Origin of the sequence: Streptomyces paradoxus (assembly GCF_014202475.1) — a bacterium.
GTDB classification, from domain to species: Bacteria; Actinomycetota; Actinomycetes; order Streptomycetales; family Streptomycetaceae; genus Streptomyces; species Streptomyces paradoxus.
On record NZ_JACHGV010000003.1, the window covers coordinates 271,027 to 382,711 of the forward strand.

A 111,685-nucleotide genomic window follows, 5' to 3' on the forward strand; every position below is an offset into this window, starting at 1 on the left:
GCCAGCTCGCGGTCAAGGAGGCCAAGCGGGAGGGCGACTCCTGGCGCAAGGTCACGACGGTCGACATCCCCGGTGTGGGCCCGGCCGCGCGCACACACGGCATTGAGGACATCGCCGTACCGGGCGACGCGCTCAACCGCACGATCAGGGCCGTGCTGATGCAGACGTACATCCCGGTGCCGGGACAGGAGGGCAAGGTGGCCCTGGTCGCCGGCAGCAGCCAGGTCCTCGACCTCGCGGACTCCTTCTTCGACATCTTCGACGCGATCACGTCGACGTTCCGGTTCACAGGCTGACGGTGTCTTACAGCTGGGACTGGGAGAGCGGTGAGGGCCTGCTGGGGCTGGACGACCCGGGGGAGTGGGACTCGGCCTTCGAGCGTGGCGAGGCGCATCTCGGGACGGCGGTGATCGGCCTGGCTTTCCACTGCTCGCCGGAGGAAGCATCCCCGCGGGTCGCCCGGGCCACGCGGCTGCCGGACGCCGCCCAGCGGGGGTTCGCCTTCACGGCGGCGGGTCACGTGGCCCGCCTGAACGGGGAGTTGACGCCCGAGCTGTACGCGGCCCTGCGCGCGGAGGGGCCCGGCGGAGTCGCCGAGCACCCCATCAGGGACACCTTGACCTTCGTACCGTTCCGGAAGCTGCCGCCGTGGCTCAAGCGGCGGTGGGTGTACGTGGCGGTGCGGGACAGGCTGGAGGCCTGGTGGCTGCGGTGCGTGTACGCCGTCGAGTATGCCCGGCGGGCGGTACGCGGACACAGCTCCTGACGCCGGTCTCCGCAGTCTCCGTCGGCAGTACCGCCTTTCCGTCGAACGACTGTGCCTTGTAAGTTCACGTGTGCATACGGTTGTTGATATAGATGCACGCGTGACGGGGGTTGCGGTATGGCGGGGCACAGGCCTGCGGACTGGCATGTCCTGGATCTTGACAAGGATCCGACGCCTGGTGATCCGCAGCGGGTGCGCACACTCGCGAAGACCCTGCACGACTTCGCCGACGACGTCTCCGACGCGCTGCGTCTGGTCAAGGGCATGGCGGGGGAGGGCACGCTTCTGGAGTGGGCGGGCAAGTCGGCGGATGTCTTCAAGGAGGACTTCGCGGATGTGCCGAAGAACCTCAAGAAGCTGAAGAAGTCCTATGAGATGTGCGGGGATGCGCTGGCGGACTTCTGGCCGAAGCTGGAGCGTGCGCAGTCGCTGGCGGACAAGGCCCTGCGCAAGGGGCGTGAGGCGCGCGACAGTCTCTCCTCGGCCCAGTCGCGTCTCACCTCGGCCGACTCGTGGGTGACGCGGGCCGGCAAGGAGGCGGACAAGTACAAGGACGACCCGACCGGCAGCAAAGGCGCCGAGAAGCCTGATGAGGCCAAGGTGCGGGCGGCGACCCGGGATGTCCAGCACGCCAAGTCGGCGCAGTCCAAGGCGCAGTCGGACGTCTCCGACGCGCAGGACGCGCTCGCCGCGGCGAAGAAGATGGCCGAGGACGCGCGCAAGATGCGTGACGATGCGGCCCGTGAGGCGAAGTCGAAGATCGACGAGGCCTCGGATGCCGGGATCCAGAACCGGTCGTGGTGGGAGGAGGTCGGCGACTGGTTCACCGACAACTGGGACACCATCGTCGCGGTGTGCAAGGTCGTCGTGGCGGTGGTCGGGATCGTCGCGATGATCATCGGCGGGCCGATCCTGGGCGTGATCGTGCTGATCGCCGCCGCGGTGGTTCTCGCCGACACGCTCTACAAATACTCCAAGGGGCAGGCGTCCCTATGGGATGTGGGATTCGCGGCCCTGGACTGCATCCCGGGTATGAAGGGCCTGACCACCCTTGGCGGGCTGGCCAAGGGCCTGAAGACCTTCGGGAAGACCGGCCTCAAAGGCATGGCGCTGGCAGTCAAGGGGCTCGGCAAGGGCGCAGGCGCCCTGAGCCGCCAGATGAAGAAGCTCTTCTGCCGCACCGACCCGGTGGACATGGCGACTGGCGAGGTCGTCATGTCTGCGACCGACGTGAGCCTGCCCGGCGTGCTCCCGCTGGTCCTGGAGCGCCACCATCGCAGCAGTGTGCAAACCGGCCGGCTGTTCGGGACGACCTGGATGTCCACACTCGACCAACGCCTGGAACTCGACTCGACCGGAATACGGTTCGACGCCGCCGACGGCATGGTCCTGCACTACCCGGTACCGGACCCGGACGCTGCCGTCTTGCCTGTGGCGGGGCCCCGTTGGCCGCTGACCTGGGACGGATCAACCGGCGGTGAGCTTGTGGTGCGCGACACAGAGGCTGAACGGATGCTCCACTTCCGTCCCCTGCCCGGTTGCCGCGCCGACGAGCTGCTCCTCTCGGCGATCAGCGACCACAACGGCAACACCATGACCCTGGGTTACGGGCCCGACGGTGACCTTCGCGAGGTGGTGCACAGTGGTGGCTACCGCCTGGGAGTGACTTGCGAGAGCGGCCGTGTCACCGAGCTGACACTGCTCAGCCATCCCGAGCGGCCCACGCTCATGCGATACGGCTATGACGAGCAGGGAAACCTGGTCGATATCCGCAACGCCTCCGCGCGGCGCTTGCGCTTCGCCTACGACAGTCGACGTCGGATCACCGGCTGGCAGGACAGGAACGGCGTCAGGTACCGCTACGTCTACGACGACCAGGGCCGGTGTGTCCGTACCCGAGGTGCTGAAGGTGTGCTCAATAGCGACATCGCCTATGACAGCGACGGCTCCCGCACACTCTTCACCGACTCGCTGGGGCACACCACGGTCTACGACTTCAACGACTGGTACCAGCTCGTCAGCGAGACCGACCCCCTGGGCGGGCGCATCCGCCGAACCTGGGACGAGCACGACAACCTCCTGACGATCGCGGACGCACTCGGCCGCACCACCGCCTACGCCTATGACCCGCTGGGCCGGGTCACCTCGGTGACGCGTGCGGACGGCCGGACGCTGAGCGTGGACTACCACGAGCTGGGCATGCCGGAACGCATCACCCACGCCGACGGCGGCCGGTGGGAGCAGACCTTCGACGCGGCCGGCAACCGCACCGCCGTCGTCGACCCCGCCGGTGGCATCGTCCGGTACACCTACGACCGTCATGGCGGGCTTGCGTCCGCCACTGACCAGACGGGAAACACGACGGAGTTCGTGTGCGACGCCGCGGGGCTGCCCGTCCGGGTGGTGAGCCCGCTCGGTGAGACCACCACCTATCGCCGCGACGCCTTCGGCCGCCCTGACGAGATCACCGCTCCGGGCGGTGCGGTCACTCGTCTGGAGTGGACGGTCGAGGGGAGGCCCGCGCGCCACGTCGACCCACTCGGCTCGCAGTGGTCCTGGACCTGGGACGGAGAGGGCAACTGCCTGACCCGCACTGACGCGGCAGGCGCTGTCCACCGGTATGAGTACGGCCCGTTAGACGCTCTTCGGGCACAGACGAATCCCGACGGGTCACGCTTCGAGTTCGAGCGGGACACGGAACTCCGACTCACCGCGGTCACCAACCCGCTCGGCGTCAGCTGGAGGTACGTCTACGACGCCGCCGGGCGGCTCGTTCAGGAGACCGACTTCGATGGCCGCACGGTCAGTTATGTGCACGACGCAGCCGGCCAGTTGACAGCCAGGGTGAACTCCTTGGGCCAGCAGATCCGCTACGGCCGCGACGTACTCGGGAGGATCCGCGAGAAAGACGCCGCTGGGGCGCGGACCACCTTCGCGTACGACCCGTCGGGCCGGCTCGTCCAAGCGGTCGGTCCGGACGCGGAGCTGTCCTTCGAGAGGGACCCCCTGGGCAGGATCCTCACGGAAATCAGTGACGGGCTCGTCTCCCGATACGCGTACGACTCCATGGGCCGCATGGTGTGGCGCAGGACGCCCAGCGGAGCCGAGAGCCGCTACGACTACGACCAAGTGGGGCGTCCCGTCAGTCTGCTCGTGGACGACCACCGCCTCGATCTCACCTACGACGCCACCGGCAGGGAGGTCTCTCGGACCCTTGTGGCCGGCGTCGTCCTCGGCCACTCCTGGGACGCGGCCGGCAACCTGCGGAGCCAGGCGGCTCACGCCCAGGACCGCACGTTGTGGCAGCGCACCTTCTCCTACCGCGACGATCACCATCTGACCTCGATCGCGGACGGCCGGCTCGGTACGACGACATTCGATCTCGACCAGCTGGGCCGGGTGACGGAAGTGAACCGTCCGACCGGACGGGAGACCTACGCCTACGACCCCATCGGTAACCAGCTCGCTGCCCACTGGCCGGAGCGCCATGAGGCTCTGGGCGAGCGGGAGTACCAGGGCACGCGGGTGGTACGTGCGGGCAGGGTTCGCTACGAGTACGACGAGGCGGGCCGGACCGTCCTGCGGCGGACCAGAACTCTGTCGGGTTCCACGTCCGCCTGGGCGTACGCATGGGATGCGGAGGACCGTCTCGTCGCCGTGACCACGCCTGACGGCACCCGCTGGAGGTACTGGTACGACCCGCTGGGCCGACGCGTGGCCAAGCAGCGCCTGACCGCCGACGGGAAGGTCGACGAGGAGGTCCGTTTCACCTGGCAGGACGCGACGCTGGTCGAACAGACCAGCCTCGGACATGATGACGGTCTGGAGCGGGAAGTCCTGACGTGGGATTACCGTGACCAGCATGCCTTGACGCAGCGCCGACGGCTGTCCCGGCGCGAGGTGGACTCCCGCTTCTACGCCATCGTCACCGACCTGGTCGGGACACCGACCGAACTCGTCGACGAAGCCGGCTCCATCGCTTGGCAGGCCAGCTCCACGCTGTGGGGCGTGTCCGAGGAGCGCGGGGACAGCCCAGTCGACATGCCGTTGCGGTTTCCCGGCCAGTACCACGACCCCGAAACCGGCTGGGACTACAACTACCAGCGTCATTACGACCCGGCGATCGGCCGGTACACCACCCCCGACCCACTGGGGCTGGAGCCGGCCCCGAACCACTACGGCTATGTGGACAATCCGCACAGCTGGATCGATCCACTGGGATTGCTGTCCTGCACGGGGCGCCTGGAGAAATTGAATCCGGGTGAGATGTATCTCTACCGTGCCGTGATGGACGGAGAGCTCGGTCAAATCATGCGCACACGAACGTTCCAGAACCCTCTGGGTATCGAAACCAAATACTTTTCCACGACTGCCGAAGCCGCAGCCTCCTACGCAAGGGAGATGTACAGTAGGTTCCCGCACGAAGGGGCATATACGCTGGTGCGGTCAACCGTCCGCAGAGATGCCATTCCAGATATCAGCCGCGTCGACCTGGTGGAGGCGGGCGGAATCGAGGCACTCGCGTTGCCCACCGAGGTCCTCGAACAAATGGGCAGGATTCGGATCCTCCCCGGCATGCCGATCCCCTGAGCAGGAGAGCTGCTGTGCGCCTAGTGATCACCTCGCAGAAGACCAAAACGCTGGACAGGTGGCAGCGCGTCTTCGACGGGTGCGAAGACGTGGTCTGCCAACAGGGCCTGCGGGCCGAGACTCCGGTCGACGCGGTCCTCATGGCCGGCCTCTTCGCCCTTGAACGGTACGGCGGCCGTGCCGGGGCCGAGGAGGCTCAGATCCTGGAGAACCGGCGGGGCGACGGCTGGCACGACCTCATCATCGTGCCCCCCGGCAGGCCCATGACCAGAGATGCCCAGGGGGAATGGACCGTCCAAACCGGGTATGCCCATATTCAGCCCGCCTATTTCGCGGCATCGAGGTCTTTTCGCGGCATCGAGGAATGGAATTCTCACCACGCCGAGCGTCAGATTTCCGCGGTGGAGATAAACCTTCCTCTGATGAACATGGACAACCCGGTGGACGACTCGAGCCCGCTCGCCTTCAGGGAAGCGTTCGAGGAATATCGCGAGGGGCGCTTGAACGATGTATGACGGGTTGAGTGAATGATCGATGTAGGCGGAGAGCTGAGCCGGCTGTCCGACTGCGACAGGCTCACTGGTCAGGCCCCGGTGGGGGTGGAGTTCACGCTCTTGCACCGGGAGCTCGAGGACGAGTGGCCACACCGAGGCGCCAGTTCAGCTGGTGCTCATGGTGCGCGAGTACGGCGTGGATGAGCAGGGCGACGAGGGGGGAGTGGCCCTGACGCCGCGGACGGAGGTGATCGACGCGGCGCGAGCCGAGCCGTCGGTGCGGGCGATCTTCGCGGCCCTCGGTGGTCTCGTCGAGATCGGCGCTGTCCGGGCCTCTGGGGGCTGGAGGCTCGCCGACATCTCGGTGGGGCACTTCCTCGCCCCCCGGCAAGACGACCTGCGGTGCCTCATGGAGGACGTCCGCTCGGTCTGCCGGTTCAGTGACGAGGTCATGGCCATCGCCGACGAGCTCGGATACTTCCGGGACCACGAGGTGTCCGGCGCGTCCCTGCTGCTCTGGTCCGAGGGAATCACCGGCGTTCCCCGGCCTCCGGAGCGACTGGAAGAGCCCGCCCTGGTGCGGCGCATGTGCCGGATCGGGGCCGATCTTCAGCTGACCCGGCTGCTCCAGGCCCTCGTCACCGCCGCCCTCGCGGCCGGTACCGGGGCGGGGGAGGGGGTGGAGGGGATCGCCCGGATCCTCCGGGGTGCGGCCCGCCTCGCCGACCCGGTGGAGGGCGGGATCACGCCCGCCGACATCCACCGCATGTGGCGCGTCGCCCACCTGCCCGCCATCCTGCGGCCGGCGTCCGAGGCACCCGAGTGGGGCAAGGCCGGCTACCGGACCTACGACGCAGAGCTGGAGCGGCTCGTCGAGGGGGAGGGGGCCAGGCCCGTCCGGCCTTGTGTTTGACCTACGTCACGCCCGGGGTATTCTCCTCGGCTCGATTGGCGTCGCCCCTGCCCCATATGGCAGACTGTCCGAGTTGCTCGGTCGAGTGTTGATGCTGCGCGCCTCCCGCCGGGAGGACCGGAAGCGAGTCCCACAGTACTCGTCGCCCTAACTGCCACCACGGCAGCGCTGGGGCGGACGTACGGGAATCTTTCGGGAAGTGTCAGTGCGGCACCGGCCAGGCACCCGGTGGGCTTTTCGCCCCCGGCTCGCGGTTCCGGCAGGGCCGTGCGCAATCCCGCAGGGATGTTCGAACAAGGGGCATCTGTGTCAGCGAGAGTGCGACACGCCCGACCGCGTGGGTCGGAGGAGCAAAGGCAGCAACAGGGATCCACCGGGTTCCAGAGCGTTAGAGAGACAGGACTACTGAGTAGCCATGGCGGGACAGAAGATCCGCATCCGGCTCAAGGCCTACGACCACGAGGTCATCGACTCTTCGGCGAAGAAGATCGTCGAGACGGTGACTCGCACTGGTGCGTCGGTCGCGGGCCCGGTGCCGCTGCCCACTGAGAAGAACGTGTACTGCGTCATCAAGTCGCCGCACAAGTACAAGGACTCGCGCGAGCACTTCGAGATGCGCACGCACAAGCGCCTGATCGACATCCTCGACCCGACCCCCAAGACCGTTGACTCTCTGATGCGACTCGACCTCCCGGCCGGTGTCGACATCGAGATCAAGCTCTGAGGCCGGTGATCTGAACGATGGCTAAGCAGATCAAGGGCATCCTGGGCGAGAAGCTCGGCATGACGCAGGTGTGGGACGCGAACAACCGCGTCGTCCCGGTCACCGTCGTCAAGGCCGGCCCCAACATCGTCACCCAGGTCCGTACGAACGACGTCGACGGCTACGAGTCCGTCCAGATCGCGTTCGGCGAGATCGACCCGCGCAAGGTGAACAAGCCCCTCAAGGGCCACTTCGCCAAGGCCGACGTCACTCCCCGCCGCCACCTCGTCGAGATCCGTACCGCTGACGCCAGCGAGTACACCCTCGGCCAGGAGATCACCGCAGAGGTGTTCGAGGCCGGCATCAAGGTCGACGTGACCGGCAAGAGCAAGGGCAAGGGCTTCGCCGGTGTCATGAAGCGTCACAACTTCAAGGGCCTCGGCGCCGGACACGGCACCCAGCGCAAGCACCGCTCCCCCGGTTCCATCGGTGGCTGCGCCACCCCGGGCCGTGTGTTCAAGGGCCTCCGCATGGCGGGTCGCATGGGCAACGAGCGGGTCACCACCCAGAACCTGACCGTCCACGCCGTTGACGCGGAGAAGGGTCTGCTGCTCATCAAGGGCGCGGTTCCCGGTCCGAACGGCGGCCTCGTCCTGGTCCGCACCGCGGCCAAGGGGGCCTGAGGTACCGATGAGCACTGTTGACATCCTTTCGCCTGCAGGCGAGAAGACCGGTAGCGTCGAGCTCCCCGCGGAGATCTTCGGCGTGGAGAAGATCAGCATCCCGCTGATCCACCAGGTCGTCGTCGCGCAGAACGCCGCTGCCCGTCAGGGCACGCACAAGACCAAGACCCGCGGCGAGGTTCGCGGTGGCGGCAAGAAGCCGTACCGCCAGAAGGGCACCGGCCGCGCCCGCCAGGGTTCGACCCGTGCGCCGCAGTTCGCCGGCGGTGGCGTCGTCCACGGCCCGCAGCCGCGTGACTACTCGCAGCGGACCCCGAAGAAGATGAAGGCCGCGGCCCTGCGCCACGCCCTCACCGACCGGGCCCGCCACAACCGCATCCACGTCGTCTCCGGCGTGGTCGAGGGCGAGACCCCCTCCACGAAGGCCGCCAAGACGCTGTTCGGCAAGATCTCGGAGCGCAAGAACCTGCTCCTGGTCGTCGACCGCGCCGACGAGGCCGCGTGGCTGTCCGCCCGCAACCTGCCCCAGATCCACATCCTGGAGCCGGGCCAGCTGAACACGTACGACGTTCTCGTCTCGGACGACGTGGTCTTCACCCAGGCCGCCTTCGAGTCCTTCGTGTCCGGCCCGAAGGCCAATGACACCGAAGGGAGCGAGGTCTGATGGCTATCCGTCACCCCGCTATCGCCTCCAAGGCGGCGAAGAAGGCCAAGGCCGCGCGCGTCGCCAAGGCGCGCCGCCACGCCGCCGAGGGCAAGAACACCGTCGAGACCCCGCTGAGCAAGTCCTTCACGGACCCCCGTGACGTGCTGCTCAAGCCGGTCGTCTCCGAGAAGAGCTACGCGCTCCTCGACGAGGGCAAGTACACGTTCATCGTGGACCCGAGCGCCAACAAGACCCAGATCAAGCAGGCCGTGCAGTCGGTCTTCTCGGTCAAGGTCACCGGGGTCAACACGATCAACCGCCAGGGCAAGCGCAAGCGGACCCGCACCGGCTTCGGCCAGCGCGCGTCCACCAAGCGCGCGATCGTGACCCTCGCTGAGGGCGACCGTATCGACATCTTCGGCGGTCCGACCGCCTAAGGGCGGTCCGGATCGTCCGATATCGGACGAGGACTGAGAAATGGGAATCCGCAAGTACAAGCCGACTACGCCGGGCCGTCGTGGCTCCAGCGTCGCCGACTTCGTCGAGGTCACGCGGTCCACGCCGGAGAAGTCGTTGGTCCGCCCCCTGCACAGCAAGGGTGGCCGTAACAACTCCGGTCGTGTGACCGTCCGCCACCAGGGCGGTGGCCACAAGCGCGCCTACCGCGTGATCGACTTCCGTCGTCACGACAAGGACGGCGTGCCGGCGAAGGTCGCGCACATCGAGTACGACCCCAACCGCACCGCGCGCATCGCGCTCCTGCACTACGCGGACGGCGAGAAGCGCTACATCCTCGCGCCGCGTGGCTTGAGCCAGGGCGACCGCGTCGAGAACGGTCCCGGGGCCGACATCAAGCCGGGCAACAACCTTGCCCTGCGCAACATCCCGGTCGGTACCACGCTGCACGCCATCGAGCTGCGTCCGGGCGGCGGTGCGAAGTTCGCCCGCTCCGCCGGCGCCTCGGTGCAGCTGCTCGCGAAGGAGGGCTCGATGGCCCACCTCCGCATGCCGTCCGGTGAGATCCGCCTGGTCGACCAGCGCTGCCGCGCCACGGTCGGCGAGGTGGGCAACGCCGAGCAGAGCAACATCAACTGGGGTAAGGCGGGCCGTAAGCGCTGGCTGGGCGTCCGCCCGACCGTGCGTGGTGTGGTCATGAACCCGGTGGACCACCCGCACGGTGGTGGCGAAGGCCGTACCTCGGGTGGTCGCCACCCGGTGTCCCCCTGGGGCAAGAAGGAAGGCCGTACTCGTTCGCCCAAGAAGGCGTCGAACAAGTACATCGTCCGCCGCCGCAAGACGAACAAGAAGCGCTAAGGACGGGTTGAGATGCCTCGTAGCTTGAAGAAGGGGCCCTTCGTCGACGACCACCTGATCAAGAAGGTGGACGCCCAGAACGAAGCCGGCACCAAGAACGTCATCAAGACCTGGTCCCGTCGCTCCATGATCGTGCCGGCCATGCTCGGCCACACGCTCGCGGTGCACAACGGCAAGACCCACATTCCGGTGTTCGTCACCGAGTCGATGGTCGGCCACAAGCTCGGCGAGTTCTCGCCGACGCGCACCTTCCGGGGTCACGTCAAGGACGACCGGAAGTCGAAGCGCCGCTAAGCGCGGGGTGGAATGACCATGACAGACACTGGAAGGACAACCATGGAAGCCAGGGCCCAGGCGCGGTACATCCGCGTCACGCCCATGAAGGCCCGCCGCGTGGTGGACCTCATCCGTGGCATGAGCGCCACGGAGGCTCAGGCGGTCCTGCGTTTCGCCCCGCAGGCCGCGAGCCAGCCGGTCGGCAAGGTGCTGGACAGCGCCATCGCCAACGCCGCGCACAACTACGACCACACCGATGTCGACAGCCTCTTCGTCTCCGAGGCCTACGTCGACGAGGGCCCGACCCTGAAGCGGTTCCGTCCGCGCGCCCAGGGCCGTGCCTACCGGATCCGCAAGCGGACCAGCCACATCACCGTGGTCGTCAGCAGCAAGGAAGGAACCCGGTAATGGGCCAGAAGGTAAACCCGCACGGGTTCCGGCTCGGTGTCACGACCGACTTCAAGTCGCGTTGGTACGCCGACAAGCTGTACAAGGACTACGTCAAGGAAGACGTCGCCATCCGTCGGATGATGACGTCCGGCATGGAGCGCGCCGGCATCTCCAAGGTCGAGATCGAGCGCACCCGTGACCGCGTGCGTGTGGACATCCACACCGCTCGTCCGGGCATCGTCATCGGCCGCCGTGGCGCCGAGGCCGACCGCATCCGCGGTGACCTCGAGAAGCTCACGGGCAAGCAGGTCCAGCTGAACATCCTCGAGGTCAAGAACCCCGAGACCGACGCTCAGCTGGTTGCCCAGGCCGTCGCCGAGCAGCTCTCCTCCCGCGTCTCCTTCCGCCGCGCCATGCGTAAGAGCATGCAGTCGGCGATGAAGGCCGGCGCCAAGGGCATCAAGATCCAGTGCGGTGGCCGCCTCGGTGGCGCCGAGATGTCCCGCTCGGAGTTCTACCGCGAGGGCCGCGTGCCCCTGCACACGCTCCGCGCGAACGTGGACTACGGCTTCTTCGAGGCCAAGACGACCTTCGGCCGTATCGGCGTGAAGGTCTGGATCTACAAGGGCGACGTCAAGAACATCGCCGAGGTCCGCGCCGAGAACGCCGCTGCCCGTGCGGGTAACCGCCCGGCCCGCGGTGGTGCCGACCGCCCGGCCCGTGGTGGCCGCGGTGGCGAGCGGCGCGGGCGCAAGCCGCAGCAGGCTGCCGGCGCCGAGGCCCCCAAGGCCGAGGCTCCCGCGTCCGCCGCTCCGGCTGAGAGCACCGGAACGGAGGCCTGACCGTCATGCTGATCCCCCGTAGGGTCAAGCACCGCAAGCAGCACCACCCCAAGCGCAACGGCATGTCCAAGGGTGGCACGCAGGTCGCGTTCGGCGAGTACGGCATCCAGGCGCTGACCCCGGCGTACGTGACGAACCGTCAGATCGAGGCCGCTCGTATCGCCATGACCCGCCACATCAAGCGTGGCGGCAAGGTCTGGATCAACATCTACCCGGACCGCCCCCTCACCAAGAAGCCCGCTGAGACCCGCATGGGTTCCGGTAAGGGTTCTCCTGAGTGGTGGATCGCCAACGTCAAGCCCGGACGCGTGATGTTCGAGCTGTCGTACCCCAACGAGAAGATCGCGCGCGAGGCCCTGACCCGTGCGGCTCACAAGCTGCCGATGAAGTGCAAGATCGTCAAGCGCGAGGCAGGTGAAGCGTGATGTCGGCCGGTACCAAGGCGTCCGAGCTGCGCGAGCTGGGCAACGAGGAGCTCCTCAACAAGCTCCGCGAGGCCAAGGAAGAGCTGTTCAACCTCCGCTTCCAGGCGGCGACGGGCCAGCTCGAGAACCACGGCCGGCTCAAGGCCGTCCGTAAGGACATCGCGCGGATCTACACCCTGATGCGTGAGCGCGAGCTGGGCATCGAGACGGTGGAGAGCGCCTGATGAGCGAGAGCAACGTGACTGAAGAGACCAAGACGGACCGCGGTTTCCGCAAGACCCGTGAGGGTCTGGTCGTCAGCGACAAGATGGACAAGACCGTCGTCGTCGCCGTCGAGGACCGCGTCAAGCACGCGCTGTACGGCAAGGTCATCCGCCGTACGAGCAAGCTCAAGGCCCACGACGAGCAGAACGCCGCGGGTGTCGGCGACCGCGTCCTCCTCATGGAGACCCGGCCGCTGTCCGCGACCAAGCGCTGGCGCGTCGTCGAGATCCTCGAGAAGGCCAAGTAATCCCTCCTAGGGGGACCCCCTAGGAATCGTTCCGCCAGGCTCGGGGCGGGTGTGCAAGTGTCGCAGCCCGCCCCGGGAACCGGCAGACAATCAGGAGATAGACGTGATCCAGCAGGAGTCGCGACTGCGTGTCGCCGACAACACTGGTGCGAAGGAGATCCTTTGCATCCGTGTGCTCGGTGGCTCCGGTCGCCGCTACGCGGGTATCGGTGACGTCATCGTCGCCACCGTCAAGGACGCGATCCCCGGCGGCAACGTGAAGAAGGGTGACGTCATCAAGGCGGTCATCGTTCGCACCGTCAAGGAGCGCCGCCGTCCGGACGGCTCGTACATCCGCTTCGACGAGAACGCCGCCGTCATTCTGAAGAACGACGGCGACCCTCGTGGCACCCGTATCTTCGGCCCGGTCGGCCGAGAGCTGCGCGAGAAGAAGTTCATGAAGATCATCTCCCTCGCGCCGGAGGTGCTGTGAGCATGAAGATCAAGAAGGGCGACCTGGTCCAGGTCATCACCGGTAAGGACAAGGGCAAGCAGGGCAAGGTCATCGCGGCCTTCCCCCGCGAGGACCGCGTCCTGGTCGAGGGTGTCAACCGGGTCAAGAAGCACACCAAGGCCGGTCCGACGGCTCGCGGTTCGCAGGCCGGCGGCATCGTCACCACCGAGGCGCCGATCCACGTCTCCAACGTCCAGCTGGTCGTGGAGAAGGACGGCAACAAGGTCGTGACCCGCGTCGGTTACCGCTTCGACGACGAAGGCAACAAGATCCGCGTTGCCAAGCGGACGGGTGAGGACATCTGATGACGACCACCACCAGCCCGCGTCTGAAGCAGAAGTACCGTGAGGAGATCACGGGCAAGCTGCGTGACGAGTTCAAGTACGAGAACGTCATGCAGATCCCCGGTCTCGTCAAGATCGTGGTCAACATGGGTGTGGGCGACGCCGCCCGCGACTCCAAGCTGATCGAGGGCGCCATCCGCGACCTCACCACGATCACCGGTCAGAAGCCGGCCGTCACCAAGGCCCGCAAGTCCATCGCGCAGTTCAAGCTGCGTGAGGGCCAGCCGATCGGTGCCCACGTCACGCTCCGTGGCGACCGCATGTGGGAGTTCCTGGACCGCACCCTGTCGCTCGCGCTGCCGCGCATCCGCGACTTCCGCGGCCTGTCCCCCAAGCAGTTCGACGGCCGTGGCAACTACACCTTCGGTCTCACGGAGCAGGTCATGTTCCACGAGATCGACCAGGACAAGATCGACCGCACCCGGGGTATGGACATCACCGTGGTGACCACGGCGACCAACGACGCTGAGGGCCGCGCGCTCCTTCGTCACCTCGGCTTCCCCTTCAAGGAGGCGTGAGCGAGATGGCGAAGAAGGCTCTGATCGCTAAGGCTGCTCGCAAGCCCAAGTTCGGTGTGCGTGGCTACACCCGCTGCCAGCGCTGCGGCCGCCCGCACTCCGTGTACCGCAAGTTCGGCCTGTGCCGCGTGTGCCTTCGTGAGATGGCTCACCGTGGCGAGCTGCCGGGCGTGACCAAGAGCTCCTGGTAATTCCCTTAACAGGGGATTCAGGGCTCTCGGTAAGCACGTAGGGGTGGCAGGGCGCCCGGCCCACATGGCTTAGGCTTGTGGGGTTGGGCGTCTGCCGCCGCCCTTACGCACGCGGACATCTGTCCGCTCATTGAATGCTTACTACGCCGTAGGTCCACCGCGCCGCACCCGTCCCGTCTCGGATCGGGGAGAGGGATGGCGCACCAGGAAACCCCGGCGAGAGAGGCCGAAGGCCAATTCATGACCATGACTGATCCGATCGCAGACATGCTGACGCGTCTGCGGAACGCGAACTCGGCGTACCACGACTCTGTGACGATGCCGGCGTCCAAGATCAAGTCGCACATCGCGGAGATCCTCCAGCAGGAGGGCTTCATCACGGGCTGGAAGGTCGAGGACGCCGAGGTCGGCAAGAACCTCGTCCTGGAGCTGAAGTTCGGCCCCAACCGTGAGCGCTCCATCGCGGGCATCAAGCGGATCTCCAAGCCCGGTCTCCGGGTGTACGCGAAGTCCACCAACCTGCCGAAGGTTCTGGGCGGCCTGGGCGTGGCCATCATCTCCACGTCGCACGGGCTCCTGACCGACAAGCAGGCGCAGAAGAAGGGCGTGGGTGGGGAAGTCCTCGCCTACGTCTGGTAATTCGGGAACGGAGGAGAGACAGCAATGTCGCGTATCGGCAAGCTCCCCATCCCGGTTCCCGCCGGCGTGGACGTCACCATCGACGGCCGTACGGTCGCGGTCAAGGGCCCCAAGGGCGAACTGACCCACACCGTCATCGCGCCGATCGACATCGCGAAGGCCGAGGACGGCACCCTTCAGGTGCTGCGGCCGAACGACGAGCGGCAGAGCAAGGCCCTGCACGGCCTGTCCCGCACGCTGGTGGCGAACATGATCACCGGTGTGACCCAGGGATACGTCAAGAAGCTCGAAATCAGCGGTGTCGGTTACCGTGTCGTGGCCAAGGGCTCCAACCTGGAGTTCTCCCTGGGCTACAGCCACCCGATCCTGGTCGAGGCCCCCGCGGGCATCACCTTCAAGGTGGAGTCCCCGACCCGTTTCTCGGTCGAGGGCATCGACAAGCAGAAGGTCGGCGAGGTTGCGGCCAACATCCGCAAGCTGCGCAAGCCCGACCCGTACAAGGCCAAGGGCGTCAAGTACGAGGGCGAAGTCATCCGCCGCAAGGTCGGAAAGGCGGGTAAGTAAGCCATGGCATACGGACAGAAGATCCTTAAGGGCGACGCCTACAAGCGCGCCGCGATCAAGCGCCGCCACATCCGGATCCGTAAGCACATCAACGGTACGGCGGAGCGTCCGCGTCTGGTCGTTACCCGCTCGAACCGCCACATCGTGGCCCAGGTGATCGACGACATCAAGGGTCACACCCTGGCGTCGGCGTCCACCCTGGACACCTCGATCCGCGGTGGCGAGGGCGACAAGTCCGCGCAGGCCAAGCAGGTCGGCGCCCTGGTCGCCGAGCGCGCCAAGGCCGCCGGTGTCGAGGCCGTCGTGTTCGACCGTGGTGGTAACCAGTACGCGGGGCGCATCGCCGCCCTGGCGGACGCCGCCCGCGAGGCCGGACTCAAGTTCTGAGTCGGTTCCGTAGCTAGCGGAAACAGAGAGAGGTAATTCCAATGGCTGGACCCCAGCGCCGCGGTGGCGGTGCCGGTGGCGGCGAGCGGCGGGACCGGAAGGGCCGTGACGGCGGCGCTGCTGCCGCCGAGAAGACCGCGTACGTTGAGCGCGTAGTCGCGATCAACCGCGTCGCCAAGGTTGTGAAGGGTGGTCGTCGCTTCAGCTTCACCGCGCTGGTCGTGGTGGGCGATGGTGACGGCACCGTGGGTGTCGGATACGGCAAGGCCAAGGAGGTGCCGGCCGCCATCGCCAAGGGCGTTGAGGAGGCCAAGAAGCACTTCTTCAAGGTCCCCCGCATCCAGGGCACCATCCCGCACCCGATCACGGGTGAGAAGGCTGCCGGCGTCGTGCTCCTGAAGCCCGCGTCGCCCGGTACCGGTGTTATCGCCGGTGGTCCGGTGCGTGCCGTGCTCGAGTGCGCCGGTATCCACGACGTGCTGTCGAAGTCGCTCGGTTCGTCGAACGCGATCAACATCGTGCACGCGACCGTGGAGGCCCTGAAGGGTCTGCAGCGTCCCGAGGAGATCGCGGCCCGCCGTGGTCTGCCCCTCGAGGACGTCGCTCCCGCGGCTCTGCTGCGTGCGCGTGCCGGGGCTGGTGCTGCGTAATGGCTCAGCTCAAGATCACGCAGACGAAGTCGTACATCGGCAGCAAGCAGAACCACCGTGACACCCTGCGTTCCCTTGGTCTCAAGGGCATCAACACGCAGGTCGTCAAGGAGGACCGCCCCGAGTTCCGCGGCATGGTGCACACCGTCCGCCACCTCGTGACGGTCGAGGAGGTCGACTGATCATGGCGGAGCAGAACCCGCTCAAGATCCACAACCTCCGTCCCGCCCCGGGCGCCAAGACCGCCAAGACCCGTGTCGGTCGTGGTGAGGCGTCGAAGGGTAAGACGGCCGGTCGTGGTACCAAGGGCACGAAGGCCCGTTACCAGGTTCCGGAGCGCTTCGAGGGTGGCCAGATGCCCCTCCACATGCGTCTCCCGAAGCTGAAGGGCTTCAAGAACCCGTTCAAGACCGAGTTCCAGGTCGTGAACCTCGACAAGCTGGCCGCGCTCTACCCCGAGGGTGGCCAGGTCACCGTCGAGGGTCTGGTGGCCAAGGGGGCCGTTCGCAAGAACAGCCTCGTCAAGGTCCTCGGCCAGGGCGAGATCTCCGTGGCGCTGCAGGTGACGGTCGATGCCGTCTCCGGCTCCGCCAAGGAGAAGATCACCGCCGCCGGCGGTTCCGTCACCGAGCTCGTCTGAACACCACAGGCGTCTCGATGACCTGAGCGATCCCGACCGGGGATACCCCACAAATGGGGTATCCCCGGTTGGTCGTTCCTAGGGCGGCAGTCTCGCCGGTAAGGTGGCCTGCACTGCCCACTTTTCACTGGGTGCTTCACTTCGGGCACTCTCAGCGGCAGTTGACCGTTACCTATTCGTCGAACCTCAAGACCGTCACCCTTGACGCAGTTGCGCGGGGGTCGCAGGAGGCACCGTGCTCACCGCGTTCGCCCGGGCGTTCAAGACGCCCGACCTGCGCAAGAAGCTGCTCTTCACGCTCGGCATCATCGTGGTCTACCGGGTCGGTACGCACGTACCGATCCCAGGCGTCGACTACCGGAACGTCCAGACCTGTATCGACAACGCACAGGCCAACCAGGGAATCTTCGGCCTGGTGAACATGTTCAGCGGCGGCGCGCTGCTGCAGATCACGATCTTCGCCCTGGGCATCATGCCGTACATCACGGCGAGCATCATTCTGCAGCTGCTGACCGTGGTGATCCCGCGCCTGGAAGCCCTGAAGAAGGAGGGCCAGGCCGGTACGGCGAAGATCACGCAGTACACCCGTTACCTGACGATCGCCCTCGCCATCCTCCAGGGCACCGGCCTCGTCGCCACCGCCCGCAGCGGCGCGCTGTTCCAGGGCTGCCCGGTGGCCAGCCAGATCGTCCCCGACCAGTCGATCTTCGTCACCATCACCATGGTCATCACCATGACCGCCGGTACGGCCGCCGTGATGTGGCTCGGTGAGCTCATCACCGACCGCGGCATCGGCAACGGCATGTCGATCCTGATGTTCATCTCGATCGCCGCCACCTTCCCGTCCGCCCTGTGGGCCATCAAGCAGGAGGGCTCCCTGGCCGGCGGCTGGATCGAGTTCGGCACGGTCATCCTGGTCGGCTTCGCCATGGTCGGCCTGGTGGTCTTCGTCGAGCAGGCCCAGCGCCGCATCCCGGTGCAGTACGCCAAGCGCATGATCGGCCGTCGTTCCTACGGCGGTACGTCCACCTACATCCCGCTCAAGGTGAACCAGGCGGGTGTGATTCCCGTCATCTTCGCCTCGTCGCTGCTCTACATCCCGGCGCTGATCGCTCAGTTCGCGGGAGGCACGTCGGGCTGGAAGACCTGGATCGAGCAACACTTCGTCAAGGGCGACCACCCGTACTACATCATTACGTACTTCCTGCTGATCGTTTTCTTCGCGTTCTTCTACGTGGCCATCTCGTTCAACCCCGAGGAAGTCGCCGACAACATGAAGAAGTATGGTGGCTTCATCCCGGGCATCCGGGCTGGCCGACCGACCGCTGAGTACCTGAGCTACGTACTCAACCGGATCACCTGGCCGGGTTCGCTGTACTTGGGGCTGATCGCTCTCGTGCCGACGATGGCGTTGGCTGGTTTCGGGGCAAACCAGAACTTCCCGTTCGGCGGGACCAGCATCCTGATCATCGTGGGTGTCGGTCTCGAGACGGTGAAGCAGATCGAGAGCCAGCTCCAGCAGCGCAATTACGAAGGGTTCCTCCGCTGATGCGTATCGTCCTCGTCGGGCCGCCGGGCGCCGGTAAGGGAACGCAGGCCGCGTTCCTGGCCAGAAACCTGTCGATCCCGCACATCTCCACGGGCGACCTGTTCCGGGCCAACATCAGCCAGCAGACGGAACTCGGCAAACTGGCGAAGTCCTACATGGACGCGGGCAATCTCGTGCCCGACGAGGTCACCATCGCCATGGCGAAGGACCGCATGGAGCAGCCGGACGCCGAGAACGGCTTCCTGCTGGACGGCTTCCCCCGCAATGTGTCGCAGGCCGAGGCGCTCGACGAGCTCCTCGAGACCGAGAACATGCAGCTCGACGCGGTGCTGGACCTGGAGGTCCCCGAGGACGAGGTGGTCAAGCGGATCGCCGGCCGCCGCATCTGCCGCAACGACTCCTCGCACGTCTTCCACGTGACGTACAAGCAGCCGGCCAAGGACGGCGTCTGCGACGTGTGCGGCGGTGAGCTGTACCAGCGCAACGACGACTCCGAGGAGACGGTCCGGACGCGCCTGGAGGTCTACCACACCCAGACCGAGCCGATCATCGACTACTACAAGGCCCAGGGCCTGGTGGTCACGATCTCGGCGCTCGGCAAGGTGGAGGACGTCACGGCCCGCGCCATGGAGGCGCTGAAGCGTGGCGAGGGCGACAAGTAGTCGTCCGTACGCAGCTACGGCCGCGGTTCCCCTCGGGGAGCCGCGGCTGCTGTGTGGACGGGGCCGGTCGCGCGGCCCCGTATCGTTGAAGGCGTTCGTTGTCGCCGAAGGTCCAGAAAGGCCGTAGCTCCCATGGTGCAGATCAAAAGCCCCGAGCAGATCGCCAAGATGCGTGAGGCGGGGCTGGTCGTCGCCGCCATTCACGCGGCGACCCGTGAGGCCGCCGTGCCCGGGGCCACGACGAAGGATCTGGATCAGGTCGCCCGCAAGGTGCTCGCCGAGCACAACGCCAAGCCGAACTTCCTCGGCTACGGCGGCTTCCCGGCGACGATCTGCACCTCGGTGAACGAGGTCGTCGTCCACGGCATCCCGTCCGACGACGTCGTCCTCAAGGACGGGGACGTCATCTCCATCGACTGCGGCGCGATCATCGACGGCTGGCACGGCGACGCGGCCTTCACGGCCTTCGTGGGGTCCGGTCACTCCCCGGAGCTGGTCGAGCTCTCCAGGGTGACCGAGGAGTCGATGTGGGCCGGCATCGCTGCCATGAAGCAGGGCAACCGGCTGGTCGACGTCTCCCGGGCCATCGAGACGTACATCCGCCGCCAGCCCAAGCCGGGCGGCGGCAAGTACGGGATCATCGAGGACTACGGCGGGCACGGCATCGGCACCGAGATGCACATGGACCCGCACCTGCTCAACTACGTCGACCGGCGGCGCGGCAAGGGTCCGAAGCTGGTGCCCGGATTCTGCCTCGCGATCGAGCCGATGGTGTCGCTGGGGACGCCGAAGACGGAAGTCCTCCAGGACGACTGGACCGTCATCACGACGGACGGTACGTGGTCGTCGCACTGGGAGCACTCCGTCGCTCTGACGGAGGACGGGCCGTTGGTGCTGACGTCTCCCGACGGGGGGAAGGCTAAGCTCGCCGAGCTGGGGATCGTGGCCGCGCCGGATCCGCTGGGCTGAGTGTCGTCTGCGGCTGCGGGCCGGTGGGGGTTGTCCGCGCAGTTCTCCGCGCCCCTGCAGGGGGCGCTTAAAGCGCTGCCCGGTGGGGCAGACTCTCTCGATTCGTGTTTCCGAGAGCCCTGACGTAGACTGACTCGTCGGCTCTTGTGTACCCGCATGTCTGCATGCGCCCGCACAGAGTCGATCAAGGTAGTCGATTCGAAGGGCGAAGCGTGGCCAAGAAGCAAGGTGCCATCGAGATCGAGGGCACTGTCGTCGAGTCTCTTCCGAACGCCATGTTCAAGGTCGAGCTCCAGAACGGCCACCAGGTCCTGGCACACATCAGCGGCAAGATGCGCATGCACTACATCCGCATCCTCCCTGACGACCGGGTCGTGGTGGAGCTGTCTCCGTACGACCTGACCCGTGGCCGGATCGTCTACCGCTACAAGTAGATCTTGCCCGCATCCCGCTTCCGGCGGGGTGGTGGCACTGACCCGGAGAACCTCACCTAATGAAGGTCAAGCCGAGCGTCAAGAAGATCTGCGACAAGTGCAGGGTGATCCGCCGTCACGGCCGGGTCATGGTCATCTGCGACAACCCGCGCCACAAGCAGCGCCAGGGCTGACGCACGACCGATCCCTCTGCATCCATCGCAGAGATTCGCGCGACGCAAGCTGAATATGTTCATACGCAGGACCCAGGGGAACGAGCGTTCGCCTGACACCCCCGGTTCGGAGGCTGGGGACCCAGTTCGTACCTGGTACGGCGACTGGGAGTCGGTTCTGTGGAAGACCTCCGACAAGTAACTGGAGCCATTGAATGGCACGCGTTTCCGGTGTTGACATCCCGCGCGAAAAGCGCGTGGAGATCGCCCTCACCTACGTGTTCGGCATCGGCCGGACCCTCTCCCAGCAGACGCTGGCCGCCACCGGCGTGGACCCGAACACCCGTGTTCGTGACCTCTCCGAGGAGCAGCTGGTCGCGATCCGCGAGTACGTCGACAACAACATCAAGACCGAGGGTGACCTCCGTCGCGAGATCCAGGCCGACATCCGCCGCAAGGTCGAGATCGGTACCTACCAGGGTCTCCGTCACCGTCGTGGTCTGCCCGTCCGCGGTCAGCGCACCAGCACCAACGCTCGTACCCGCAAGGGTCCGCGTCGCGCCATCGCCGGTAAGAAGAAGCCGGGCAAGAAGTAGTCCACAGCGGACGCCTGTCCACGGTCTTCGCTGTAGGACCGACCACCTCCCGTAGGAGTAATAGATGCCCCCCAAGGGTCGTCAGGGCGCTGCCAAGAAGGTGCGCCGCAAGGAAAAGAAGAACGTCGCTCACGGTCACGCGCACATCAAGAGCACGTTCAACAACACGATCGTCTCGATCACGGACCCGTCCGGCAACGTGATCTCCTGGGCCTCCGCCGGCCACGTCGGCTTCAAGGGCTCCCGCAAGTCCACGCCGTTCGCCGCGCAGATGGCCGCCGAGTCGGCCGCCCGCCGCGCCCAGGAGCACGGCATGCGCAAGGTCGACGTCTTCGTCAAGGGCCCGGGCTCCGGTCGTGAGACCGCGATCCGCTCCCTGCAGGCCACCGGCCTCGAGGTCGGCTCGATCCAGGACGTCACGCCGACCCCGCACAACGGCTGCCGTCCGCCCAAGCGCCGCCGCGTCTGACCCCTCGGGGACGACGTACGGCCGCTTGGCGGTCTGAGGTTTTCGGGCGATATGGCTCTTCGGAGCCATATCGCCCGTACCCTTGTAACTGCAACACATATCGGGCTGCCGCCCGGTGGCAAGGGCATCAAATAGTGGGTGCCCCTGACTGAAGGACTCACCACATGCTGATCGCTCAGCGTCCCTCGTTGACCGAAGAGGTCGTCGACGAATTCCGCTCCCGGTTCGTGATCGAGCCGCTGGAGCCGGGCTTCGGTTACACCCTCGGTAACTCTCTGCGCCGGACCCTCCTGTCCTCGATCCCGGGTGCGGCGGTCACGTCCATCCGCATCGACGGCGTGCTGCACGAGTTCACCACCGTGCCGGGCGTCAAGGAGGACGTCACCGACCTGATCCTCAACATCAAGCAGCTGGTCGTCTCCTCGGAGCACGACGAGCCGGTCGTGATGTACCTGCGCAAGCAGGGCCCGGGTCTGGTCACCGCCGCCGACATCGCGCCCCCGGCCGGTGTCGAGGTGCACAACCCCGACCTCGTCCTCGCCACGCTCAACGGCAAGGGCAAGCTGGAGATGGAGCTGACGGTCGAGCGTGGCCGCGGTTACGTCTCCGCCGTGCAGAACAAGCAGGTCGGCCAGGAGATCGGCCGGATCCCGGTCGACTCGATCTACTCGCCGGTGCTCAAGGTCACGTACAAGGTCGAGGCCACGCGTGTCGAGCAGCGGACCGACTTCGACAAGCTGATCGTCGACGTCGAGACCAAGCAGGCCATGCGCCCGCGTGACGCCATGGCGTCCGCCGGTAAGACCCTGGTCGAGCTGTTCGGTCTGGCCCGCGAGCTCAACATCGACGCCGAGGGCATCGACATGGGCCCGTCGCCGACGGACGCCGCCCTGGCCGCCGATCTGGCGCTGCCGATCGAGGAGCTGGAGCTCACCGTTCGGTCGTACAACTGCCTCAAGCGCGAGGGCATCCACTCCGTGGGTGAGCTCGTCGCCCGTTCCGAGGCGGACCTGCTCGACATTCGGAACTTCGGTGCGAAGTCGATCGACGAGGTCAAGGCGAAGCTGGCCGGCATGGGCCTGGCCCTGAAGGACAGCCCGCCCGGATTCGACCCGACCGCCGCCGCGGACGCCTTCGGTGCCGACGACGACGCGGACGCCGGTTTCGTGGAGACCGAGCAGTACTAAGAGCTCGGGCCTTTCGGTCCGTACTCGGCCGCGGGTGCGCTGTGCTTGATCGCGCAGTTCCCCGCGCCCCTTCCAGCCCCCTTCGGGGGGCTGGATCTCCGACGGGCAACCGCTCGCTCGGATACTGACCCCGGTACCTGATACGGCCGGGGCAGACACCTAGGAGAAGCACCATGCCGAAGCCCACCAAGGGTGCCCGTATGGGCGGCAGCGCCGCGCACGAGAAGCTGATGCTCGCGAACCTCGCGAAGTCGCTCTTCGAGCACGGTCGCATCACCACCACCGAGGCGAAGGCCCGCAAGCTGCGGCCGTACGCCGAGCGTCTGGTCACCAAGGCGAAGAAGGGCGACCTTCACAACCGCCGTCAGGTGCTCCAGGTCATCACGGACAAGAGCATCGTGCACACGCTCTTCACCGAGATCGGCCCGCGCTACGAGAACCGTCCGGGTGGCTACACCCGCATCACCAAGATCGGTAACCGCCGTGGCGACAACGCGCCCATGGCCGTCATCGAGCTGGTCGAGGCGCTGACGGTGGCGCAGGAGGCGACGGGCGAGGCCGAGGCCGCGACCAAGCGCGCGGTCAAGGAAGACGCCCTCAAGAAGGACGAGGCCGCCGAGGCCAAGTCCGACGAGGCCGCCGAGGCTCCCGCCGAGGAGTCGAAGGACGCGTAAGCGTTCTGCCGGGGGCTGTGCGTTTGCGGCCGCGGGTTCGTGGTGGCTTGTCGCGCAGTTCCCCGCGCCCCTTCAAGGGCGTTGGCGGGTCCGTTCCTTCACGGGAACGGGCCCGCTTTTGTGTTCTGAGAGGATCTGTACGTGAGTGACGAAGTAGAGGCCGGCCACGTCCGGGTCCGGCTTGATCTGTCGTACGACGGGAGTGAGTTCTCCGGATGGGCCAAGCAGGCCGGGGGGCGGCGGACCGTGCAGGGGGAGATCGAGGACGCCCTGCGGACCGTGACGCGGTCGCGGGAGACCTACGAGCTGACCGTCGCTGGGCGTACCGATGCGGGCGTGCACGCGCGCGGGCAGGTCGCTCACGTCGACCTGCCGCGTGAGGTCTGGGCCGAGCACCATCAGAAGCTGCTGAAGCGGCTCGCCGGGCGGCTGCCGCGGGACGTCCGGGTCTGGGCGCTCAGGGAGGCGCCCAGTGGCTTCAACGCCCGTTTCTCGGCGGTCTGGAGGCGGTACGCGTACCGGGTCACCGACAACCCCGGGGGCGTCGACCCGCTGCTGCGGGGCCATGTGCTGTGGCACGACTGGCCCCTCGACGTGGACGCCATGAACGAGGCGGCCCGGGGTCTGCTGGGCGAGCACGACTTCGCCGCCTACTGCAAGAAGCGGGAAGGCGCGACCACGATCCGTACGCTCCAGGAGCTGAGTCTGGTGCGGGGGGACGACGGGATCATCACCGCCACCGTGCGGGCCGACGCCTTCTGCCACAACATGGTGCGCTCGCTCATCGGGGCGCTGCTGTTCGTCGGGGACGGGCACCGGCCCGCCGACTGGCCGGGGAAGGTGCTGGCGGCCGGCGTACGGGACTCGGCCGTGCACGTCGTACGGCCGCACGGGCTGACGCTGGAGGAGGTCGGCTACCCGGCCGACGACCTGCTCGCCGCGCGCAACAAGGAGGCGCGGAACAAGCGGTCGCTGCCGTCGGCGGGCTGCTGCTGACGTCCGGTTATTCGTTGGCCGCGGCCGAGGCCTGGACCTCGCCGCGGCGGCGGATCTGGTCGAACGTGAACTGGGCCAGGTCGTCCCCGGTCTTGTAGACGGGGTTGTCCTTGGGCGTCACGTCCTTGCCGTTGGTGAAGCCGGCGTTGGTGAAGTAGGCGTAGCGGCCGTAGGAGTTGGTGGTCGTGCGGCAGAACCCGGATTCGCAGAAGGGCTTCACGCCGCCGCCGGAGAGCGACTTCACGAAGCTCTTCTTGGTGCTCTGGCCCTTGGCCTTCACGGCCTGCGCCTCGTTGTCGAAGACGGCCACGCCGACCGTCACCGCGATGCCGTCCTTGACGTAGGTGGCGCGTATCAGGCGCGTGCAGTCGTTCGCCGTGAGGATCTTGGGGAGCGTGCCGCCGGCCGCCGAGGCGCAGTTGCGGGTGTCGGCGGTGGGGCCCTTCTTGTACAGCGTCCCGGCCTGGGTCAGCTGGGTGCCCGGGAAGAGGGTGTCCGGGCTGAGCGGGGCCTTGTCCTTCTTCGCGCTGGCGATGAAGTCCTTCGGGTCCAGCGGGGGAGGGGCGCTGGTCGGGGCGAAGGACGGGGCCGAGGCGGTCTGGCTCGGGATGTCGGCCGACGGCAGGGAGGTCGGGTTCCCCCGGTTGTCGCCGCCCGCCGAGACGACGGCCACCGCGACGGCGGTGCCGATCGCGACGGTGGCGAACGCGCCGCCGCCGATCAGCAGCAGCCGGCGTCGCTTGTTGCGGGCCTCGGAGGCTTCAGCGAGCGCTGCCCAGTCCGGAGACTGGCCGCCCCCGCTGTTCCAGGGCTGCTGCGACTGCGGTTTCCAGGGATCCCACTGGGACTGAGGTCCCCCCTGCTGCCCAAAGCTCATGGGCCGCATCTTAGACGGGACATGGGGTGTGCTGGTCCGTCCGGACGGGCTCTCCAGCCCCTAGCGTTCCTCCCATGCGCACGGGCAAAGACGACATCTCCGGGTGGTTGGGACGAGTACTGCCGGCGGTGGTGCTGCTGGGGTGTCTGCTGTCGTGGCCGGCCCTCGCGGCCGGGGTGTGGCCGTCGGTCGTGGTGGGAGCGCTGGTCGCGTGCCGCCGTCCGCGCGCCGGCGGATCCATGGTGCGGTGGTGTGCCGCGGTCGCCGTGGACGTCGCCGTCTCGGCGGTGTTCCCGTACGGGCGGCCGCTGCGGCGGCGGACGCTGCGGAGGGCCGTCACGTTCTGTGCCGCGCTGTGCGTCTCCGTGACCGAGCGGCTTCGGTGACCCCGCGTTTTGACCCTTGTGGTGTACCCCGGTATTCTGCTTGTTCGTTGTGTATTGGCTTGCTCATTCTCACGGGACGGGCCCTTACACCGGTCCACCGGGCCGATGACCAGCGACCCCACGTACGCGGTATGCGTCGCCGCAGTGCGGTCCAGGCTGTCGTGATCGTTTCGGTGACCAGTTATGGACCATTCACTCGAAGCGAAGGCTACGAACCGTGCGTACGTACAGCCCCAAGCCCGGCGATGTGACGCGCCAGTGGCACGTCATCGACGCTCAGGACGTTGTCCTGGGCCGTCTCGCCACCACTGCCGCGACGCTCCTCCGGGGCAAGCACAAGCCGATCTACGCGCCGCACGTCGACGCTGGTGACTTCGTCATCATCATCAACGCCGACAAGGTGCACCTCTCCGGCAACAAGCGGACCCAGAAGATGGCGTACCGCCACTCCGGCTACCCGGGTGGTCTGCGTTCCGTCCGCTACGACGAGCTGCTGGACAAGAACCCCGAGAAGGCCATCGAGAAGGCCGTCAAGGGCATGCTCCCCAAGAACACGCTGGGCCGTCAGATGCTCTCGAAGCTGAAGGTCTACAAGGGTGACCAGCACCCGCACGGCGCGCAGCAGCCGCAGCCGTTCGAGATCACCCAGGTCGCGCAGTAAGTCCGGCCACCCCCTAAGACTGAAGAGAATCTGAGGAGCATCGTGGCCGAGACCACTGCCGAGCAGCCGCTCGAAGAGCTTGACATCGACAGCTACACCACCGAGTCCGAGGTCCCCGTCGAGGGCGAGTACACCTCGGAGTCCATGGCGTCCCGCTTCGGCGAGCCCCAGCCGGCCGCCGGCCTGGGCCGTCGCAAGAACGCCATCGCCCGCGTCCGGATCGTCCCGGGCACCGGCAAGTGGAAGATCAACGGTCGCACCCTCGAGGACTACTTCCCGAACAAGGTGCACCAGCAGGAAGTCAACGAGCCGTTCAAGGTTCTCGAGCTCGAGGGCCGCTACGACGTCATCGCCCGCATCTCCGGTGGCGGTGTCTCCGGCCAGGCCGGTGCGCTCCGTCTCGGTGTCGCCCGTGCGCTGAACGAGGCGGACGTCGACAACAACCGCGGCCCGCTGAAGAAGGCCGGCTTCCTCAAGCGCGACGACCGTGCGGTCGAGCGCAAGAAGGCCGGTCTGAAGAAGGCCCGCAAGGCTCCGCAGTACAGCAAGCGCTAATCGCGTCGCCCGTCCTTGCGACTGGCTTCGCAACGATCGCCCCGGCGGCACGGTTGTGCTGCCGGGGCGGTTTCGTTTACACAACCCCTACAGCCCCCGGACAGTCTCAGGGGGTGCACTCGGGGATGTGAGCCGCATTCTCATCAGTAATTCGGAGGACACCACTGTGGGACGACTCTTCGGCACGGACGGCGTGCGCGGTGTCGCCAATGCGGATCTGACGGCGGAGATGGCCCTGGGCCTCTCCGTGGCCGCGGCACACGTACTGGCCGAGGCGGGCACGTTCGAGGGACACCGGCCGACCGCCGTGGTCGGGCGTGACCCCCGTGCGTCCGGGGAGTTCCTGGAAGCCGCCGTGGTCGCGGGTCTCGCCAGCGCCGGCGTGGACGTCCTGCGGGTCGGCGTGCTGCCGACGCCCGCCGTGGCGTACCTGACCGGGGAGCTGGGGGCCGACCTCGGTGTGATGCTCTCCGCGAGCCACAACGCCATGCCCGACAACGGCATCAAGTTCTTCGCCCGCGGCGGGCACAAGCTCGCCGACGAGCTGGAGGACCGGATCGAGTCCGTCTACGAGGAGCACCGCACCGGCGCCCCGTGGGACCGGCCGACCGGGGCCGGGGTGGGCCGCGTACGCGCGTACGAGGAGGGCTCCGAGCGGTACGTCGCGCATCTGCTGGGCGTCCTGCCGAACCGCCTCGACGGGCTCAAGGTCGTCCTCGACGAGGCGCACGGCGCCGCCGCCCAGGTCTCGCCCGAGGCGTTCCAGCGGGCCGGCGCCGAGGTCGTCACGATCGGGGCCGAGCCGGACGGGCTCAACATCAACGACGGGTGCGGTTCGACGCACCTGGACAAGATCAAGGCCGCCGTCGTCGAGCACGGCGCCGACCTCGGCATCGCGCACGACGGCGACGCCGACCGGTGCCTCGCCGTCGACCACACCGGCGCGGAGGTGGACGGGGACCAGATCCTCGCCGTGCTCGCGCTGGCGATGCGGGAGCGTTCCGTGCTGCGGTCCGAGACGGTCGTGGCCACGGTGATGTCGAACCTCGGGTTCAAGCTCGCCATGGAGCGCGAGGGCATCCGGCTCGTGCAGACCGCCGTCGGTGACCGGTACGTGCTGGAGGAGATGAAGGAGCACGGGTTCGCTCTCGGGGGCGAGCAGTCCGGGCACGTGATCATCCTCGACCACGCGACCACCGGGGACGGCACGCTGACCGGGCTGCTGCTGGCGGCTCGGGTCGCTCAGAGCGGGCGCACGCTGGCGGATCTCGCCGGTGTCATGGAGCGGCTGCCGCAGGTGCTGATCAATGTGCCGGATGTCGACAGGACGCGGGTGGGGACGTCCGAGGAGCTGTCGGCGGCCGTCGCGGACGCGGAGCGGGAGCTCGGCGAGACCGGGCGGGTGCTGCTGCGGCCCTCCGGGACCGAGCCGTTGGTCCGCGTGATGGTCGAGGCGGCCGATATCGAGCAGGCGCGGTCTGTCGCGGGGCGGCTGGCCGATGCGGTGAAGTCCGCGCTCGGGTAGTGAACCGGGTCGGGGGTGGGGCTGCGGGTGACTGCGGGCCGCGGGTCGTTCGTGGCTTGTCGCGCCCACGCGGCGGAGCCGCACATGGACACAGCCCCGCGCCCCTAGAGCTTGCCGACCCCCTGGCGCTGTCTCGACCAGAGCCACTTCTGGAGCAGCAGGGTGGCTGTGCCCGCGACGATGATGCCCAAGAGGTTCAGCAGGAGCTGTTCCGTGGAGCCCCACGTCTGTTTCGTGTCGCCGTAGCTCAGGGCCACGGCCGCGTTCGCGGCGGCCGGGATCGTGGTGACCGAGATGGCCACGCCGACCAGGGCGCCCGACTTGGCCGAGGTCAGGGAGAGCGTGCCGGCGATGCCGGCCAGGACCGCCACGACGAAGGAGAACCAGTCCGGGGCGTAGATGAAGCCCGTGTTCGGGCGGTCCGCCCTGAGCTGCTGCTCGCTGAACAGGTCGACGGCGTCCATGAAGAGGCTGAAGGCGACCGTCACCGCCATCGCCGCCGCGAAGCCCACCAGCAGGGCGATCAGTGCGCGCAGGGCGAGCCGGGGGCGGCGCCGGACGATCGCGGTGCTGAGGCCGGCGAGCGGGCCGAACTCCGGGCCCACGGCCATGGCGCCGACGATCAGGATCGCGTTGTCCAGGACCACGCCGCAGGCCGCGATCATCGTGGCGAGCGTGATGAACGCCAGGTAGGTGACGGAGAGGGTGGACTCCTCGTGCGTCGCGTCGGTCAGCTGCTCCCAGAGGACCGCGTCCGCTCCCTCGCCGGGCGCGTCGGCCTCCGCCTGGTCGGCCCGCTCGGACAGGGACAGGTCTATGGACTCGACGGCGATGGAGCCGGTGGTGTCGATGCCCAGTTCCCGCAGCCGGCCGAGCAGTTCGTCGCCCGCCTCACGCGCCACGTCGCACATCACCACGTCCCCGGCCGGGTCGCGGGCGGCGCCCGGCAGCACGACGAGGTGGGTGGTGCCGACCGTCTTCTCGATCAGCAGGACCACTTCGTCGGTCCGGTCGGACGGTGTGATCACGCGCAGATGGAGCATGGCGCCCATCTAACCCGCCTTTCCCCTGCCGTCACAGCTTGCGCAGGCTGAGCCGCTGCACCTTGTGGTCCGGGCCCTTGCGCAGGACGAGGGCGGCACGGCCGCGGGTGGGGGCGATGTTCTCCACCAGGTTGGGCCGGTTGATGGTGCGCCACATCGTCCGGGCGTAGTCGAGGGCCTCTTCCTCTGAGACCTGCGTGTACTTGCGGAAGTACGAGGACGGGTTCTGGAAGGCGGTCGCGCGCAGCTTGCGGAAGCGGTTGAGGTACCAGGTCTCGATGTCCTCGACGCGGGCGTCGACGTACACGCTGAAGTCGAAGTAGTCGGCGAGACCGACGCGGGTGCGGCCGTCCTTGCCGGGCAGGGCCGGCTGGAGGACGTTCAGGCCCTCGACGATCAGGATGTCGGGGCGGCGGACCGTGAGCCTCTTGTCGGGGACGATGTCGTAGATGAGGTGGGAGTAGACGGGGGCCGTGACCTCGTCCTTGCCGGCCTTGATGTCGGCGACGAAGCGAGTCAGGGCGCGGCGGTCGTACGACTCCGGGAAGCCCTTGCGGGACATCAGGCCACGGGCCTGGAGTTCCTTGGTGGGCAGCAGGAAGCCGTCGGTGGTGACCAGCTCGACGCGCGGGTGCTCGGGCCAGCGCGAGAGCAGGGCCTGGAGGAGGCGGGCGACCGTCGACTTGCCCACGGCGACCGAACCGGCCACGCCTATGACGAACGGGGTGCCCGACTGGGAGCCCTGTTCGCCGAGGAACGTGTTCAGCGCGCCTCTGAGTCCGTCGGTGGCACCGACGTAGAGGTTGAGGAGACGGGACAGCGGGAGGTAGATGTCCCGCACCTCGTCGAGGTCGATCACGTCGCCGAGACCGCGCAGCTTCTCGACCTCCTCGGCCGTCAGCGGAAGCGGCGTCTTGTCGCGCAGCGCGCTCCACTCGGTTCGGGTGAGGTCGACGTAGGGAGTCGCCTCCGGGCGGGGCCGGTGGGCGCTCCGGGGCATCGAGGAGACCGGAGAGATCACAGTCCATTGTTACGGGCGTACGAACGGATGGTGAGGTGGGATCCGTCACGCGAGGTTTTCGCCCCTTTTCCTCCTGAGAAAAACTGGTGCGGGAGGAATGTCAGTGGTGTGCGTCACAGTTGTGGGAGAGGTGGGCCCGGTCCGGGGTCCACGGACGCCTGGGGGTACCCATGACGTACGCGATAGAGGCGGAAGGTCTGGTCAAGCGGTTCAAGGAGACCGAGGCGCTGGCCGGCGTCGACCTGGCCGCCCGCAAGGGCACGGTGCTCGGGCTGCTGGGCCCCAACGGTGCGGGGAAGACGACGGCGGTGCGGATCTTCGCGACACTGCTGCGCCCGGACCGGGGCAGGGCCCGGGTGGCCGGCCACGACGTGGTCCGGGAGGCCGGGGTCGTACGGTCCCTGGTCGGGCTGACCGGGCAGTACGCGGCGGTCGACGAGAACCTGACCGGGACGGAGAACCTGCTGCTCATCGGCCGGCTGCTGGGTCTGCCGCGGCGGGAGGCGAAGGCGCGGGCCGGTGAGCTGCTGGAGCGGTTCCAGCTGACCCACGCGGCCGGGCGGGCCGCGAAGACCTTCTCGGGCGGCATGCGCAGGCGCTTGGACCTCGCGGCCAGCCTCGTCGGCCGGCCCAGCATCCTCTTCCTCGACGAGCCGACCACCGGCCTCGACCCGCACAGCCGCGGTGAGCTGTGGGACCTGCTGCGCGGCCTGGTCGCGGACGGCGCGACCGCCCTGCTGACCACGCAGTACCTGAACGAGGCCGATGTCCTCGCGGACGACATCGTGGTGATCGACAAGGGCCGTGTGATCGCCGGGGGCACGCCGGACCAGCTGAAGGCGCAGGTCGGCGGCCAGGTGCTGGAGCTCAGGCCGATCGCCGGGCAGGATCTCGCGCGGGCGCACGCGCTGGTGGCCGGGGCCGCCGGGCCGCAGGCCCGGATCGAGGGCGAGACGGTCACCGCCCCGGTGAAGGACCCCGAGCTGATGCCGGCCGTGGTGCGCGCGCTGGACCGGGAGGGTATCGCGGTCGGGGAGCTGGCCCTGCGCCGTTCCTCGCTCGACGAGGTCTTCCTCTCCCTGACCGGCCACCGCGCCGAGCCGGGCGAGGCCGAGGAGGACGGCGGTGCGGCCGTCCGGGAGGACGAGGAGCTGGAGAAGGCGGTGAGCCGGTCATGACCGCCACCACTCTCACCGTGCCGGTCACCGGGTCCGGCCGGGTGCCCGCCCTCGCCGGGGTGCGGCAGACCTTTACGATGGCCTGGCGGAGCCTGGTCGCCGTCAAGCACAACCCGCTCGAACTGGTCGACTACAGCATCACGCCGATCATGTTCGTGTTCCTGTTCACCTACGTTCTGGGCGGGCAGATGGCCGGCTCGCCCGACGCGTATCTGAAGTACGCGCTGCCCGGGATCATCGTGCAGAACACCCTGTTCATGACGATGTACACGGCGATGGCCCTCAACACCGATCTCACCAAGGGCGTCTTCGACCGGTTGCGCAGCCTGCCCATCGCCCGCTCCGCCCCGCTCATCGGCCGGATCACCGCGGACCTCGCGAAGCACGTGTGGGCGCTGCTGCTGATGATCGGCCTCGGCCTGGCACTCGGCTTCCGCATCACCGGCGGATTCGGTGGATTCCTGCTCGGCACACTGCTGGTGGTGGTGTTCGCCGCGGCCGTGTCCTGGAGCGCGGTGCTGATCGGGATGCTGGCCGGTGACGCCGAGAAGGTCCAGGCGTTCGCGTTCACGCTCATCTTCCCGATCACCTTCACCAGCAGCGCGTTCGTCGTCGTCGACACGATGCCCGGCTGGCTCCAGGCGTGGAGCGACGTCAATCCGGTGACCCACCTGTCGGATGCGTTCCGGGGGCTGCTGCTCGGCGGGGCGGTGGCGGAGCCGGTGCTGTGGTCGCTGGTGTGGGCGGCGGGTATCGCCCTGGTGTTCTATCCGCTGGCCATGCGGGCCTATCGGGCGAAGGTCTGACTCAGGGCCTCCTGCCCCCGGTGGGAATTTCCGATTTCGGGCACACAACGGCCGGTTCGGCACTCGAATCGACCCTAAGCTGCCGCCCATGTGTGGAATCGTGGGATACGTGGGGCCGCAGTCGGCGCTCGATGTGGTGATGGCCGGGCTGAAGCGGCTGGAGTACCGGGGATACGACTCGGCGGGCGTCGCCGTCCTGGCCGACGGTGGGCTGGCGGCGGCGAAGAAGGCCGGCAAGCTCCTCAACCTGGAGAAGGAGCTGGACGGCAGGCCGCTGCCGACCGGCGCGACGGGCATCGGGCACACCCGTTGGGCCACGCACGGCGGGCCGACGGACACCAACGCCCACCCGCACATCGACAACGCGGGACGGGTCGCGGTGGTGCACAACGGCATCATCGAGAACTTCGCCCTGCTGCGGGCCGAACTGGCGGAGCGAGGCCACGAGCTGACCTCCGAGACGGACACCGAGGTCGTCGCGCATCTGCTCGCCGAAGAGTTCTCCTCCTGCAACGACCTCGCCGAGGCGATGCGGCTGGTGTGCCGGCGGCTGGAGGGCGCGTTCACGCTGGTCGCGGTGCACGCCGACGAGCCGGACGTGGTGGTGGGAGCGCGGCGGAACTCACCGCTGGTCGTCGGAGTCGGGGAGGGCGAGTCCTTCCTCGCCTCGGACGTCGCCGCGTTCATCGCCCACACCCGCTCGGCGATCGAGCTCGGCCAGGACCAGGTGGTCGAGCTGCGCCGGGACGGCGTGACGGTGACCGGCTTCGACGGCCGCCCGGCCGACATCCGCTCGTACCACGTCGACTGGGACGCGTCGGCCGCCGAGAAGGGCGGCTACGACTACTTCATGCTCAAGGAGATCGCCGAGCAGCCCAAGGCGGTCGCCGACACACTCCTGGGCCGGATCGACGGTTCCGGTTCGCTGACCCTGGACGAGGTGCGGATCCCTCCGCGGGTGCTGCGGGAGATCGACAAGGTCGTCATCGTCGCGTGCGGCACGGCCTTCCACGCCGGGATGATCGCCAAGTACGCCATCGAGCACTGGACGCGGCTCCCCTGCGAGGTGGAGCTGGCGAGCGAGTTCCGCTACCGGGACCCGATCCTGGACGCGCAGACGCTGGTCATCGCCATCTCCCAGTCCGGCGAGACCATGGACACGCTGATGGCGCTGCGGCACGCCCGCGAGCAGGGCTCCAAGGTGCTGGCGATCTGCAACACCAACGGCTCGACGATCCCGCGCGAGTCGGACGCGGTGCTGTACACGCACGCCGGGCCGGAGGTGGCCGTCGCCTCGACCAAGGCGTTCCTGACGCAGCTCGTGGCCTGCTACCTGGTCGCGCTGTACCTGGGTCAGGTGCGGGGCACCAAGTGGGGCGACGAGATCCGGGCGGTGATCCGCGACCTGTCCTCGATCTCCGGTGCGGTGGAGCGGGTGCTGGGCACGATGGAGCCGGTGCGGGAGCTGGCACGCACGCTGGCCTCCAAGAAGACGGTGCTGTTCCTCGGGCGGCACGTGGGGTATCCGGTGGCGCTCGAAGGCGCCCTGAAGCTCAAGGAACTCGCCTACATGCACGCGGAGGGATTCGCCGCCGGGGAGCTGAAGCATGGGCCGATCGCCCTGATCGAGGAGGACCTGCCGGTGGTCGTGGTGGTGCCGTCGCCGCGTGGGCGCTCGGTGCTGCACGACAAGATCGTGTCCAACATCCAGGAGATCCGGGCGCGCGGTGCCCGGACGATCGTGATCGCGGAGGAGGGCGACGAGGCGGTCGTGCCGTACGCGGACCATCTGGTCCGGATTCCCGCGACGCCGACCCTGTTGCAGCCGTTCGTCGCGACGGTGCCGCTTCAGGTGTTCGCGTGTGAGCTGGCGACGGCCCGGGGCAACGAGGTGGACCAGCCGCGGAACCTGGCCAAGTCGGTGACGGTGGAGTGAGCGGGAAGCCGGAGTGAGCGGAAGGGGCGAACAGGCGGATGCCCTTCGCCCCCTCGATCAGCCGGTCAGGCCGTCAGCTGCTCAGATGGGCAGGCAGGTCGCCGGGACCCAGCCTTCCTTGCTGGTGCTGTTGGGGCCGCCGAAGTACCACTTGTTGCTCGTCTTGCCGCAGGCCGTGTAGCTGCCGCCCTTGACGGGCTTGCTGCCGCCGAAGCAGATGCCGCCCTTCTTGCCCTTGCCCCAGGTGCCGAGAGCGGTCGAGCTCGTCTTGGGCTGGCTGCGGAGGTTGACGGTCGCCTTGGGCTTCACGTTCGTCAGCGCGCTGCTGCAGTCGGGCTTCGTCGCCGCTGCGGCGGTGCCGGCGGTGGCGACAGTGCCGGTGAGGGCCGTGGCGAAGAGGGCTACGGCGGTGGCCGCGGTCCCCAGCGACTTCAACTTCATGATGTCCTCCCGTTTGCGTGCGATGCCGTTTGCTCATCGCGGTCAGCGCGAACTCTATAGCGGGCAGGTGAAGTTGAGGATCACGGGGTCGCCCGGGCGGTGCGTCGGAGGCCGTCCGCGCCGGATCCCGCCCGTCACCGTAGGGTGCTGCCCATGAGCATCATCGGGGTCGGCATCGACGTTGCCGAGATCGAGCGGTTCGCGGCTTCACTGGAGCGTACGCCCGCACTGGCCGGGCGGCTGTTCGTGGAGCGGGAGTTGCTGCTGCCCAGCGGGGAGCGGCGGGGGGTCGCCTCGCTCGCCGCGCGGTTCGCGGCCAAGGAGGCGCTGGCCAAGGCGCTCGGTGCTCCGCCCGGGCTGCTCTGGACCGACGCCGAGGTGTGTGTCGAGGACAGTGGGCAGCCCCGGCTGCGGGTGACCGGGACGGTGGCCGCGCGGGCCGCCGAACTCGGCGTGCGGACCTGGCACGTGTCGCTGAGTCACGACGCGGGCGTCGCCTCGGCCGTGGTCATCGCCGAGGCGTGAGACCCACGTCCTAGGCCAGGCTCCAGAGCAGCGTGATGGTGCCGATGAGGCCGATCGCGCCCAGGGTCGTACCGGCCGCCGCCGGCCACAGCCGGCCCGTTCCCCTGCGGGCGTAGTGGAGGCCCATCGCTCCGAAGGTCACCGCGAGCGCTCCGGCCAGTACCGTCCACGGGAACAGGAACGCCCAGGTTCCCACGGCCGAGAAGACGCCGAGGACCAGGGCCGTGGGGCCCAGGGCGGTGGCGGGGCTGTCCTTGTCCCTGGATGCTGTCGAGCTGGTCATGTCTCGTCGATCCCCCTTTTTGAACGAGTTCAAAACACAGCTCGATCATACGCCTGGACAGGGGTCCGGGGGAAAGGGCCCCGAAGCCCCCGCCGAGTGGGGTGGCGAGGGCTTCGGGAGCGGGGGTCAAGCGGGGTCAGGCGGGGTCAGCAGACCGACTGGCTGCTGTTCACGCGCGTGATGTTGCGGAACGTCGTGTTCTCGCCGCACGGGCTCTCCCTGATGGCCGAGTTGGTGACCGTCAGGTTCTGGACGGTGATGTCCTTGTTGTTGGGGAACTCCGAGCGCGCGGCCAGGCGCAGTTCGCCGCCGCCCGTGATCGTGCCGCTCTGCGCCGCGAGGCTGACGTTGTAGCAGTTCTCGATCAGGACCGAGTTGTTGCCGGTGTTGGAGAGCGTCACCTTGTCGATGACGGCTCCGCCGCTCTCCGAGACGCAGAACACGCCGCGTCCGCCGCCGCGGGCGACGACCTCGCCGACGCGGATGTTGGTGGGGTAGCCGCTGCCGACCCGGCCGTTGCGGTTGGCCATGCGGAAGGCGGCGTAGCCGGTGCCCGTGCCGGCGTTCTCCGCGTCCACCTTGGTGACCCTGGCGTTGATGGTCTGGTTGAGCAGCAGGCCCGACTCGCCGACGTTGCGGGCCGTCACCGTGCCGATGGTGATGCCGTCGACGCCGTAGGTCTCGACGGCGTGGCTGGACGCGCCGGAGACGTAGACGTGGTCGATGCGGACGTTGCGCGTCCACTGGCTGGTGTCGCCGCGGTTGTCGATGCGGACGCCCAGGCCGCGGGAGAGGCGCATGTCGATCTGGCGGAGCACCACGTTCTGGACGTTGCGCAGGAAGATCCCGTACAGCGGGGTGCCGGTGAGCTTGAGGTTCTGGACCTCGACGTCACGGGTGCCGCGCGAGTAGACCGGCGCCTGGTCGCCCGAGCCGCTGCCGGTGACGTCGATGGTGCCGCAGACGTCGAGGACGGTGTAACTCGGCAGGGAGATGCGGGAGCCCGCCGGGATCGAGCCCGAGCCGCGGACCACGACCCGTTCCTTCGCCGTGCGCCCGGCGGTGAGGCTGTTGACGGCCGCCTGGACGGCCGCGCGCATGTCGGTGCCGGTGTAGACCGTGCTGCCGCCGCGCCGGGCGGTCCAGGTGCCGCCGCTCTGCACGGCCTCGGCCTGGAAGGAGCCGTCTCCGCAGGCCAGCGCTCGCGTGGGGGCGGCTGTGGCGGGGGCGGTCAGGGTGCCGGCGGCGGTGAGGAGGGCGGTGGCACCGGCGGCGGCCAGTAATGCGGCTCTGCGTCCCATGGGGGCCTCGGTTTCGTCGAACGTGGGGGGTGTGCAAGCGCTTTCTGTGCGGCCGGGAGTCTGGCAAAGGGGCGGCAGAGCGTCAATGGATGCGACACGGTTCGCAGAGAGGAAGACGCGGGAGGTGCGTTTGAGGGGGAGTGGCCCCGGGGGCGTACGGGAAACTCGACCGCATGCGTACTGCGTACAGCGTGGAGACGGTCCGGAACGCCGAACGGGAGCTGATGACGCGGCTGCCGGAGGGGGCGCTGATGCAACGCGCCGCCGCCGGACTCGCCGCGGCCTGCGCCGACCTGCTGGGGCGGGTGTACGGGAGCCGGGTGGTGCTGCTCGTCGGCAGCGGCGACAACGGGGGTGACGCCCTGTACGCCGGGGCCCGGCTGGCTCGTCGGGGGGCCGGGGTCACGGCGGTGCTGCTCGCGCCGGAGCGGACGCACGCGGCGGGGCTCGCGGCGTTGCGGCGGGCCGGGGGGCGGGTCGCGGGGGCCGGTCGGGGCGAGGCGCTCGTCGAGGACGCGGACCTCGTCCTCGACGGGATCGTCGGGATCGGCGGGAAGGGCGGGCTGCGGCCGGACGCCGTGCCGCTGGCCGCAGCCGCCGGGCGGTCGCGGGGCGCCGTCGTCGCCGTCGATCTGCCGAGCGGCGTCGACGCCGACACAGGCGAGGTGCACGGGGTCGCCGTGCGGGCCGGCCTGACCGTGACGTTCGGGACCCACAAGCCGGGGCTCCTCATCGATCCCGCTCGGGAGTACGCGGGCTCGGTACGGCTGGTGGACATCGGGCTGGAACTGCCCGCCGAGGCGGAACTGGAGGCGTTGCAGCACCTCGATGTGGCCCGGCTGCTTCCGGTGCCGCGGGCGGAGAGCGACAAGTACCGGCGGGGCGTGGTCGGGATCGCCGCCGGGTCGGCGCGGTATCCGGGAGCCGCTGTGCTGGCCGTGTCGGGCGCGCTGCGGGGCGGGGCCGGGGCCGTGCGGTACGTGGGGCCGGCCGGGGACGCCGTCATCGCGCGGTACCCCGAGACGCTCGTGTCGGACCGGGGGCCGAAGCATGCGGGCCGGGTGCAGGCGTGGGTCGTCGGGCCGGGGGCCGGGGACGACGCGGCGACGGTCGCGGAGGTGCTGGCGGCGGACGTGCCGGTGCTGATCGACGCGGACGGGCTGCGGCTGGCGGACGCGGAGGTCGTACGGGGACGGCGGGCGCCGACCCTGATGACGCCCCATGCGGGGGAGGCGGCGGCGCTGCTGGGTGTCGAGCGGGGGGAGGTTGAGGGCGGTCGGCTGGCGGCGGTGCGGGAGCTTGCGCGGCGGTACGGGGCGACCGTGCTGCTGAAGGGGTCCACGACGCTGGTGGCCGACTCGGGGGGCGGGGCGGTGCGGGTGAATCCGACCGGGACGGGGTGGCTGGCCACGGCGGGGAGCGGGGACGTGCTGTCCGGGCTGGGCGGGTCGTTGCTGGCGGCGGGACTGTCCGCGGTGGATGCGGGGAGTGTGGGGGCGTATCTGCACGGGCTGGCCGGGCGGCTGGCGGCGGAGGGGGCGCCGGTGGGGGCGCATGACGTGGCCGACGCGGTGCCGGAGGCTTGGCGGAATGTTCTGGGGTGAGGGGTGAGGGTTGAGGGGTGCTTGCGGGTGCGGGGCGGTGGGGGTCGCTGTGGGAGTGGGTCGCCCCCTCCGCCCCTTCCCGTCCCGACCCGGGGGCTGCGCCCCCGCACCCCCGCTTCGGCCTGAACGGCCTCGTCCTCAAGCGCCGGACGGGCTGGTGGGTGCGGCTCGTGCGTCCGGGTGACTCCTGCCATGCGGCGGCCCCGGCCCGGGGCGTGTGCCGCGTTTGTCTGGGCGCATGATCCGCAGACGTACCGGGCCGGTCACATCGTCGCGGATGCATTGAGTACCTGTCGGCCCGACGGAACCCGAACGCCGCCGGGAGCTGCCCGGTGCGGTCCCACCCCGTGGCGTGCGTGGATCTCAGCCGCCAGCGGTCGACGCTGTACAACACGCCCATGCCGTACTCCCAGTTCTTCAGCGGCGGGCAGGCCTTCCACGGGGCGTGCTGAAGAAGGGCGACAGGGTGTTCGTGTGGGGGCGGCGGCCCGGGACGTAGCGGACCTGCTGCCGGAGCCCTCTGAGACACTGGGCGCGATGAGCGAGAGAACAGCCCCGACCGCGCCCCTGCGGGCCCGTGCCGAGATCGACCTGGCCGCCCTGCGGGCCAATGTGCGGGCCTTGCGCGCCCATGCGCCGGGCGCGGCCGTGATGGCCGTGGTCAAGTCCGAGGCGTACGGCCACGGGGCCGTGCCGTGCGCCCGCGCGGCCGTCGCCGCGGGGGCGAGCTGGCTGGGCACGGCCACGCCCGAGGAGGCCCTCGCCCTGCGGGCCGCCGGGCTGCCGGGCCGCATCATGTGCTGGCTGTGGACGCCGGGCGGGCCGTGGCGCGAGGCGATCGAGGCCGAGCTGGACGTGTCCGTCAGCGGGATGTGGGCCCTGGCGGAGGTCGTCGAAGCGGCCAGGGGAGCCGGCCGGCCCGCCCGTGTGCAGCTCAAGGCCGACACCGGCCTCGGGCGTGGCGGCTGCCAGCCCGGGGAGGCCTGGGCCGACCTGGTCCGGGAGGCGCTGCGGGCCGAGGCCGAGGGGCTGCTGCGCGTCACGGGACTGTGGTCGCACTTCGCCTGCGCCGACGAGCCCGGGCACCCCTCCATCGCCGGCCAGCTCGGCGTGTTCCGGGAGATGGTCGCGTACGCCGAGGGGCAGGGCGTGCGGCCCGAGGTCCGGCACATCGCCAACTCGCCGGCCACGCTCACGCTCCCCGAGAGCCACTTCGACCTGGTCCGCACCGGCATCGCCACCTACGGCATCTCGCCCAGCCCCGAACTGGGCACCCCGGCCGACTTCGGGCTGCGCCCGGTGATGACGCTGTCCGCCTCGTTGGCCCTGGTCAAGCAGGTGCCGGGCGGGCACGGCGTCAGCTACGGCCACCGGTACGTGACACCCGGCGCGACCACGCTCGGCCTGGTGCCGCTGGGCTACGCCGACGGCATCCCGCGGCACGCCTCCTCGGCCGGGCCGGTCCTGGTCGAGGGCAAGTGGCGCACGATCGCCGGGCGGGTCGCCATGGACCAGTTCGTGGTGGATCTGGGCGGCGACGAGCCCGCGGCGGGAGCCGAGGCGGTCCTGTTCGGACCCGGCGACCGCGGAGAGCCCACGGCGGAGGACTGGGCCCAGGCGGCCGGAACCATCGCCTACGAGATCGTGACCCGGATCGGAACGCGTGTTCCTCGCGTCTATGTGAATGAGGAACGGGACGGGTAACTCGCACAGGGAACCCGTCACGAGGAACGCCAGACACCGTGGCAACAGCAGCACCATCCGGCCCACCGGTTCACTCGACCGGGTGAGCCACCCGACCCACACCCGGCGAAGAGGAGCGGTACGTGAGCGAGAGCAGTGCGGAGGTCGTCGCGGATGTCGCCTCCGCGGCCGTCGCGGCCTCCGCCGCGGGGGCCGCGGGAGGCTGGCGCCGGGCGACCGGCATCGCCGGCGTGGCGATAGGCGTGGTGGCCGCGGGCGCGGCCGCCGGTGTCGCCCTGGAGCGGATGACGGTCGGCCGCGGCATGCGGCAGAAGGCCCGGCTCGCCCTGGACTCCGCGGGGCCGTACGGCTCGCTGCGCGGCATGCCCGGCAAGGCGTTCGCCGACGACGGCACCGAGCTGTACTACGAGGTCGACGACCTCGACCCGGAGGCCGCCCCCGCCACCATCGGCCCGCGCCGGCGACGGCTCTTCGGCCGCAAGTCCCCCGCCCCCGTCACCGTCGTCTTCAGCCACGGCTACTGCCTCAGCCAGGACTCCTGGCACTTCCAGCGAGCGGCCCTGCGGGGTGTCGTACGGACCGTGCACTGGGACCAGCGCAGCCACGGCCGGTCCGGGCGGGGCGTCGCCCAGACGCGGGACGACGAGCCGGTCACCATCGAGCAGCTGGGCCGGGACCTGAAGGCCGTCATAGACGCGGCCGCCCCCGAAGGGCCGCTCGTGCTCGTCGGGCACTCCATGGGCGGCATGACGGTGATGGCGCTGGCCGACCAGTACCCCGAGCTGATCCGCGAGCGGGTCGTCGGGGTCGCCTTCGTGGGGACGTCCTCGGGGCGGCTCGGCGAGGTCAACTACGGCCTGCCCGTCGCCGGGGTCAATGCGGTGCGGCGGGTGCTGCCCGGGGTGCTGAAGGTGCTGGGGCAGCGGGCCGAGCTGGTGGAGAAGGGGCGCCGGGCCACCGCGGACCTGTTCGCCGGGATCATCAAGCGGTACTCGTTCGCGTCCCGGGACGTCGACCCGGCCGTCGCCCGGTTCGCCGAGCGCATGATCGAGAGCACCCCGATCGACGTGGTCGCCGAGTACTACCCGGCGTTCAACGACCACGACAAGACCGAGGCGCTCGCCCAGTTCGCCGACCTGCCGGTGCTCGTGCTGGCCGGAGTGCAGGACCTGGTCACGCCGAGCGAGCACAGCGAGGCCATCGCCGATCTGCTGCCGGACGCCGAGCTGGTGCTGGTGCCGGACGCCGGGCACCTGGTGATGCTGGAACACCCGGAAGTGGTCACCGACCGCCTCGCCGACCTGCTCACCCGCACGGGTGCCGTGCCCGCAGGGGCTACCGTGAAGGGCTATGGAAGCACCAGCACCGCACAGCCCGGCTGAGCCCGGCTCCGTCCAGATCGTCGTCACGTCCCCCGAGCAGATGCGGGAGCTGGGCCGCCGGCTCGCGAAACTGCTGCGCGCCGGTGACCTGGTGATGCTCAGCGGAGAGCTCGGCGCGGGCAAGACGACGCTGACCCGCGGCCTGGGCGAAGGGCTCGGCGTGCGCGGGGCCGTCACCTCGCCGACGTTCGTGATCGCCCGGGTGCACCCCTCGCTGGGCGACGGGCCGCCGCTGGTCCACGTCGACGCCTACCGGCTCTCCGGCGGGCTCGACGAGATGGAGGACCTCGACCTCGACGTCTCGCTGCCCGACTCCGTGGTCGTCGTGGAGTGGGGTGAGGGCAAGGTCGAGGAGCTGACGGAGGACCGGCTCCAGGTCGTGATCCACCGGGCGGTGGGCGACACGACCGACGAGGTCCGCCAGATGACCGTCACCGGTCTGGGGGAACGCTGGGCCACGGCGGACCTGAGCGTCCTCGCCGCGTGAGTCCTGGTCTCCCGGCGCCCCTGGTGTGCGGTCATTCGATGAACGTTCCGACAAGACGTCGGCAAGATGTTGCGTCGGGCGTCTCGTGCGTGGTCACATGGTATCCAGTTCGTAGTTAGGTGTACCTAACTTCGTCGGCCCCGGTCCTTCGGGAGGCGTCCATGTCGGCTACAGAGAGCAAGGGGCAGCCGCAGCGGTTCGCGGTCGCCGGGGTGTCCATGCGCGACCTGCTGGCGGCCGGCGAGGCAGCGGCGCTGATCTCCACGCCCCCGCGCGCTCCCGACCCGGAATACGCCGAGCGGACCCCCGCACACCGCGAAGCGGCCTAGTCCTCATCCGGTCGAGGCTGTCCTAGCGGACGACCACGACCTTGCGGCCGATCGTCGCGAACGTCCACATCGCGTCGCCGTCCGCGCGGGTCTCGCGGATGCCGCCCGTGCGGACCTTCGGGTCGGGGGCGGGGGCGGTCGGGCCGCCCACGGCCGCGCTGAAGCCGATGACCACGCCGTCCACGTCGGCGAAGCGCACCACGTGCTCGACCGGGACGCCGTCGGAGCCGGTGACCGCGTTCGAGCGGGACGTCACCGAGTAGCTGCCCGGAGCCGGGTCCACCGCACTCGGCTCCACCTCGAACGTACGGCTGACCGCCTCGTCCCCGGCGACCAGCCACACCCGGTCGCCGCGCAGCGAATAGACGACCCGGGCGCCCTTGCCGGATTCGGGGGGCAGTGCGGTGAGGTCCCTCTTGACCTGGGGCGCCTTCGACGTACCGGCCGCCGGTGCGGCGCCCGTCTGCGCCGCCCTGCCCATGCCGGCCGGGAGGGTCTGCGCCGCCTGGTGGGCGAGGTAGCCGACCGTCGCGAGGGCCGCGGCGGTGAGCCCGGCCACGATTCCCGAGCTGCTAGCTGCCACCGGCGTCCACCTCACGTCGTACATCCCTGTCGTGACGGTAGGTGACGGTAGCAGCAGGTGACGACCCGACAGGCGCGACCGACACGGGCCCCGGGGAGCCGTAGGCTGTTTGCGTGCTCTTGCTCGCTCTGGATACCGCCACGCCCGCTGTCACCGTCGCGCTGCACGACGGACGCGATGTCATCGCCTCGTCGAGTCAGGTGGACGCGCGGCGGCACGGGGAACTGCTGCTGCCGGCGATCGACCGGGTGCTCGCCGAGGCCGGACTGCGGCTCGACGCCGTCACCGGGATCGTCGCCGGGATCGGTCCCGGACCGTACACCGGGCTGCGCGTCGGCCTGATGACCGCCGACACCTTCGGGCTCGCGCTCGGTGTCCCCGTGCACGGGGTGTGCACGCTGGACGGCCTCGCCTACGCCGCCGACCTGGAGGGCCCCTTCGTCGTCGCGACCGACGCCCGCCGCAAGGAGGTGTACTGGGCCCGCTACGCCGACTCCCGCACCCGGGTCACCGACCCCGCCGTGGACCGGCCCGCCGACATCGCCGGGCAGGTCGAGGGACTGCCCGCGGTCGGCGCCGGCGCGCTGCTGTACCCGGACACCTTCCCCAAGGCGCACGAGCCGGAGCACGTGTCCGCCGCCGCCCTCGCCCGGCTCGCCGCGGAGAAACTGGCGGCCGGAGAGGAACTCCCCGCCCCCCGGCCGCTGTACCTGCGCCGGCCCGACGCCCAGGTCCCCAAGAACTACAAGGTGGTCACCCCCAAGTGACCGAGCCCATGACGTGCGCGCTGCGCGAGATGCGCTGGTGGGACATCGACGCCGTGCTGGAGCTGGAGCGGGACCTGTTCCCCGAGGACGCCTGGTCCCGGGGCATGTTCTGGTCCGAGCTGGCCCATGCCCGGGGGCCCGGGGCCAACCGGCGGTACGTGGTCGCCGAGGCCGGCTCCCGGATCGTCGGGTACGCCGGTCTGGTCGCCACCGGTGAGCAGGCCGACGTCCAGACCATCGCCGTCTCCCGCGACCTGTGGGGCACCGGCCTCGGCGGACGGCTGCTGGCCGAACTGCTGCGGGCGGCCACCACCTTCGAGTGCGCCGAGGTGATGCTGGAGTGCCGGGTCGACAACGTCCGCGCACAGAAGCTGTACGAGCGCTTCGGCTTCGAGCCCATCGGTTTCCGGCGCGGCTACTACCAGCCCGGGAACGTGGACGCCCTGGTGATGCGCCTGACCGCCCCCGAGAACTCCGTACAAGGAACCGAGATCAATGGCTGACGAACCCCTCGTACTGGGAATCGAGACGTCCTGCGACGAGACCGGCGTCGGCATCGTCCGGGGCACCACCCTGCTGGCCGACGCCGTCGCCTCCAGCGTCGACGAGCACGCCCGCTTCGGCGGTGTCGTCCCGGAGGTCGCGAGCCGCGCCCACCTGGAGGCGATAGTCCCCACCATCGACCGCGCGCTGAAGGAGGCGGGCGTCACCGCCCGCGACCTCGACGGCATCGCCGTCACCGCCGGTCCCGGTCTCGCCGGCGCCCTGCTGGTCGGCGTCTCCGCGGCGAAGGCCTACGCGTACGCGCTCGGCAAGCCCCTCTACGGCGTGAACCACCTCGCCTCGCACATCTGTGTGGACCAGCTGGAGCACGGCGCGCTGCCCGAGCCGACCATGGCCCTGCTGGTCTCCGGCGGCCACTCCTCGCTGCTGCTGTCCTCCGACATCACCTCCGACGTCCGGCCGATGGGCGCGACCATCGACGACGCGGCCGGTGAGGCCTTCGACAAGATCGCCCGCGTGCTGAACCTCGGCTTCCCGGGCGGCCCGGTCATCGACCGGTACGCGAAGGAGGGCGACCCGGCCGCGATCGCCTTCCCCCGGGGCCTGACCGGCCCGCGCGACCCGGTCTACGACTTCTCCTTCTCGGGGCTGAAGACCGCCGTGGCGCGCTGGATCGAGGCCAAGCGGGCGGCGGGGGAGGACGTGCCGGTGCGGGACGTGGCGGCGTCCTTCCAGGAGGCGGTCGTCGACGTGCTGACCCGCAAGGCCGTTCGTGCCTGCAAGGACGAGGGCGTCCACCACCTGATGATCGGCGGCGGCGTGGCGGCCAACTCGCGGCTGCGCGTCCTCGCCCAGGAGCGCTGCGAGGCCGCCGGGATCCGGCTGCGCGTGCCGCGCCCCAAGCTGTGCACGGACAACGGCGCGATGGTCGCCGCCCTCGGCGCCGAGATGGTCGCCCGGGGACGGGCGGCGTCGAGCTGGGACCTGTCGGCCGACTCCTCGCTGCCGGTGACGGAACCGCACGTCCCGGGCGGCCACGACCATGTGCACGAGGTCAGCAAGGAGAACCTGTACTCGTGACGGTCGCCTTGATGTGGGAGGCCCGGGCCGTGCCAGGGCGCGGGGAGGACCTGCTCGCCTGGGCCCGCGCCCAGGAACTGCCCCACGCGCCGCTGCGCCGGGAGACCCTGCGCGCTCCCCAGGACCGGGTCCTCGTCCTCACCTGGTGGGACGCCCCCTACGATGCCGAGCTGCCCGAACTGCCCGAGCCCGACCCCGAGTTGATCACGCGGGCGGTACACCGCTGGCGGTTCGAGTCGGTGGCGGTCGGCTGACCGGCCCCCTCACCCGAGGACCGGGGAGACCTCCGTCTCACAGCGCAGCCGCCGGTCCGTTCCGGTCTCGCGGACCGGGCCCGTGAGCGTGAGGTGCGCCGTGTGCCGTACGTCGGTGCTGGACGCCGCCAGCCGCAGTTCCAGGGCGCCCGGTTCGACCACCCTGCGGCCCGAGCGGTCCGTGAAGGACGACAGGTCCGTGTGGAAGCGGAACGTCACCCGGGCCGCCTCGCCCGGGGCCAGTTCCACCCGCCGGTAGCCGATCAGCCGTACGTCGGGCCGGGTCACCGAGGCCACCGGGTCGTGCAGGTACAGCTGCACGACCTCCGCGCCCGCGCGCCGGCCCGTGTTGCGGACGGTCACCGACACGTCGTACGTCCCGTCCGTGCCGAGCTCCGCCGGCTCCGCGCCGCCCGTGCAGTCCTGCCACGCGAACGCCGTGTACGAGCGGCCGTGTCCGAAGGCGTACAGCGGGGTCGGGTCGAGGTTGCTGACCTCGCCCGCCAGACCCAGGGGCGGCTGGAGGTAGGTCCAGGGCTGGCCGCCGGGGACCTGCGGGACGCTGACGGGCAGGCGGCCCGAGGGGTTCACACGGCCCGAGAGGACGCCCGCGACCGCCGGGCCGCCCTCCTCGCCCGGGAAGAACGCCTGGACGACCGCGCCGAGGCGGCCGTGCCAGCGGCCCAGGGCGTAGGGGCGGCCGGTCAGCAGCACCAGCACCACGGGGACGCCGGTGGCGACCAGCGCGTCCAGCAGCTCGCCCTGGACGCCCGGCAGGCCGAGGTCGCTCGCGTCGCAGCCCTCGCCCGAGGTGCCGCGGCCGAACAGTCCCGCCCGGTCGCCGAGCACCGCCACGCACACGTCCGCCTCGGCGGTGCGGGCGATGGCCTCCTCGAAGCCCCCGGTGTCCGGGTCCGTCACGTCGCAGCCCTCGGCGAACGTCACCTTGGCGTCGGGGAGTTCGGTGCGCAGGGCGTCCAGGACGGTCGGGATCTCGATGCCGGCCGGCACCTCGGGGTGGTGGGTGAGGACGTGGGACGGGAAGGAGTAGCAGCCCAGCATCGCCAGGGCGTCGGCCGCCCGGGGCCCGACCACCGCGATCCGGGTGTCGGGGGCCAGCGGGAGCAGACCGTCGGGGTTGTCGAGCAGGACCACCGACTCCTCGGCCAGGCGGCGGGCCAGGATGCGGTTGCCCGTCGAGTCGAGGTTGATCCCGGAGGCCGGTTCGGGGGTCCAGTCCTCGTCCAGCAGGCCCAGTTCGCACTTCTGGAGCAGCACGCGGCGGGCCGCCCGGTCCACGAGCTCCTCGGGGACCTCGCCCGACCGGACCGCCTCCAGCAGCGGCCGGCCGTAGCAGTTGACGGTGGGCAGTTCGACGTCGATGCCGGCGGTGAGGGCCGCGTGGGCCGCCCCGGCCTGGGTGCCGGCGACGCGGTGGAGGGTCTGGAGGAACGCGATGCCGAAGTAGTCGGCGACGACCGTGCCGGTGAAGTCCCACTCCTCGCGCAGGAGACGGGTCAGCAGCCCCGGGTCCGCGGAGGCCGGGACGCCGTCCGTCTCGGTGTAGGCGGCCATCACGGAGCGGGCGCCGCCCTCGCGCAGGGCCATCTCGAAGGGCGGCAGGGTGACGTCGGCGAACTCGCGGACGCCGGCCCGCACCGGGGCGAGGTTGCGGGCGCCCGCCGAGGAGGCGTACCCGGCGAAGTGCTTGAGCGTGGCGACGACCCCCGCCGACTCCAGGCCCCGCACGTAGGCCGCACCGACCGTGCCGACCAGGTACGGGTCCTCGCCGATCGTCTCCTCCACACGGCCCCAGCGCGGATCGCGTACGACGTCCAGCACGGGCGCGAGCCCTTGGTGCACGCCGGCCGAGCGCAGGTCGTCGCCGATGCGGCGGGCCATCTCCTGGACCAGCGGCGGATCCCAGGTCGCGCCCCAGGCCAGCGGGACCGGATAGGCCGTGGCCTGCCAGGCGGTGAAGCCGGCCAGGCACTCCTCGTGCGCGATCGCCGGGATGCCGAAACGCCCGGCCTCGGCGATACGGCGCTGGGCGCGGGCCAGGGCCTGCGCGCCGAGTGCCGGGTCGACGGGGGCGGTGCCGAAGGAGCGCGTGAGCTGGCCCAGCCCGTGGGTGATCAGCTCGTCCCAGTCGTACTCGACGGTCATGTCGTGCTGGTGCGGAGCGACTCCGTCGCCGTCCGTCGCGGCGCCCACCCACACGCCGTACAACTGGGCGGTCTTCTCCTCCAGGGTCATCCGGGAGAGCAGGTCGTCGACGCGGGCGGCGGCGGGCAGCGCGGGGTCACGCCAGGGCGCGGTGGTCATGAAGCTCCTGTCGGGTGGACGGACGGCCCTCTCACGAACGTTCCTACGAATGTTTCGTTATGAACTTCGAATGTTCCGGGAACCTATGGCGGTGCGAGGACTTCGTCAAGGGGGCCGACAGGGTTACGATCGCCGCCATGACATCCCCGGAGCCGGTTGAAAGCCGGACGCAGAACCGGACGCAGGGGCGCAGCGCGCAGACGGCGACGCTCGCCGAGATCGCCCGTGAGGCGGGCGTCTCGGCGCCGACTGTTTCGAAGGTCCTCAACGGCCGGGCCGACGTCGCCCCCACCACCCGGTCCCGCGTGGAGGACCTGCTGCGCGCCCACGGCTACCGGCGCCGCCGTGCCGAGGCGACCCGTTCGCCCCTGCTCGACCTGGTCTTCCACGAGTTGGAGAGCGCCTGGGCGATGGAGGTCATCCGGGGCGTGGAGAACGTGGCCCGGGACGCCGGCCTCAGTGTCGTGCTGTCCGAGAGCGCGGGGCGGCTCACCCCCGGGCGGACCTGGGCCGACCAGGTCGCCGCGCGCCGGCCGCACGGCGTGATCCTCGTCCTGTCCGGGCTCGACGAGTCGCAGCGGGCGCTGCTCACCAGCCGCTCCATCCCGTTCGTGGTGATGGACCCGGCCGGTGACCCGGGCGCCGACGTACCGTCGATCGGCGCGACCAACTGGCAGGGCGGTCTGGCCGCCACCCGGCATCTGGTCGAGCTGGGGCACCGCAGGATCGGCGCGATCAGCGGGCCCTCGCAGATGATGTGCAGCCGGGCCCGGATCGACGGCTACCGGGCCGCTCTGGAGACGGCCGGGCTGCCGGTGGACCCGGCCCTGATCGCGACCGGCGACTTCCACCACGAGGCCGGCTACCGGCGGGGCCTGGAACTGCTGCGCGGCCCGGACCGGCCGACCGCCGTCTTCGCCGGGAACGACCTGCAGGCGCTCGGGCTGTACGAGGCGGCGCGCGAGCTGGGGCTGCGCATCCCCGAGGACCTGAGCGTGGTCGGCTTCGACGACCTGCCGGTGGCGCCCTGGGTCGGGCCGCCGCTGACGACGGTGCGGCAGCCGCTGACCGAGATGGCCGAGGCGGCGGCGAAACTGGTCCTCGACCTCGGGCGGGACGAGGGGACCGAGGCGGCGACCCGGGTGGAGCTGGCGACGAGTCTGGTGGTGCGCAGCAGCACGGCGGGGCCGGCGCGGGCGTAGGTGCTGCAGGGGCGGGTGTTCCGGACGCCTCCACACGTCGCCGAAGCCAATCGGTTGCACTACCGAAACTTTCGGCGGTGCCCGCAATGAGATCTGCCGGCTCACGCCGGGACCTGAAATCTGAGAATTTCCGAAGAAAGGGCGCCCTGAACTCCCGGCCCGTAATAATTCGGACTTACGTTCCTGCCCGTGACGGGACACCACGGGGACGAGGGCAGGGAAGCGGACCGGCGGTCGAGAGCGCTGAAGATCGCCGCTCTGGCCCTGGCGGGGACGCTGGTGCTGGGCGCCGGAGCGGCGGGCTGGGCCTACTGGCACCTCAACGACAACATCACCGGCGTCGACATCGACAACGCGCTGGGCGACGACCGGCCGCCGAAGCCGGTGACCACCCCGGCGCCCTCGGCCCCGGCCCTGCCGAGCGAGGCCCTCAACATCCTGGTCCTCGGCTCGGACTCGCGCAGCGGCGAGGAGAACGCCAGGCTCGGCGGCGGCGACAGCTCCGGTGCCCGGTCCGACACGGCGATGGTCGTCCACCTCGACCCCGGGCGGACCAGCGCGACGGTGGTGAGCATCCCCCGCGACACCCTGGTCACCCGCCCGTCCTGCCCGCGTCCGTCCGGCGGGTCGACGGCGGTGGCCCGCCACTCCATGTTCAACAGCGCCTACGAGGTGGGCGGTCCGGTCTGCGCGGTCAAGACGGTCGAGGAGATGACGGACGTCCGCATGGACCACTACCTCGAAATCGACTTCGCCGGCTTCGCCCGGCTGGTCGACGCGCTCGGCGGGGTCACCGTCACCACGGACGAGGACATCGCCGACGAGGACAGCCATCTGCGGCTGAAGGCGGGCACCCACCACCTGGACGGCACCCAGGCCCTCGGCCTCGCCCGCACCCGGCACGGCATAGGCGACGGCAGCGACCTGGGCCGCATAGGCCTCCAGCAGAAGCTGGTGAAGGCCCTGCTGGAGCAGATCGCCTCCCAGGACCTGCTCACCGACCCGGCCAGGCTGTACCGCGTCGCGGACGCGGTGACGGCAGGCCTCACCACGGACACCGGCCTGGACTCCCTCGCCGAACTGACCAGGCTCGGACAGAGCCTGCAGGGCCTCTCGGCGAGCCAGGTGCGGACGGTGATGATGCCCGTGGTGCGGGCGCCGTCGGATCCCAACCGGGTGGTGGCGGAGGAGCCGGAGGCGCGGAAGCTGTGGGAGTCGCTGCGCTGACCTGCGCAAACGACGGTCTGAAAAATCTTCGCAGAAAATCCGGCGAGCGTGTCGATCCGGCGGCCCCCCGATCGACGCAGGGGTGAGAGCGGGGAAGGGCCCCGCTCCGAGGACCCCGAGGAGTCACGATGCCGCGCTTTCTCACCTTGATCCGCGTCGACGAGAAGAACGCGCCCGCCGAGGGCCCGAGCCCCGAGCTCATGGAGCGGATGGGCAAGCTGCTGGAGGAGATCACCAAGGCCGGGGTCATGCTCGACACGGCCGGGCTCACGCCGACCTCGGACGGCAGCCGGGTGACCTGGGAGGGTGGGCAGCTCTCCGTCACCGACGGGCCGTTCACCGAGTCCAAGGAGGTCATCGGCGGCTACTCGATCAGCCAGTGCAAGGACAAGGCCGAGGCGATCGAGTGGACCAAGCGGTTCCTCTCGCTGCACGAGGACTACTGGACGATCACCGCGGAGGTCCGGCAGATCGCCGAGGACTGACCGGTCCCGCTTGGCCGGGCGGCACCACGGGTGTCTGATGGTGGGCTGTGACGTCGCAGCCCACCCCGGACTCGCAGCCATCCCCGGCCTCGCAGCCGGCCCCGGACCCGGTGCCCCGGGCCGAGCGCGCCGCCGGAGCCATCGAGACCGTCTTCCGCATGGAGTCGCCCCGGATCATCGCCGGTGTCACCCGCATCGTCCGGGACGTCGGCATCGCCGAGGAACTCGCGCAGGACGCGCTGGTCGCGGCACTGGAGCAGTGGCCGCGGGACGGGGTGCCCGACAACCCGGGCGCCTGGCTCATGACCACCGCCCGCCACCGCGCCGTCGACCTGGTCCGGCGCCGGGAGAACTACGGCCGCAAGCTGGCGGAGATCGGCCGGGACCTGTCGAACACGACTCCCGCCGAGGAGGCCGCCGACCCCGACGACATCGACGACGACCTGCTCCGCCTGGTCTTCACCGCCTGCCACCCGGTCCTGTCCACCGAGGCCCGCACCGCCCTGACCCTGCGCCTGCTGGGAGGGCTCACCACGGCCGAGATCGCCCGCGCCTTCCTGGTCCCGGAGCCGACGATCGCGCAGCGCATCGTCCGCGCCAAACGCACCCTCGCGACGAGGAACATCGCCTTCGAGGTGCCCCACGGCCCCGACCGCGAGGCCCGCCTCGGCTCGGTCCTCGACGTCATCTACCTGATCTTCAACGAGGGGTACGCCGCCACGGCCGGCGACGACTGGCTCCGGCCGTCCCTGTGCGAGGACGCCCTGCGCCTGGCCCGGGTGCTCACGGCCCTCATGCCGAAGGAACCCGAAGTGCACGGCCTCACCGCGCTCCTGGAGTTCCAGGCATCCCGTACGGCGGCCCGCACCGGTCCCTCCGGCGAGCCGGTCCTGCTGAAGGACCAGAACCGCTCCCGCTGGAACCGCTTGCTCATCGCCCGCGGCATCGCCGCACTGGGCCGGGCCGAGGCCACCTCCAGCGGTGCGCCGAACCCGTACCTCCTCCAGGCGGCGATCGCCGCCTGCCACGCGCACGCGTACACCTACGAGGAGACCGACTGGTCCCGCATCGCCACCCTCTACGGCCTCCTGGCCGCCCGCTCCCCGTCCCCGGTCGTGGAGCTGAACCGCGCGGTGGCCGTCTCGATGTCCGAGGGCCCGGCCGAGGCCCTCGCCCTCGTCGACGCCTTGGCCGGCGACCCCGCCCTGCGGGACTACCACCTGCTGCCCAGCGTCCGCGGCGACCTCCTCGCCCGCCTGGGCCGTACGGCCGAGGCCCGTGCCGAGTTCGAACGGGCGGCGTCCCTGACCCGCAACGAACGGGAGCGGGAGCTGCTGCTCAGGCGGGCGGCGGAGCAGTCCTAGCTACGCCCGGACCGGGTGCCCGATGAGCATCGCGGGCGCCCCCGCGACCCGGGTCAGGAACACCGTGGCCGCGTGCGGACCCTGCGGCTTGACCTTCCTGCGGAGTTCCTCCGGCTCGACCGCCGAGCCCCGCTTCTTCACGGTCAGCGTGCCGACCCGCCGCTCCCGCAGCAGCGCCTTCAGCTTCTTGACGTTGAACGGCAGGTGGTCGGTGATCTCGTAGGCCGTGGCGTACGGGGTCGGGTGCAGCGCGTCGGCCGTGACGTACGCGATGGTCGCGTCGAGCAGCCCGCCGCCGACCCGGTCGGCCACCTCGGCGACCAGGTGGGCGCGGATGACGGCGCCGTCGGGCTCGTAGAGGTAGCGGCCGGGCGGGCGGACCCCGGGGTCGGGCAGGCCGCGGGAGAGCAGGGTGCGGGGACCCGGCAGCAGGGTCGCCCGGACCGCCCCCGGCTCGGTGCCGAACCACAGCACCGCCTCCTTGACGTCCCCGCCGTCGGAGATCCACTCGGCCTCGGCGTCCTCGGGGACCGCCTCGTGCGGGATGCCGGGGGCGATCTTCAGGGCGGCGCGAGGGGCCCGGCGGGCGGCGGACACGGCCCAGGACAGGGGCGGTGAGTAGGCCTCGGGGTCGAAGATCCGGCCGCGGCCGCCGCGCCGGGCGGGGTCGACGAACACGGCGTCGAAACCGGCCGTGTCCACGTCCGTGACGTCCGCCTCGCGGACCTCGACGAGGCCGGTCAGGCCCAGCGCGTCGGCGTTCGCCCGGGCCGCCGCGGCCGTCTGCGGGTCCCGGTCCACGGCCAGCACCCGGATCCCGGCGCGGGCCAGCGCGATCGCGTCGCCGCCGATGCCGCAGCACAGGTCGGCGACCGAGGTGATGCCCAGGTCGGCCATGCGCCGGGCCCGGTAGGCCGCCACGCTCGCCCGGGTCGACTGCTCGACCCCGTTCGGGGTGAAGAACATCCGGCCCGCGTCCTCGGCCCCGAACTTCACCGCCGCCCGCTGCCGCAGCCGGGCCTGGCCCAGCGCCGCCGAGACCAGCTCGGCGGGGTGCTCGCGGCGCAGCCGGGTCGCGACGGCCAGCTCCTGCGCCGGGTCGGTGTCTCGCACCTCGTCGAGGAGGGCGCGGCCTTCGGGGGTGAGGAGGAGGGCGAGGTCGTTCACCGGATCATTGTCGGCCACGGCGGCGGGCGGACGGTGTGTGGGCCAGTCGGTGGATGGTGGGGCACCGGCCGCGGTGTCGGGCCGGGATCGGCGGGAGGGGCTGCGAGGATCCGGCACCATGCGAGCAGTCGTACAAAATGACAAAAGTCGGGCAGGGGGGCGTGCGTCCGCGCGCGTGCGGATCGGCCTCGCCGTGCTCGTGCTCGCCGCCATCGCCTCCGGCTGCGCGCAGGACGGCGGCGACCAGGTCCCCCCGGCCGGCGGCCAGCAGCCCCTCGACGCGCCCCCGGCCCGCGCACTCGACTCCTACGCCGCCAAGCTGCGCGCCGCGCACGCCGCCCGGGCCGCCGCCGCGCACCGCTGGGACCTGCGCAGGACCCCGCTCGCCGCCCCGCCGCCCCCGGCCGAGAAGCCGAGGATCAGGACCCGCAAGGGCTTCGAGGTGAACGGCCACCGGACCTCGAACCTCCCGCCCGTCTTCACCACGGTCCCCACCCGGGACAAGGTCGTCTTCCTCACCATCGACGACGGCGCCGAGAAGGACCGGGCGTTCCTTCGGATGATGAGCGACCTGGACGTCCCCTACAGCGCCTTCCTCAGCGGTTACCTGGTCAAGGACGACACCCGCTACTTCCGGAGGATGCAGTCCAAGGGCGTGGTCCTGAACAACCACACCCTCCACCACCCCAACCTGCGGGGCCTGTCGTACCGGGCGCAGAAGCGCGAGATCTGCGGCATGCAGCGCTACCTGGAGAAGCGGTTCGGCAAACGCCCCGCCCTCTTCCGCCCGCCCTTCGGCAGCTACGACCGGGCGACCCTGCGCGCCGCCAAGGCCTGCGGCATCGCGTACGTGCCCCTGTGGAACCAGGAGGTCTTCGCCGATCACTGGGAGTACCGCGAGGGCGACCGCAAGCTGCGCCCGGGGGACATCGTCCTCACGCACTTCCGGGGCCGTGACCAGTGGAAGGGCACGATGGCCGACATGGTCCGCCGCTTCCTGGACAAGGTCACGGCCCAGGGGTACGCGGTGGGGCGGCTGGAGGACTACCTGTGAGGCGGCCGGCCGCCGCCGTGCTGTGCGCGGCCCTGCTGGCCGGCTGCGCCGGGCCCGCGGGGGAGCGGCCGCGCCCCGCCGACGGCCGCGCGCAGGACCCGGCACGCGCGGCGAGCGACAGCCGCCGGCTGCCCCCCGTCGTGGACCACGTCCCCACCCGCGACCCGGTCGTCTTCCTCACCTACGACGACGGCGCCGAACGCGACCCCCGCTTCGTCGGCCTCGTCCGCGAACGGCGGCTCCCGGTCAGCATGTTCCTCACGGACAGCGTCGTGGGGCCCGGCTACGGCCACTTCGCCCGGCTGCGCGCGGTCGGCGCGTCCATCCAGAACCACACCCTCGACCACCCCGCCCTGCGCGGCCTGCCCTACGCCGGGCAGCGCGCCGAGATCTGCGGCCAGCAGCACAAGCTCCGCTCCCGCTTCGGCATCAGCCCCCGCCTCTTCCGCCCGCCCTACGGCACCTACGACACGACGACCCTGCGCGCCGCAGCCGACTGCGGCATCACGGCGGTCGTCCTGTGGCGCGTGTCCCTGGACGCCCACGGCGAACTGGCCTACACCCGGGGCGAGCCCGGCCTGCGCGCCGGAGACATCGTCTCGGTGCCGTCCGGCGAGACCGGGTCACTGACCCTCACGGAACGGACCGAGCGGCTGCTGCGGGAGATCGGGGAGCGGGGGCTGCGGGTGGGGCGGCTGGAGGACCACCTTTAGGACCACCTGGGGAGAGCATCCGGCCGACGCGCCGCGGGGCAATTAGCAGTCCGCTTGACCGAGTGCTAATCGCAGTCATAGTCTCGGCTCTGGCACTCCCCCTAGGAGAGTGCCAACACAGCGACGGGCAGGTCCGGCACCCGCGACGACGGATCCACCTGGTCGCCACCTCAGACAGTTAACCCCGTGAGATCTCCGAAGGGGGAGGTCGGATCGTGACGACCACCAGCTCCAAGGTTGCCATCAAGCCGCTCGAGGACCGCATCGTGGTCCAGCCGCTCGACGCCGAGCAGACCACCGCCTCTGGCCTGGTCATCCCGGACACCGCCAAGGAGAAGCCCCAGGAGGGCGTCGTCCTGGCCGTGGGCCCGGGCCGCTTCGAGGACGGCAACCGTCTTCCGCTCGACGTCTCCGTCGGCGACGTCGTGCTCTACAGCAAGTACGGCGGCACCGAGGTGAAGTACAACGGCGAGGAGTACCTCGTCCTCTCGGCCCGCGACGTGCTCGCGATCGTCGAGAAGTAATTCACCCCAAGCACATTGCTTTGAACTGCGCCCCTGGCCCCCGCGATCACTGAGAAGCCGGGCGCCCGGGGCGCAGTGCCGTATATCCCAGATTCCGGAAGAGGGCTCACGCTCCCATGGCGAAGATCCTGAAGTTCGACGAGGACGCCCGTCGCGCCCTCGAGCGCGGCGTCAACAAGCTTGCCGACACGGTCAAGGTGACGATCGGCCCCAAGGGCCGCAACGTCGTCATCGACAAGAAGTTCGGCGCTCCCACCATCACCAACGACGGTGTGACCATCGCCCGCGAGGTCGAGGTCGAGGACCCGTACGAGAACCTCGGTGCCCAGCTGGTCAAGGAGGTGGCGACCAAGACCAACGACATCGCGGGTGACGGTACGACCACCGCGACCGTGCTCGCCCAGGCGCTCGTGCGCGAGGGCCTGAAGAACGTCGCCGCCGGCGCCTCCCCGGCCGCCCTGAAGAAGGGCATCGACGCGGCCGTCGCCGCGGTCTCCGAGGAGCTCCTCGCGACCGCCCGGCCGATCGACGAGAAGTCCGACATCGCCGCCGTCGCCGGTCTGTCCGCCCAGGACCAGCAGGTCGGCGAGCTCATCGCCGAGGCGATGGACAAGGTCGGCAAGGACGGTGTCATCACCGTCGAGGAGTCCAACACCTTCGGTCTGGAGCTGGACTTCACCGAGGGCATGGCCTTCGACAAGGGCTACCTGTCGCCGTACTTCGTGACGGACCAGGAGCGCATGGAAGCCGTCCTGGACGACCCGTACATCCTCATCACGCAGGGCAAGATCTCCGCCATCGCGGACCTCCTGCCGCTGCTGGAGAAGGTCATCCAGTCGAACGCCTCCAAGCCGCTGCTGATCATCGCCGAGGACGTCGAGGGCGAAGCCCTGTCGACCCTCGTCGTGAACAAGATCCGCGGCACGTTCAACGCCGTCGCCGTGAAGGCCCCCGGCTTCGGCGACCGCCGCAAGGCGATGCTGCAGGACCTGGCGATCCTCACCGGCGCCACGGTCGTCTCCGAGGAGGTCGGCCTCAAGCTCGACCAGGTCGGCCTGGACGTGCTCGGCTCCGCCCGCCGCGTCACCGTCACCAAGGACGACACCACGGTCGTCGACGGCGCCGGCAACAAGGACGACGTGCAGGGCCGCGTCGCCCAGATCAAGGCCGAGATCGAGTCCACCGACTCCGACTGGGACCGCGAGAAGCTCCAGGAGCGCCTCGCGAAGCTGGCCGGCGGCGTGTGCGTCATCCGCGTCGGTGCCGCCACCGAGGTCGAGCTCAAGGAGCGCAAGCACCGTCTGGAGGACGCCATCTCCGCGACCCGCGCCGCGGTCGAGGAGGGCATCGTCTCCGGTGGTGGCTCCGCGCTGGTCCACGCCGTGAAGGTCCTGGAGGGCAACCTCGGCAAGACCGGCGACGAGGCCACGGGTGTCGCGGTCGTCCGCAAGGCCGCCGTCGAGCCGCTGCGCTGGATCGCCGAGAACGCCGGCCTGGAGGGCTACGTCATCACCTCCAAGGTCGCCGAGCTCGACAAGGGCCAGGGCTTCAACGCCGCCACCGGCGAGTACGGCGACCTGGTCAAGGCCGGCGTCATCGACCCGGTGAAGGTCACCCGCTCCGCCCTGGAGAACGCCGCCTCCATCGCCTCCCTCCTCCTCACGACCGAGACCCTGGTCGTCGAGAAGAAGGAAGAGGAGGAGCCGGCCGCCGGTGGCCACGGCCACGGTCACTCCCACTGACGCATGAGGCATGACGCATGACGGCTGAGGGCTGACGACGTCGGCCCGCCCGAGCCCGAGCGAAGGCCCGGCACCCCGGAGACGGGGCTGCCGGGCCTTCGCCGTGTGCCCTCCTCCGCCGGTCTGGGAACCGCGCCGGGGTCGGCGACGGTCTACCCGCAGAGCAGGCGGATCATAAAGGGGGTAGGGATGAACCAGGTGCTCTACGGGGAACGGTCCCGCAACCCGCTGGCGCGGACGGTGCGGCTCACCGAGGACGGACTGCGCAGGGGCGGCAGGACGACCCCACTGGACGAGCTGAATCTCGCCGCCATGGCAGAAGCGTTCCTGCGGGGCTGCTGGCTCGGCGGCGGGGGCACCGAACGCCCCCTGGGGATGCTGCCCCAGGGCCCCGGCGTCGTCCCGGTCACCCGCGTGACCGGCACCACCACCCCCCTGAAGGTCCGTCAGGCCGCCGACTTCGCCCGCGCGCTGGGCGAACTGGCGGTGCGCAGGTGCGGCGGGCCGGACCACGTGGCCGACCTCGTCGCACGGGCGCAGGCGGAGGGCGTACCGCTGTGGATCGCGCGCCGCCACGCGCCCGGCCCCGCCGGACGGGTGACCGTTGCCGTGGACCGGCGCTCGGTACGCGTGGACGTCTGGGGCCCGCACGCCCCCGCCGTGCGCCTGTGGGCGCCGTACGGCTACCGTCCCGACGGTGCCGACCGGGCCAACGGCTTGGTCATGTACGTCGGCGACCTCACCGCCCGGCTCGAACTGCGCAAGAAGGCGCGCAAGTCCAAGAGCAAAGTCGAGATCCGCCTGCCGGACCGGCTCTGGACCCTGCGCCGCGAGGACGCCGAGAGTTCGTGGCTGCTGCGCGACGACCAGCGGGTCGCGCTGCTGACCCGCCCCTCACGGTGGCCAGGCCCCCCGCCCGGCTCGGTGCTGCTGCCGCTTGCCGACGTGCACCACGAGAGCCCCGACCCCCTGGACGCCGTCATGGCCCACGCGGTCGCGGTGTCCTTCGGCCTCGGCGACACGACGGGCCTGGCCAGATTCCGCGCCGTGAAACGCCGCCGGGCCACGGACGAGGACACCTGGGACCACCCCTGGTTCAGCAACCTCGGCAGGGACCGCGTCGACAACGAACCCGGCGGCGGCGACGGCTGGGGCAGCGACGGCGGGGACGGGGGCGACGGGAGCGGGGGCGGCAGTGACGGCGGCGGTGGGGACGGCGGCGGTGGGGACGGAGGGGGCGGTGGCGGAGGCGACTAGCCGTCCGGCGGCCGTACCCCTTCCGCGTCCTGTGACCTCCGCCCGGCGGCTCACCAGGACTTGCTGCGATCGAACTCCGTGATGTTGATCTTCACGCCCGAAGTCTTGAGCGTGGTGGGGGACTCACCCGTCGCCGTCTGGGTCGGCTGGTCACCGTGCTCAGCGGGCGGACGGAGATCGGCCGCACCGACCCGGCCCTGCGCGCGCATCCGCCTCCGCTGCCGCCGTGTCCGACGAAGGCCGGGATTCCGTGCGCCCCATCGGACTCTGCGGTCGACCACTAGGAACCACGGCCGGTGCCCGGGAGCCGGCTCGTCGGCGGACCCGAGCGGCATGGACCTATGCCGGGCACTGACCGGAGAACGGGCGGCCGACTACTGGGGCGCAACGCCCAGGTCGCACACGTAGATGTCCCAGTAGGGCGGTGTGACGCCGGCCAGTGGGCCCTTTCTGCCGACGTTCGTCCACCCCCAGTGCTGGCACCGCCTTCCCGGGCAGCCGGGTCCTGACCTGTTGGCCCGCACGTCGGCGACCGTCTACACCGGGACTACGCCGCCGAGCCCTCGTGCCACCCGGAGGAACCGCGACTGGTCGGCGGTCATGTACGCCGCAGGAGGGCCGTCGGCCCGGCGTGACGCGCACGACACCGGCCCGCCCGACCGGACGGACCTGGGGTGAGGCCGGGGCGTCGGCGGCCGTGTGGCACTCAGGAGACGATGGGCAGGGGGAGGGCGAGCAGGGTGGCCACTGCTTCCGGTTGACCTCGTGCGCCCTCGGCATCGCGGAGGTCGGCAAGGTGCGCAGGACCAAGGCGGTCGTCCGTCGGCGCCGACTTTGCGCAGGGGGCACCACGACCCGGAGGTGGACACCACACCCCGAGTCCCTGGCGTGCGCGCACCATCGCCAGCCGTACCGGCGGACCGAAGGAGTGCCGCGAGGTCAGAGCTCCGTAGGCTCCAGCGCCCCGAGCTGCTGCATCAGCCCCAGCCGGTCGTACTGCCACCAGCCCTCGGCGATCTTCCCGTCCGGTGTGCAGCGGTGCACGGTCGTCCCCGTCATGGTGACGTCCTGCCCGGTCGGCGGGATCCCGAGGAAGTCGCCCGTGTGACGCCCGTGGAAGGTCCACCGGGTGCACACCCGGTCGCCCTGCGCCATCTGGTCGTCGATCGTGAACGAGAAGTCGAACCCGCCCCGCCACACCTCCACCTCGCGCCGGAGCGCGTCCAGCCCGATGACGTCCTGCACATTGGCGGGATCGTGGTCGTGGTAGTCCTCGATGAACACGTCGTTGAACGGCGGCGCGTCCCCCTGCCCGGGCGCGAGCTCGAAGAACCTGCGGGCGGTGGCCGCGTACAGCTGCTCGTCCCGCACCACGTCCAGGTCCGTGAAGGTCGGCGTCTCGTCACAGAGCGCCACCATGTCCTGGAAGATCCGGTCGGTCTCCGGCAGCCCGGAGTTCCGCATCGCCTCCTCGTACGACGGGAACTCCACGATCTCCACGATGTGCGACGCGTCGGCCCGGTCCTTCGCCACCACACTGTGCGACGCGGTCCGCTTCCCCTTGGTCTGCTCGACCCACCGGTCCATCAGCCGGTTCATCTCGTCGAGCCGGCTGGTCCTGCATTCGATGAGCTGTACGAAGGTCATGGCCTCGCCTCCGGCCCCCCTGGGTCCGGCTGAACAGCTTCATTGTCCCAAGAGGCCGGCCCGGATGCCTCCCGGCCCGGGAGGAGGAGCCGGCCGGGCCGGCCGCGAGCGCCTACTGCGGCCCGTACTTCCGGCCCGTCCTGGAGGAAACGGCCCCGAGCATCCCCCGCGGCACCAGCTTCGCCGCCCCCATCAGCGCCTTGTAGCGCGGGTCCGGAATGGACAGCGTCTTGCCGCGCGCCAGATCGTGCAGCGCCGCCGCCACCAGCTTGTCCGCGTCGAGCCACATCCAGCCGGGGATGTTGTCGGTGCCCATCCCGGCCCGGTCGTGGAACTCGGTGCGCACGAAGCCCGGGCAGAGCGCCATCAGCCGTACGCCGCTGCCGGCCAGGTCGCGCGCCGCGCCCTGGGTGAACTGCACGACCCAGGCCTTGGAGGCGCCGTAGGTGCCGCGGGGCACGAAGGCGGCCACCGACGCGACGTTGACGACGCCGCCGCGGCCGCGCTCGCGCATGGCCTCGGCCGCCGCCGAGGTCAGCCGCAGCACCGCCTCGCAGTGCACCTTGAGCATCCGCAGCTCGTCGGCCATGGAGACGTCGAGATAACGGCCCTTGTTGCCGAACCCGGCGTTGTTGATCAGCAGGTCGACGGGGTTCTTGCGGTTGCCGAGGCGCCCGGCCACCGCCTCGATCCCCTTGTCCTCGGCCAGGTCGGCCGTCAGCACCTCCGCCTCGATGCCGTGCCGGTCGTGCAGCTCGGTCGCCTGCTCGCGAAGCCGCTTGGTGTCGCGGGCCACCAGCACCAGGTTGTGCCCGTCCGCCGCCAGTCGCCGCGCGAACGCGGCCCCGATGCCTGCCGTCGATCCCGTAATCAGAGCCGTTGTCATGGCAGAAGGTTAGTGACCCGGACTGGGTGCATCCGCTTGCCCGGGGGGCCGTCCGTGGTGAAGGGTCCGTGGAGACAGGCGTGGTGAGCGGCCATCAGGCTCCGTACTTCTCCTCGTACTCCCGCGCCATCCTCAGCACCTCCGGGTGCAGCGCCTCGCCCGCGGCCAGCAGCCGGGGCAGCAGCGTCCGCTCGGTCGTGACCGCCCGGAACTGCAGGGCCACCGTCACGTCGTGGCCGGGCCGGTGCACGACCTCGACGGCATCGCCCGCGCGGACCTCCCCGGGCACGATCACCCGCAGATACGCCCCGGGCGCACCCCGCTGCGTGAACCGCTTCACCCAGCCCTTCTCGTCCATATGGCCCTGGAACGTACGGCACGGGATCCGCCCGGAGGTGACCTCCAGCACCACCTCGGGCCCCACCCGCCAGCGCTCGCCGATCAGGGCACCGGACACGTCCAGACCGCGGGTCGTGAGGTTCTCGCCGAACGCGCCGTCGGCCAGCGTCCGGCCCAGCTCGCGCTCCCATTCGTCCAGGTCCTCGCGGGCCATGGCGTACACCGCCTGGTCGTCGCCGCCGTGGTGCTCCAGCTTGCACACCGCGTCCCCGGCCAGCCCGCTCCCTCCGACGCCCTTGGGCCCGGGCGCGGACACCCGCACCGGCCCGTCGACCGGCCGCTTGTCGATCCCGGTCACGCCCTCAGCGTTGTCGGTGTACGGCACGGCCTCGGCGCGGCCCAGATTCACTGACAGAAGCTTCATGCCCGAAAGGTAGGCGACCGCTCCCCAAAGCGTCGACGCATTATTCGCAGCTACATCAAAGGGTGACTTATTCTCGAAGGGTGATCGAAGCACGTCATCTCCGCGTCCTGCGCGCCGTCGCGACCACCGGCTCCTTCTCCGCCGCCGGCCGCGAGCTGGGCTGCACCCAGCCCGCCGTGAGCCAGCAGATGAAGGCCCTGGAGACCTCCGTCGGCACGCCTCTGCTGATCCGCACCGGACGGGAGATGCGCCTGACCCAGGCCGGCGAGGCCCTGGTGCGGCACGCCGCCGGCATCCTCGCCGGGCTCACGGCCGCCGAGGAGGAGGTCGCCGCCATCGCCGGGCTGCGCGCGGGCCGGGTCCGGCTCGTCTCCTTCCCCAGCGGCAGCTCCACCCTCGTCCCCACGGCCCTCGCCGCGCTGCGCGAGGCGCACCCGGGCACCCGCGTCTCCCTGGAGGAGGCCGAGCCGCCCGCCTCCGTCGGACTGCTGCGCGAGGGCGACTGCGACGTGGCGCTCGCCTTCCGCTACGAGGGGGCGGCGGGCGCGGAGGAGTGGGACGACCTCGTCGTACGGCCGTTGCTGTCGGACCGGCTCGTCGCACTCGTGCCGGAGCGGCACCGGCTCGCGGGCGCGGAGTCCGTCGACATCGGCGAGCTGACCGAGGAGCCGTGGATCGCGGGCTGCCCGCGCTGCCGCGGACAGCTGGTCGAGGTGTGCGCGGCGGCCGGCTTCACCCCGCGCATCGACTTCGCGACCGACGACTACCCGGCCGTCGTCGGCCTCGTCGGCGCCGGTCTGGGCGTGGCCGTGCTGCCCCAGCTGGCCGTCGAATCGGTACGGCCCCGGGGTGTGCGCACCGTTCGCCTCGAACCGGCGGTGCGCCGGGAGATCGTCGCGCTCACCCTGCCCGACCTCGCACAGGTCCCGGCCGTGGCGGCGACGCTCGATCAGCTGGCCCGGGCCGCCCGCCGCTAGCGCGGCCGGCGCGTCCAAAAACCAACGGCACGCGTGCGCGTGCCCATTCGCAGAAACGTTACTTCAGTTGTTCGAGGCGGTGTGCCCGCCCGATGCCGTCGCCGACACCAGCCGGTTGCGCGCCCGCCCCATCAGCTCTTCGCGCTCGTCCTCGGTCAGCCCGCCCCACACGCCGTACGGCTCACGCACCGCCAGGGCGTGGGCAGCGCACTCGGCGCGCACCGGGCACCTCATGCAGACCTCCTTGGCCGAGTTCTCACGAGCGCTCCTCGCCGCACCGCGCTCACCCTCCGGATGGAAGAAGAGCGAGCTGTCCACGCCACGACAGGCAGCCAGCAACTGCCAGTCCCACAGGTCCGCGTTCGGTCCGGGAAGGCGGGAGAAATCTGCCATTACGTGACCCCTTGTAGCCGTTCTGGGCGGATCCGGTGTCTACGACCGTACAACTACGATCTAAGGAGATGAAAATATGACTCATTGCGAATCTAGCTCCAGACACTGGCAAAGCGGAAGAAATGGGTCTAAATGGGGCATAGGTTGTGATGAAAGTTCGAGGGTCTGCTGCGCATATCTGCACCGTGTCCGCCCCCTCACGTAGAGTGCCGAAGATGGCAGCCGCCCCCGTAACTCTTTCGAGTGACCGTCGTTGAGAGTGCGAGGCGGTTGAAGGAACAAGCGCTCGGGCGGGCGTCCGAGACGGTCGACCGCACAGGTGACGATTTCGTACCAGCCTGGAGGCTCAAGGTGACGCGCATCAGCTGCGGAGGGCGGTCATGACATCCGTCCTCGTCTGCGACGACTCCCCGCTTGCCCGAGAGGCGCTCCGTCGTGCGGTCGCGACCGTGCCCGGCGTAGAGCGCGTGACGACGGCGGCCAACGGCGAGGAAGTCCTCCGCCGCTGGGGGGCCGACCGCTCGGACCTGATTCTGATGGACGTACGCATGCCCGGACTGGGCGGCGTCGAGACGGTCCGGCGGCTGTTGTCCGCCGACCCCGGTGCGCGCATCATCATGCTCACCGTCGCCGAGGACCTGGACGGCGTGGCCCTCGCGGTCGCCGCCGGTGCCCGCGGTTATCTGCACAAGGACGCCTCCCGCGCGGAACTGCGCGCGACGGTGACCCAGGCCCTGGCCGACCCGACCTGGCGGCTCGCCCCGCGTCGGCTGCGCTCGGCCGAGATGGGCGCGGCGCCCACGCTCACCGCGCGTGAGATCCAGGTCCTCGAAGGCATGAGCCACGGCCGCTCCAACGCGGAGATCGGCCGCGAGCTGTTCCTCTCCGAGGACACCGTCAAGACGCACGCCCGGCGCCTGTTCAAGAAGCTCGGCGCCTCGGACCGGGCCCACGCCGTGGCGCTCGGTTTCCGGTGGGGTCTGGTGCGCTAGGGCCTGTCGTTCGGATCACGTCCGTCCTTCGGATCGGGCCGGTTTCGACGCGCGGCCTCCGGCCAGGACCGGAGGGCGGGGGCACCCGGATGCCCCCGCGCGAGCCGCACCGGCGTGGACGGACGCCGGCGGCCGGCGACAGCGCCGTCAGGGATCTGCCCCGGCCCGGGGGAGGCCGAGAGCCCGGGAGGGTGCAGGCGAGGCCCCACCTCCCCGGGATGATTCGAACGGCAGGCCCCAGCGGTCCTGCTGAGGGCACGGAATGCCAGGTGGGCGCGGGTGAACCGGGGGTTCGCCGGATGCCCGCTGCTCGTTTCGCCGCGGATGCCGCATCCTTGAGGGTGTGGAGTTCCTCGGGGACGAGTCGGTCGAGCGGAAGGGGAGGGCGCAGCGGATGAGTGCCGGCGCACCTGCTCATAACGCTTCGGTGCACAACAACGGGAGCGGTGCCGCGCAGCCGGCGGCCGCAAGGCACCATGGACCGATGCGCGACGACGAGGCGGCCCATGCCCAGGGCGCGATCGGTGCGCTCGTCCACCGCGCCGTCGACGGGGACGAGCAGGCGACGCACGACCTGCTCGCCCATGTCCACCCCCTGGCCCTGCGCTACTGCCGCACCCGTCTGTCCCGTCTCCCGGGCGACGCCCGGCACTTCGTGGAGGACCTCGCGCAGGAGGTCTGCGTCGCGGTGCTCCTCGCACTGCCGCGCTACCGGGACACCGGGCGTCCCTTCGAGGCGTTCGTCTTCGCCATCGCCGCGCACAAGGTCGCCGACCTCCAGCGCGCGGCGATGCGCCACCCCGGCTCGACGGCGGTGCCCTCCGACGAGATGCCCGAGCGCCCGGACGACTCCCTCGGCCCGGAGGAGCGCGCCCTGCTCAGCAGCGACGCGGAATGGGCCAAGAAACTCCTGGCCAACCTCCCCGAGAACCAGCGGGAGCTGCTGCTGCTGCGGATCGCGGTGGGGCTGACGGCCGAGGAGACCGGTCAGATGTTGGGAATGTCACCCGGTGCGGTCCGGGTGGCGCAGCACAGGGCGCTGAGCCGGCTGCGGGCGCTGGCCGAGCAGTAGCCCTGCTTGAAGAACCCCTCAGTTGAACAGGCGGTGCGCCGCTTCCGTACGAACATACGAAGCCCGGAGCCAGGCGGAACCGTGGAATGAGACAGCCTCGCTTCCCGTTAGCATGGACATCCGCACCGATCAAGGCCATTTGGGGAAGGTGTCATGACTGCCAACGTCGACGGAGTGCCCGGTAAATTCGCGACACTCGGGCTGACCTACGACGACGTGCTGCTGCTGCCGGGTGCATCCGAAGTGCTCCCCAACGCGGTCGACACCTCGTCCCGCATCTCCCGCAACGTACGGGTCAACATCCCGCTCTTGTCCGCCGCCATGGACAAGGTCACCGAGTCGCGCATGGCGATCGCGATGGCCCGCCAGGGCGGTGTCGGCGTGCTGCACCGCAACCTCTCCATCGAGGACCAGGTCAACCAGGTCGACCTGGTGAAGCGCTCCGAGTCCGGCATGGTCACCGACCCGATCACGGTGCACCCCGACGCCACGCTGGGCGAGGCCGACGCCCTGTGCGCCAAGTTCCGCATCAGCGGCGTCCCGGTCACCGACGGCAACAAGAAGCTGCTCGGCATCGTCACCAACCGCGACATGGCCTTCGAGACCGACCGCACGCGTCAGGTGCGCGAGGTCATGACGCCGATGCCGCTGGTCACCGGCAAGGTCGGCATCTCCGGCGCCGACGCCATGGAGCTGCTGCGCCGCCACAAGATCGAGAAGCTTCCCCTGGTCGACGACGCGGGTGTCCTCAAGGGCCTCATCACGGTCAAGGACTTCGTCAAGGCCGAGCAGTACCCCAACGCGGCCAAGGACTCCGAGGGCCGGCTGCTCGTCGGTGCGGCCGTGGGAGCCAGCCCCGAGGCCCTGGAGCGTGCCCAGGCGCTCGCCGGTGCCGGTGTGGACTTCCTGGTCGTCGACACCTCGCACGGCCACAACAGCAACGCCCTCAGCTGGATGGCGAAGATCAAGTCGAGCGTCGGCGTCGACGTGATCGGCGGCAACGTCGCCACGCGTGACGGCGCCCAGGCGCTGATCGACGCCGGTGTCGACGGCATCAAGGTGGGCGTGGGCCCCGGCTCGATCTGCACCACGCGTGTGGTCGCCGGTATCGGTGTCCCGCAGGTCACCGCCATCTACGAGGCGTCCCTCGCGGCCCGTCCGGCGGGCATCCCGCTGATCGGCGACGGCGGCCTGCAGTACTCCGGCGACATCGGCAAGGCCCTGGCCGCCGGCGCCGACACCGTGATGCTGGGCAGCCTCCTCGCCGGCTGTGAGGAGTCCCCGGGCGAGCTGCAGTTCATCAACGGCAAGCAGTTCAAGTCGTACCGCGGCATGGGCTCGCTCGGTGCGATGCAGTCCCGCGGCCAGGCCAAGTCGTACTCCAAGGACCGCTACTTCCAGGCCGAGGTCGGCTCCGACGACAAGCTCGTCCCCGAGGGCATCGAGGGCCAGGTGCCCTACCGCGGCCCGCTGGCCAACGTCCTGCACCAGCTCGTCGGCGGTCTGCGCCAGACGATGGGCTACGTGGGCGCCGCCTCCATCGACGAGATGGAGACCAAGGGCCGCTTCGTCCGGATCACGTCGGCCGGCCTCAAGGAGAGCCACCCGCACGACATCCAGATGACGGTCGAGGCACCGAACTACAGCCGCAGCAAGTAGCGGCCGGCCTCCCAGGGCGGCTCCGGAGCATCCGGGGCCGCCCTCGCCGTGCCCGTCGGCGATACTGGAAGACGCTGCAACGCATCAGGGAAAGGCCACAGACGTGACTGAGATCGAGATCGGGCGCGGCAAGCGCGGCCGCCGGGCGTACGCCTTCGACGACATCGCCGTCGTCCCCAGCCGCCGTACGCGGGACCCGAAGGAGGTCTCGATCGCCTGGCAGATCGACGCCTACCGCTTCGAGCTGCCCTTCCTGGCCGCCCCCATGGACTCGGTCGTCTCCCCGGCCACCGCGATCCGCATCGGCGAGCTCGGCGGCCTCGGTGTACTGAACCTCGAAGGCCTGTGGACGCGCTACGAGGACCCGCAGCCGCTGCTCGACGAGATCACCGGTCTGGACGCGGAGACCGCGACCCGCCGTCTGCAGGAGATCTACGCGGCCCCCATCAAGGAGGAGCTGATCGGGCAGCGCATCAAGGAGGTGCGCGACTCCGGCGTCGTCACCGCCGCCGCGCTCTCCCCGCAGCGCACCGCCCAGTTCTCCAAGGCCGTCGTGGACGCGGGCGTGGACATCTTCGTCATCCGCGGTACGACGGTCTCCGCGGAGCACGTCTCCGGCGCGCACGAGCCGCTCAACCTGAAGCAGTTCATCTACGAGCTGGACGTCCCGGTGATCGTCGGCGGCTGCGCCACGTACACGGCGGCCCTGCACCTGATGCGTACCGGCGCGGCCGGTGTGCTCGTCGGCTTCGGCGGCGGCGCCGCGCACACCACGCGCAACGTGCTCGGCATCCAGGTCCCCATGGCGACGGCGGTCGCCGACGTGGCCGCGGCGCGCCGTGACTACATGGACGAGTCGGGCGGCCGGTACGTGCACGTGATCGCGGACGGCGGTGTCGGCTGGTCAGGCGACCTGCCCAAGGCGATCGCCTGCGGCGCGGACTCGGTGATGATGGGCTCCCCGCTGGCCCGCGCGACCGACGGCCCGGGCAAGGGCCACCACTGGGGCATGGAGGCCGTGAACGAGGAGCTGCCGCGCGGCAAGAAGGTCGCCCTCGGCACGGTCGGCACCCTGGAGGAGATCCTCACAGGTCCGTCCCACACCCCCGACGGCTCGATGAACCTCTTCGGCGCCCTGCGCCGCGCCATGTCCACGACCGGCTACAGCGAGCTCAAGGAGTTCCAGCGCGTCGAGGTGACGGTGGCGGACTCGCAGCACCGCCGGTAGTCCGTTCCGGCTGAGAAGGGCCTGGTCGCTCGGGGGAGTGGCCGGGCCCTTCTGCGTGCCCAAGTGGCTCTGGCGGGGCGCGTGTTGCCGTTGGGGGGCGCACGGGTGCCTTCGGGCCGTTCGGCCCCGTGGGGGGCGGTTTCGAGACGCTAGTGTCCTTGATCGGCGCCCAGGTTCTTCTGGGAGCCCCCTTCCAAGGACACGGTCCGGACCCCGGCCCTCGGGGCCCGGCCCGAAATCCGACGTGCCGCCTACCGGGTCAATGGGCGGCGTCGTGGAAGGGGGCGCCCATGGGACGTCACCGCAAGCCCACCCGCTGGGACCGGCTCCGTTTCGGACGGTGCAGTGCCGGAGGAGGTGGATCTTGCGGATTTTCGGATGGTGAGCGGCCGCCCCCAGGAAGACTAGGGGCGGACACTCCGTGATCCATCCAGGAGCCTGCCGCAGTGACCGCTGCGGTGGGCTCCACCTGTGTCCGTAAGGTACCCGCGCCGCGTACCTCATGCCACCAGTCGCCTGGGCTCACGCACCCCGCGTGCCCCCCTTCACAACCGATGCGCCGCCCCCGTCGGCGCCGCCCCGCGCGTGTCCAGCAGCAGCTGGGCCTTCACCGACAGGCCCTGGAGGTCGTACGTGCGGTGCTGCTGGAGGAGGATGGTCAGGTCCGCGTCGGCTGCTGCCTCGTAGAGGGAGTCAGCGCGGGGGACCGGGTGGTCGTAGACGCTCCAGGACGGGACGTACGGGTCGTGGTAGCTGACCGTCGCGCCCAGTTCCCTCAGACGCAGGGCGATCTCCCGGGCCGGAGTGCCCTGGAGGTCGGCGAGGTCGGGCTTGTAGGTGACGCCGAGGAGGAGCACGCGGGCGCCCCGGGCCGACTTGCCGTGTTCGTTGAGGAGTGTGGCGGCACGCTGGACGACGTAGCCCGGCATGCGGTTGTTGACCTCCTGGGCCAGCTCCACCATGCGCAGGCCGCGGCCGCCGCCTGCGGTCATGTCCTGGGGGACGGAGTGGCCGCCGACGCCGGGGCCGGGGCGGAAGGCCTGGAAGCCGAACGGCTTGGTCTCCGCGCAGCGGATGACGTCCCAGAGGTCGACGCCCAGGTCGTTGCAGAGGACGGCCATCTCGTTGACGAGGGCGATGTTCACGTGCCGGTAGTTGGTCTCCAGCAACTGCACGGTCTCCGCTTCGCGGGGTCCACGCGCGCGTACCACCTTGTCGGTCAGCCGTGCATGGAACGCGGCGGCCGACTCGGTGCAGGCCGGGGTGAGACCGCCGATGACCTTGGGGGTGGTCGCGGGTGTGACGTCGCGGTTGCCGGGGTCGACGCGGCTGGGGGAGTACGCGAGGTGGAAATCGCGGCCGGCGCGCAGACCGGAGCCCTCCTCCAGGAGCGGACGCAGGAATTCCTCCGTCGTCCCCGGGTACACGGGGGACTCCAGGATCACTGTGGTGTGCGGGCGCAGCTGGGCGGCCAGGGTGCGGGCGGCCGCCTCCAGCTGGCTCAGGTCGAGTCCGCCGTCCGCGCCCCGCGGGGTCGGCGCGCAGATGACTGCGGTGCGCACCCGGCCGAGCTCGGCCGGGTCGGTGGTCGGCCGGAAGCCCCCCGAGAGCATCCGGCGCAGTTCGGCGGGGCTGAGCGAGCCCGCCTCGGGTCCGGTCCGGTAGCCGATGGTGGGGATGCCGGCGGCGACGGCGGCCTGGGCCAGGGGCAGGCCGTACGGGCCGAGTCCGATGACGGCGAGATCTGCGGGCATGGCGGCCGTCCTTCCCGATAGCCGAAGTGGGACAGGTGCGCAAGCCCTGTGGACAGGACGGGCGAGCGCAATGTCAGACTAGGAGTAAATATGACCGATATGCGGGATTGCCCGGCCGAGTTTCGGTGAGTGTTCCGTGAGCGTTGTCCACAGGCTGCGGGCCCGTGGTGGCTGAAGCCGGGCAACCCGGTCAGAATCTGGGCAGGGGGATACGGACGGGGCCTCGCCCGACGGGTGCGGCCCGCACGACCGATGAGCGGGAGGCAGCGGTGAGGACAGCGACACTCGGACCGGCGCAACGCGCCGAGTCACTCGCATCCATGGCCGAGCGCGAGCTGGACGTGCTGGTCGTGGGTGCAGGCGTGGTCGGTGCGGGCACCGCGCTCGACGCCGTGACGCGGGGCTTGTCCACCGGTCTGGTCGAGGCGCGCGACTGGGCGTCCGGCACCTCCAGCCGGTCCAGCAAGCTCATCCACGGCGGCCTGCGCTATCTGGAGATGCTCGACTTCGCACTCGTCCGCGAGGCCCTGAAGGAACGCGGCCTGCTGCTGGAGCGGCTCGCCCCGCACCTGGTGAAGCCCGTGCCGTTCCTGTACCCGTTGCAGCACAAGGGCTGGGAGCGGCTGTACGCCGGGTCGGGCGTCGCCATGTACGACGCCATGTCCATGGCGCGCGGGCACGGCCGGGGCCTGCCGGTGCACCGTCATCTGACGCGCTCTCACGCCCTGCGTGTGGCCCCCTGCTTGAAGAAGGACGCCCTGGTCGGGGCGTTGCAGTACTACGACGCGCAGATGGACGACGCCCGGTACGTGACGAACCTGGTGCGCACGGCGGTGGCCTACGGCGCCAAGGCCGCCAACCGCGCCCGCGTGACGGGTTTCCTGCGCGAGGGCGAGCGGGTCGTCGGCGCGAAGGTGCAGGACGTCGAGGGGGGCGGCGAGTACGAGATCCGCGCCAAGCAGGTCGTCAACGCCACCGGCGTGTGGACGGACGACACCCAGGCCATGGTCGGGGAGCGCGGCCAGTTCCACGTCCGGGCGTCCAAGGGCATCCACCTGGTCGTACCGCGCGACCGGATCCACTCCACGACCGGCCTGATCCTGCGCACGGAGAAGTCGGTGCTGTTCGTCATCCCCTGGGGCAGGCACTGGATCGTCGGCACCACGGACACCGACTGGGACCTCGACAAGGCCCACCCGGCCGCGTCCAGCGCGGACATCGACTACCTGCTGGACCACGTGAACTCGGTGCTCTCCGTGCCGCTCACGAGGGACGACGTCCAGGGCGTGTACGCGGGCCTGCGGCCGCTGCTCGCCGGCGAGTCGGACGCCACCAGCAAGCTGTCGCGCGAGCACACCGTGGCGCATCCGGTGCCCGGGCTGGTCGTCGTGGCGGGCGGCAAGTACACGACGTACCGGGTCATGGCCAAGGACGCGGTGGACGCGGCGGTGCACGGGCTCGACATGCGCGTCGCCGAGTGCGTCACCGAGGACGTGCCGCTGTTGGGCGCCGAGGGCTACCGGGCGCTGTGGAACGCGCGGGCGCGGATCGCCGCCCGGACCGGACTCCACGTGGTGCGGGTCGAGCACATGCTGAACCGCTACGGGACGATGACCGAGGAACTCCTCGCGCTCATCGCGGAGGACCCGTCACTGGGCGAGCCCCTGGCGGCGGCCGACGACTATCTGCGCGCCGAGATCGTGTACGCGGCCTCCCACGAGGGGGCGCGGCACCTGGACGACGTGCTGACACGGCGCACGCGCATCTCGATCGAGACCTTCGACCGGGGCGCCCGCAGCGCACGCGACGCCGCCGAGCTGATGGCGCCCGTCCTCGGCTGGGACAAGGACCAGATCGAGCGCGAGGTCGAGCACTACCAGAAGCGGGTGGAGGCCGAGCGGGAGTCGCAGCGGCAGCCCGACGACCTGACGGCGGACGCGGCGCGGCTGGGGGCGCCGGACATCGTGCCGTTGTAGGCACCTGTCCCGGGAGGACGCTCCCGGTATCACCCGAACGAGTGTCGGGAAACGGGATCTCCGTTCGGAACCGGGACGTTCTACGAGGTGCGGGGGCAGAACTCGGCGGCGAGTAAGGCGGGTTCAAGGCCGTGATCTGCTATCGCGTCCGTGTTCACGCGGAAGGTGAGGACACGCCGGCCGTCGGCGGTGGCTGCGGTGCGCACGTAGCTGCCGGATATGTGCCCGTTGTGCCCCCACACCGTCGTGCCGCACGGAAGTTTCTCGGGAAACAGCCCCATGCCGTACGCGCCGTGTGCGGCGCGGGTGTCGAGCATCTCGCGCAGCCAGTGCGGGGGCAGCAGCCGGCCGCCGAGCAGGGCCGAGTAGAAGCGGTCCAGGTCGGCGAGTGTGGTCACCAGCTCACCCGCGGCTCCGGCCGCCCGCGGGTCGAGTTCGGTGACGTCGGTTCCGTCGGCGGCGTAGGCCCGGCCGTGCGGAGAGGGCAGCGTGGTGCGGGATCCGGGGAAGGAGGTGCCTGTCAGACGCAGGGGAGTGATGATGCGGCGCTTAGCCTCGGTGGCGTACGAGTGGCCGGTGGTCTGCTGGATGACCATGCCGAGCAGGACGTAGTTGGTGTTCGAGTAGGCGAAGCGGCCGCGTTCGGACGGGGGGTGGGTGAGAGCGATGTTCAGGGCCTGACGAGGTGTGACGGGCGCGGTTCCGTCGGTGTCCGTGGTGAAGTCGTGCAGTCCGCTGGTGTGGGTGAGCAGGGAGCGCAGGGTCAGCCCGCGGCCGTCGTTGCCCGCTCCTCGCACCAGACCCGGCAGGTGCTGCTCCACCGTGTCGGACAGCGACAGCCGGTGCTCGGCGGCCAGTTGCAGCACGACCGTCGCGATGAACGTCTTCGTGATGCTCCCGGCGCGGAAGTGGTCCGGCCGGGCGATGCCCGGCTCGGTGCCGGCATAGCGGGTCGTGGTCCCCTCCTGGGCCAGCAGTGCCGCGGCCGGGACCCTGCCCTGGGTCACCAGCAGCGGCAGCACCGCGTCGGCGGGCGGCATCGAGAGGGCGGACGAGTCGGCCGGCGGCAGACCGAACAGGGCGGCTGCCACCGGCAGTGCCAGCAATGTCCGAAACGGCGGCATGCGGGCTCCTCCCTGATCAGGGCCCATCATGCAAGGCCGCGCGGGGCGGGACGCACCCGGGTTCCCGCGGGGCGGGCCCGCGGGTGCCCGCCAGGGGGCCCCTGGGCGCCGGGCACTTGTCGGGTGAGAGACAATGGAGGCTCTGTCAGGGCGGGTTGTATGAGGGGACGCATGTCGGAGGCGGAGCGGGCGGGCACATCTCGTCAGGACACTCGTCAGGACAACAGGGAGCGTCTCCTCGCGGGGCGTTACCGGCTGGGCAAGGTGCTCGGCCGGGGAGGCATGGGCACGGTGTGGCGGGCCCAGGACGAGACCCTCGGGCGGACGGTCGCCGTAAAGGAGCTGCGGTTCCCGTCGAACATCGACGAGGAGGAGAAGCGGCGGCTGATCACGCGGACGCTGCGCGAGGCCAAGGCGATCGCGCGGATCCGCAACAACAGCGCCGTGACGGTCTTCGACGTCGTCCAGGAGGACGACCGGCCCTGGATCGTGATGGAGCTCGTCGAGGGCAAGTCGCTCGCCGAGGTCATCCGGGAGGACGGCCTCCTCGAACCGAGGCGCGCCGCCGAGGTCGGGCTCGCCGTGCTCGACGTGCTGCGGTCCGCCCACCGCGAGGGCATCCTGCACCGCGACGTGAAGCCGTCGAACGTGCTGATCGCCGAGGACGGCCGGGTCGTGCTCACCGACTTCGGCATCGCCCAGGTCGAGGGCGACCCGTCCATCACCTCGACGGGCATGCTCGTCGGCGCGCCCTCCTACATCTCCCCGGAGCGGGCGCGCGGGCACAAGCCGGGCCCGGCGGCCGACCTGTGGTCCCTCGGCGGGCTGCTGTACGCGGCGGTGGAGGGCGCGCCGCCGTACGACAAGGGGTCGGCCATAGCGACCCTCACGGCCGTGATGACCGAGCCGCTGGAGGAGCCGAAGAACGCGGGTCCGCTGAAGGACGTCATCCACGGGCTGCTCACGAAGGACCCCGCGCAGCGGCTGGACGACGCGGGCGCCCGGGCGATGCTGAACTCGGTCCTGCGCGCGCCCGAGAAGGCCGAGGCGGAGCCGTTGGACGCGACGAAGGTCGTGCCGCTGCCGGCGCAGCCGGACCGGTCCTCGGGCAAGGGCGGTTCCTCGGGCTCCGGGGGCAAGCGGGGCGAGGAGGCCGGGGAGCGGCTGCGCGGGGCGCTGCGTTCCGTGCGCAAGGCTGCCGTGGGGACGGCTGCCGCTGGATCGGCCGCCGGTGCCACGTCGGGGGGCAAGTCCGGGGCCGGCAAGGGTTCTTCCCCGGCGGCGGGTACGGCCTCCACCGAGTCGGACAGCGGGGCGGGCCGGGGCGGTGCCGCGGATGCGTCCGGGGCTCAGCCGGGCCCGGCGGCGGCCGCCGGTTCCGCTGAGCGGAGCGGGCCGGAAGCGAAGACGGCGTCCGGTGGGCGGAGTTCGGGGTGGCCCGTCGTGCCGCCGCCGGACCTGCCGCCGCGGCCCGTGCCCCGGGCGCCGCTGACCGACGTGGTGCCGCGGCGGACCCTGATGATCATCGCGGTGGTCGTGGTGCTCGCCGTGATCGGCACCGTGCTCGCGATCGTGCTCAACGGTGACGGCAAGGACTCGGAGGGCGCCTCCGGTGCGGGCGGCGGGAAGACCGTCGCGACGGCGTCGAGCAGCACCAAGGGCGACGACGAAGGCGGTACGCGCACGGACAGCGGGGAGACCCAGCCCGCCCCGTCCGGGCCCGCCTCGGACGGCAAGCCGGGCGGCGGGGCGAACGGTTCCTCGGGCGAGGGCGGCACCGGCGGCGGGAAGGGCACCGCGGTGAAGTCGACTCACCAGGGTGACCAGGGGTACTCGATCGGTCTGCCGAAGGGGTGGAAGTACCAGTCCACGGGTGCGGCGGGCGACCGCTTCACCGGGCCCGACGGGCAGAAGCTGCTCATCGCCTGGACGTCCACGCCCAAGGGCGACCCGGTGGCGGACTGGAAGAACCAGGAGCGCTACATGGTGCGCGCGCAGTACAAGCAGATCCGCATAGAGAAGGTGGAGTACCGCGGCTGGAACACGGCCGACTGGGAGTTCACCTACACGGACGGCGGCACCAAGTACCGCACGATCGACCGGGGTTTCGTGGTCGACGACCGGCAGGGGTACGCGCTGATGTACACGGCGAAGGCGGCCGGCTGGGACGGCGCGTTGCGCAAGGAGACCTGGCGGACGCTGACGAAGACCTTCGAACCCAAGTCCTGAGCATGAGGCGCCCCGGGTTTGGGGAGTGAGATCTGGCATCACCGCATTGCGGGTTGCCTGCGGCACGTATCGTAAATGTTTGCGGACCGTGCGCAGCCGGAACGGACCGCGGGGCGAACGGATGTGACCGAACGGGCTGCCGGGGGAGGCAACGTGGACGACTACGCGGGCCGGGTGCTCGCCGACCGCTACCGCCTGCCCCTGCCGCCGTCCGACGAGTACGAACTCACCGAGACCCGGGCCTTCGACACCTACAGCGGACAGGAAGTCCTGGTCCGTCAGGTGCCGTTGCCCGAGGTGGTCGAGGCCGAGGTCCTCGACGCGGAAGGACTGCCCGACGGTTTCACGGCGCGTGACGGTGGTGCGCGGCGCTCCGGTGCCCGCGCGGGCACCCGGCGGCCCACGGACCCGGTGGTGCGGCGCGCCGTCGAGGCCGCGCAGGCCGCGGCGGCCATTCCCGACCACCCCCGACTCGACCAGGTCTTCGACGTGTTCGCCGAGGGCGGTTCGCTGTGGATCGTCAGCGAGCTGGTGGCCGCGCGTCCGCTGGCGGCGCTGCTTGCCGAGAAGCCGCTGACGCCCTACCGGGCGGCCGAAGTGGCCTCCGACGTCCTGATGGCCCTTCGGGTGCTGCACGCGCACGGCTGGGTGCACCGGAACATCACCGCGCGCACGGTGCTCGTCTGCGACGACGGCCGGGTGATGCTGACCGGGCTGGCGGTGGGCGCGGCGGAGGAGGCCCTGTGCGGATATGACCCGGTTCCCGAACCGCCCTTCGAGGAATCCGGCCACGAGGGCGGCGCAGGGCCGGTCAACGGCGCGGGCGGTCCGGGCCCCGGGCCCGCCGGTGGCATCGGTGGCGCGGGTGATCCCGAGGCCGCGCGGCGCGCCGCCATAGAGGCCCGCGAGGCCAGGGGGCTGCCCTCGGCGGGGGGCGGGACCACGGGTGGCGGCCGGGTCGTACCGGCGCGCGGTCCGGTGGAGGAGAGCGGAGACCCCCGGGCGGCGCGTGCCGGGGCGATCGCGGCCTACCGGGCCGGTGCCCGGGCCGCCGCACGGGTGCAGGAGGCGCAGCAGGGCGGGCGGGCGGCCCTGCCCGGAGCCCGCCCCGCGCCGGACGGCGGGGCAGCGCCCTACGGCAACGAGCCGGCGCAGTCCCCGTACATTCCCGGGCAGGGCACCGCCCCCGGGGCCGTACCGCCCGGGCGGATCGCGGACCCCTACGGCGTGGGCGGCAGTCCCCGGACCACGGCATGGCACGGCGCCACGCCCCGCGGCACGACCGGCGGGGCGCCGGTTCCGCAGGGCCGGGAGCAGGCGGCGCTCCCCCCGGCCGCGGACACCGCGGCCCACGGCGAGTCCGCCCGCTGGGACGACCTGGTCGCCGGCACCCCCGCCCCCCGGCGCGGTCCGGCCACGGCGCTGGCCGCCGAGCGGGCGCGGCAGGCGCGGATGGCCGTGGTCGGGCCCGTCACGGAACGCTGGGCGCCGGAGCAGGCCGGCCCCGTGCACGAGAACTGGCAGCTGGCCGCGCCGATCGGACCCGCGACCGACCTGTGGGCGCTGGGCGCCCTGCTCTTCAGGGCCGTGCAGGGGCACGCGCCCTACCCGGAGGAGTCCACGGCCGAGCTGGTGCAGATGGTGTGCGCGGAACCGCCCGCGTACGCCGAGGAGTGCGGCCCGCTGCGGCCGGTCGTGGAGTCGCTGCTGCGGCAGGACCCCACCGAGCGCCTCGACTTCGAGGAAGTGCGCGGCTGGCTGCGCTCGCTGGTGCGCTCGGCGCCCGAGCCGGAGGCCGGGGTGCACGTCGTCCCTGCGCCGCCCGTGGACGCCCGGCGGCTGCCCGTCGTACGGCGCCGGGGCGAGCTCGTGCGCAGGCGGAAGGCCGGGCTGCCCGCCCATCACGGGCGGCACAAACGGGCCCGGAAGGAGTCCGGTTCGCCGCACCGCCTCGGCCGCACCCTGCTCCTGCTGGTCCTGCTCGCGATGGCCGCGGCGATCGCCTACGCCATGCTCTTCATGCCCAAGTCGGGGACCGGCGGCGCGGACGGCGCCGACCGTACCGGTGCCGCCGGTGAGGTCAGCCAGGCGCCCGAGCCGGACGCCAGCAGCGAGCCCCGGCCCGACCAGACGTCTCCCGAGCCGGAGAAGAGCCCCTCGTCGTCGGCCGGTACCACGGAGACGCAGACCACCGGCCCGGACGTCGCCGACGGCTTCACCCTGCGCAAGGACGCGGCGGGCTTCCAGGTCGCCGTCGCCAAGGGCTGGGACCGCAGCGCGCGGGGCGGCAGCGGCCAGGTCGTCTACTCCAAGGGCGACTTCGAACTCATCGTCGTGGCGGGCCGGGACAGCGCGTCGGAGTACGGCGACGACCCGATGGCCTACCAGCGGGAGCGGGAGCGCGAGCTGCAGCCGTACCGCGACTCCAGCTGGGCCACCTCCACCGGGCTGAAGACGATCGAGGTGGGCGGACGGACCATGGCCGAGGGCCAGTTCACCTGGACCGGCGGCGACGGGGGCGAACTGTACGTCCGCAACCTCGCGATGCTGGTCGAGGGGCGCTACCACGTGGTCCAGGTGCGCGGCCCGGAGTCCGAACGCGACGAGGTGACGCGGCTGTACGAGCAGGCGGCCGCCACATACAAGGTGACGAAGTGAGCGTGAACCGCGCCGCCTGTACGCCGCGGTTCACGCTCTGGTTGCCTCCCGTCCCGGCAGTCGACAACCGTCACAGTGCGGTCACCGTGGTACCCCGCTTGTTCCCAGGGTGAGGGCGGGTCCTTACGCTGACCCTGTCAAGACCATTGCGGGGCAACGTGAATCAGATGCAGGGCCTGCTCGTCGCGGGCCGCTACCGGCTGGCCGAATCCATCGGCAGTGGCGGCATGGGCCGAGTCTGGCGTGCACATGATGAGGTGCTGCACCGGTCCGTCGCCATCAAGGAGTTGACGGCCGCCCTCTACGTCTCCGAGAGCGAGCAGGCGATCCTGCTGGCACGCACCCGGGCGGAGGCCAGGGCGGCAGCGCGCATCAACCACTCCGCCGTCGTCACCGTGCACGACGTACTGGAGCACGACGGCCGCCCGTGGATCGTGATGGAGCTGGTCGAGGGCCGCTCCCTGGCCGACGCGGTCAAGGAGGAGGGGCGCGTCGAGCCGCGCGAGGCCGCCCGCATCGGCCTCTGGGTGCTGCGGGCCCTGCGCGCCGCGCACACCGCCGGGGTCCTGCACCGCGACATCAAGCCGGGCAACGTCCTCCTCGCCCGCGACGGACGCGTGCTGCTCACGGACTTCGGCATCGCGCAGATCGAGGGCGACACGACCATCACACGCACCGGTGAGGTCGTCGGCTCGGTCGACTACCTGGCACCCGAGCGGGTGCGCGGCCACGACCCGGGCCCGTCCTCCGACCTGTGGGCGCTCGGCGCGACGCTCTACACGGCGGTGGAGGGCCGGTCGCCGTTCCGCCGCACCACGCCCCTGACCACCATGCAGGCCGTGGTCGAGGAGGAGGCCGCCGAGCTCCGGCACGCGGGCCCACTCGCGCCCGTCATCACCGCCCTGCTGCGCAAGGACCCGGGCACCCGGCCCGACGCGCCCGAGGCCGAGCAGCTGCTCGCCGAGGCCGCGGAGGGGCGGCGGCCGAACGGGGCGCAGGCGTACGTGCCGACGCAGTACGGCGGGCCGTCGCCGTACCGGGACGCCCACAGCGGTACCGCCCCGGGGACGGGCACCACGGGGACCACCGGCACCGGCCACACCGGGACCGGCTTCAGCACCGGCTCGGGTTCGCACACCGGGACACCGCTCCCGCCGCTGGCCGGCACTCCGGCCACCGGGACGTCCCCGGCCGGTACTCCGCCCTACGGCCCGACCGGTCCGGCCGGTTCCATGGGCCCCGCCGGCCCGACCGTCGTCGGCTCCGCGGCACCCGGACCGCAGCCGGCCCGTTCGGGCAGGCGCCGCCGGCTGCGCACCCTCGCCCTGGTCGTCGTGCTCGCGGCCATCATCGGCGGAGGCACGGCCGTGATGCTCCAGCGGTGGAACGAGAGCCGGCCGTCACAGAGCGCCGGTCCCGATGCGCAGAAGCCCACGGAACGGCCCGGCAGTTCGGTTCCGGCCAGCTGGACCCGCTACGACGACCCCGCCGGGTTCAGCCTCTACCTGCCCAAGGGCTGGAAGCGCAAGCCCTTCGGCCCGCAGGGCGAGCTCAAGCAGATCGACTACTCGCCGGACGGCGGCCGGCACTTCGTCCGCATCGCCATCGACAGGTCACCGGACTTCGCCGACCCCTACGCGCACCAGCTCGACCTGGAGCAGCAGCTTCAGCGACTGGTCGACTACAAGCGGGTCACGCTGGAGCGCAACGTCTACCGTGACCGGGAGGGCGCCCGGTGGGAGTACACCTGGACCGCCCAGCCCAAGGACATCAAGTTCCCCGGCCCGCGCCGGGCCATCGAGGAGACGTACGTCGCCCGCGACGGCACCGAGTACGCGCTCTACATGTCGGCCCCCGCCGCGGACTGGCCGACGGCACGCAAGCAGTTCACCTCCCTGCTGCAGGGCTGGCAGGAGAAGACCTCCTGAGGCAGCGGCACTTCTGACAAGGGGGTCGTCTGTTTCGGCCACCCGCACCTCGCCGCCCCGGAGTGGTTCCGTCCGTTGGGGCATGATGGCCGCATGGGGACCGAGGGGCACAACAGGCGTGTCATCGCGGGCCGTTACCGGCTCGAGGAGAAACTCGGGCGCGGCGGCATGGGCGTGGTCTGGCGGGCGACCGACCGGCTGCTCGGCCGGAGCGTGGCCGTCAAGGAGCTCCCCTACGGCGAGACGCTCTCCGCGGCCCAGGCGCGCCGGCGGCGGGACCGCACGCTCCGTGAGGCCCGGGCCGTCGCCCAGCTGAGCCACCCGCACATCATCGTCGTCCACGATGTCGTCGAGGACGGCGAACGTCCCTACATCGTCATGGAGTTGATCGAGGGCGGTTCACTCGCCGACCGGCTCGCCCAGCGAGGCCCGGTCGACGCCGCCGAAGCGGCCCGCATCGGCATCGCCCTGCTCGGCGCGCTGGGCGCCGCGCACGCGGCCGGGGTGCTGCACCGTGACCTCAAGCCGGACAACGTGCTGCTGGAGGCCGGCACCGACCGGATCGTCCTCACCGACTTCGGTATCGCCCAGGTCGCGGGCGCACCCACGCTCACCGAGAACGGGGCCTTCGTCGGCTCGCCCGAATACACCGCGCCCGAGCGGATGTCCGGGGTGCGGACCGGGCCCGAGTCCGACCTGTGGTCGCTCGGCGCGCTGCTGTGCGCCGCCCTCAGCGGGGAGTCGCCGTTCCACCGTGACTCGCTGGGCGGCATCCTGCACGCCGTCGTCGTGGGCGACATCCAGCCCCCCGCGCAGGCGGAACCGCTCCTGCCCGTCGTACGCGGCCTGCTGGAACGCGATCCGGACCGGCGGCTGGACGCGGACCGGGCCGAGCGGATGCTCCGGGCCTTCCGCGACACGGGCCGCACACCGCCGGTGCCGCCGCCCGGGTACGGGCCGTCACCCGGACACGCGCGGGCGGTGGGGGACGCACCGCTGCGGCGATCGCAGGATCCCGTCGGCCGGCAGCCGCTCGGGCCGCCGGCGGACCTGCCCGGTCCGGGCCGGGCGGACGAGCCCTTCCTGCGCCAGCCCACGCGGCGGGTGCTCATCGCGGCGCTGCTGGTCGCCGCGATGGCGGGGGCGGGGGTGTCCGCGGTGGCGCTGCTGAGGGAGGAGGGCACCGGGGACGGCGGCCCCACGCCGACGAGTTCCGCGACGACGACACCGAGGACGACCAAGCCGAGGACGACGGCACCGAGGACGACGACACCGCGGGCGCCGGCGACCCGGCCGGTTTCCCCGGACATGCCCGCGCCCACCCCGTGATCGCCGGTGCCCCCGAATCAACATAAAGAGGTAGAACAACCCCATGGTGACGTCACGGGTCTGTGACCGGCTCGCGTCCTTTGTGGATACGCGGGCGGTTGGCGCGATATGGATACACCCATGAGCAGCAACGGGGGAGCCCGATCCGGGGCCGACGAGCCGACGAGTTTTGTACTGCAACCGCCGAACCAGCAGGCGCCGGTGCCGGGCAATCCCTATGCGACACCGGCCGGGTCGCCCACCCAGGTCGTGCCGTCCCAGTCGGCCCAGGCGCCCGAGGATGCCGGTGCCGGGCGGCTCATCGCAGGGCGCTACCGGCTGCTGGCCAAGCTCGGGCACGGCGGCATGGGCACGGTCTGGCGGGCCAAGGACGAGACGGTGGACCGGGAGGTCGCCGTCAAGGAACCCCGAGTTCCGGAGCATCTTCCCGAACGCGAACGCGCCAACGCCTTCGAGCGGATGCGTCGCGAGGCCCGTGCGGCGGCGCGGCTCGACCACCCGGCGGTGGTCGACGTGCACGACGTCGCGGTCGTGGAGGACCAGCCCTGGATCGTGATGGAGCTGGTGCGGGGCCGCTCGCTGGGCGCCGCCCTCCAGGAGGGCACCCTGTCCGCGCGCGAGGCCGCCCGGATCGGCCTGGAGGTGCTCGGCGCGCTGGAGGCCGCGCACGCGGCGGGCATCCTGCACCGTGACGTGAAGCCGGACAACGTGCTGCTCGGCCGCTACGACCGGGTCGTCCTCACGGACTTCGGGATCGCCCAGATCGAGGGCGAGACCAATCTGACCGACACGGGCGGCTTCGTCGGCTCGCCCGAGTACATCGCGCCCGAGCGCGTGCTGGGGCAGCGCCCGGGACCGGCCAGCGACCTGTGGTCCCTCGGCGTGGTGCTGTACGCGGCGACGGAGGGCGTCTCGCCGTTCCGCCGCAGCAACACCCCGGCCACGCTCCAGTCCGTCCTCAACGCCACGCCCGCGCCCCCGGCCTCCGCCCGGGGCGCGCTCGCCGAGGCCATCAACGGCCTGCTGGACAAGGACCCGGCCCGCCGTCCGAACGCCGCGCAGGTGCGGGCCCTGCTGGAGGCGGCCGCGAACCCGCCCGTCGCCCAGCCCACACAGGCCGTGCGGGTCATCACGGGCCCGGGCGGCGTCCGGTTCGGCCGCAAGGCGTGGCTCGGTCTGGGTGCCGCGGCCGTCGCGGCGGCGGTGACGGCGTACCTGGTGATCGCGGACCCGTTCGCCGGGCCGCTGCCCGAGGGCTGGGAGATCAAGCAGGAGAAGGACCTCGCAGCGTCGCTCGCCGTCCCCGCCGGGTACCAGCGGACCGTGCCCGACCGGAAGTCCGACCAGGGGCACTGGGTCACGTACGCCGACTGGAGCGGCAGCGTCTGGATCAACCTGAGCCTGGAGAAGAAGGCCGAGGACACCGGCGGCAACATCGCGAACTCCGCGGCCGCCGAGATGTACGACGACGACACCCGGTTCAAGGAGAGCGGAAGCTACGAGCTGGACATGGACGAGGGGCCGAAGAAGACCGACCCCGGGACGACCACGTACCGGGACAAGAAGGCCGCCCGGAACACCGTCCCCTTCACGACCGACGACAGCGAGAATCCACGCCCCCGGGAGTGCCAGATCTTCTACTACCGGACCCCCGGCGGCGACATGTACAAACTCACCGTCAGCTACCCGGACAAGAGCGACTTCACCGCCCGTGGACGCGAGGTGGCGAGCACGGCGATCGCGAATCTGGACATCGACAAGACCTGATTCCGCCCCTTCAACCCGGTCGGAAACGACCCGCGTCGACAAGGACGCGCCCCGCGGGGTACTGATGGGGCATGAGTAACGACGGGGGCGGGACCGACGACGCCCAGGGCCGGCTGGTCGGTGGGCGCTACCGGCTGGTCGAGCGCATCGGCTCCGGCGGCACGGGCACCGTCTGGCGGGCCCTCGACGAACTCGAACAGCGTGAAGTCGCCGTCAGACAGCCGCGGTTGCCGGGCGCCCCGGAGGACGAGAGCCACCGGCGGGCGGCCCACCGGCTGCACCGCGAGGCCCGGGCCGCCGCCCGCGTCGACCATCCCGCCGCCGTCACCATCCACGACGTGGTCGTCGAGGCGGAGCAGCGGGGCGAACACCCGGGACCCGTCGGCCCCGACGAACTCGACGCGGCGGAGGCGCTCGACGGACTGCCGTGGATCGTCATGGAGCTGGTGCCCGGCGAGTCCCTCGCCGACAGGCTCCGGCGCGGCCCGGTCGACGTGCCCGAAGCCGCCCGGATCGGCCTCGCCGTGCTCGGTGCCCTGCGCGCCGCGCACTCGGTCGGCATCGTGCACCGGGACGTGAAGCCCGCCCATGTGCTGCTCGGCCCGCACGGGCGCGTCGTCGTCACCGACTTCGGCATCGCCCATGTGCAGGGCGAGGACCCGCTCACCGGGAACGGGGAGGCCGCCGCGGATTCGCCGGAGTTCGTCGCCCCCGAGCGGATGTCCGCCGGCCGTATCGCCGGGCCCGCCTCCGACCTGTGGTCCCTGGGTGCGCTGCTGTACGCGGCCGTCGAGGGCTCGTCCCCGTTCCTCCGGACCACACCGGAGGCCACGCTCGCCGCGATCCTCGCCGCCGAGCCGCCCGAACCGACCCGGGCCGGACCCCTCGGGCCGCTGATAGCACGGCTGCTGGTGCCGGACCCCGAACAGCGGCCGGACGCGGAGGAGGTCGCGAAGGAACTGGAGGCGGTGGCGGGACCCGCACCGGCCGAACCGCGGACGGCCGGGCACCCGCGGCAGCCGGACGACCGGACCGCATCCCGTCCCGGCCTGGTGCCCGCCGCCGTGTCCACCGCCGCGCCGGCCGTCGCCCCCGCCGAGGTCCGGCCCGCCCCCGCCTCCGCCGCCCCTCCCACCCCCCACACGCAGCAGGACCCCATACCCGCCAAGCGCCAAAGCCTCCTCCGCCCAGGTCCCCTCGCCCTCCTCTCCGCCCTGCTCGCCGGCGGCATAGGGGCCGTCACGCAGCTCGCCGAGACCAGCAGCGCGGAGAGCGCCGGGCAGGCCGCCGACGCGACCGACGTCTGGAGCCCGCACCCCGAGCCGGACATGGCGGCCGTTCTCCATCTGCCGCGCCACTACCGCCCCCTCGACCGGACCGGCAGCGCGACCGACCAGCCCCGCACCGTGCTCTACGGCGACGAGCGCACCGGCACGATCCAGGTCCGTCTCCTCTTCTGGGACAAGGCACCGGCCTCCCCGGCGGACCAGGCCCGGACGGCGCAGGAGACCGGGGGAGAAACCCGGTACGCCCGCACCGGCGTCCAGGGCCACGAAGCCGCCCTCGCCGACACCACGTACCGCCGGGGCGAGACCCCAAGGCGCCTCATGCGGCTGATCGTCCGCACCGATGACGACCGCATGTACGAACTGCGCGTCGACATGCCCAAGGGCACCCCGGAGGAGGAAGAGGGCACCTCGGTGTTCGAGGGGGCCCGGGACCGGCTCGGGATCGTAAAAGGCTGAATCACACCCGCCGGTCACGCACAACGTCCTGATCAGCGCGTTTGTTGCCAGCAGTCACTGGCGTCGTGTGTGCAGTCGGTGAAGCCGTATTACCGACGGGTACCCAAAGCCTCCGTCCCGGCATACCCTGCGCCTCATGACGGACGCGCAGGCCGCCGAGAAGACGGCAGAGACCGGCACGGCACAGACCGGCACGAACCCCCTCGCCCCCGCCCCGGAGGGCGCCCGCACCGCCGCGGACGTGGTCACGCCGGAGCTGGTCGCCCAGCTCACCAAGGGTGTGGCCGGCTCCGGCCGGACCGCCAACCACACGCCGTTCACCGGCGAGAAGCTGGCGGACCTCCCGGAGGCGACGCCCGAGGACGTGGCGGAGGCCTTCCAACTGGCCCGCGCCGCCCAGGCCGTGTGGGCACAGACCCCCGTACGGCAGCGCGCCGCCGTCCTGCTCCGTTTCCACGACCTGGTGCTGGAGCGCCAGGCCGAGGTGCTCGACCTCATACAGCTGGAGACCGGCAAGGCCCGGCTGCACGCCCACGAGGAGGTGCAGGCCGTCGCGGTCGCCGCCCGCCACTACGGCCGCAAGGCGTCCGCCTACCTCCGGCCCAAGCGGCACGCCGGCGCCATGCCGACCCTCACGAAGGTCACCGAACTGCGCCACGCGCGCGGGGTCGTGGGCCAGATCGCCCCCTGGAACTACCCCCTGGAACTGTCGGTCGGCGACGCGCTCCCGGCCTTCGTCGCCGGCAACGCCGTCGTCATGAAGCCGGACACGGAGACCTGCCTGACCGCCCTGTGGGCCCGTGACCTGCTCATCGAGGCCGGGCTGCCCGCCGACGTCTTCCAGGTCGTCCTCGGCGACGGCCCGGTCGTCGGCCCGGAGGTCGTCCGGCACGCCGACTACGTCTCCTTCACCGGCTCCACCCGCACCGGCCGCGAGGTCGCCCAGGGGGCCGCCGCCCGGCTGGTCGGCGTCTCCCTCGAACTCGGCGGCAAGAACGCCATGCTGGTGCTGGAGGACGCCGACATCGAGAAGGCCGCGGCCGGAGCGGTACGCGCCTGCTTCTCCTCCGCCGGGCAGCTCTGCATCTCCATCGAGCGGCTCTTCGTCCACGAGTCGATCGCGGACGCCTTCCTGGAGCGCTTCGCCGCCCGGACGAAGGCCATGCGCCTCGGCACGTCCCTGGCGTACGGCGCCGACATGGGGTCCCTGGTCGGGGAACGCCAGCTCGAAACCGTCACGCGGCACGTCGAGGAGGCCGTCGCCAAGGGTGCGAAGGTCGTCGCGGGCGGTGTGGCGCGCCCGGACATCGGCCCGTACTTCTTCGAGCCCACGATCCTCGACGGGGTCGCCACGGACATGTCCGTCTGCGGCGAGGAGACCTTCGGCCCGGTCGTGTCGGTCTACCGCTTCACCGACGAGGACGAGGCCATCGAGCGCGCGAACGCCACGGCGTACGGCCTCAACTCCTCGGTCTGGACGAAGAACGGCCGCCGCGGCCAGGAGGTCGCCGCCCGCCTGCGCACCGGCACGGTCAACATCAACGAGGGTTACGCCCCCGCCTACGGCAGCGTCCAGTCGCCCATGGGCGGCATGAAGGACTCGGGCCTCGGCCGCCGCCACGGCTCCGAGGGCATCCTCAAGTACACCGAGGCCCAGACGGTCGCCCACCAGCGCGTGCTCCCCATGGCCCCCTCGCTCGGCATGGACGACGAGAAGTACGCCCAGTTCATGAGCCGCAGCCTCCGCCTGATGAAGGCGTTCAGGTTCCGGTAGACCACCCGCACTGCACACTCGAAGGGGAGACGGCACGTGCCTCAGGACGCTTACGACTACGACGTCATCGTCGTGGGTTCCGGATTCGGCGGCTCGGTGACCGCCCTGCGCCTCACCGAGAAGGGCTACCGCGTAGGCGTCCTGGAGGCCGGCCGGCGCTTCACCCGCGAGACCCTCCCCAAGAACTCCTGGGACCTCAAGAACTACCTCTGGGCGCCGAAGCTCGGCATGTACGGCATCCAGCGCATCCACCTCCTCGGCAACGTCATGGTCCTGGCGGGCGCGGGTGTCGGCGGCGGTTCCCTCAACTACGCCAACACCCTCTACGTCCCGCCGAAGCCGTTCTTCGAGGACCCCCAGTGGCGTGACATCACGGACTGGCAGGAGGAGCTGAAGCCGTACTACGACCAGGCCCGCCGCATGCTGGGCGTACGGCTCAACCCGACCATGACGCCCTCGGACGTCCACCTGAAGGCCGCCGCGGAGCGGATGGGCTGCGGCGACTCCTTCCACATGGCTCCGGTCGGCGTCTTCTTCGGCGACGGCGAGGACGCCGACGGCGCGGTGAAGGCCAAGCCCGGCCAGGAGGTGCCCGACCCGTACTTCGGCGGCGCGGGCCCCTCCCGCAAGGCCTGCGCGGAGTGCGGCGAGTGCATGACCGGCTGCCGCCACGGCGCGAAGAACACCCTCAACGAGAACTACCTGCACCTCGCCGAGAAGGCCGGTGCGGTGGTCCACCCCATGACGACGGTCGTGTCGCTGACCGACGACTCGCGCGGCGGCTTCGCCGTCGCCACCCTGCCCACCGACGACCGCGGCAAGAAGAAGGGCCGTACCTTCACGGCCCGCCGGGTCGTCCTCGCCGCCGGCACCTACGGCACCCAGACCCTGCTGCACCGCATGAAGGCGGGCGGCCAGCTGCCGCACCTCTCCGACAAACTGGGGGAGCTGACCCGCACCAACTCCGAGGCCCTGGTCGGCGCCCAGACCGACGACCGGCGCTACCGCAAGGCGCATGGCGTGCCCAAGGCCGACTTCACGCGGGGCGTGGCCATCACGTCCTCCATCCACCCGGACGCGAACACCCACATCGAGCCGGTCCGCTACGGCAAGGGCTCCAACTCGATGGGCGGTCTGTCCATCCTCCAGGTGCCGTACGCGGGGACGAACTCGGGCAGCTCGCGGGTCCTGGGCTTCCTCGCCAACGCCGCGAAGCACCCGCTGCTGGTGCTGCGCTCCCTGTCGAACCGCCGCTGGTCGGAGCGGACCATCATCGGCCTGGTGATGCAGTCGCTGGACAACTCCCTGACGACGTACGTGAAACCGTCGGGTCCCGGCCGCGGCCTGCTCACCGCCCGCCAGGGTCACGGCGCCCCCAACCCCAAGCAGATCAAGGCCGCGACGGAGGGCGCGTCGGCACTCGCCGCCGAGATCAACGGCTTCGCGGGCTCCAACGTCGGCGAACTGATGGGCACCCCGCTGACGGCCCACTTCCTGGGCGGCTGCCCCATCGGCGACTCCCGCGAGTCCGGTGTGATCGACCCGTACCACCGCCTCTACGGCCACCCCGGCATCTCCGTCGTGGACGGCGCCGCGGTCTCCGCCAACCTGGGCGTCAACCCGTCCCTCACCATCACCGCCCAGGCCGAGCGGGCCATGTCGTACTGGCCCAACAAGGGTGAGCTCGACCCCCGCCCGCGGCAGGGCTCGGCCTACGAGCGGCTCCAGCCGGTCGAGCCGAAGTCCCCGGCGGTCCCGGCGGAGGCGTTCGGCGCGCTGCGGCTGCCGTTCCTCGGCATGCCGGCCGTACCGCCGAAGAAGTAACCGAAGTCGGAAAACAGAAGAGGGACCTGCGCCCCCCTCCGAGCGCAGGTCCCTCTTCTGCTTGGTGCCGCGGCCTGTGCCGGCCGCTCCGGCTTACGCCTGCGCGCCGGCCTTGCGGCGACGGACCACGAAGATCGCACCGGCACCGGCGACGACCGCGGCACCGCCGACCAGGCTGATCATCGGCAGGGCGGAGCTGGAGCCGGTCTCGGCGAGGCTGCCGGTGACCTCCGGCGTGTTGCCGCTCGGCTTCTCGTCGGTGACGGGCGCCTTGCCGCCTTCCTGCGGCTTGGTGCCGCCGGTGTCCGTGCCGGCGGAGACGATCTGGAACTTGTACGACACGTCACCGAAGCCGGTGCACTCGGCGTCGTTGTCGCCGTAGATCGTCGCGCCGAGCGAGAAGCCGGCGCCGACCGGGGCGGACTTGCTGACGTTGAGGCGCAGCGGGATGTCGACCTCGTACTCGGGCTTCAGCTCGTCGGTGTAACCGACGTAACCGACCGCGTAGCCGCCCTCGTTGAGGTCGACCCAGATCTTGTCCTGGGGGTCCCAGGCCTGCAGCCGGACCTGCTTGCTGGAGAACAGCTCCTCGCCGTTCTTGTCGGGGGAGGCCCCGGCGAAGAAGTCGAGGTCGTTCAGCGTCGAGTCGGAGTTGTTCAGCACGTTCAGCGAGAACTTGTGCCAGCCGCTGCCCGCCGCGATCTTGCCGGGCAGGCCGGAGATGCTGACGTCGACCTTGGTGTCCTCACAGATCGAGGGCTCGGGGTCCGGGGACTCCGACTCCTCGGGCTCCGACGCCGAGGGCGACGGGGAGGACTCGGTGGCGGACGCGCTCGGCGAGCTCGACGTCTCGGGAGCGGACTCGCTCACGGACACGCTCGGCGACGGCGACGTCTCGGGCGTCGTCTCGGTCGCCGACGGCGAGGGGGACGTCTCGGGAGCGGACTCGCTCACCGACGCGCTCGGCGTGGGCGTGGTTTCGTCGGTCGCGTACGCGGCCGGTGCCGCGAGCAGTGCCACCGGGGCTATGACCGCCGTAGCGGCCGCTGCTGCCATGGCGCGGCGAAGCTTCATGAAGACCTCGGAAAGTCCGGCGTACCGCGGGATGCGGCACGAACGTTGGGGGAGGCCTCCGCGTGTGGGGCGCGGGAGTGGCCCTTGGTTCGGCAGGTTTGATCCGTGAAACCTGTGAATGGTTGTGCTGGCATTCACAGAATTCTTATGTGGGCTGAGTCACACGCGAGACCTTCCGGTGAAGGCTTGTGAAGGCGCTTTCCGCCCGCTTAGATCTTGACTTCGTGTCAGAAAAGCCGTCCGACGAGCAGCCGTCGGCCTCGGAGATCCCCGACGACGTCTGGGAACAGTTCACCCGCGACACCGAGCGGGACATCCGTTCCTCCGCTCCCAAGGAGCCGTCCGCGCGGGCCCGCATGGTGACCGAGCGGCTGCGTGAGCAGGACGCCCGGGGCGAGTCGCCTCCCGGATGGCGCACCGGCCCCGGGCCGGAGACGAACGGCCGCGCCGCCCGGCGCCGCAGGCTGTGGGCCGTGCTCGGTGTGCCCGTCGCCGTGGCCGTGGCGCTGGTGGCGCTGAAGCCCTCGCTGCTCCCCGGCGACCCCTTCGGTACGGGGGAGCCCCAGGCCGCCGAGGCCTCGCCGCTGCCCGCCGAGTCGACGGCGCCCACCGCCGCGCCCGGCGCGTCCGGCCCCGAGAGGCCCACACTGGACCAGCCGTTCGCCGGTTCCCCCGCCCTGCGCTGGGCCGACGGCGAGGCCGGCATCGTCCTGCCCGAGGCGAAGGCCGTCGGCGCGGTCTCCGAGGACCGGGTGGAACAAGCGCTGAAGCTGACGAAGAAGCTGCTGGTCGGCGCCAACCTCGACCCGAGGACCGTGCGCGGCGCCCGCCCCACGGCCGCGCTCTCCGTGCTCGACCCCAAGCAGCCCGAGCTCCTCGACGATCTCGACACCGGCTTGCGCTCCCCCAGCGAGAAGCACGACCCGGTGACGCTGTTCAGCCGTTTCGACCCCGACGAGGTACGGCCGGTCGGCGACGTGATCAAGACCCGCGGGCGCATGACGTTCGAGAAGGGCACGCAGGGAGGCGTGGCGGTGCGGGCCGACTACACCTTCGTCTACCCCGTCGTCCGGGCCGACGGCCCCACCGAGGTCACCCGCACCATCGTCCGCCGGGTCCTCGACGTCGAACTCGCCGACCCCGCCCGCTACGAGGTCACCCCCGGCCGCCTGCTCCTCATGAACTACGACCAGGAGATAGGCAACTCCTCCTGCTTCGTCAACGACGGCTACCTGCACCCGGAGTTCTCGTCGAGCAGGTCCGCGGGCCCGGACCCGAGCGGCCCGGCGACGGACCCGTACGACCGGAGCAGGGAGCTCGAACGCGGCGACGGCGGCGACTGCGGGACGGTGACCCGCACCTGAGCAGAGCGAAGGGCCCCGCGGGGTGGAGCCGCGGGGCCCTTCTTCTCGTCAGCACCGACGTCAGGGCAGCGCCGGTGCCTGGAAGCGGCGCCGGGGGGTTGCGCCGCTGGTCTGTACCTCTGGCAGTGGGGCAATGCGGGTACCCGCTGGGGGACTTGGACTGTGTACGCATCGTGCTGGATGAACGCGGCGCCCGCAACCGTTTGACCCAGACTTGTGCATTTATGCAAGGTCCGCCGGTCGGCCCCGGGCGTCCCCGGAGCCGACCGTTCTCTTGGGTGACCGGGCTGCTGTCCCCTGCCGTCCGGCCACTTTCCTGGAGCGAGGTCCCACGACGCACGGCACGATCCGTGCGTCTCATCGCCCCAGTGAGCCACGCGTGGTTCATTCGTGCCCGCGCCTGGCTGGCACGGACACCGGGACCAACGAGATGCCTCGGGAGCGGTCACGCGCCGTACGGGTGAGGAGGGGCCGTACGTCTGTCCCACGAACGTGGTTTCAGATCTTGCCCCGGCACAGCTCCAGCAGGGTCATGGCCAGGGCCGTGCCCGGCCTGCCCAGCGCCTCCCTGTAGTGGCCGAGCACGTCCATCTCGCGGGACAGGTTCACGCGCCGGCCGCCGGAGGCGATGCGCGCCTCCTGGATGACGGCCGAGACGGCCACCCGTTCCTGGATCAGGCCGATGATCCGGTCGTCGAGCGCGTCGATCCGCTCGCGGGCTCCGGTGATCACGCCGGCGGCCTCGGGGGTACGGGCGCCGGTCACGTCGATGGCGGTCATAAGGGGCTCCTCGTCGTCGGGGGCTGCCCCGGGGCGGCACGGCCCGGACGACGACAGGCGCCCCGGGCCTTGTCGGCCCGGGGCGCCTGGGAAGTCGCTTGTCAGTTGCTCAAGCAGCACGACCATGGCGTCCGGCGGGCCGGATGCCATAGGTAAAGACGAACGTCTGCTGCTTGAACATGGGTGCCAGTATGCACCCCCTCCGGAGGCCGTCCAAGCCGGTTCGCATCCTGAGACGGGGTTCCCTCCCGGCACACGGAAGGAGCCCGGCGGCCCCCCGGTAGAATCGGGTGGCACAAGACCCCCGCCCCACCGCCGGAAGGCACCCCGTGTCATCAGCGACTCCCGCTGCCAACGCCGCCGACACCGTCCTGGTCGTCGACTTCGGCGCGCAGTACGCCCAGCTCATCGCCCGTCGTGTCCGCGAGGCGCGGGTCTACAGCGAGATCGTGCCGAGCACCATGCCGGTCGAGGAGATGCTCGCCAAGAACCCCGCGGCGATCATCCTGTCCGGCGGCCCCTCGTCGGTCTACGAGGAGGGCGCGCCCAGCCTGGACCGCGCGATCTTCGAGGCCGGCATCCCCGTCTTCGGCATGTGCTACGGCTTCCAGCTGATGGCGCGCACCCTCGGCGGCACCGTCGACAACACCGGCGCCCGCGAGTACGGCCGTACCGACCTGCACGTCTCCAAGGTGTCCTCCACCCTCTTCGAGGGCACCCCCGCCGAGCAGCCCGTCTGGATGTCGCACGGCGACGCCTGCTCCGCCGCCCCCGAGGGCTTCTCCGTCACCGCCTCCACGGACGTCGTACCGGTCGCCGCCTTCGAGAACGACGAGAAGAAGCTCTACGGCGTCCAGTACCACCCCGAGGTGATGCACTCCACGCACGGGCAGCAGGTGCTGGAGCACTTCCTCTACCGGGGCGCGGGCCTGACGCCGTCCTGGACCACCGGCAACGTGATCGAGGAGCAGGTCGCCGCCATCCGCGAGCAGGTGGGCGACAAGCGCGCCATCTGCGGCCTGTCCGGCGGCGTGGACTCCGCGGTCGCCGCGGCCCTCGTGCAGAAGGCCATCGGCTCCCAGCTGACCTGCGTGTACGTCGACCACGGCCTGATGCGCAAGGGCGAGACCGAGCAGGTCGAGAAGGACTTCGTGGCCGCGACCGGCGTGCAGCTGAAGGTCGTGGACGCCGAGGAGCGGTTCCTCAAGGCGCTCGCCGGGGTCTCCGACCCCGAGGAGAAGCGGAAGATCATCGGCCGCGAGTTCATCCGGGTCTTCGAGCAGGCCCAGGCCGAGATCATCGCCGACCAGGGCCCGGCCGTGGAGTTCCTCGTGCAGGGCACCCTCTACCCGGACGTCGTCGAGTCCGGCGGCGGCACCGGCACGGCCAACATCAAGTCCCACCACAACGTGGGCGGCCTCCCCGAGGACCTGGAGTTCAAGCTCATCGAGCCGCTCCGCAAGCTCTTCAAGGACGAGGTCCGCATGGTCGGCCAGGAGCTCGGCCTGCCGGAGGAGATCGTCCAGCGCCAGCCCTTCCCCGGCCCCGGCCTCGGCATCCGCATCGTCGGCGACGTCACCAAGGAGCGCCTGGACCTGCTGCGCGAGGCCGACGCCATCGCGCGCGAGGAGCTGACGGCGGCCGGTCTCGACCGGGACATCTGGCAGTGCCCGGTGGTCCTGCTCGCGGACGTCCGCAGCGTCGGCGTCCAGGGCGACGGCCGCACGTACGGCCACCCCATCGTGCTGCGCCCCGTCTCGTCCGAGGACGCCATGACGGCCGACTGGTCGCGCCTGCCGTACGAGGTCCTGGCGAAGATCTCGACCCGGATCACCAACGAGGTGCGCGACGTCAACCGTGTCGTCCTCGACGTGACCTCGAAGCCGCCGGGGACGATCGAGTGGGAGTGACCCCTAGGTGCGCTTGATCGTGCGCAGGGGCTCGCCGGGCGTCCAGACCTGGACGACGAGATAGGTGTCGTCCTCGACGTAGGTCCGTACGACCTCCGTCAGCTCGGTGCGGAAGAGGTGGAACTGCTCCGGCGGCTCCACCTCTTCGACGTATCCGGCCCTGGCCGCCTCCTCGTCGACCTCGATCGCCCGGCCGCTGATCCGGACGTCGCCGCCGCCCATGCCCGTGCCCTCACCGGGGTTCGCCTGGAGCGCGAAGCGCGGGTCGCGGCGCAGGTCGAGGGCCTTGAGCGAGTCCGGCATCATGCCGAGCCACAGTTCGCCGTTCAGGAACCGCACCTCCAGGCCGCTGGTGCGGGGCGAACCGTCCTTACGGAGGGTGGCGAGGATGTGGTGCGTGTAGGCGCCGAAGCGCTTCTCGACGGTGTCGGCCAGATCCGGTTCGGCGGTGGCGAAAGCCGCCCAGTTCGCTGTCATGAGAAGAGTGTCGCGCCGAAATCCGACATCTTCTGTCGGCTGTTCGTGGGGTTGGGGAGCCCGGGGGCACACGGGTGGGCACGGGGTGCTCACAGGGGCGCTCGTGGCATCTTCACGAATCGCTTCTGTTCTTCCCGGCCTCACCGACGGTAATTTCCGCCCGTACGCAGAACCAGTGCTGGAGGACCTATGCACGGGCCCACGCCGCCCCTGCCCCTGCCCACCGACCGGCTGCGGTTCGCCATGCCGCCGATGCACGAGTCGGTCGAGGACGAGCGCCGGCACCGCAAGGAACGGCTCGCGGGCGCCCTGAGGATCTTCGGGCGGCTCGGCTTCGAGGACGGCGTCTCCGGGCACATCACCGCCCGCGACCCGGAGTACACCGACTGCTTCTGGGTCAACCCGTTCGGGATGCCCTTCCGGCACGTCACCGTGAGCGACCTCGTGCTCGCCAACCAGGACGGCCAGGTCGTCGAGGGCGGCTACCACGTCAACCAGGCGGCCTTCACCGTGCACGCCCAGGTCCATGCCGCCCGGCCCGACGTGGTCGCCGTCGCCCACTGCCACTCGGTGCACGGCCGGGCACTCGCGGCCCTCGGCGAACTGCTGGAGCCGATCACCCAGGAGAGCTGCGCCTTCTACGAGGATCACGCCCTCTACGACACGTACACCGGCGTCTCCGTCGACGCCGAGGAGGGGCGGCGTATCGCCGCTGTGCTCGGCTCCCGCAAGGCGCTCGTGCTGCGCAACCACGGGCTGCTGACCGTCGGCGACTCGGTGGACGCGGCGGCCTGGTGGTTCGTGTCGATGGAGCGCTCCTGCCAGGTGCAGCTGACGGCCCAGGCGGCCGGGCGGCCGGTCCGGATCGACCACCGGATGGCGGTGGCCACGCGGGAGCAACTGGGCGGCGATCTGGTGGCGTGGATCAACTACCAGCCCATGTGGGAGGACGTCAGCCGGAGCGAGCCGGGTCTGCTGGAGTAGGCGGAGCCTCAGAAGCCCCGCAGTACGGCCGCCTTCGTCCTCGCGAACTCCTCGTCGGTGAGGACGCCGTCGCGGTGGAGCCGGCCCAGCTCGCGCAGCCGTCGCAGGAGTACGTCGTGGTGGTCGGAGGCGGGCGGTGGCACCGGGGTGCGGGCGGGGGGATCGCCGTTCCCGGCTGCGGCGCGCGTGGACGGGTGCGGCAGCCGGGCGGTGACGGCCGCCGCGACGAGCGCGGTGAGCAGGTCCCGGCGGGCGCTGCCCCACAGGTCCAGGGCGTACGGGTCCTTGTCCGGCGGCAGTTTCGAGAACACCGTCTCGCGGGTCACGAAGCGCAGCGACCCGTCCTCGTGGCGGGTGTTCGGCAACCACTCGACCCGCACGAGGTCGCCCATGCTGATGATCCGCGGGCCGGTGGCGCGTTTGACCCGTTCGGAGGTGTCGGCCCAGTCGATCCGTATCCGTGTGCCGTCGAAGGAGACCGTCCCGTCCGAGCTCCGCACCGAGACCGGAACCGGCGGGCCGGGCAGCAGATAGGCCGTCGCCGGTTCCTTCGGTACCCGGTCGAGGAGCAGCGCGCGGCGGATCTCCTCGGCGACGTACTCGGCTGCCCCCGTCCGGTCGGCGGCCACCGCCAGCCGGTAGGGGTCCGCCGTGTCCGGCAGCCGCCCGCCGGTCGCCTGGAGCAGGGGGTCGGCGCCCTCGCGCAGCCGTAACCGCAGCCGCCCGTGCCCGCGTGCGGCTTCCAGGGCGACGCCGGATACCGCCGCGAGCGGTACGGAGATCTCCCCGTACGTCCGGCGGAGCAGCGGCACGGAGCGGTGCAGGCCGGGCGTGATCCTGAGCGTGTCGCCGTCGAAGGCCCAGGTGCCGTCACGCTGGATGATCTCGGCCATAGGGGAATTCTCCCAGTGGGGTCAACACGGCACGCCGAACTTCACCCGTGTTGACCAGTCCGGGCGGACGCGAGCCGGGTGGTGTACGGCACAATTCGCTGTCGTCGCACGGGAGTTGCACAGCGGTGTTTCCGGGGTCCGGAAGGCCGGCGGTGGTTGGGTCGCGGGAAGGCGGGCGTCGGGCGTGGCGGTGCGGGAGGCGGGACAGGGCGGCGCGGGCGGGTACGCGGGTACGCGTGCGGGTGCCGGTGCCGGGGGGTACGCCGGCGGTTACCCCGGTGGTCAACCGGGCGGAACCGGAGGCGCTCACGGGGGCGGGTGCGCCTGCGGGGACTGTCCGCACGGGGCGCGCGAGGGGCATAGGCGGGCCGTGGCCGCGTTCCTGCGCCGGCGGGACGAATTCGCGGCCGGGCAGGGGCTGCCGGCCGCGGTGGCCCACTCCGCGTCGGCCTCCCGCCAGTGGGTCTCCGAAGAACTGGCGCAGTCCGCCGAGCACGTCGCCGAGCGGGGGCGGGCCGAGGGGCAGGCCTGGCTGTCGGGCCTGTGGCGGCGCACGGCGGGTGCCGTGTGGGCCGCCGTGGTGCTGTTGCTGCTCGGGCAGGCCCTCACGGCGGTCGGTACCGGCTGGACGGCGGCGCGTACGGCCGGGCTGGCCGCGGCGCTGGTGCTGGCCTCGGCGCTGACCGCCGCGTCCTGGTTCCACCGGTCGAAGGGCGGGGTGCTGGCGCCGGTGATCGGTGAGGACAACCGGCTGTCCACGTCCCGCACGGTCGCCGCGGCGTGGGTGCTCTTCGTGGCCTACTCGGTGCTCGTCCTCGCGGGGCGGCTGGCCGCCGCCTCCCGGCACCGGGAGCGGGACGCGTTGATCTCCGGGCTGGATCTCGCGCGGGGCGCCGGGGTCGTGACCGTGCTCGCCGTGCTGTGCGGGATCGCCGTGCTCGTGCGGCGGGTGGTCGGGCTGCGGGTGCTGGGGCAACGGCTGCAGAAGGTGCGGGCCGACCGGCCCCGCGCCGCCGACCTGCTGACCGACGACGCGGGGCGCGGCACCTTCGCCGACATCCAGTACGTCGTGATCAGCGGGGTCGCGCTGGTCTTCGCGGCGGTACGGCTGGCCAGGCGGCCGGAGCAGCTGCCGGATCTGCCGTGGGGGCTGGCGGTGGTGGTGCTGGTGTCGGCGGCGACGTATCTCGCCGGGAAGTACGCGGAGGGCGGCCGGCCGGTCATCCTCTCCGTGGTCCGGGCCCGTGAGGCCGGCGACCTGGACGGGCCGATCCGCACCGGGGACGACATCGAGATCCGGGGTGCGGGATTCGTGCCCCCGGGTGCGCAAGGTGCCGACCGGCTGGCCCGGATGGTCGTGCGCGTCGGTGCGGTGCACGTCCACGTGCCGTTGATCCCGGTTCCCGGAGGGTTCCGCAATCCCACGGACACCCTGCTGACGGTGCCGGTGCCGGCGGATGTCGAACCGGGGAGGGTGGAGGTGCAGGTCGTCACGGCGGCCGGAGTGGAGACCAACCGGTACGCGGTCGACGTGACGGAGTGACGGACGGGGACTCCCGGGCACTCCGCACCACCGGCACGAAGACATCAGCCCGATGCCACAGGATTGAGCGCGGTTCGTTTGTCGTACGTATGGTCTGTGAGGGGGTCTCGGCACCGGCGGCGAGAGGCGGCTAGCAGCGATGACTCACGGTATGCGAACGGACACGCACTCCCCCCATTTCGGCAACGGGGGAGGCTGGCGGGACAACGCCACCCGCTACGCCCTGCTGCCTCTTCGCATCTTCCTCGGCGTCACCTTCATCTACGCCGGCCTGGACAAGCTCACCGACAGCGCCTTCATGAAGGACTCCGGTGCCGGGTCGATCGGCGACATGATGCGCGCCGTGCGCGACTCCTCCGCCATTCCCGCCCTGGTCGACCTCTCCCTCAAGAGCCCTGTCGGGTTCGGCTACGCCATCGCCTTCGGTGAACTGGCCGTCGGCATCGGCACGCTGCTCGGCCTCCTCGCCCGTCTGGCCGCACTCGGCGGCGCGCTGATCTCCCTCAGCCTGTGGCTGACCGTGAGCTGGGCCTCCGACCCGTACTACTACGGCAACGACCTCGCCTACCTCATGGCCTGGACCCCTCTGATCCTGGCGGGCGCGCCCCTGCTGTCCCTCGACGCCGCGCTACGGTCACGGCGACGGCAGCGGACCGGCGGGTACCAGTAACCGAGCCGGTCAGGTCAGGTCCGCGCCCGTACGGCCCCGCAGGCGGCGGCGCCGTAGGCGGCCCGTCAGGGCCGCCACCGCGCCGGCCAGGCACAGCCCGCCCGTGACGAGGGGGATCACCACGAACCACGGGATCTCCCAGGCGCCGCCCGCATCACCGGCGTAGAGGACGCCCGCCGCTACGAGGACGATGCCGGCGATCAGCTTTCCGGGCTGGAACTCATGACGCAGCACGGGTCACCTCCACCTGCCCCATGCCGACCTGGAGGTCCAGGTCGATGGTGCCGGACTTCACGGCGCCTTCGGCGGGGGAGAGGGTGATCTCCCTGTGCTGGTCCGGCTGCACGTCCACGTCCTTCGGGTCGTCCCCCGGCAGCTGGAGGTCGCCTATGCCCACCTCGACGTTCAGCCGCACCGTCACCTCCTCGGGCACGAGCACCTTGATCCGGCCCATGCCGACCTCCGCCCGAGTCGTGACCGTCTGCTTCCCGGACACGTCCAGCTTGCTCAGATCCAGGGTGCCGACGCCGGTGCCCAGGTCGTACCCCGGCCGGACGTCCGCCACCGTGGCGGGCTGCCAGGTGGTGCGCGCCCAGTGGGTGTCGATGTCCTTGGGCAGGGCCGCCGCGCCGGCGAGCAGGCCGGCCGTGATGACCGCCAGGAAGACCGAGCCGGCGCCGGTCCGGCCCAGGAAGGCGCTGACGGCTATGCCCAGGCCCAGGACGGCGAGAGCACAGGCCAGGCCCGTCTGCAGGCTGGTCCCGAGCGGGTGGCCGTCCCACGTGCGGCTCGTGCCCAGGGCTCCCGCGAGCAGGGCCAGCAGGAAGACCGCGCCGCCGATCGAGCGGGGCCCGCGCGGCTGGGGCGGCCCGGGGCGCGGGACGGGTATGTCCTCGCGGGTATGTGGCTGCGTGCCGAGGCCGATGTTGAGGGCTGCGGCGATGTCCAGGTCGTGGGGGTCGCGGGGGCCCCACAGATAGCCCGTGCCGCCGATGTGGGTGCCGTCCTTGACGATCGGGTCGCGCCACCAGGAGGGGGTGGTGAGGAACACCGGCGGCGCCTTGGGCTCCGGCGGGGCGTCGGCGACGGCCTGCGCCGCCAGCGGATCGGGGCTGGGGGCGCCGCGCTGGCGGGACCAGTAGCCGGCGCCCGCGAGGAGGAGGGAGAGGACGACGGCGAAGGTCAGCACCCCGCCGTTGTTCAGCATCGTCAGGAACACGCCGCAGCCGACCAGCGCGAACAGCACGGCCGCCAGGGCCTGGCCGTCGACGCGGCCGGTGAGCAGTTTGCGGACCTCGTTCTTCTCCTCGTCGTCGTAGGGGACGAAGAGCCAGGCGAAGCCGTAGAAGAGCAGGCCGATGCCGCCGGTGGCGGAGAGCACGGCGAGGGTGATGCGGAAGATCACCGGGTCCATGTCGCACTGCCGCCCGAGCCCCGCGCAGACGCCGGCCAGGGTCTTGTGGCGGCGGTCGCGGCGGAACGCGTGGGGCGGCCCCGGTGGGACACCGTCTTCGGCGGGGGCGGCCGAGCCGGGTGCTCCTCCCTGCCCTCCGGCGTCCGCGCGCCCGTGCGCGGGACCCGCGGCGGGCGCGGCATCCTGCGGCCCGGCGCCCGGGGCGGGGCGCGGGCCGGAGCCGGGTCCCGGACCCGTCGCGGCCTGCTCGTGATCGGTCATGGGTCCATGGTGACGGGCGCGACGCCCCGGCGGGAGTCGGAACGACCCTGGCCGGACCCTGATATCGGCCCTGAGAGGCGGCTCGGGAAGCGTTCGAGGAGCGGCCCGCGGAGATCAGGGGAGCCTCAGGGGCCGACCCTGATGCTCCGGCCTCCCGCACGTGTGACCATCAATGGCATGTCGGAAGCCGCAGCAGCGCCACTCGCCGAACCGCGGCCGCCGCGCAAGCTCTACCGCAGCAGTGACGGACGCTGGCTCGGGGGCGCGGCGCGGGGCCTCGCCGGGCACCTCGGGCTGCCCGTGATCTGGGTACGGCTCGTCTTCGTCGGCCTGTTCATGGCCGACGGCCTCGGTGCGCTGCTGTACGCCGCGTTCTGGTTCTTCGTCCCCCTCGGCGTCGGCGGTGTCGAGGCGCAGAAGCCGCCGTCGCCGCCGGCCGCGGAGGCCTCACCCGACGGCCGCCGCAGACGCGTGGCGCGCAGGCCCGACAAGGGCCAGATCGTGGCCCTGCTCCTCATGGTCGTGGTGGCCATGGTCTTCGTGGGCAACGTGAACCTCAGCGGGGGAGCGAGGGCGTACCTCTGGCCGACGGTGCTCGTCGGCGCGGGCGTCGCCCTGGTCTGGCGGCAGGCGGACAACGCCCGCCGGGCCCGCTGGGTCGAGGTCGGCCGCCGCCGGCGCACGGTCACGCTGCTGCGCTCGGTGGGCGGGGTGCTGCTGGTGACGGCCGGCGTCTCCGGCATCTTCGTCCTGCAGGGGTCCGCGGCCCACCTCGGCTCCGTCCTCCAGGCGGCTCTCGCCGTCCTCGTCGGCATCACGCTCCTCGCCGGGCCGTATCTGGTGCGCATGACGCAGGACCTCTCCGAGGAGCGCCTGATGCGCATCCGTGCCCAGGAGCGCGCGGAGGTCGCCGCCCATGTCCACGACTCGGTGCTGCACACCCTCACGCTGATCCAGCGCAACGCGGAGAACGCGAACGAGGTCCGCCGCCTGGCCCGTGCCCAGGAGCGCGACCTGCGCACCTGGCTCTACAAGCCCGAGGGCACCGGCAAGGACGAGGCCGACGAACCCACCACCCTCGCCGACGCCGTGCGGCGCAACGCGGCCGAGGTGGAGGACAAGCACGGCGTGCCCATCGAGGTCGTGGTCGTCGGCGACTGCCCGCTCGACGAGAGGATCGCCGCACAGATGCAGGCCGCGCGGGAAGCAATGGTGAACGCCGCCAAGTACGGTGGCGAGGGCGGCGCCGTCCAGGTCTTCGCCGAGGTCGAGGGGAAGACGGTCTTCGTGTCCGTCCGGGACCGCGGCCCCGGCTTCGACCTCGACTCGATACCCGCCGACCGGATGGGTGTCAGAGAATCGATCATCGGCCGCATGGAGCGCAACGGCGGCACGGCGCGGCTGCGCGCGGTGCCGGACGGCGGCACGGAGGTCGAGCTGGAGATGGAGAGGGCGGAGAAGACGTCATGAGCGACCCGACCGAGGCGAACGGTACGGCGGGACCGGCGGAGGCGGCCGGGCCCGCGGAGTCGGGCGGCGGCCCGGGGCGTCGCGTGCGCGTGGTCCTCGTGGACGACCACCGCATGTTCCGTACGGGGGTCCAGGCCGAGATCGGGCAGACCGAGCAGACCGGTGTCGAGGTCGTCGGCGAGGCCGCGGACGTCGACCAGGCGGTCACGGTGATCACCGCGACCCGGCCCGAGGTGGTTCTCCTCGACGTGCATCTGCCGGGCGGTGGCGGCGTCGAAGTGCTGCGCCGCTGCGCCCCGTTGATGGCCGACACCGAGCAGCCGGTCCGCTTCCTGGCGCTGTCCGTGTCCGACGCCGCGGAGGACGTGATCGGCGTCATCCGCGGCGGCGCCCGCGGGTACGTCACCAAGACGATCACCGGCACGGACCTCGTGAACTCCGTCTTCCGTGTCCAGGAGGGCGACGCGGTCTTCTCGCCCCGGCTGGCAGGGTTCGTCCTGGACGCCTTCGCCTCCACGGACGCACCGCCGGTCGACGAGGACCTGGACCGCCTGACCCAGCGCGAGCGCGAGGTGCTCCGGCTCATCGCGCGGGGCTACGCGTACAAGGAGATCGCCAAGCAGCTGTACATCTCCGTGAAGACCGTCGAGTCACACGTCTCGGCGGTCCTGCGCAAGCTCCAGCTCTCCAACCGGCACGAGCTGACGCGCTGGGCGACGGCTCGCCGGCTCGTCTGACACCGGCGCTCACACGACCCGCGTCGCCCCCGCGTACGGCATCTCGTCGAGCGGGGCGACGCGGACCGGCGCCGAGGGGTTCGGGGCGTGGATCATGCGGCCGTTGCCCACGTAGATGCCGACATGGCTGATCCCGGCATAGAAGAAGACCAGGTCGCCGGGGAGGAGTTCGGAGCGGGAGACGCGGCGGCCCGCGGCGATCTGCGAGTACGTCGTGCGGGGCAGGGAGACGCCCGCGGCGCGGTACGCGGCCTGGACGAGGCCCGAGCAGTCGAAGGCGTTCGGGCCGGTGGCGCCCCAGACGTAGGGGCTGCCGAGCTTCTGGTAGGCGTAGGAGACAGCGGTGGCCGCGCGGGAGTCGGGGGCGTGAGACGCGGCGGAGCCGGGCGCCGCGAGGGGGTCCCGTGCACCCGTCGAGCGCGAGGCGCGGTCCTGCGACGCGCCGGGCAGGGAACGTTCCTGCGGGCCGAGCCGGGACAGCAGCTGCCGTGCCGAGCCGAGCTTGCCGGTGATCGTCTGCTTGTGCTGCTTCAGCTCCGACCGGCGTGACTTCAGGGACGTCAGCTCGATGTGGGCGGCCCCGCGCAGCTGCTCGATCTCCCGGAGCTGCTTGCGCACCCCCGCTACGGCGGCGTTCTGCCGGCTGCCGGCCCGCTCGACGAACTCGGCGTTCTTCAGGTACCGGTCGGGATCGTCGGACAGGGCGAGCTGCACGGCGGCGTCGAGGCCGCCGGCGCGGTACTGCGCGGCGGCGACCGAACCCAGGGCGTCTCGGGCGGAGTTGAGCCGCTCCTCCTTGCGCGCCGCCTGGTCCTGGAGGTTCCTCAGCCGCTGCCCGGCCGCTTCGGCCTTCTCCTTCACGCCGTTGTACTTCTCGGTGGCGACCTCCGCCTCCTGGTACAGCTTGTCCACCTTGGTCTTGACCTGGCCGGGGGTGAGCTGTGGTTCGGCGTGTCCGGTTCCGTCGAAGCCCGTCGCCGTCGCCGCGCCCGCGAGGGCGATCGTGGCGGCCGTACGGGCCTTGCCGCCACCCATCGAGCGCTGTCGGGGCTTGCGGTGCGCTGCCAACTGGAGGCCACGTCCTTTCCTCGACCGCCGACGAGTGCGTGCGGCCGCCGCGGGAGCGGAACGGGCGGCCTGCGCGTCCGGCGACGGCCCGCACAGGGGGAGCGGATCGCCGCCGGACTTTCTCGGCGGTGGTGTCCGACTGCCGCCCCTGGCCCGGGCGGCGGTGGGGAGCCGGGCACCTGGTGAAGGACGCTAAACGTCCCTGCGACGGGCCGGTGGCAGGTGTGCGGAAGTGTCTTGAGAGGACCGGCGGTGACCGTATGCGACCGTGGTCCCGCCTCGACGCCATCGACTTAACTCAGCGTGATGACCGATGCGCCGAATCATGCGCGAGTGACCGTGATCGGGTGCTATGGGGTGCATTTATGCACGGCTGGGCCGGTGTCGGGCGGTCTCGGGGGCCTGATTAGGCTCCGGCCTCATGGACGTACTCATCCACCTCTTCGTCGGCCTCCACATCATCGGCATCGCCTCGCTCCTGGGCGGCTTCCTCACGCAGATGAAGGCGATGGGCGAGGGTACCGCCCGCTACACCCCGGCGATGCTGCACGGCGCCCTCACGATGCTGGTCACCGGTGTGATCCTGGTCGGCCTCAACCAGGCCGACGACCAGTCCGTGAACAACATCAAGATCGGCGTGAAGCTGGCCCTGCTGATCGTGATCCTCGGCCTGGTCTACGTGAAGCGGGACGACGAGAAGGTGGACAAGGGCCTGTTCGGCCTGGTCGGTCTGCTCACCACGGCGAACATCTTCATCGCCGTGCTCTGGACCTGACCCGGGAGCGCGGGGTGCCGGCCCGGGCCGAGGTGATCGCCCAGGCGGTGCACCCGAGCCAGGCGGCCACCGCGATCCACAGCAGCACCTCTCCGGCGGTGTCGAGCCAGGGGACGTCCAGGGCGGCGGCGACCGCCAGGGCGGCCGTGGCCGTCACGACCGCGGCGAACACGGTCGCCCAGCGCCGCACGTCGTAGTGGTGGCGGGGCCAGAAGAGCTCGGCGAGGAGCAGGGCGACGCAGGCGATCAGCGCGAGCACGAGCAGCGTGACGGTCGTCGTGCGCAGGACGTCGGCGTTCTCCTCGTTCCACAGGTACAGGCGCGCGCTGTCGGCGCTGAGGAGCTCTGCCCCGGCCAGTGCGGACACGGCGAGGGCGCCGGCCGCGAGCCAGTGGTCCCCGCGCCCCTCCTCCACCTGCCGGGGCTGGAAGCGGAACAGGGCGAAGCCGTAGAGCGCGAGGCCCAGCCAGAACAGCACGAGAGCCGCGTGGGCGAGCCAGGCCGCCGTGTCGGCCGCGGCGAGCGTGGCGCCGAGCACCGCGAGCCCCTGGGTGGCCACGCAGCGCAGGAACACCGTGCCGCGCCGGCCCTCGGCCTCCGCGGTGAGCAGCAGCGCCCAGAGCAGCATGGCGAGCGCCAGCAGCGCCTCGGCCAGGGGCTGCCGGCCGGCCACGGAGAAGCCGGTGCCGAGGACGGCGGTCGCCGTCACGGCCGTGAGCGCGGCGGGCGTCTCCGTCCGCCACCCGCCGCGTGCCCGCTGGACGAGGCCCGCGGCCGCCGCCAGCCAGGCGGCGCAGGCCGGAACGAGGGCGGTGCGGGAGAGGACGTCGTACCCCGCCGAGTCGAGACCGACCGACACGACGCCGGTCGCCAGCGCGTACGTCGACCACCAGGTGGCAAACGGGGAGGGACCGGACATAGCGCCGATGCTAGAGAGCGCCGCCCGCGTTACGGGAGGGGCACGCGCGTGTGCCCCTCAAAAAGCGACGGGACTGTGGGTTCTCGGCGCTTCTGTCCGGTCGAGTTCTCGTGGTGGTACCGGCGGAGATAGGCGCTGGTCGGGGCGTGGCGAAATTGATGGCCGAAAATCAGCCCACATGCGAGGTAAGGAATCTGATGACCTACGAGGCGAGCAGAGGGAGGGTGACGTTCCGTATTCCGCAAAAGCTCAAAACCAGCTCAACAGCCTATTGCGGGACATCTGATGCGGATAAAGTCTCACCCGTTTCCCAATCGAGGACATGACAAGGGAGCCTCTATGTTCACGCGTTCCGTCATACGTAACACCGTCGTCGCCGCAGCCGTGGCCATGACCGCCGTCACCGCTACGAGCGCCAGCGCCGCCGCCGACTTAGGCGCCAAGGAACCGAAGATCATCGCACTCGGAGGCAGTACGGGCCTCGAGATGATCGAAGGCGCCGAGGGCAAGGCCCTTCTGCAGGCCGACACCACCATGACTGCGGCTGCCGCCAATGTCTGCGGCTCCGGCTACACCATCTCCGCCGGCGCCGCGCGCTACGGCTCCAACGCCAGCCTTTACCTGTGGTGGAACGGCAAGTACAGCGGCTCCAACAAGCTGTACGACAAGTACATCTGCGGTGTCCTCTTCAACGACACCGGCTCCGCGCGCTACATGGGCATCCGGCTGAAGGACAACTTCACCGACACGCCTCACGCCGAGGACTTCGGCACGTTCAGCACCTACGCCGGGCCCGTCTACCAGAAGCGCGGCGGCTGCGGCGAGGCGTATTCCTATATGAAGTCCGGGAGCAATGTCGTCGTCGACAACACCTTCACGATGCCCGGATGCAACTGATCTCCATTCGTGACCGGCTGCGTCCCCTCGCGTAGGGCGCAGCCGTCACCGCCACCATCCTCGGCACCGCCGGGAATCCGGCAGATCCGAAGCGGCCCTGCAGAGACCTCTCAGGCCGGCCGCACCACGCTGTGGATGGCCGACTCGCCGTCGTAGTAGATCGACTCCTCGCGCACGTACGTGCCGGGCTTCGGGGCGTGGATCATCATGCCGTTGCCGATGTAGATCCCGACGTGGGTGACGTCGTCGTAGAAGAAGACCAGGTCACCTGGCTGGGCCTGGGAGAGCGGGACCGTGGTGCCGGCGTTGACCTGGTCGTAGGTGGTGCGCGGCAGGGTGACGCCCGCGGCCTTCCAGGCGGCCTGGGTGAGGCCGGAGCAGTCGTAGGAGCCGGGGCCGACGGCGCCCCACACGTACGGCTTGCCGATCTGGGCGCGGGCGAAGGCCAGCGCCTTGTCGGCCTTGGTGGCGTACGAGGAGTCGGCCGGGGCCGTGGAGGTGGACGAGCCGGAGTCCGCCGAACCCGACGACGAGGATCCGCTGTCCTGCTGCTGAGCGGCCTCCTCCCGCGCCTGCTGCTGAGCGGCCTGCTGCCGGGCCAGCTCGGCGGCCTTGCGGGCGGCCTCCTCCTGCTTCTCCTTCTCGATCGCCGCGAGCCGGGCCTTCTCCTCGGCGGTCAGCTTCGACATCAGCTCGCGCGCGTCGGCGAGCTTGCGCTGGACGGTCGCCTTGGCGGTCTTCAGGTCGCTCTGCGACTCGGTCAGCGCCTCCAGGCTCTCGGTGGCCTCCTGGCGCTTCTGCATCGTCTCGGACTGCTGCGTGACGTAGTCGTCGACCGCGGCCTTCTGACGGCCCGTCATCCGGTCCATCAGCTGGGTCTGGTCGAAGTAGTCCTGCGGGGTGTCCGCGAGCAGGAACGTCGCCGTGTCCGGGGCGGCGGCGCCGGTGCGGTACTGGGCGGAGGCGAAGGACCCCAGCTCCTCGCGCGCCTCGTTGAGCTTCTGGGTGCGCTTCGCGACGTCGTCGATGAGGGCGTCGGCGCGCTTGCGCTGCTTCGCCGTCTTCTCCTTGGCCGCGTTGTACTTCTCGGTCGCCGACCCCGCCTGGCGGTAGAGGTCGTCGACCTTCTTCTCGACTTCTTCCAGGCTGGGCTTGTCGTCGGCCTCGGGGGCGGCATTGGCCGACTGGGACAGCAGGGCCACGGATGTGAGGGCCGCCGTTGCGAGGGCGGGGGTCCGTATGCCTGCCACGCGCGTACCCGTAGGACGCGACTTGCGGTGCGACGCCAAGGGAGGCGACTCCTTCCACGTTCCGCCTACCGGGTTAGCTGTCGGGTTCGGGCGGGTGGTTCGGAAGGTTTGCCCTACGGCCTGCTCCGCACAGGGAGTCGGGCCGATTCACCCCAGGTTCACGGTTGGGTCCCCGGCTCCGGCTGCCGCTGCGGCACACCGGACTCGGCGGAGGCCGCGCGGCCCGGCGACGTTCGCCGGTGGGGGTCATGCGGCCTGGTCGCACGGTAGCCAACTCGTGTGGCCCCTGTGAAGGTTGATGGGTGATATGCCCGATACATTTTCGTGACCTCGTTCATGAGCGTTGCAGGGAGTGAGAAATCGCGGGGGTCTGGTCCCGTTTTCTCCATGATTGCGGGGGGTGTAGCAGGGCGTGATCATGCGGTCATGGAGGGCGACAACGCGCCGCCGGCCGGTCGGCGCGGGCCCGGGCGCGCGGCGATGTTCTCAGGGCGGCGGCGGGCTGTCAGTGGGGCGCCCTAGACTCGGAGAGCGATGAGCAGCCTCTTTGACGACAGCTTCCTGGCGAACCTCCAGGCCCAGCGGGGCCCCGCGGACGAGCCCCCGCCGCCGCCCGAGGACGATCACGTACCGGAGCCGATTCCGGACGATCTGTTCGGCGGGAAGTTCGACGCGCCCCCGGACCGGGACGCCTACTACCGGGACGGCGCTCCCCGCCCGGTGGTGGACACCGCCGCGCTCCTGGAGGGGCTGAACGACAACCAGCGCGCCGCCGTCGTCCACTCCGGCTCCCCGCTGCTCATCGTGGCCGGTGCCGGCTCCGGCAAGACCCGTGTGCTCACGCACCGCATCGCCCACCTGCTCGCCGAGCGCGGCGTGCACCCGGGCCAGATCCTCGCGATCACCTTCACCAACAAGGCCGCCGGCGAGATGAAGGAGCGCGTCGAGCGGCTCGTCGGCCCGCGCGCCAACGCCATGTGGGTCATGACGTTCCACAGCGCGTGCGTGCGCATCCTCCGCCGCGAGAGCAAGAAACTCGGCTTCACATCGAGTTTCTCGATCTACGATGCCGCCGACTCCAAGCGCCTCATGGCCCTGGTCTGCCGCGACCTGGACCTCGACCCCAAGCGCTTCCCGCCGAAGTCCTTCAGCGCCAAGATCAGCAACCTGAAGAACGAGCTGATCGACGAGGAGGACTTCGCCGCCCAGGCCACCGACGGCTTCGAGAAGACCCTCGCCCAGGCCTACGCCATGTACCAGTCGCGGCTGCGCGAGGCGAACGCCCTCGACTTCGACGACCTGATCATGACGACGGTCAATCTCCTGCGCGCCTTCCCGGACGTGGCCGAGCACTACCGCCGCCGCTTCCGGCACGTGCTGGTCGACGAGTACCAGGACACCAACCACGCCCAGTACGCCCTGGTCCGGGAGCTGGTCGGCACCTCCGAGCACCCGGTCGACGTACCGCCCGAGGCCGAGGTCCCGCCCGCCGAGCTGTGCGTCGTGGGCGACGCCGACCAGTCGATCTACGCCTTCCGCGGCGCGACGATCCGCAACATCCTCCAGTTCGAGGAGGACTACCCGGAGGCGACGACGATCCTGCTGGAGCAGAACTACCGCTCCACACAGACGATCCTCAGCGCCGCCAACGCGGTCATCGAGCGCAATGAGTCCCGCCGCCCCAAGAACCTGTGGACCAACGCCGGCTCCGGCGCCCGCATCACCGGCTACGTCGCCGACACCGAGCACGACGAGGCGCAGTTCGTCGCCGACGAGATAGACCGCCTCACGGACGCCGGCGAGGCCAAGGCCGGCGACGTCGCCGTCTTCTACCGCACCAACGCCCAGTCCCGTGTCTTCGAAGAGGTCTTCATCCGCGTCGGCCTGCCCTACAAAGTCGTCGGCGGCGTCCGCTTCTACGAGCGCAAGGAGGTCCGGGACGTCCTGGCCTACCTGCGCGTCCTGGCCAACCCCGAGGACTCGGTACCGCTGCGCCGGATCCTCAACGTCCCCAAGCGGGGCATCGGCGACCGCGCCGAGGCGATGATCGACGCCCTGTCCCAGCGGGAGAAGATCAGCTTCCCGCAGGCGCTCAGGCGTGTCGACGAGGCGTACGGCATGGCCGCGCGCTCCACCAACGCCGTCAAGCGGTTCAACACGCTGATGGAGGACCTCCGCACCATCGTCGAATCCGGCGCCGGACCGGCCACGGTTCTGGAAGCCGTGCTGGAGCGCACGGGATACCTCGCCGAGCTGCAGGCCTCCACCGACCCGCAGGACGAGACCCGGATCGAGAACCTCCAGGAACTGGCCGCCGTCGCCATGGAGTTCGAGCAGGAGCGCGGCGAGGACGAGCAGACCACACTGTCCGACTTCCTGGAGCAGGTCGCGCTGGTCGCCGACTCCGACCAGATCCCCGACGAGGAGGACGGCGACGGCGTCATCACCCTGATGACCCTGCACACCGCCAAGGGCCTGGAGTTCCCGGTCGTCTTCCTGACCGGCATGGAGGACGGCGTCTTCCCGCACATGCGCGCCCTCGGGCAGACCAAGGAGCTGGAGGAGGAGCGGCGCCTGGCCTACGTCGGCATCACGCGCGCTCGGGAGCGGCTGTATCTGACGCGGTCCACCCTGCGCAGCGCCTGGGGTCAGCCGTCGTACAACCCGCCCTCCCGGTTCCTGGAGGAGATCCCGCCGGCCCACGTGGAGTGGAAGCGCACGGGAGCGACCGCGCCCGCCTCCTCCGGGCCGGTCTCGGCGGTGGCCGCCTCGCTGTCCTCGTCCCGCTCCCGCTCGTCGGCCTCGGGCGCCTCCGGTTTCGCCACGCGCCGCACCGCCGAGAAGCCGGTCGTGGCCCTGGCGGTCGGGGACCGCGTCACACACGACCAGTTCGGGCTCGGGACCGTCGTCGCGGTCAAGGGCACCGGCGGGAACGCCGAGGCCACGATCGACTTCGGGGACACCAAGCCGAAGCGGCTGCTGCTGCGGTACGCGCCGGTGGAGAAGCTGTAGTCCCGTGAGGTGAGCCCCGTCGGCCGGACCGGCGGGGCTGCCGGGACGTTACGTCGGGTCGATGCCGTGGCTGCGCAGCCACGGGAGCGGGTCGATCGCCGAGCCGCCGGCCGGGCGCACCTCGAAGTGCAGGTGCGGACCGGTGGAGTTGCCGGAGTTGCCGGAGCGCGCGATCGCATCGCCCGCCTTCACGGTCGTACCCGAGGGGACCGTGTAGGTGGAGAGGTGGCAGTACCACGTCTCCGTGCCGTCCTTGGCGGTCACGATCATCATGTTGCCGTACGCGCTGTTCCACTGGGTGCGCACGGTGCCGTCGGTCGCGGCCATCACGGTCGTGCCGTACGAGACGGGGAAGTCGATGCCGGTGTGCAGGGACATCCAGTTGATGCCGGACTGGCCGTAGTAGGCGCTGAGTCCGTGCCGCGCGACCGGCAGGGCGAACTTGGGGCGCAGCCGCTCCTTGCGGGCCGCTTCCTCCGCCGCCCGCTTCTTCTCCGCCGCCTGCTGGGCCTTGAGGTCGATGCGCTCCTGCGTACGGCTGGCCCGGTCGGCGAAGTCGTCGGCGCCGGCGGAGAGGCTCTGCAGCTGGGTGTCCAGCTTGTTGTTGGCGGCGGCCGGCTTGACCGGCTGCGCGTCCGCCGCGGTCGTCCGCGCCTCGGCGGCACTGTCGTCGGCGAAGCCGCCGACCGAGGCGGCGGCGATCCCGGCGACACCCATCACACAGGCCGAGGGCACCGCGATGGTCATCAGCGCCGAGCGCTTGGGGGGTGTACGCCGGCGGGAACGGGAAGCGGCGCGCGAGGCCACCCGCGACGACGGGGCGGCGGGGGCGACATCTTCCTGACCGTCCAGGAGCGGGGTGACGACGGGCAGTTCACCGGTGGCGGCCGGCTCATCGCCGTCCGCGGCGGTGTCGTGGAAACCGGCCCCGGCGGACTCGTCGTGGGCGACCTGCTCGAACGTCGCGGTCTCGTGCTGGTCGAAGGTTTCGGCGGGGTGCTCGTAAGCGTCGGCTTCCGAAGCCGCGGTGCCGTCGGAGTTCCACTGTGTGGCGTCGTAGGCGCCCGTGTCGAAGGTCTGCGTGCCCCACTCCCACTGCTGGGTGTGGTCGGCGGGGTTGCCGGCCTGGTCCGGCTGGAGCCAGGCGCCGGACTCCCACTGCCCGGTGGCGTCGGGGGAAGGGGCCTGGGACGGGATGGCCGACATCGGCTGCTGCTCGGCCGTCCAGGAGGTCGTGTCGTAGACGCCCGTGTCGTAGGCGGCGTGGTGCTGGGCCGCGTAGGCGTCGTAGTGCACGTTCTCGTGCGTGCCGGTGGGCCAGTGGCCGGTGTCGTAGCTGCCCGTGTCCTGGCCGCTGCCCGGCATGTCGCCGAAGAGGGGGTCGGTCGCGAAGCTCGCGGTGACGTGCCCGGTGGCGTCGAAACCGGCGCCGTGGGTACCGGTGGGGTCAAATCCAGTGGCGGCGTAGTCGCCGTACGTGGTGAAGTCGCCGTACTGGGCTTC

Annotated in this window: 112 protein-coding genes, 1 pseudogene and 1 riboswitch (2 of these 114 running past the window's edge); of the genes and pseudogenes, 87 read left to right on the top strand and 26 right to left on the bottom strand. The window is 70.9% G+C overall.

Translation table 11 applies throughout. From position 1 onward, the window contains the following. From HNR57_RS10890 to truA, 36 genes are all read left to right on the top strand, one after another. A protein-coding gene (locus tag HNR57_RS10890; RefSeq protein ID WP_184559314.1) for a hypothetical protein crosses the window boundary here: on the top strand, nt 1–296 show its 3' end. The gene continues 352 nt to the left of window position 1, outside the view; the window shows 296 of its 648 coding nt (coding positions 353–648); its start codon lies off the left edge, out of view; its stop codon occupies nt 294–296. A gap of 2 nt (nt 297–298) precedes the next feature. After that, the gene (locus HNR57_RS10895; protein ID WP_184559316.1) at nt 299–766 is read left to right on the top strand and encodes a hypothetical protein; all 468 of its coding nucleotides are present in this window, start codon (nt 299–301) and stop codon (nt 764–766) included. Nucleotides 767–883: 117 nt separating this feature from the next. Beyond that, nucleotides 884–5,356, top strand: a complete 4,473-nt coding sequence (locus tag HNR57_RS10900; protein ID WP_344517903.1) for a DUF6531 domain-containing protein — start codon at nt 884–886, stop codon at nt 5,354–5,356. A gap of 14 nt (nt 5,357–5,370) precedes the next feature. Continuing rightward, nucleotides 5,371–5,871 (top strand): hypothetical protein, encoded by a 501-nt coding sequence (locus tag HNR57_RS10905; protein WP_184559320.1) that lies wholly within the window; start codon nt 5,371–5,373, stop codon nt 5,869–5,871. 157 nt (nt 5,872–6,028) lie between these two features. Further along, nucleotides 6,029–6,763 (top strand): hypothetical protein, encoded by a 735-nt coding sequence (locus tag HNR57_RS10910; protein ID WP_184559322.1) that lies wholly within the window; start codon nt 6,029–6,031, stop codon nt 6,761–6,763. 415 nt (nt 6,764–7,178) lie between these two features. Further along, the gene (gene rpsJ / locus HNR57_RS10915; RefSeq protein ID WP_003948644.1) at nt 7,179–7,487 is read left to right on the top strand and encodes a 30S ribosomal protein S10; all 309 of its coding nucleotides are present in this window, start codon (nt 7,179–7,181) and stop codon (nt 7,485–7,487) included. A 17-nt stretch (nt 7,488–7,504) separates the two neighbouring features. Then, a complete protein-coding gene (gene rplC / locus HNR57_RS10920) occupies nt 7,505–8,149 on the top strand; it encodes a 50S ribosomal protein L3 (protein ID WP_184559324.1) in 645 nt (214 codons plus the stop codon). Nucleotides 8,150–8,156: 7 nt separating this feature from the next. Next, a complete protein-coding gene (gene rplD / locus HNR57_RS10925; protein ID WP_184559326.1) occupies nt 8,157–8,813 on the top strand; it encodes a 50S ribosomal protein L4 in 657 nt (218 codons plus the stop codon). Further along, nucleotides 8,813–9,232 carry a 50S ribosomal protein L23 gene (gene rplW / locus HNR57_RS10930; RefSeq protein ID WP_033308967.1) on the top strand — a complete coding sequence of 140 codons (420 nt, stop codon included), beginning with the start codon at nt 8,813–8,815 and terminating at the stop codon, nt 9,230–9,232. Before rplD ends, rplW begins: the two co-directional genes overlap by 1 nt. A 40-nt stretch (nt 9,233–9,272) precedes the next feature. Then, the gene (rplB, locus tag HNR57_RS10935; RefSeq protein WP_031141294.1) at nt 9,273–10,109 is read left to right on the top strand and encodes a 50S ribosomal protein L2; all 837 of its coding nucleotides are present in this window, start codon (nt 9,273–9,275) and stop codon (nt 10,107–10,109) included. Nucleotides 10,110–10,121: 12 nt separating this feature from the next. Beyond that, entirely contained in the window at nt 10,122–10,403 is a 282-nt protein-coding gene (gene rpsS / locus HNR57_RS10940) for a 30S ribosomal protein S19 (protein ID WP_003992359.1), read from the top strand. Between the two features lie 42 nt (nt 10,404–10,445). Beyond that, a complete protein-coding gene (rplV, locus tag HNR57_RS10945) occupies nt 10,446–10,793 on the top strand; it encodes a 50S ribosomal protein L22 (RefSeq protein WP_033308966.1) in 348 nt (115 codons plus the stop codon). Continuing rightward, a complete protein-coding gene (rpsC, locus tag HNR57_RS10950) occupies nt 10,793–11,617 on the top strand; it encodes a 30S ribosomal protein S3 (protein ID WP_086560684.1) in 825 nt (274 codons plus the stop codon). Before rplV ends, rpsC begins: the two co-directional genes overlap by 1 nt. A 5-nt stretch (nt 11,618–11,622) precedes the next feature. Beyond that, nucleotides 11,623–12,042 (top strand): 50S ribosomal protein L16, encoded by a 420-nt coding sequence (rplP, locus tag HNR57_RS10955; protein ID WP_003992362.1) that lies wholly within the window; start codon nt 11,623–11,625, stop codon nt 12,040–12,042. Continuing rightward, a complete protein-coding gene (gene rpmC, locus HNR57_RS10960) occupies nt 12,042–12,266 on the top strand; it encodes a 50S ribosomal protein L29 (protein WP_010036720.1) in 225 nt (74 codons plus the stop codon). Before rplP ends, rpmC begins: the two co-directional genes overlap by 1 nt. Beyond that, on the top strand, nt 12,266–12,553 hold the full coding sequence (gene rpsQ / locus HNR57_RS10965) for a 30S ribosomal protein S17 (RefSeq protein WP_030839660.1): 288 nt from the start codon (nt 12,266–12,268) through the stop codon (nt 12,551–12,553). The genes rpmC and rpsQ overlap by 1 nt, the downstream gene beginning before the upstream one ends. Before the next feature lie 103 nt (nt 12,554–12,656). Continuing rightward, on the top strand, nt 12,657–13,025 hold the full coding sequence (gene rplN, locus HNR57_RS10970) for a 50S ribosomal protein L14 (protein ID WP_003992364.1): 369 nt from the start codon (nt 12,657–12,659) through the stop codon (nt 13,023–13,025). A gap of 2 nt (nt 13,026–13,027) precedes the next feature. Further along, a complete protein-coding gene (gene rplX, locus HNR57_RS10975; protein WP_003992365.1) occupies nt 13,028–13,351 on the top strand; it encodes a 50S ribosomal protein L24 in 324 nt (107 codons plus the stop codon). Further along, nucleotides 13,351–13,908 (top strand): 50S ribosomal protein L5, encoded by a 558-nt coding sequence (rplE, locus tag HNR57_RS10980; protein ID WP_030839657.1) that lies wholly within the window; start codon nt 13,351–13,353, stop codon nt 13,906–13,908. Before rplX ends, rplE begins: the two co-directional genes overlap by 1 nt. Nucleotides 13,909–13,913: 5 nt before the next feature. Further along, on the top strand, nt 13,914–14,099 hold the full coding sequence (locus HNR57_RS10985; protein WP_003948630.1) for a type Z 30S ribosomal protein S14: 186 nt from the start codon (nt 13,914–13,916) through the stop codon (nt 14,097–14,099). 240 nt (nt 14,100–14,339) lie between these two features. Continuing rightward, a complete protein-coding gene (gene rpsH, locus HNR57_RS10990; RefSeq protein ID WP_030839654.1) occupies nt 14,340–14,738 on the top strand; it encodes a 30S ribosomal protein S8 in 399 nt (132 codons plus the stop codon). 24 nt (nt 14,739–14,762) lie between these two features. Continuing rightward, entirely contained in the window at nt 14,763–15,302 is a 540-nt protein-coding gene (rplF, locus tag HNR57_RS10995; RefSeq protein WP_033308964.1) for a 50S ribosomal protein L6, read from the top strand. Between the two features lie 3 nt (nt 15,303–15,305). After that, nucleotides 15,306–15,689, top strand: coding sequence for a 50S ribosomal protein L18 (gene rplR, locus HNR57_RS11000; protein ID WP_007494754.1), 384 nt, complete (start codon nt 15,306–15,308; stop codon nt 15,687–15,689). 41 nt (nt 15,690–15,730) lie between these two features. After that, nucleotides 15,731–16,339: a 30S ribosomal protein S5 gene (gene rpsE / locus HNR57_RS11005; RefSeq protein WP_030671799.1), complete on the top strand. Its 609-nt coding sequence runs from the start codon at nt 15,731–15,733 to the stop codon at nt 16,337–16,339. After that, a complete protein-coding gene (gene rpmD, locus HNR57_RS11010; protein ID WP_005481207.1) occupies nt 16,339–16,521 on the top strand; it encodes a 50S ribosomal protein L30 in 183 nt (60 codons plus the stop codon). Before rpsE ends, rpmD begins: the two co-directional genes overlap by 1 nt. Before the next feature lie 2 nt (nt 16,522–16,523). Beyond that, nucleotides 16,524–16,979 (top strand): 50S ribosomal protein L15, encoded by a 456-nt coding sequence (gene rplO / locus HNR57_RS11015; RefSeq protein WP_184559328.1) that lies wholly within the window; start codon nt 16,524–16,526, stop codon nt 16,977–16,979. Between the two features lie 235 nt (nt 16,980–17,214). After that, complete coding sequence (gene secY, locus HNR57_RS11020) at nt 17,215–18,528, top strand: preprotein translocase subunit SecY (protein ID WP_184559330.1); 1,314 nt, start codon at nt 17,215–17,217, stop codon at nt 18,526–18,528. After that, nucleotides 18,528–19,190 (top strand): adenylate kinase, encoded by a 663-nt coding sequence (locus tag HNR57_RS11025; RefSeq protein ID WP_184559332.1) that lies wholly within the window; start codon nt 18,528–18,530, stop codon nt 19,188–19,190. Before secY ends, HNR57_RS11025 begins: the two co-directional genes overlap by 1 nt. A gap of 132 nt (nt 19,191–19,322) precedes the next feature. Continuing rightward, complete coding sequence (gene map / locus HNR57_RS11030; RefSeq protein WP_184559334.1) at nt 19,323–20,159, top strand: type I methionyl aminopeptidase; 837 nt, start codon at nt 19,323–19,325, stop codon at nt 20,157–20,159. A 212-nt stretch (nt 20,160–20,371) separates the two neighbouring features. Then, a complete protein-coding gene (infA, locus tag HNR57_RS11035; protein WP_003948620.1) occupies nt 20,372–20,593 on the top strand; it encodes a translation initiation factor IF-1 in 222 nt (73 codons plus the stop codon). A 59-nt stretch (nt 20,594–20,652) separates the two neighbouring features. Continuing rightward, the gene (rpmJ, locus tag HNR57_RS11040; RefSeq protein ID WP_003974245.1) at nt 20,653–20,766 is read left to right on the top strand and encodes a 50S ribosomal protein L36; all 114 of its coding nucleotides are present in this window, start codon (nt 20,653–20,655) and stop codon (nt 20,764–20,766) included. Between the two features lie 194 nt (nt 20,767–20,960). Then, a complete protein-coding gene (gene rpsM, locus HNR57_RS11045) occupies nt 20,961–21,341 on the top strand; it encodes a 30S ribosomal protein S13 (RefSeq protein ID WP_004984507.1) in 381 nt (126 codons plus the stop codon). Between the two features lie 64 nt (nt 21,342–21,405). Beyond that, on the top strand, nt 21,406–21,810 hold the full coding sequence (gene rpsK / locus HNR57_RS11050) for a 30S ribosomal protein S11 (RefSeq protein WP_003956432.1): 405 nt from the start codon (nt 21,406–21,408) through the stop codon (nt 21,808–21,810). Nucleotides 21,811–21,974: 164 nt separating this feature from the next. Then, on the top strand, nt 21,975–22,997 hold the full coding sequence (locus HNR57_RS11055) for a DNA-directed RNA polymerase subunit alpha (RefSeq protein WP_003966937.1): 1,023 nt from the start codon (nt 21,975–21,977) through the stop codon (nt 22,995–22,997). Nucleotides 22,998–23,170: 173 nt separating this feature from the next. Beyond that, nucleotides 23,171–23,671, top strand: coding sequence for a 50S ribosomal protein L17 (gene rplQ / locus HNR57_RS11060; RefSeq protein ID WP_184559337.1), 501 nt, complete (start codon nt 23,171–23,173; stop codon nt 23,669–23,671). 141 nt (nt 23,672–23,812) lie between these two features. Beyond that, the gene (gene truA / locus HNR57_RS11065) at nt 23,813–24,667 is read left to right on the top strand and encodes a tRNA pseudouridine(38-40) synthase TruA (RefSeq protein WP_033308959.1); all 855 of its coding nucleotides are present in this window, start codon (nt 23,813–23,815) and stop codon (nt 24,665–24,667) included. Between the two features lie 7 nt (nt 24,668–24,674). Here truA and HNR57_RS11070 read toward each other — a convergent pair whose 3' ends face one another. Beyond that, entirely contained in the window at nt 24,675–25,544 is an 870-nt protein-coding gene (locus HNR57_RS11070; protein ID WP_184559339.1) for a hypothetical protein, read from the bottom strand. A gap of 74 nt (nt 25,545–25,618) precedes the next feature. Here HNR57_RS11070 and HNR57_RS11075 point away from each other — a divergent pair, with 74 nt between their 5' ends. From HNR57_RS11075 to glmM, 4 genes are all read left to right on the top strand, one after another. Continuing rightward, a complete protein-coding gene (locus tag HNR57_RS11075; RefSeq protein ID WP_184559341.1) occupies nt 25,619–25,930 on the top strand; it encodes a hypothetical protein in 312 nt (103 codons plus the stop codon). A 217-nt stretch (nt 25,931–26,147) separates the two neighbouring features. Then, nucleotides 26,148–26,591: a 50S ribosomal protein L13 gene (gene rplM / locus HNR57_RS11080; RefSeq protein ID WP_033308956.1), complete on the top strand. Its 444-nt coding sequence runs from the start codon at nt 26,148–26,150 to the stop codon at nt 26,589–26,591. A 42-nt stretch (nt 26,592–26,633) separates the two neighbouring features. Beyond that, nucleotides 26,634–27,146, top strand: a complete 513-nt coding sequence (gene rpsI / locus HNR57_RS11085; protein ID WP_184559343.1) for a 30S ribosomal protein S9 — start codon at nt 26,634–26,636, stop codon at nt 27,144–27,146. 166 nt (nt 27,147–27,312) lie between these two features. Next, nucleotides 27,313–28,671: a phosphoglucosamine mutase gene (gene glmM / locus HNR57_RS11090; protein WP_184559345.1), complete on the top strand. Its 1,359-nt coding sequence runs from the start codon at nt 27,313–27,315 to the stop codon at nt 28,669–28,671. A 104-nt stretch (nt 28,672–28,775) separates the two neighbouring features. Here the strand turns inward: glmM and HNR57_RS11095 are convergent, their stop codons facing one another. After that, nucleotides 28,776–29,714, bottom strand: coding sequence for a DUF389 domain-containing protein (locus HNR57_RS11095; RefSeq protein WP_184560357.1), 939 nt, complete (start codon nt 29,712–29,714; stop codon nt 28,776–28,778). A 31-nt stretch (nt 29,715–29,745) separates the two neighbouring features. Further along, a complete protein-coding gene (gene coaA / locus HNR57_RS11100) occupies nt 29,746–30,714 on the bottom strand; it encodes a type I pantothenate kinase (RefSeq protein ID WP_184560359.1) in 969 nt (322 codons plus the stop codon). A 191-nt stretch (nt 30,715–30,905) separates the two neighbouring features. Here coaA and HNR57_RS11105 point away from each other — a divergent pair, with 191 nt between their 5' ends. The 3 genes from HNR57_RS11105 (at nt 30,906) to glmS (ending at nt 34,655) form a co-directional block, all read left to right on the top strand. After that, nucleotides 30,906–31,913 (top strand): efflux ABC transporter ATPase subunit, DrrA-related, encoded by a 1,008-nt coding sequence (locus tag HNR57_RS11105; protein WP_184559347.1) that lies wholly within the window; start codon nt 30,906–30,908, stop codon nt 31,911–31,913. Continuing rightward, nucleotides 31,910–32,719: an ABC transporter permease gene (locus HNR57_RS11110; protein WP_184559349.1), complete on the top strand. Its 810-nt coding sequence runs from the start codon at nt 31,910–31,912 to the stop codon at nt 32,717–32,719. The genes HNR57_RS11105 and HNR57_RS11110 overlap by 4 nt, the downstream gene beginning before the upstream one ends. An 88-nt stretch (nt 32,720–32,807) precedes the next feature. Then, nucleotides 32,808–34,655, top strand: a complete 1,848-nt coding sequence (gene glmS / locus HNR57_RS11115) for a glutamine--fructose-6-phosphate transaminase (isomerizing) (RefSeq protein WP_184559351.1) — start codon at nt 32,808–32,810, stop codon at nt 34,653–34,655. Nucleotides 34,656–34,736: 81 nt separating this feature from the next. Here the strand turns inward: glmS and HNR57_RS11120 are convergent, their stop codons facing one another. Then, nucleotides 34,737–35,096: a hypothetical protein gene (locus tag HNR57_RS11120; protein ID WP_184559353.1), complete on the bottom strand. Its 360-nt coding sequence runs from the start codon at nt 35,094–35,096 to the stop codon at nt 34,737–34,739. A gap of 153 nt (nt 35,097–35,249) precedes the next feature. On the opposite strand from HNR57_RS11120, the gene HNR57_RS11125 reads away from it, so the two are divergent. After that, nucleotides 35,250–35,621, top strand: a complete 372-nt coding sequence (locus HNR57_RS11125) for a holo-ACP synthase (RefSeq protein ID WP_062928605.1) — start codon at nt 35,250–35,252, stop codon at nt 35,619–35,621. A 10-nt stretch (nt 35,622–35,631) separates the two neighbouring features. Here HNR57_RS11125 and HNR57_RS11130 read toward each other — a convergent pair whose 3' ends face one another. Continuing rightward, nucleotides 35,632–35,904: a hypothetical protein gene (locus HNR57_RS11130; protein WP_184559355.1), complete on the bottom strand. Its 273-nt coding sequence runs from the start codon at nt 35,902–35,904 to the stop codon at nt 35,632–35,634. Between the two features lie 146 nt (nt 35,905–36,050). Next, nucleotides 36,051–37,205, bottom strand: a complete 1,155-nt coding sequence (locus HNR57_RS11135) for a right-handed parallel beta-helix repeat-containing protein (protein ID WP_184559357.1) — start codon at nt 37,203–37,205, stop codon at nt 36,051–36,053. 173 nt (nt 37,206–37,378) lie between these two features. On the opposite strand from HNR57_RS11135, the gene HNR57_RS11140 reads away from it, so the two are divergent. From HNR57_RS11140 to HNR57_RS11165, 6 genes and pseudogenes are all read left to right on the top strand, one after another. Beyond that, complete coding sequence (locus HNR57_RS11140; RefSeq protein ID WP_184559358.1) at nt 37,379–38,809, top strand: NAD(P)H-hydrate dehydratase; 1,431 nt, start codon at nt 37,379–37,381, stop codon at nt 38,807–38,809. Between the two features lie 281 nt (nt 38,810–39,090). Next, nucleotides 39,091–39,308: pseudogene (locus HNR57_RS11145) on the top strand (murein L,D-transpeptidase); the annotation flags it as partial. Nucleotides 39,309–39,346: 38 nt separating this feature from the next. After that, complete coding sequence (gene alr, locus HNR57_RS11150; RefSeq protein WP_184559360.1) at nt 39,347–40,513, top strand: alanine racemase; 1,167 nt, start codon at nt 39,347–39,349, stop codon at nt 40,511–40,513. Nucleotides 40,514–40,635: 122 nt separating this feature from the next. Continuing rightward, complete coding sequence (locus tag HNR57_RS11155) at nt 40,636–41,895, top strand: alpha/beta fold hydrolase (RefSeq protein WP_184559362.1); 1,260 nt, start codon at nt 40,636–40,638, stop codon at nt 41,893–41,895. Then, on the top strand, nt 41,864–42,382 hold the full coding sequence (tsaE, locus tag HNR57_RS11160; RefSeq protein WP_184559365.1) for a tRNA (adenosine(37)-N6)-threonylcarbamoyltransferase complex ATPase subunit type 1 TsaE: 519 nt from the start codon (nt 41,864–41,866) through the stop codon (nt 42,380–42,382). Before HNR57_RS11155 ends, tsaE begins: the two co-directional genes overlap by 32 nt. 161 nt (nt 42,383–42,543) lie before the next feature. Then, the gene (locus HNR57_RS11165; RefSeq protein WP_184559367.1) at nt 42,544–42,711 is read left to right on the top strand and encodes a hypothetical protein; all 168 of its coding nucleotides are present in this window, start codon (nt 42,544–42,546) and stop codon (nt 42,709–42,711) included. Between the two features lie 22 nt (nt 42,712–42,733). Here HNR57_RS11165 and HNR57_RS11170 read toward each other — a convergent pair whose 3' ends face one another. Next, nucleotides 42,734–43,294 (bottom strand): hypothetical protein, encoded by a 561-nt coding sequence (locus HNR57_RS11170; RefSeq protein WP_184559369.1) that lies wholly within the window; start codon nt 43,292–43,294, stop codon nt 42,734–42,736. 113 nt (nt 43,295–43,407) lie between these two features. Between HNR57_RS11170 and tsaB the strand changes: the two genes are divergently transcribed. Genes tsaB through HNR57_RS11190 form a run of 4 tightly spaced genes read left to right on the top strand, consistent with a single transcriptional unit; the run spans nt 43,408 to nt 45,899 of the window. Further along, a complete protein-coding gene (gene tsaB, locus HNR57_RS11175; protein WP_184559371.1) occupies nt 43,408–44,061 on the top strand; it encodes a tRNA (adenosine(37)-N6)-threonylcarbamoyltransferase complex dimerization subunit type 1 TsaB in 654 nt (217 codons plus the stop codon). A gap of 8 nt (nt 44,062–44,069) precedes the next feature. Beyond that, nucleotides 44,070–44,564, top strand: coding sequence for a ribosomal protein S18-alanine N-acetyltransferase (gene rimI, locus HNR57_RS11180; protein ID WP_221342446.1), 495 nt, complete (start codon nt 44,070–44,072; stop codon nt 44,562–44,564). Beyond that, nucleotides 44,557–45,645 (top strand): tRNA (adenosine(37)-N6)-threonylcarbamoyltransferase complex transferase subunit TsaD, encoded by a 1,089-nt coding sequence (gene tsaD / locus HNR57_RS11185; RefSeq protein ID WP_184559375.1) that lies wholly within the window; start codon nt 44,557–44,559, stop codon nt 45,643–45,645. The genes rimI and tsaD overlap by 8 nt, the downstream gene beginning before the upstream one ends. Then, complete coding sequence (locus HNR57_RS11190) at nt 45,642–45,899, top strand: hypothetical protein (RefSeq protein WP_184559377.1); 258 nt, start codon at nt 45,642–45,644, stop codon at nt 45,897–45,899. The genes tsaD and HNR57_RS11190 overlap by 4 nt, the downstream gene beginning before the upstream one ends. A gap of 9 nt (nt 45,900–45,908) precedes the next feature. On the opposite strand, the gene HNR57_RS11195 is transcribed toward HNR57_RS11190, so the two are convergent. Beyond that, on the bottom strand, nt 45,909–48,224 hold the full coding sequence (locus tag HNR57_RS11195; protein ID WP_184559379.1) for a beta-xylosidase/alpha-l-arabinosidase: 2,316 nt from the start codon (nt 48,222–48,224) through the stop codon (nt 45,909–45,911). Between the two features lie 137 nt (nt 48,225–48,361). On the opposite strand from HNR57_RS11195, the gene HNR57_RS11200 reads away from it, so the two are divergent. From HNR57_RS11200 to HNR57_RS11215, 4 genes are all read left to right on the top strand, one after another. Next, nucleotides 48,362–49,426, top strand: a complete 1,065-nt coding sequence (locus HNR57_RS11200; protein ID WP_184559382.1) for a LacI family DNA-binding transcriptional regulator — start codon at nt 48,362–48,364, stop codon at nt 49,424–49,426. Nucleotides 49,427–49,615: 189 nt separating this feature from the next. Beyond that, nucleotides 49,616–50,653 (top strand): LCP family protein, encoded by a 1,038-nt coding sequence (locus HNR57_RS11205; protein WP_184559384.1) that lies wholly within the window; start codon nt 49,616–49,618, stop codon nt 50,651–50,653. 128 nt (nt 50,654–50,781) lie between these two features. Beyond that, entirely contained in the window at nt 50,782–51,138 is a 357-nt protein-coding gene (locus tag HNR57_RS11210; RefSeq protein WP_161369460.1) for a YciI family protein, read from the top strand. A gap of 47 nt (nt 51,139–51,185) precedes the next feature. Continuing rightward, nucleotides 51,186–52,502: an RNA polymerase sigma factor gene (locus tag HNR57_RS11215; RefSeq protein WP_184559386.1), complete on the top strand. Its 1,317-nt coding sequence runs from the start codon at nt 51,186–51,188 to the stop codon at nt 52,500–52,502. On the opposite strand, the gene HNR57_RS11220 is transcribed toward HNR57_RS11215, so the two are convergent. Further along, entirely contained in the window at nt 52,503–53,669 is a 1,167-nt protein-coding gene (locus tag HNR57_RS11220; protein WP_313673378.1) for a THUMP-like domain-containing protein, read from the bottom strand. It abuts the gene before it with no gap. Nucleotides 53,670–53,844: 175 nt separating this feature from the next. Here HNR57_RS11220 and HNR57_RS11225 point away from each other — a divergent pair, with 175 nt between their 5' ends. The 5 genes from HNR57_RS11225 to HNR57_RS11245 all read left to right on the top strand — a co-directional run bounded on the left by HNR57_RS11225 (nt 53,845) and on the right by HNR57_RS11245 (nt 58,959). Beyond that, nucleotides 53,845–54,723 (top strand): polysaccharide deacetylase family protein, encoded by an 879-nt coding sequence (locus HNR57_RS11225; RefSeq protein WP_313673380.1) that lies wholly within the window; start codon nt 53,845–53,847, stop codon nt 54,721–54,723. Continuing rightward, complete coding sequence (locus HNR57_RS11230; RefSeq protein WP_184559392.1) at nt 54,720–55,436, top strand: polysaccharide deacetylase family protein; 717 nt, start codon at nt 54,720–54,722, stop codon at nt 55,434–55,436. The genes HNR57_RS11225 and HNR57_RS11230 overlap by 4 nt, the downstream gene beginning before the upstream one ends. 215 nt (nt 55,437–55,651) lie before the next feature. Then, nucleotides 55,652–55,960 carry a co-chaperone GroES gene (gene groES / locus HNR57_RS11235; protein ID WP_003974211.1) on the top strand — a complete coding sequence of 103 codons (309 nt, stop codon included), beginning with the start codon at nt 55,652–55,654 and terminating at the stop codon, nt 55,958–55,960. A gap of 116 nt (nt 55,961–56,076) precedes the next feature. Beyond that, nucleotides 56,077–57,702, top strand: a complete 1,626-nt coding sequence (groL, locus tag HNR57_RS11240) for a chaperonin GroEL (RefSeq protein WP_184559394.1) — start codon at nt 56,077–56,079, stop codon at nt 57,700–57,702. A gap of 189 nt (nt 57,703–57,891) precedes the next feature. Beyond that, a complete protein-coding gene (locus HNR57_RS11245) occupies nt 57,892–58,959 on the top strand; it encodes a hypothetical protein (RefSeq protein WP_184559396.1) in 1,068 nt (355 codons plus the stop codon). A gap of 50 nt (nt 58,960–59,009) precedes the next feature. On the opposite strand, the gene HNR57_RS11250 is transcribed toward HNR57_RS11245, so the two are convergent. From HNR57_RS11250 to HNR57_RS11265, 4 genes are all read right to left on the bottom strand, one after another. Next, on the bottom strand, nt 59,010–59,168 hold the full coding sequence (locus HNR57_RS11250) for a hypothetical protein (protein ID WP_184559398.1): 159 nt from the start codon (nt 59,166–59,168) through the stop codon (nt 59,010–59,012). 730 nt (nt 59,169–59,898) lie between these two features. Continuing rightward, nucleotides 59,899–60,606, bottom strand: a complete 708-nt coding sequence (locus tag HNR57_RS11255; protein WP_184559400.1) for an ester cyclase — start codon at nt 60,604–60,606, stop codon at nt 59,899–59,901. 112 nt (nt 60,607–60,718) lie between these two features. Beyond that, on the bottom strand, nt 60,719–61,492 hold the full coding sequence (locus tag HNR57_RS11260; RefSeq protein WP_184559402.1) for an SDR family NAD(P)-dependent oxidoreductase: 774 nt from the start codon (nt 61,490–61,492) through the stop codon (nt 60,719–60,721). Nucleotides 61,493–61,586: 94 nt separating this feature from the next. Continuing rightward, nucleotides 61,587–62,255: an MOSC domain-containing protein gene (locus HNR57_RS11265; RefSeq protein WP_184559403.1), complete on the bottom strand. Its 669-nt coding sequence runs from the start codon at nt 62,253–62,255 to the stop codon at nt 61,587–61,589. An 80-nt stretch (nt 62,256–62,335) separates the two neighbouring features. On the opposite strand from HNR57_RS11265, the gene HNR57_RS11270 reads away from it, so the two are divergent. Further along, nucleotides 62,336–63,232 (top strand): LysR family transcriptional regulator, encoded by an 897-nt coding sequence (locus tag HNR57_RS11270; RefSeq protein WP_031133068.1) that lies wholly within the window; start codon nt 62,336–62,338, stop codon nt 63,230–63,232. Nucleotides 63,233–63,295: 63 nt separating this feature from the next. Here HNR57_RS11270 and HNR57_RS11275 read toward each other — a convergent pair whose 3' ends face one another. After that, nucleotides 63,296–63,625, bottom strand: a complete 330-nt coding sequence (locus tag HNR57_RS11275; protein ID WP_184559405.1) for a WhiB family transcriptional regulator — start codon at nt 63,623–63,625, stop codon at nt 63,296–63,298. A gap of 380 nt (nt 63,626–64,005) precedes the next feature. Here HNR57_RS11275 and HNR57_RS11280 point away from each other — a divergent pair, with 380 nt between their 5' ends. The 4 genes from HNR57_RS11280 to HNR57_RS11295 all read left to right on the top strand — a co-directional run bounded on the left by HNR57_RS11280 (nt 64,006) and on the right by HNR57_RS11295 (nt 68,576). Next, the gene (locus tag HNR57_RS11280) at nt 64,006–64,617 is read left to right on the top strand and encodes a response regulator transcription factor (RefSeq protein ID WP_003948568.1); all 612 of its coding nucleotides are present in this window, start codon (nt 64,006–64,008) and stop codon (nt 64,615–64,617) included. Nucleotides 64,618–65,101: 484 nt separating this feature from the next. Beyond that, nucleotides 65,102–65,689 (top strand): sigma-70 family RNA polymerase sigma factor, encoded by a 588-nt coding sequence (locus tag HNR57_RS11285; protein WP_033311556.1) that lies wholly within the window; start codon nt 65,102–65,104, stop codon nt 65,687–65,689. A 153-nt stretch (nt 65,690–65,842) separates the two neighbouring features. Then, nucleotides 65,843–67,348: an IMP dehydrogenase gene (gene guaB, locus HNR57_RS11290; protein WP_031110302.1), complete on the top strand. Its 1,506-nt coding sequence runs from the start codon at nt 65,843–65,845 to the stop codon at nt 67,346–67,348. Nucleotides 67,349–67,451: 103 nt separating this feature from the next. Further along, nucleotides 67,452–68,576, top strand: coding sequence for a GuaB3 family IMP dehydrogenase-related protein (locus HNR57_RS11295; RefSeq protein WP_033311552.1), 1,125 nt, complete (start codon nt 67,452–67,454; stop codon nt 68,574–68,576). A gap of 545 nt (nt 68,577–69,121) precedes the next feature. Here HNR57_RS11295 and HNR57_RS11300 read toward each other — a convergent pair. Next, nucleotides 69,122–70,330: a nucleotide sugar dehydrogenase gene (locus tag HNR57_RS11300; protein WP_184559407.1), complete on the bottom strand. Its 1,209-nt coding sequence runs from the start codon at nt 70,328–70,330 to the stop codon at nt 69,122–69,124. 269 nt (nt 70,331–70,599) lie between these two features. Between HNR57_RS11300 and HNR57_RS11305 the strand changes: the two genes are divergently transcribed. Continuing rightward, entirely contained in the window at nt 70,600–72,306 is a 1,707-nt protein-coding gene (locus HNR57_RS11305) for a glycerol-3-phosphate dehydrogenase/oxidase (protein ID WP_184559409.1), read from the top strand. An 80-nt stretch (nt 72,307–72,386) separates the two neighbouring features. On the opposite strand, the gene HNR57_RS11310 is transcribed toward HNR57_RS11305, so the two are convergent. Further along, nucleotides 72,387–73,430, bottom strand: a complete 1,044-nt coding sequence (locus HNR57_RS11310; protein WP_184559411.1) for a serine hydrolase domain-containing protein — start codon at nt 73,428–73,430, stop codon at nt 72,387–72,389. Between the two features lie 171 nt (nt 73,431–73,601). Between HNR57_RS11310 and HNR57_RS11315 the strand changes: the two genes are divergently transcribed. The 8 genes from HNR57_RS11315 to HNR57_RS11350 all read left to right on the top strand — a co-directional run bounded on the left by HNR57_RS11315 (nt 73,602) and on the right by HNR57_RS11350 (nt 88,684). Continuing rightward, the gene (locus HNR57_RS11315) at nt 73,602–75,659 is read left to right on the top strand and encodes a serine/threonine-protein kinase (RefSeq protein ID WP_184559413.1); all 2,058 of its coding nucleotides are present in this window, start codon (nt 73,602–73,604) and stop codon (nt 75,657–75,659) included. 153 nt (nt 75,660–75,812) lie between these two features. After that, nucleotides 75,813–78,317 carry a serine/threonine kinase C-terminal domain-containing protein gene (locus HNR57_RS11320; RefSeq protein ID WP_184559415.1) on the top strand — a complete coding sequence of 835 codons (2,505 nt, stop codon included), beginning with the start codon at nt 75,813–75,815 and terminating at the stop codon, nt 78,315–78,317. 167 nt (nt 78,318–78,484) lie between these two features. Next, the gene (locus tag HNR57_RS11325; RefSeq protein WP_184560361.1) at nt 78,485–80,245 is read left to right on the top strand and encodes a serine/threonine-protein kinase; all 1,761 of its coding nucleotides are present in this window, start codon (nt 78,485–78,487) and stop codon (nt 80,243–80,245) included. 93 nt (nt 80,246–80,338) lie between these two features. Continuing rightward, complete coding sequence (locus HNR57_RS11330; protein ID WP_184559417.1) at nt 80,339–81,574, top strand: serine/threonine-protein kinase; 1,236 nt, start codon at nt 80,339–80,341, stop codon at nt 81,572–81,574. Between the two features lie 120 nt (nt 81,575–81,694). Further along, nucleotides 81,695–83,341 (top strand): serine/threonine-protein kinase, encoded by a 1,647-nt coding sequence (locus HNR57_RS11335; protein ID WP_184559419.1) that lies wholly within the window; start codon nt 81,695–81,697, stop codon nt 83,339–83,341. Between the two features lie 71 nt (nt 83,342–83,412). Beyond that, on the top strand, nt 83,413–85,086 hold the full coding sequence (locus HNR57_RS11340; protein WP_184559421.1) for a serine/threonine-protein kinase: 1,674 nt from the start codon (nt 83,413–83,415) through the stop codon (nt 85,084–85,086). A gap of 136 nt (nt 85,087–85,222) precedes the next feature. After that, nucleotides 85,223–86,860 (top strand): succinic semialdehyde dehydrogenase, encoded by a 1,638-nt coding sequence (locus tag HNR57_RS11345; protein WP_184559423.1) that lies wholly within the window; start codon nt 85,223–85,225, stop codon nt 86,858–86,860. Between the two features lie 36 nt (nt 86,861–86,896). Then, complete coding sequence (locus tag HNR57_RS11350) at nt 86,897–88,684, top strand: GMC family oxidoreductase N-terminal domain-containing protein (protein ID WP_184559425.1); 1,788 nt, start codon at nt 86,897–86,899, stop codon at nt 88,682–88,684. A 93-nt stretch (nt 88,685–88,777) separates the two neighbouring features. Here the strand turns inward: HNR57_RS11350 and HNR57_RS11355 are convergent, their stop codons facing one another. After that, a complete protein-coding gene (locus HNR57_RS11355; protein WP_184559427.1) occupies nt 88,778–89,758 on the bottom strand; it encodes an LAETG motif-containing sortase-dependent surface protein in 981 nt (326 codons plus the stop codon). A 224-nt stretch (nt 89,759–89,982) separates the two neighbouring features. Here HNR57_RS11355 and HNR57_RS11360 point away from each other — a divergent pair, with 224 nt between their 5' ends. Beyond that, on the top strand, nt 89,983–91,122 hold the full coding sequence (locus HNR57_RS11360; RefSeq protein ID WP_184559429.1) for a hypothetical protein: 1,140 nt from the start codon (nt 89,983–89,985) through the stop codon (nt 91,120–91,122). A 498-nt stretch (nt 91,123–91,620) separates the two neighbouring features. On the opposite strand, the gene HNR57_RS11365 is transcribed toward HNR57_RS11360, so the two are convergent. After that, nucleotides 91,621–92,238, bottom strand: a complete 618-nt coding sequence (locus tag HNR57_RS11365; protein ID WP_313673395.1) for a chorismate mutase — start codon at nt 92,236–92,238, stop codon at nt 91,621–91,623. On the opposite strand from HNR57_RS11365, the gene guaA reads away from it, so the two are divergent. Continuing rightward, nucleotides 92,232–93,812 (top strand): glutamine-hydrolyzing GMP synthase, encoded by a 1,581-nt coding sequence (gene guaA, locus HNR57_RS11370; protein WP_184559433.1) that lies wholly within the window; start codon nt 92,232–92,234, stop codon nt 93,810–93,812. The two genes, HNR57_RS11365 and guaA, sit on opposite strands and share 7 nt — an antisense overlap. 3 nt (nt 93,813–93,815) lie before the next feature. Here guaA and HNR57_RS11375 read toward each other — a convergent pair whose 3' ends face one another. Beyond that, nucleotides 93,816–94,289: a pyridoxamine 5'-phosphate oxidase family protein gene (locus HNR57_RS11375; protein WP_184559435.1), complete on the bottom strand. Its 474-nt coding sequence runs from the start codon at nt 94,287–94,289 to the stop codon at nt 93,816–93,818. Nucleotides 94,290–94,478: 189 nt separating this feature from the next. Here HNR57_RS11375 and HNR57_RS11380 point away from each other — a divergent pair, with 189 nt between their 5' ends. Next, nucleotides 94,479–95,273 carry a class II aldolase/adducin family protein gene (locus HNR57_RS11380; protein ID WP_184559437.1) on the top strand — a complete coding sequence of 265 codons (795 nt, stop codon included), beginning with the start codon at nt 94,479–94,481 and terminating at the stop codon, nt 95,271–95,273. Nucleotides 95,274–95,281: 8 nt separating this feature from the next. On the opposite strand, the gene HNR57_RS11385 is transcribed toward HNR57_RS11380, so the two are convergent. Next, nucleotides 95,282–96,166: a DUF4429 domain-containing protein gene (locus HNR57_RS11385; RefSeq protein ID WP_184559439.1), complete on the bottom strand. Its 885-nt coding sequence runs from the start codon at nt 96,164–96,166 to the stop codon at nt 95,282–95,284. A gap of 184 nt (nt 96,167–96,350) precedes the next feature. Here HNR57_RS11385 and HNR57_RS11390 point away from each other — a divergent pair, with 184 nt between their 5' ends. Together HNR57_RS11390 and HNR57_RS11395 are read left to right on the top strand one after the other, a co-directional pair. After that, a complete protein-coding gene (locus HNR57_RS11390; RefSeq protein ID WP_376772218.1) occupies nt 96,351–97,709 on the top strand; it encodes a hypothetical protein in 1,359 nt (452 codons plus the stop codon). Between the two features lie 139 nt (nt 97,710–97,848). After that, nucleotides 97,849–98,379 (top strand): DoxX family membrane protein, encoded by a 531-nt coding sequence (locus tag HNR57_RS11395; RefSeq protein WP_184559441.1) that lies wholly within the window; start codon nt 97,849–97,851, stop codon nt 98,377–98,379. Nucleotides 98,380–98,388: 9 nt separating this feature from the next. On the opposite strand, the gene HNR57_RS11400 is transcribed toward HNR57_RS11395, so the two are convergent. Together HNR57_RS11400 and HNR57_RS11405 are read right to left on the bottom strand one after the other, a co-directional pair. Continuing rightward, entirely contained in the window at nt 98,389–98,613 is a 225-nt protein-coding gene (locus HNR57_RS11400; RefSeq protein WP_184559443.1) for a hypothetical protein, read from the bottom strand. After that, entirely contained in the window at nt 98,600–100,054 is a 1,455-nt protein-coding gene (locus HNR57_RS11405) for a PspC domain-containing protein (protein WP_184559445.1), read from the bottom strand. Before HNR57_RS11405 ends, HNR57_RS11400 begins: the two co-directional genes overlap by 14 nt. 177 nt (nt 100,055–100,231) lie before the next feature. Between HNR57_RS11405 and HNR57_RS11410 the strand changes: the two genes are divergently transcribed. Together HNR57_RS11410 and HNR57_RS11415 are read left to right on the top strand one after the other, a co-directional pair. Continuing rightward, nucleotides 100,232–101,524, top strand: coding sequence for an ATP-binding protein (locus HNR57_RS11410; RefSeq protein WP_184559447.1), 1,293 nt, complete (start codon nt 100,232–100,234; stop codon nt 101,522–101,524). Beyond that, the gene (locus HNR57_RS11415) at nt 101,521–102,261 is read left to right on the top strand and encodes a LuxR C-terminal-related transcriptional regulator (protein WP_184559449.1); all 741 of its coding nucleotides are present in this window, start codon (nt 101,521–101,523) and stop codon (nt 102,259–102,261) included. The genes HNR57_RS11410 and HNR57_RS11415 overlap by 4 nt, the downstream gene beginning before the upstream one ends. Nucleotides 102,262–102,270: 9 nt before the next feature. Here HNR57_RS11415 and HNR57_RS11420 read toward each other — a convergent pair whose 3' ends face one another. Continuing rightward, entirely contained in the window at nt 102,271–103,329 is a 1,059-nt protein-coding gene (locus HNR57_RS11420; protein ID WP_184559451.1) for a C40 family peptidase, read from the bottom strand. A gap of 421 nt (nt 103,330–103,750) precedes the next feature. Between HNR57_RS11420 and HNR57_RS11425 the strand changes: the two genes are divergently transcribed. Next, entirely contained in the window at nt 103,751–104,104 is a 354-nt protein-coding gene (locus HNR57_RS11425; protein ID WP_033311513.1) for a hypothetical protein, read from the top strand. Here the strand turns inward: HNR57_RS11425 and HNR57_RS11430 are convergent. After that, nucleotides 104,082–105,023 carry an SLAC1 family transporter gene (locus tag HNR57_RS11430; RefSeq protein ID WP_184559453.1) on the bottom strand — a complete coding sequence of 314 codons (942 nt, stop codon included), beginning with the start codon at nt 105,021–105,023 and terminating at the stop codon, nt 104,082–104,084. The genes HNR57_RS11425 and HNR57_RS11430 overlap by 23 nt on opposite strands. A gap of 339 nt (nt 105,024–105,362) precedes the next feature. Here HNR57_RS11430 and HNR57_RS11435 point away from each other — a divergent pair, with 339 nt between their 5' ends. After that, a complete protein-coding gene (locus HNR57_RS11435) occupies nt 105,363–105,920 on the top strand; it encodes a hypothetical protein (protein ID WP_246554454.1) in 558 nt (185 codons plus the stop codon). Nucleotides 105,921–106,030: 110 nt separating this feature from the next. Here the strand turns inward: HNR57_RS11435 and HNR57_RS11440 are convergent, their stop codons facing one another. Then, a complete protein-coding gene (locus tag HNR57_RS11440; RefSeq protein ID WP_184559455.1) occupies nt 106,031–107,209 on the bottom strand; it encodes a C40 family peptidase in 1,179 nt (392 codons plus the stop codon). Nucleotides 107,210–107,217: 8 nt separating this feature from the next. Then, nucleotides 107,218–107,390: riboswitch (cyclic di-AMP (ydaO/yuaA leader) on the bottom strand. Between the two features lie 314 nt (nt 107,391–107,704). Here HNR57_RS11440 and pcrA point away from each other — a divergent pair. Then, nucleotides 107,705–110,182 (top strand): DNA helicase PcrA, encoded by a 2,478-nt coding sequence (gene pcrA, locus HNR57_RS11445; protein WP_184559457.1) that lies wholly within the window; start codon nt 107,705–107,707, stop codon nt 110,180–110,182. A gap of 48 nt (nt 110,183–110,230) precedes the next feature. On the opposite strand, the gene HNR57_RS11450 is transcribed toward pcrA, so the two are convergent. Beyond that, nucleotides 110,231–111,685, bottom strand: partial view of a M23 family metallopeptidase gene (locus HNR57_RS11450; protein WP_376772219.1) — the 3' portion only. 87 nt of this gene lie beyond the right edge of the window; 1,455 of the gene's 1,542 nt are visible here — the last part of the coding sequence; its start codon lies off the right edge, out of view; it ends in the stop codon at nt 110,231–110,233.

Bases quoted from the DNA above. Each gene is read 5' to 3' on its own strand.
- HNR57_RS11195 (WP_184559379.1), bottom strand. From the start codon at position 48,224: ATGACCACCGCGCCCTGGCGTGACCCCGCGCTGCCCGCCGCCGCCCGC.
- HNR57_RS11125 (WP_062928605.1), top strand. From the start codon at position 35,250: ATGAGCATCATCGGGGTCGGCATCGACGTTGCCGAGATCGAGCGGTTC.
- rpmC (WP_010036720.1), top strand. From the start codon at position 12,042: ATGTCGGCCGGTACCAAGGCGTCCGAGCTGCGCGAGCTGGGCAACGAG.
- HNR57_RS11425 (WP_033311513.1), top strand. From the start codon at position 103,751: ATGGACGTACTCATCCACCTCTTCGTCGGCCTCCACATCATCGGCATC.
- rplO (WP_184559328.1), top strand. From the start codon at position 16,524: ATGGCGGAGCAGAACCCGCTCAAGATCCACAACCTCCGTCCCGCCCCG.
- HNR57_RS11310 (WP_184559411.1), bottom strand. From the start codon at position 73,430: ATGCCGCCGTTTCGGACATTGCTGGCACTGCCGGTGGCAGCCGCCCTG.
- rplV (WP_033308966.1), top strand. From the start codon at position 10,446: ATGGAAGCCAGGGCCCAGGCGCGGTACATCCGCGTCACGCCCATGAAG.
- glmS (WP_184559351.1), top strand. From the start codon at position 32,808: ATGTGTGGAATCGTGGGATACGTGGGGCCGCAGTCGGCGCTCGATGTG.
- rpsM (WP_004984507.1), top strand. From the start codon at position 20,961: ATGGCACGCGTTTCCGGTGTTGACATCCCGCGCGAAAAGCGCGTGGAG.
- HNR57_RS11410 (WP_184559447.1), top strand. From the start codon at position 100,232: ATGTCGGAAGCCGCAGCAGCGCCACTCGCCGAACCGCGGCCGCCGCGC.
- rplR (WP_007494754.1), top strand. From the start codon at position 15,306: ATGGCATACGGACAGAAGATCCTTAAGGGCGACGCCTACAAGCGCGCC.
- rpsS (WP_003992359.1), top strand. From the start codon at position 10,122: ATGCCTCGTAGCTTGAAGAAGGGGCCCTTCGTCGACGACCACCTGATC.
- HNR57_RS11055 (WP_003966937.1), top strand. From the start codon at position 21,975: ATGCTGATCGCTCAGCGTCCCTCGTTGACCGAAGAGGTCGTCGACGAA.
- HNR57_RS11275 (WP_184559405.1), bottom strand. From the start codon at position 63,625: ATGGCAGATTTCTCCCGCCTTCCCGGACCGAACGCGGACCTGTGGGAC.
- rpsC (WP_086560684.1), top strand. From the start codon at position 10,793: ATGGGCCAGAAGGTAAACCCGCACGGGTTCCGGCTCGGTGTCACGACC.
- HNR57_RS10985 (WP_003948630.1), top strand. From the start codon at position 13,914: ATGGCGAAGAAGGCTCTGATCGCTAAGGCTGCTCGCAAGCCCAAGTTC.
- rpsE (WP_030671799.1), top strand. From the start codon at position 15,731: ATGGCTGGACCCCAGCGCCGCGGTGGCGGTGCCGGTGGCGGCGAGCGG.
- HNR57_RS11340 (WP_184559421.1), top strand. From the start codon at position 83,413: ATGAGTAACGACGGGGGCGGGACCGACGACGCCCAGGGCCGGCTGGTC.
- HNR57_RS11330 (WP_184559417.1), top strand. From the start codon at position 80,339: ATGGGGACCGAGGGGCACAACAGGCGTGTCATCGCGGGCCGTTACCGG.
- HNR57_RS11120 (WP_184559353.1), bottom strand. From the start codon at position 35,096: ATGAAGTTGAAGTCGCTGGGGACCGCGGCCACCGCCGTAGCCCTCTTC.
- rplD (WP_184559326.1), top strand. From the start codon at position 8,157: ATGAGCACTGTTGACATCCTTTCGCCTGCAGGCGAGAAGACCGGTAGC.
- HNR57_RS10900 (WP_344517903.1), top strand. From the start codon at position 884: ATGGCGGGGCACAGGCCTGCGGACTGGCATGTCCTGGATCTTGACAAG.
- HNR57_RS11365 (WP_313673395.1), bottom strand. From the start codon at position 92,238: ATGACACGGGGTGCCTTCCGGCGGTGGGGCGGGGGTCTTGTGCCACCC.
- HNR57_RS11140 (WP_184559358.1), top strand. From the start codon at position 37,379: ATGCGTACTGCGTACAGCGTGGAGACGGTCCGGAACGCCGAACGGGAG.
- HNR57_RS11025 (WP_184559332.1), top strand. From the start codon at position 18,528: ATGCGTATCGTCCTCGTCGGGCCGCCGGGCGCCGGTAAGGGAACGCAG.
- tsaE (WP_184559365.1), top strand. From the start codon at position 41,864: ATGGAAGCACCAGCACCGCACAGCCCGGCTGAGCCCGGCTCCGTCCAG.
- HNR57_RS11260 (WP_184559402.1), bottom strand. From the start codon at position 61,492: ATGACAACGGCTCTGATTACGGGATCGACGGCAGGCATCGGGGCCGCG.
- HNR57_RS11315 (WP_184559413.1), top strand. From the start codon at position 73,602: ATGTCGGAGGCGGAGCGGGCGGGCACATCTCGTCAGGACACTCGTCAG.
- rplE (WP_030839657.1), top strand. From the start codon at position 13,351: ATGACGACCACCACCAGCCCGCGTCTGAAGCAGAAGTACCGTGAGGAG.
- HNR57_RS11385 (WP_184559439.1), bottom strand. From the start codon at position 96,166: ATGGCCGAGATCATCCAGCGTGACGGCACCTGGGCCTTCGACGGCGAC.
- HNR57_RS11395 (WP_184559441.1), top strand. From the start codon at position 97,849: ATGACTCACGGTATGCGAACGGACACGCACTCCCCCCATTTCGGCAAC.
- rimI (WP_221342446.1), top strand. From the start codon at position 44,070: ATGACGTGCGCGCTGCGCGAGATGCGCTGGTGGGACATCGACGCCGTG.
- HNR57_RS11245 (WP_184559396.1), top strand. From the start codon at position 57,892: ATGAACCAGGTGCTCTACGGGGAACGGTCCCGCAACCCGCTGGCGCGG.
- HNR57_RS10910 (WP_184559322.1), top strand. From the start codon at position 6,029: ATGGTGCGCGAGTACGGCGTGGATGAGCAGGGCGACGAGGGGGGAGTG.
- pcrA (WP_184559457.1), top strand. From the start codon at position 107,705: ATGAGCAGCCTCTTTGACGACAGCTTCCTGGCGAACCTCCAGGCCCAG.
- HNR57_RS11300 (WP_184559407.1), bottom strand. From the start codon at position 70,330: ATGCCCGCAGATCTCGCCGTCATCGGACTCGGCCCGTACGGCCTGCCC.
- HNR57_RS11110 (WP_184559349.1), top strand. From the start codon at position 31,910: ATGACCGCCACCACTCTCACCGTGCCGGTCACCGGGTCCGGCCGGGTG.
- HNR57_RS11345 (WP_184559423.1), top strand. From the start codon at position 85,223: ATGACGGACGCGCAGGCCGCCGAGAAGACGGCAGAGACCGGCACGGCA.
- HNR57_RS11355 (WP_184559427.1), bottom strand. From the start codon at position 89,758: ATGAAGCTTCGCCGCGCCATGGCAGCAGCGGCCGCTACGGCGGTCATA.
- HNR57_RS11280 (WP_003948568.1), top strand. From the start codon at position 64,006: ATGACATCCGTCCTCGTCTGCGACGACTCCCCGCTTGCCCGAGAGGCG.
- HNR57_RS11255 (WP_184559400.1), bottom strand. From the start codon at position 60,606: ATGACCTTCGTACAGCTCATCGAATGCAGGACCAGCCGGCTCGACGAG.
- HNR57_RS11105 (WP_184559347.1), top strand. From the start codon at position 30,906: ATGACGTACGCGATAGAGGCGGAAGGTCTGGTCAAGCGGTTCAAGGAG.
- HNR57_RS11130 (WP_184559355.1), bottom strand. From the start codon at position 35,904: ATGACCAGCTCGACAGCATCCAGGGACAAGGACAGCCCCGCCACCGCC.
- rplQ (WP_184559337.1), top strand. From the start codon at position 23,171: ATGCCGAAGCCCACCAAGGGTGCCCGTATGGGCGGCAGCGCCGCGCAC.
- map (WP_184559334.1), top strand. From the start codon at position 19,323: ATGGTGCAGATCAAAAGCCCCGAGCAGATCGCCAAGATGCGTGAGGCG.
- coaA (WP_184560359.1), bottom strand. From the start codon at position 30,714: ATGCCCCGGAGCGCCCACCGGCCCCGCCCGGAGGCGACTCCCTACGTC.
- HNR57_RS11415 (WP_184559449.1), top strand. From the start codon at position 101,521: ATGAGCGACCCGACCGAGGCGAACGGTACGGCGGGACCGGCGGAGGCG.
- HNR57_RS11435 (WP_246554454.1), top strand. From the start codon at position 105,363: ATGTTCACGCGTTCCGTCATACGTAACACCGTCGTCGCCGCAGCCGTG.
- rplW (WP_033308967.1), top strand. From the start codon at position 8,813: ATGGCTATCCGTCACCCCGCTATCGCCTCCAAGGCGGCGAAGAAGGCC.
- HNR57_RS11210 (WP_161369460.1), top strand. From the start codon at position 50,782: ATGCCGCGCTTTCTCACCTTGATCCGCGTCGACGAGAAGAACGCGCCC.
- HNR57_RS11335 (WP_184559419.1), top strand. From the start codon at position 81,695: ATGAGCAGCAACGGGGGAGCCCGATCCGGGGCCGACGAGCCGACGAGT.
- rplC (WP_184559324.1), top strand. From the start codon at position 7,505: ATGGCTAAGCAGATCAAGGGCATCCTGGGCGAGAAGCTCGGCATGACG.
- rpsQ (WP_030839660.1), top strand. From the start codon at position 12,266: ATGAGCGAGAGCAACGTGACTGAAGAGACCAAGACGGACCGCGGTTTC.
- rplB (WP_031141294.1), top strand. From the start codon at position 9,273: ATGGGAATCCGCAAGTACAAGCCGACTACGCCGGGCCGTCGTGGCTCC.
- HNR57_RS11375 (WP_184559435.1), bottom strand. From the start codon at position 94,289: ATGACAGCGAACTGGGCGGCTTTCGCCACCGCCGAACCGGATCTGGCC.
- rplF (WP_033308964.1), top strand. From the start codon at position 14,763: ATGTCGCGTATCGGCAAGCTCCCCATCCCGGTTCCCGCCGGCGTGGAC.
- HNR57_RS11070 (WP_184559339.1), bottom strand. From the start codon at position 25,544: ATGAGCTTTGGGCAGCAGGGGGGACCTCAGTCCCAGTGGGATCCCTGG.
- HNR57_RS11430 (WP_184559453.1), bottom strand. From the start codon at position 105,023: ATGTCCGGTCCCTCCCCGTTTGCCACCTGGTGGTCGACGTACGCGCTG.
- rpmD (WP_005481207.1), top strand. From the start codon at position 16,339: ATGGCTCAGCTCAAGATCACGCAGACGAAGTCGTACATCGGCAGCAAG.
- rpsJ (WP_003948644.1), top strand. From the start codon at position 7,179: ATGGCGGGACAGAAGATCCGCATCCGGCTCAAGGCCTACGACCACGAG.
- rpmJ (WP_003974245.1), top strand. From the start codon at position 20,653: ATGAAGGTCAAGCCGAGCGTCAAGAAGATCTGCGACAAGTGCAGGGTG.
- HNR57_RS11200 (WP_184559382.1), top strand. From the start codon at position 48,362: ATGACATCCCCGGAGCCGGTTGAAAGCCGGACGCAGAACCGGACGCAG.
- HNR57_RS11325 (WP_184560361.1), top strand. From the start codon at position 78,485: ATGCAGGGCCTGCTCGTCGCGGGCCGCTACCGGCTGGCCGAATCCATC.
- rplP (WP_003992362.1), top strand. From the start codon at position 11,623: ATGCTGATCCCCCGTAGGGTCAAGCACCGCAAGCAGCACCACCCCAAG.
- HNR57_RS11095 (WP_184560357.1), bottom strand. From the start codon at position 29,714: ATGCTCCATCTGCGCGTGATCACACCGTCCGACCGGACCGACGAAGTG.
- HNR57_RS11250 (WP_184559398.1), bottom strand. From the start codon at position 59,168: ATGCGCGCGCAGGGCCGGGTCGGTGCGGCCGATCTCCGTCCGCCCGCT.
- HNR57_RS11165 (WP_184559367.1), top strand. From the start codon at position 42,544: ATGTCGGCTACAGAGAGCAAGGGGCAGCCGCAGCGGTTCGCGGTCGCC.
- HNR57_RS11075 (WP_184559341.1), top strand. From the start codon at position 25,619: ATGCGCACGGGCAAAGACGACATCTCCGGGTGGTTGGGACGAGTACTG.
- HNR57_RS11380 (WP_184559437.1), top strand. From the start codon at position 94,479: ATGCACGGGCCCACGCCGCCCCTGCCCCTGCCCACCGACCGGCTGCGG.
- tsaD (WP_184559375.1), top strand. From the start codon at position 44,557: ATGGCTGACGAACCCCTCGTACTGGGAATCGAGACGTCCTGCGACGAG.
- rpsH (WP_030839654.1), top strand. From the start codon at position 14,340: ATGACCATGACTGATCCGATCGCAGACATGCTGACGCGTCTGCGGAAC.
- HNR57_RS11135 (WP_184559357.1), bottom strand. From the start codon at position 37,205: ATGGGACGCAGAGCCGCATTACTGGCCGCCGCCGGTGCCACCGCCCTC.
- groL (WP_184559394.1), top strand. From the start codon at position 56,077: ATGGCGAAGATCCTGAAGTTCGACGAGGACGCCCGTCGCGCCCTCGAG.
- guaB (WP_031110302.1), top strand. From the start codon at position 65,843: ATGACTGCCAACGTCGACGGAGTGCCCGGTAAATTCGCGACACTCGGG.
- HNR57_RS11285 (WP_033311556.1), top strand. From the start codon at position 65,102: ATGCGCGACGACGAGGCGGCCCATGCCCAGGGCGCGATCGGTGCGCTC.
- alr (WP_184559360.1), top strand. From the start codon at position 39,347: ATGAGCGAGAGAACAGCCCCGACCGCGCCCCTGCGGGCCCGTGCCGAG.
- rpsK (WP_003956432.1), top strand. From the start codon at position 21,406: ATGCCCCCCAAGGGTCGTCAGGGCGCTGCCAAGAAGGTGCGCCGCAAG.
- HNR57_RS11265 (WP_184559403.1), bottom strand. From the start codon at position 62,255: ATGAAGCTTCTGTCAGTGAATCTGGGCCGCGCCGAGGCCGTGCCGTAC.
- rplX (WP_003992365.1), top strand. From the start codon at position 13,028: ATGAAGATCAAGAAGGGCGACCTGGTCCAGGTCATCACCGGTAAGGAC.
- HNR57_RS11405 (WP_184559445.1), bottom strand. From the start codon at position 100,054: ATGACCGATCACGAGCAGGCCGCGACGGGTCCGGGACCCGGCTCCGGC.